Below are 111,055 nucleotides of genomic sequence, written 5' to 3'. Positions count from 1 at the left end.
CAGCATCGCCCGCTTCCGGCGGCTGCAGGGGGAGGACGTCACCTTCATCACCGGCTGCGACGAGCACGGCCTCAAGATCCAGCGCTCGGCCGAGGCCGCCGGCCTCACCCCCCAGGCCCACTGCGACGCCATCAGCGGCGAGTACCGCGACCTCTGGCGGCGCTGGGGCATCAGCAACGACCGCTTCATCCGCACCACCGATCCGCGCCACCGGGCGATCGTCGAGCAGTTCTTCGCCCGGGTCGAGGCCAGCGGCGATGTGATCGAAGGGCGCCAGCAGGGCTGGTACTGCGTCGCCTGCGAGGAATTCAAGGAGGAATCCCCTGCGGCCACCGAGCCCCACTGCCCGATCCACCTGCGCCCCCTGGAGTGGCGCGACGAGCTCAACCTCTTCTTCCGCCTCTCCCGCTATCAGGAGCAGATCGAGCGGCTGGTGGCCAGCGAGGACTTCATCGCGCCCCGCTCCCGGCGCCGGGAGGTGGAGAACTTCGTCGCCGGAGGCCTGCGCGACTTCTCCATCTCCCGGCTCGATCTGCCCTGGGGCATTCCGGTCCCCGGCTACGACGGCCATACCTTTTATGTCTGGTTTGACGCCCTGCTGGGCTACCTCTCGGCCCTGCTCGGCCCGGACGACCCCGCCGACCTGGACCTGCTGATCGAGCGCGGCTGGCCGGCCCAGCTGCACGTGATCGGCAAGGACATCCTGCGGTTCCACGCCGTCTACTGGCCGGCGATGCTGCTGTCGGCCGGTCTGCCGTTGCCGCAGAAAGTCTTTGGCCATGGCTTCCTCACTCGGGAGGGCCAGAAGATGGGCAAGTCGCTCGGCAACGTGCTCGATCCCGACGTGCTGCTGGAGCGCTGCGGCGCCGATGCGGTGCGCTGGTACCTGTTGCGGGACATCCCCTTCGGCGACGACGGCGATTTCCAGCAGCAGCGCTTCAGCGACCTGGTCAACAACGACCTGGCCAACACGATCGGCAACCTGCTCAACCGCACGTCCTCGATGGCGCGGCGCTGGTTTGACGGGGCCGTGCCGCCGGCTGGTGATGCCGCCGCTGCCGACCATCCGCTGGCCCTGCGCTCAACGGCCTGTGCCGAGGCCGTTGATGCTGCCCTTGAGGCCCTGGATTTCCGCTCGGCCGCCGTGGCGATCCTGGAGCTGGCCGAAGCCGCCAACGGCTTCCTCAACGACCGGGCCCCCTGGAAGGCGATCAAGAGCGAAGAGGGCCGTCCCGGGGTGGCCGCCGATCTCTACGCCGTCCTGGAAACCAGCCGCTGGGTGGCCCTGTTGCTGGCGCCCCTGCTGCCCGATCTCTCCGGGCGGATGCTGAGCCAGTTGGCCCAGCCGGAGCTGGGGGGCGACACCGGCTGGACGGCGGCCCGACACTGGGGGAAGCTGGCCTGCGGCGATCCCCTGCCCGAGCCGACGCCGGTGCTGCACCGTCTGGAACTGGATTCCCCCCTTTGACCCCTCCCCTCCTGACCCGACCCTGGCTTCTGGCGGCCCCGCTGCTGCTGTTGCTCACGGGCTGCGGTCCTGGTGAGGTGGCCCGCGAGACGGCCCCCACCCCGTTCGTGTTCCGCTCCCTGGATCTCCGTCAGCAAGATGTGTTTGGGCGCCCCAACTGGGAGCTGACCAGTCCGGAGGCCCGCTATGACCTGCGGCGACGGGTGGCCCGGGCCCTGCAGCCCCGCGGCGTGATTTACAGCAATGGCAAGCCCGCCTACCGGGTGGAGGCCTCCACCGGAACGTTGATCAACGACGGGGCCGTGATCCTGCTGGAGGGGCGGATCCGCCTGCAGCGTCTGGGCAACGCACCGGTGATGATCCAGGGCTCCCGGGTGCGCTGGATCCCCAGCCGCAACCTGATGGAGATCGACCGGCACCCAGAGGGCTTCGATCCCAACACGCGACTGTCCGCCGAGCGGGCCACCTTCCGCATCGACAAAGACACCCTGGATCTGCAGGGGAAACCGCGTCTGCAGCGCTGGGCCCAGGCGTTTGATCCCTTCCAGGCCAATCCCGTCGGCGCTCCCCAGATCGTCGTGACGGTGGCCTCGGTGCTGTGGCAACCCGGCAGCGGCGCCCTCAACGCCCGCGGGCCGGTGCTCGGGGAACGGCGGCCTCCGGGGTCAGCCGCTGGCGCCCCCCCCCAGACCCTCACGGCCACCTCCTTGAACGGCAACACCCAGAAGCAGCTGTTCAACCTGGGGCCCCCGGTGCTGTTCAGCGACCCAGCGGTGTCTGGTGGCGCCAGCGCCCGGGGCAAGGCCATGCAGGTGGATGCGGCCCAGCAGATCGTGCGGATTCCGGCGGGCTGCTTCATCCAGCAGGACGGCGCCAGCCTCGAGGCCCGGAGCTGTTCCTGGAACTGGCAGACCCAGGCGGTCGCAGCCGATGGCTCCGTGTTGTTGCAACGTCCCGCCAACCGCCAGCTCACCCGGGGCCGCCTGCTGCGGGGCCAGCTGGGGGAGAACGGTTCTGTCGTCGTCACCGCTCCTGGCGGTCGGGTGTTCAGCCAGTTCCAGGTGCCGCCGTCGAAGACACCTCCCCGGCCGGCGCCTCCTCGGCCGAAACCCGAGCCAATTCGCCTGTGAGGCGCCGGGCCCAGCCGTCCACCCAGATCAGATCGCTGCGGCTGAAACAGCGCGGAGACCAGCCGCCCAGCACCAGCACTCCCTCCTGTCCCAGGGGTTGGACCAGCACGGCCGGCAGACCGGTGGGCAGGGCGGCGAACTCCTCCCGACCCGGATAGAGCTTCAGGTCCACCAGCGAGATCGCCTTGCCAGTGGCCGTGCAGCGCCGGCAGATCGTCCCCGGCTGGAACGCACCGCTGCCCAGCAGACCCCTCTCCAGCAGGACGCGGCCGCGCCAGTGGAGCAGCACCACCGCCGCCGGCGTGGCGGTCAGGAGCATCGTGCTGCCCCAGCCCAGCTCTTCGGCCAGGGGAGCATCCAGATCCGGTGCCAAGTGGAGCCCCTCACGCCCCTGCAGGGGCACACGCTCCGGAGCCACGGGCTCCACCCGTTGCCACAGCAGGGCCACCAGCAACAGCAGCACCGACAGGATGCTGCCCAGCACCGAGGCCCGCTCCAGGGAAGGGTCGAGGCTGGGGGCCGTCATCTGGTTGAGCACCACCAGGCCCAGTCCCGTCAGACCACAGACCAGAACAACGCGGGCGGCGGCGGGCATCGCCATCGTGGAGTTCCGGTACCGAAGGTGCTTTCAGGATGCCGGAACGCAGCGGCAACGGCAGACTGGTGGCGTCTTGCACGATGGCCTTGGCTTCAGTGACCCCTCTGCGCCGGTCCCTGCTCTCCCTGGTGCTGGCCCTGGCCCTGGTGCTGGCCGCTCCGGTTGCCGCTGCCCTGGCCGTGTCCGCCGCCGACCTGCCCCTGCGCCCACCGGCCGAGCATGTGCTGGATGGAGCCAAGGTGCTCAGCCGGGCCGGCAATGCCGAAATCGAGCACCAACTGGAGGCCTTCTCCGCTGAACGGGTCGATGCCCGGCTGATCACCCTCACCCGGCTCGATTACGGCCTGGGGCTCGACAGCCTGGCCAACCAGCTGCTGGAGCGTTGGTCGGCTGATCCCCCGGCCGGCAGCAGCCCTGATCCCCTGCTGCTGCTGCTGATCGACACCCAGACCCGGGCCACGGCGATCACCGCCCAGGCCCCGCTCGACCGGCAGCTGCCGACCGAACTGCTGCAGAGCACCGCCGCGACCACGATGGCCCAGCCCCTGCGCAGCGGCGATCGCTATCGCCAGGCCGCCGTCGATGCCCTGCAACGCCTTGCCACCGTTCTCCAGGGCGGTGAAGATCCGGGGGAACCCGTCATCGAGGAGACCGCCGCCGTCGTCAGCAACATCCCCACCCGTGAGGAAACGTCCAGCAGCAACGCCTTCACCTGGGTGATCGTTCTGCTGGTGGTGGGAACCGTGGTGCCGATGCTCACCTGGTGGGTCTTCTCCCGTTGATCCCCACGCCCCTTTCCTCCTAATGGGACTGACTGACTGGATGGGCACCTTCGGGAGGGCCCAGTCGTTTGACCTGAGCGCCGATCTTGAGCGCGGCTACGAAGCCGCCCTGCTCATCCAGAGCATCGAGATGGAGCACTACAACGACCGCCCGGTGCGTCCGGAACTGGAGCTGAGCATTCCACGGGCCATGCAGGCCCAGGTGCTGCGCCGCTTTCGCGCTGCCCTGCAGGTCTGCCGTCAGGCCAGGACGGTGCTGGCCCCCTACCGCCAGGAACTCTCCGGGCAGGAACTGCGCCAGTTCCAGCTGATCGACACGGTCACCGGCCGGTACTCCGTGGCCAGGGAGGAGCTGCCGGCCCTCAGCCGCTCGCCGGAGATGCTGCCCCGCAGCCTGGTGAGCGTGGTCGACACGGTGCGCCGCCAGCTTGATCCGGAAGCGGAGGCGAGTGTGGTGGCTGGCTTCCGCCGCCGCCGCGACTCCACCCTGGTGTCCCTGCGCATCCTGCTGCTGCTGATCCTGGTGCCGGTGCTGGTGCAACAGGTGAGCCGCACGTACGTGGTGTCGCCTTTGGTGGATCGGTTCGCCCCCGACAACGCCTTCCTCACCTACCCCAGACCCCAGTTGGAGGAGAGGGCCGTCGAGAAACTGCGCGTCTACCAGGCGGAAATCGAATTCGATGCGCTGCTGGAGGGCAAGCCCCTTCCCAGCCGCGAGGAGCTCCAGACGGAGCTCTCCAAGCGCGCCCAGATCCTCAAGGAGGAGGCTGATCAGGAGAGCACCCACGCCATCAAGAACGTCCTGGCGGACATCTCCGGCTTCATCGGCTTCGTGGTGATCGCCATCGCTGGCCGGCGCGATATCCAGGTGCTGCGGGGGTTCATCGACGAACTGGTGTACGGCCTGAGCGACAGTGCCAAGGCCTTTGCCATCATTCTGTTCACCGACATCTTCGTGGGATTCCACAGTCCGGAAGGCTGGACCGTGCTCCTCGACGGAATCGCCAACCATCTCGGATTGCCGGCCCGTGAGAACTTCGTGATGCTGTTCATTGCCACGTTCCCGGTGGTGCTGGCCACGATCTTCAAGTACTGGATCTTCCGTTACCTCAACCGTGTGTCGCCGTCCTCGGTGGCCACCCTGCGCAACATGAACGGTGGCGGTTGAAGTGGCGGCTGAGTCCCTCGCCGAGGAGCCTCGCCACCCGCCTCTCACCCTCGTCAGCGGTCCCTCGCGGGGGGGCAAGAGCCGCTGGGCCGAGCATCTGGCCGCCCAGAGCGGCCTGGCGGTGGTTTACCTGGCCACCGGTCCATCCCTGCCCGACGACCCGTCCTGGCAGGCGCGGCTGCAGCGCCATCGCCAGCGGCGCCCGCCCCAGTGGAGCTGCCGAGAGGTGGGCGGTGAACTCGCTGGCGCCCTCGACGCTCTGGAACCGGACCAGCTGGGCCTGGTGGATTCCCTCGGCACCTGGGTGGCCGCCCATCTGGTGCTGGAGCCCGAGGCCTGGGCCTGCCGCTGTAACGAGCTGATCACGGCCATCCGCCGCTGCCGGGCGCCCCTGGTGGTGGTCTGCGAGGAAACGGGCTGGGGGGTGGTGCCGGCCACGGCCGCGGGATCCTGCTTCCGTGATCGGCTGGGGACGATGCAGCAGGAGCTCCAGGGCCTCAGCGAGGCCGCCTGGCTCGTCCTGCAGGGCCGTGCCATCGACCTGCTGGCCTTCAGCCAGCCTGTCCCTCCCGACCACTGAGGGCCAGCCCGCATGCCCCGCGTCGTTCTCTACCAGCCGCAGATTCCGCCGAACACGGGCAACGTGGCGCGCACCTGCGCCGCCACCGGCTCGGAGCTGCATCTGATCGAGCCCCTGGGATTCACGATCAGCGACCGCCACCTGCGCCGGGCCGGCCTGGACTACTGGCCCTGGGTGTCGCTGCAGCGCCACGCCGACCTGGTCGGCTTCCAGGCAGAACGGCAGCGACGGGGCGGCCGCCTGGTGGCTCTCAGCAGCCAGGTGGAGGCGGCGTACACCGACTTCCGCTTCCGCAGCGACGACTGGCTGCTGTTCGGACGCGAGACGGACGGATTACCGAACGCCCTGCAGGCATCGGCCGACGCGCGACTCACCATCCCCATGGCCCGCCGGGCCCGCCCCGGCGAGGGTGGGGTCCGCAGCCTCAATCTCTCGGTGTCCGTTGGCATCGTGCTGTTCGAGGCCCTGCGCCAGCTGGGGCCCGCCGAGGGGGGCGAACGCGGATAGCGGAGCGGATGACTGCTGGTGTTCGGACCGAGTTGTGCCTGTTGAACCTTGCTGCCTGAGGTTCATAGCGCTACTCTCTGGCCGACCCGCAGATGTTGGCTTCTCTGCTGGGTTTTGTCCGATGGATGTGAAATGCATGAAGCCTTTCCGCTTGATTCTTCCCTTTCTCCTTTCCACACCGGCCGTCGTGCCGCTCGTGGCTGTCCTGGCTGACGACACCCCCAACACGGTGTCCACTGAAACTCTGCTGGCGTCCCTGCCCACATCCGCTGATCGGATCTGGGTCAAGGTGCGCCGGCCTGTCTCCATCGAGGAGCTCTCCACCGCCCTCGACCTCGATGAGAGCCGCCTGGCCCGTCTGAACGACGTCGATGAAGACCATCGCTTTGGCAACGGCGACTGGCTCGTGGTGCCCTCCCGGGGCAAGGAGCGCCTCGGACGCATTGCCTCCCTCGATTCCTCCAACCAGCGCCAGTCCCCACCTGTCTCCAGCCCTCCGCCGGTGGACAACGACGGCGTGGTGCGCTTTGGCGACACGGTGCTGAAGCTGGCTCAGCGCTACGGACTCAGCGTGGCCGAGCTGGTTCGTCTGAATCCAGGGCTGGAGACTGCCCGGCTCGTGGTGGGCAGCCAGGTGCGTCTCGCCCAGTCGGCCCCCGGCCGGACCCGCATGCTGCTGGGCCTCAAGCCCTCGACAAGCGGCGGCATCAGCTGGCCCGATACCCCAGACTTCGGGGATCCCCAGCCCCCGTTCAACGGCGGCAACAACGCCCCTTCCACCACCTGGATCTGGCCCACCAAAGGGGTGTTCACCTCCGGCTTCGGCTGGCGATGGGGCCGGATGCACAAAGGCATCGACGTCGCCAACAACGTCGGTACACCGATCATGGCTGCCAAGGAGGGTCAGGTCTCCTTCGCCGGCTGGCATGAGGGCGGCTACGGCTACCTCGTGGAGATCGCCCACCCGGATGGCAGCCGCAGCCTGTACGCCCACAACAGCCGTCTGCTGGTGAGCAAGGGCGAGGCCGTGTCCCAGGGTCAGGTGATCAGCCAGATGGGCAGCACGGGCCGCAGCACCGGCCCGCACCTGCACTTCGAGATTCACCCGCCCGGCCGCGGCGCTATCAACCCCCTGCAGATGCTCCCTCCCCGGGCCTGATCCGGCTCGGGGGCTGTGAAGGTGATCGTCTAGGATCCCTTCAATTGGCTCGGTAGCTCAGCTGGTTAGAGCGTGGGATTCATAACCCCAAGGTCGGGAGTTCAAGTCTCCCCCGAGCCATTGTGGACATGTCGTTTCAAACGACAGAAGATCATAGGCCTCTTATCCGTACAGATTCAGGCCCATGACTTTCAGGCTTTTTCGCCGTCCGGGGATCCATCAATCTGAACCCTTGTTGCCGCTCAGCGCATCTCGATGGCGTTGAGGCGCTCACGGAAACTGCGGGCATTGGCCGCCTCCTGACTTTCTGCACTTTCAACAGGAACCTGCACCGGAGCGATCACGGGCAGGGGGGCAGGGGCAGCGGCCTGGGGGGTCTGAATCGGGCGGCGGCTGCGCCCATACCCCCCCGTCTGGGAACGGTTCTGCAGGGCCCGGGTGAGGCTCTTGCTGCGGTTGGCGGCACCCACGGTCTCGCCATCCTTGGGGCGGATCAGGGGGTTGCCCTTGAGTTCGGAGCGCAGCTGATTGATCAGCCTGAAATGACCGGTGGTGTTGTATTTGCGTAGAACGGCTGGATCCCAACCCATCGCGGATGTGTCGCTGACTTGACAATCATCGTAGGGCCCGGCTCGGTGGCAGGCAGCATGGGGGTTGAACCCCTGCCGAGGACGGCGCCACCATGACCAGCACGGGCAGGCTCGTCGGCCTTCAGGCCCCCGATTTTCGCGCCACCGCTGTGGTGGATCAGGAGTTCCGAGAGCTGGCACTGCGGGACTACCGCGGCCGGGATGTGGTGCTGTTCTTCTACCCACTCAATTTCACCTTCGTCTGTCCCACCGAGATCACCGCCTTCAGCGACCGCCAGGCTGAATTCGCCCGCCTCGCCACCGACATCCTGGCCGTCTCCGTTGACAGTCCCTACAGCCATCTGGCCTGGGTGCAGACCGAGCGCAAGAGCGGTGGCCTCGGGGATGTGGCCTATCCCCTGATCTCCGACCTCAACAAGGAGATCGCCAGGGCCTACCAGTTACTGGATGAAGAGGCCGGCACGGCCCTGAGGGGGCTGTTCCTGATCGATCCCGATGGCGTGATCCGCCACAGCACCGTCAACGACCCGGCCGTCGGCCGCAGTGTGGATGAAACCCTCAGGCTGCTGCAGGCCTTCCAGTGGGTGCGGGACCACCCGGGTCAGGTCTGTCCCGCCGACTGGACGCCGGGCGGCCGGACCCTGGCGGCCGATCCCCGGCGCAGTCAGGACTTCTTCGCCGCGCTGGACTGAGCGCTCAGCCCAGCAGCGAGGCCAGTAGACGGCGGCCATCAAGGCCACCGGTGATCGGGTCGCAAGCCCGCTCCGGATGGGGCATCAGGCCGAGAACGCGGCCCGTCGGGTCCGTCAGGCCGGCCACATCTCCCCGGGAGCCATTCGGGTTGGCCACGTAGCGCAGCACGACAGACCCCTGGTCTTCGAGGCGCTGCAGCTCCTGGGGCTCCACTTGATAGCGCCCTTCTCCATGGGCGATCGGCAGGCTGATCCGCTCGCCTGTGCCATAGGCAGCGAGCCAGCGGCAGCGGCCGGGCTGCACCTCCAGCTCGCTGCTCTGGCAGAGGAAGTGCAGATCCCGGTTGCGGGTGAGGGCTCCGGGCAGCAGACCCATCTCCGTGAGCACCTGGAAGCCGTTGCAGATGCCGAGCACGGGCCCGCCGCGCTCGGCGAACGTGCGCACCTCCTCCAGCACCGGGGCGAAGCGGGCGATGGCGCCGCAGCGCAGGTAGTCGCCATAGCTGAAGCCCCCCGGCAGGACGACGGCCTCGAGGCCGGACAGGTCCCGCTCCTCATGCCAGAGGAAGCGCACGGGGATGTCGAGACAGCCCTCCAGGGCCCAGGCCACATCCCGGTCACAGTTGGAGCCGGGAAACACAACAATGCCGACGGTCATCGTTCCGCTCCCCTCAACCCGCTTCGGCCAGATCCAGCGACCAGTCCTCGATCACCGGATTGGCCAGCAGACGGTCGCTGAGGAGTTCGAGTCGGGCCTGGGCGGTCGCCCGGTCCGGGGCCTCCAGATCCAGTTCGATCGCTTTGCCGATCCGCAGCCGTTTGACGCCCTCCACCCCGAGCCGGGCGGCGGCGGCCCGGGTGGCTTCCCCGGCAGGATCCAGCACGGAGGGTCGCAGGGAGACCTGAACACGGGCGTTGAAGAGCGGCACCGGGGGCACGGACGTTTGTTAAATCTTGGCAGCACGCCCCACCAGCCACTCCCTCGGTTGACCAGCCTGGGGTTGGTCCCATGTTCCGCTGGCCGTGGTGCCTTCCCTGCGGAGGTTTCTGCTGGATCCGTTGGCCCCTCGTGTGCTGGCCTGGCTGATGGGTCTCACCGTGGCCTGTGCCGCCCTGCAGGCCCATTCGATACCGGGCCTGGTTTCGTTGCAGTGCCGCCTGGCGGATGGGCCCTGGCAGGACTGCCACATGCAGGTGGAGGAGCTGGGCCTGCACTGGTTCCTGCTGGTGGGGGGGCAGCGCATCGAGTTCCGCCACGACGGCCGGGGCAAGGTGACGATGCTCAAACCCTCGGGCAACTGGCAGCCGGTCAACAGCCGCTGGGTGGAGAACAGCGACCTCTGCTGGGATGGGGTCTGCGCCCGGGGGGACATTCCCCTCGACTGACCTGGGCGCACCTTGCTCAGAGGCGATCGAGGGCCTGACGCAGGGGGCCGGCGGCTCCTGTGGTGGCCAGCACCACCAGCTCCAGGCCATCGGCGTCCTGCTCGCCAGGGGCGCCAGCGGGTGCTTCGTCGGCTGGAGCAGGGGAGCGCTCCTCATACCAGCACTCGAGCCGCCGGCCCACCCCCTGGATCTGCAGCGGCAGCCGCTTGCCTCCCTGGCGCAGCCGGCCCTTGAGCCGCACCACCGGATGCTCGATCAGCAGCCGTTGCAGCGCCGCTTCCAGGGCGGCCCGCTCCCAGCGTCCGGAGCGGCGCAGCAGCAGCGACTCCATCGCCACGTGGGCATGGTCGTGGTGGTCGTGGTCGTGGTCATGGTCGTGATGGTCGTGGTGCTCGTCGGCCTCCTCCCTGCCGGGGCCGTCCAGCACCAGGGAGGGATCGAGGCGGCCCCGGGCCATCGGCAACACCACGGTGCCGGGGCGCAGGCCCGCCGCCAGGCTGGTCTTCACCCGCTCGAAGGCCTCCGGCTCCAACCGGTCGGCACGGCTGACCAGCACCAGATCGGCGGCACCGAGCTGGTCGGCGAACAGATCCTCGATGGCGCTGATGTGGTCGAGGCTGGGATCAGCCTGGCGCTGGGCGTCCACCGCCGCGGCATCACCCACCACATGGCCGGCGGCCAGGGCCTCCCCGTCCACCACCGTGACCACCCCGTGGACGCGCGTGCGGCTGCGGATCTCCGGCCAGCCGAAGGCGGCCACCAGGGGCTCGGGCAGGGCCAGGCCACTGGTTTCCACCACGATGCCGTCGAGGCGGTCGGCGCGCTCCAGCAGGCGGGTCATGGTGGGCAGGAACTCGTCCTGCACCGTGCAGCAGAGGCAGCCGTTGGCCAGTTCCACCAGGCGGTCGTCGAGCTCCTCCTCCGGGCAGAAGCCGCAGGAGGCGATCAGGTCGCCGTCGATGCCCACCTCGCCGAACTCATTGACCAGCACGGCCAGGCGCAGGCCGCTCTCCAGCAGCAGATGGCGCAGCAGGGTGGTCTTGCCGGCCCCCAGGAAACCGGTCACCACCGTGACCGGCAGACGTCTGGAGCGGGTGGCCGTCATCAGAGCAGAGGCGAAGGCAGCACCGAAACCTAAGGGAGGCGCCGCAGCCGGCCATCAACGGCAGCCGAGGCTCTCGCTGGTGGCCACCCCGGTGACGGGATGGCGGCCGGAAGCTCGGGCGCAGAGGGCTTTCTGCTCGGGCAGATCGAGTACGGCGTCGCTGAAGTCGGCCCCGTCGATCTGGGCATCCCGGAAGCGGCTCTGCATGAGCATGGCGTTGCGGAACTGGGCCCCGCGCAGGTCGGCACCATCAAAACGGGTGGCGAACGCCACGACGTCCTCGAGATCGGCGCCGCGCAGATCCGCCTGGCGCAGATTGGAGGAATTGAACACGGCCCCGCGCAGATCGGTATCCCGCAGGTCGAAGCCCTCCATGGAGGCCTTGAGGAATTCCTGCTGCTGCAGATTGCGCCCCCGCAGATCGGGATCGAGGTCCTGGAAGGAGCGCTGGGCCCGCAGCTCCGGGGCGGTGATCGCCAGCGCCGGCCCGGCCGGCAGCACGGAGCAGCACAGCACCAGGGCGAGCAGGGGCCCCAGCAGGAGGGCGAAGCGGCGGCCGAAGGCGACAAAGGACTGGAAGCTGGGGGCCATGCCACACCGGTACGCTGCCGGTTCAAGCTATGGCAGAAGCAGCCCGTCATGAGCATGTCCCTGCGGGTGGTGGTGCCCCCCCATCCCCTCATCGGCCACTGGCTCACCCTGCTGCGTGATGGGGCCACCCCGTCGCCCCTGTTCGCCACCGCCATGGCGGAACTGGGCCGCTGGCTCACTTATGAATCCCTGCGCGACTGGCTGCCCCATCGCCGCGTGACGGTCGAGACGCCGCTGGGCCGCAGTGAGGGCCAGGTGGTGGATCCAGAGATCCCCCTGCTGGTGATTCCTGTGCTGCGGGGCGGGCTGGGCCTGTGGCAGGGAGCCCAGACGGTGCTGCCCTCGGCCCAGCTGGCCCACGTGGGCATCGAGCCCTGCGGGCCAGACCACAAGCCCCACTGGTTCCTGGATGATCTGCCGTCCACCATTGATCCCCGCAGTGGCGTGCTGGTGTTTCTGCCCTGCCTCGCCAGCGGCTCGATCCTGCTGGCCCTGCTCGACCGGCTCCAGGGGCTCGGTGTCGAGGGCCAACGGCTGCGGGTGATCACGGCCCTGGCGGCCAACCCCGGACTCCAGGTCGTCGGGGAGCGCCACGGGCAGCTCACCATCTATTGCGCCGGCATCGACCCCGAGGTGGACGATCAGCACCGCGTCGTGCCCGGCTTCGGCGAGGTCAGTGAACGGCTGTATGGAATCGCTTCCGCCACTGCCTAGTCTGGGTTCTCCCTTCCGGGCCCACCGACACGTGCAGGTTCATGGCTGATACCAGGGAGCAATCGTCCGCCGGGGGGCTGGTGTTGCTGGCGGCGGCCGCCGGTGCGGTGACGGGAGCCGCGGGCCTGGCGGTCTGGCTGCTGCGCCGCGCTGAACGGCGGCACCTCGTGCAGCGACAGCTGCGGATGCTGCGGATCTCCCGGCTGGCGGAGGCCAGCGGCGAGCCGGTGGGCCGTGACCAGCTCCACGACCGCGTCCAGAAGCTCAACCAGGCGATCGACGAAGTGCGCCGCCAGCTGGAGCAGCTGCAGCCCCAGCCCTGAGGGCGCAGGCCCCTCGGTAGGTTGCTGCAGATTCGAACCACCCCGGCCATGCTGCGCTCCGACGCCATCACCAAGGGCCTTCAACGCTCCCCCAACCGGGCCATGCTCCGGGCCGTGGGCTTCGGGGATGATGACTTCGGCAAGCCGATCGTGGCCATCGCCAACGGCTACAGCACGATCACGCCCTGCAACATCGGTCTGAACGACCTGGCCCGGCGGGCCGAGCAGGCCGCCCGGGTCGCCGGAGCGATGCCGCAGATGTTCGGCACCATCACCGTCAGCGACGGCATCTCGATGGGCACCGAGGGGATGAAGTATTCGCTGGTATCGCGGGAGGTGATCGCCGACTCGATCGAAACCGCCTGCAACGCCCAGAGCATGGATGGCCTGCTGGCCATCGGCGGCTGCGACAAGAACATGCCCGGCGCCATGCTCGCCATGGCCCGCATGAACATCCCGGCGATCTTCGTGTACGGCGGCACGATCAAACCGGGGAAACTGGGGCCCTGTGATCTCACGGTGGTGAGTGCCTTCGAGGCGGTGGGGCAGTTGTCGGGCGGCCGCATCGATGCGGCGGAACTGCTGGCGATCGAGAAGAACGCCTGCCCCGGCGCCGGCAGCTGCGGCGGCATGTTCACCGCCAATACGATGAGCTCGGCCTTCGAAGCCTTCGGGCTGAGCCTGCCCTACAGCTCCACGATGGCGGCGGAGGATCCGGAAAAGGCGGACAGCGCGGCCCGCTCCGCTGAGGTGCTGGTGCAGGCGATCGCCGCCGACATCCGGCCGCGGGATCTGCTCACCCGGGAGGCGTTCGAGAACGCCATCGCCGTGATCATGGCGGTGGGTGGCTCCACCAATTCGGTGCTGCACCTGCTGGCGATCGCCCGCACCGCCGGCGTGCCGCTGACGATCGACGACTTCGAGACGATCCGCCAGAAGGTGCCCGTGATCTGCGATCTCAAGCCCAGCGGCCGCTTCGTCACCGTGGATCTCCACCGGGCCGGCGGCATCCCCCAGGTGATGAAGCTGCTGCTGGACGCTGGCCTGCTGCACGGCGATTGCCGCACGATCGAGGGGCGCAGCCTGCACGAGGTGCTCGCCGATGTCCCCTCCGAGCCCCCGGCCGATCAGGAGGTGATCCGGCCCCTCTCCAACCCCCTCTACGCCCAGGGCCACCTGGCGATCCTGCGGGGCAACCTGGCCGAAGAGGGCTGCGTCGCCAAGATCAGCGGGGTCAAGAATCCAGTGATCACGGGCCCGGCAAGGGTGTTCGAGAGCGAGGAGGCCGCCCTGGCCGCCATCCTCGAGAAGGGCATCAGCGCCGGCGATGTGGTGGTGATCCGCTACGAGGGGCCCGTGGGCGGCCCCGGCATGCGGGAGATGCTGGCCCCCACCGCCGCGATCATCGGCGAGGGGCTGGGGGATTCGGTGGCCCTGATCACCGATGGCCGTTTCTCAGGCGGCACCTACGGCATGGTGGTGGGCCACGTGGCCCCGGAAGCCGCCGTGGGCGGCACCATCGCCCTGGTGCAGGAGGGCGACAGCATCACCGTGGATGCCAGGCAACGCCTGATCCAGCTGAACGTGGCGGACGACGAGCTGGCGCGGCGCCGCAGCGCCTGGACCAGGCCTGAGCCCCGCTACCGCACCGGGGTGCTCGGCAAATACGCCCGCCAGGTGAGCAGCAGCAGCCTGGGGGCCGTGACCGACCAGCCACCGGACTGATCAGCCGCCATCAAGCCAGGCTTAAGAAATGCGCAAGAGACGCAACTTGATGCAGACCTGCGCAGCCGCCGCCGGAGCCACGCTGCTGATCACAGCAGGCTGAATCGAAGTGCAGTCCTCACCTCTTGCCCTGATGAGGTAGCTGTTGTGGCAGAAATCGCGGCCTCACAGCGCTACGAATTCGTTCTATACCAGTTGTGTAGCCGCCCCGATGCCATGCGAAGCCAGTCCACCCCGGGCCCTTTCCTGCGGCCTGTGCGAGTCACGATCACCATTCCTTATAACGCCTACCAAGCCCTGATCGAGCGCAGCAACCACCAGGGACGTTCCCTCTCCAACTTGGCCGCCTACCTGATTGAAACGTCGCTGCAGGCGCTCCAGCCCAATGAGCACCATCAGAGCCGCTCAGAAGCCATGGATGGGTACCAGCGTCACGCCTGAGGGGTCGGTCCCGGCCGCTAGTCCGGCCGGGATTCGCGCAGCAGCTGGGACGGCTTGACGTGGAAACGTTGCTGGAAATCCACACTGAACAAACCGAGGGAGCGGTAACCGCAGTCCTTAGCGATGCTGCTCACACTGTCGGTGGCCGTGGGATTCTCCAGCCGCCGCCTGGCCAGGTCGAGACGCTGATTCTTGATCCACTGGGTGGCGCCGCAGCCCATGCGCTCGGCGAAGGCATACTGCAGGGCCCGGCGTGAATAATGGCTCCTGGACTCCAGGATGCTCAGTGTCAGCGGACTGCCGAGATTCTGTTTGATGTAGTCGATCAGTTCATCAAAGGCATCACGGCCCTGCCGCTGGCGATGGCGCAGCCGATCGAGAGATTTCTCTTCGCGCAGATCCGGCAGCAGCATCGCCGCCATCAGCCGGTGGATCTGATCGTCAAACCGTAGAGAATCGAGCAATCCGCGCCCGTAGCCGGAGAGTTGCCCGGCCATGACCATCGTTTGCTGCAGGGCCACCAGCAGCGACGGGGTGGCCGGATCCGCCGGCGGGCTCCAGCCGTGGGCCTGGTCCAGGATATCCTGCCACTCCTCCGGTTGCTGGTAATACCCGCCCATGCTGAGCGCCGCCTGGAGGAGATGCTCATCGGACAGGGCGAAGGCCACGGCGGAAGAGAAGGACGTCTCCATCGTGCAGGGGGCCTTGGCCATCAACAGACAGCAGCCATTGCTGCAGTGCCAGGTGCGGGAGGCCTGGCGCAGGCGCTGCTCCCCACCGCAGCCGAAGAGGGCGATACGTTCGCGGCGATCGCTGAAGGCGACGCGCATCGGCTTGGCTGTCCAGGCCGTAGCCACCATGGTGCCGAATGGAAGATTGGCGCCGTAGAACCACCAGGTTGCAGCAGGTTCGAGCGGCTGCAACTCCATCACAGGCAGCGCCTCCTGCAACAACGACGCACAGGCTTGTGGGTCTTCGCTGAGCTCCAGCTGGTGAAGCAGGGGATTCGAGAAGAGAGCCGCCTGCTGATGCCGCAGATTTGGAAAATGTGGCCCGCTAGACATCGGGTGATCCGCCCCTTTCCCAGCGCACTAACAATTCTACCACAATTTCCATTGGTTCAACATTATGGGGCAGGATTTGCCCAGCAAGGGCAATCATACGGCTTCGCGCTTTGTTTGCTTTGTTGATTAAGACAGGCAGAATTCTGCTTCATCACCGGATAGGAGGAATGATCTAAAGTTCTCCGCCGAGCTATTCAGTCCGTGCTGAAAGCCTCTGAGTCGAAGCAAGAAGCGCCGATCCAATGCGATGGACGCCAGCTTCGGATCTGAGGTTGGAGCAAGCCCGTCTCAGAGAGTCCAAGTGTTCAGCGGTTAAAGTCCTTAATCCCTCTTCGTCGCCTGCCTGCGGATGGAAGAATCCAGTGATGCAGAGTCCTTGCCTGCGCCATCCCCGCCCTTGCCTGCCGATGCCGTTCCATCCTCGGGGACGACTGGCGAGGAAGAAACAATTATTACAGATCCATTGATGCATCTTGTCGGCATCGGTGCATCGGCAGGCGGGCTGGAGGCGCTGCAGCTGCTTCTGGGCAGTCTCGCCTCGGGCGGCAACGTTGCCTATGTCGTGGCCCAGCACCTGGCCCCCGACCACGGCAGCCTGATGGTCGACCTGCTCGCGCGGGTCACGGCGTTGCAGGTGCTCAAGGCGGTGGACGGGGCCGAGTTGCTGCCCGGCACGATCACCGTCTGTCCACCCAATCACGACATGCTCGTGCTGGGCGACCGGGTGACCCTGGTGGAGCCCGAACCGCGCTTCGGTCCCAGCCCCAGCATCGATCGGCTGTTCGCGTCGATCGCCGAGCACTGGGTGGAGCGGGGCGCGGCCGTCGTCCTCTCAGGCACCGGATCCGATGGGGCCCGCGGTCTGAGGTCCGTCCGTGCCGCCGGCGGCCTCACCATCGCCCAGACCCCCGAGAGCGCCCGCTTCGATGGCATGCCCAGGGCCGCCATCGCCATGGGAGGCGCCGACCTCATCCTCGATCCGGTCGCCATTGGTGAACATCTCTGCGAGCTGATGCAGTCCGGTGACGACTGGGTGGAGCGAGGCCTGCCGCGGCCAGAGGCCGTGAACGTCAGCAGCGCCCTGGAGCTGCTGAAGCACCACAGCGGCATCGACTTCAGCCAGTACAAGGACTCCACCCTGCAGCGTCAGCTGTCGCGGCGAATGGCCCTGCGCCAGATGGACACCATGGACGAGTACCTGCAGCTCCTGACGACCGACAAGCTTGAGTCCTCGGCCCTGGTCCGCAACCTGCTGGTCTCGGTGACGTCCTTCTTCCGGGACCCCGACTCGTTTGCGGTCCTCGGAGAACTGCTGCGGGCCTACGTGGCCCAGCGCACGCGCAGGGATCGCCTCAGGGTGTGGGTGCCCGGCTGTGCCACGGGCGAAGAGGTCTATTCCATCGGCATGCTGATCAGCGAGGTGCTCGGCCATCCCCAGGATCTGGCCCATCACCTCAAGATCTTCGGCACCGATCTCGATGAGGAAAGCCTGGCCATCGCGCGCCGGGCCACCTACCCGTCGAGTGGCGTCGAGGCAATCCCTGCCCCCCTGCAGAAGCGGTTCGTTGTGCCCCACAACGGCGAAATGCAGATCTGCGAAGGCCTGCGCAACTGCGTCGTGTTTGCCCGCCACAACGTGGGGATGGATCCCCCCTTTCCGCGCCTGGATCTGATCTGCAGCCGCAACACCCTCATCTACTTCACCCCACCTCTGCAGGACCGGGTTCTGGGCCTGTTTCGCTTCGGCCTGCTGCCCTCCGGCCTGCTCTTCCTGGGGCGGACCGAGTCGCTCGGCATGAAGACCCAGGGGTTTGCGGTGGCCGATGCCGAGCACCGCATCTTCTATCGCACCGCGGAGAACCAGCCCAGCCGCCATTCCACGTTCACCCCACCCGCCCAGCGGTCCGTGCCGCTGTTCAGTCCGGTCGGCCGCATCTCGATCCTGCGGGAAACCGTGGTCGAGGAGCACGTCGCCACCCTGGAGGCTCTGGTGCGCAGCACCTGTCCTCCCTGTGTGGTCCTCGATGAATCCCACGAACTGGTGGAAGTGATCGGCGATGTCAGCCCCTACTGCCGGCTGCCGGAGGGACGGATCTCCAGTGCGGCCACCACCTTCCTGCTGCCCGATCTGCAGGCCGAGGCCCGCGCCCTTCTGCTGATCGTCCGGGCCGATGGCCAATTGGTCAGAAGCCGGATGCTGCACCTTGCCAAGTTCGGGCTGAACCTGCAGCTGGAGGCACGGCCCCTGCAAGTCAACGAGCGGCGGCTGACGCTGCTGAGCTTTCTTCCTGGGCAGGCCGATGCTCAGAAGCCCGCCACCAGTGCCGAGCCGCTCACCCGGGCCCCGGACTTCGATGAGCAGATCGCCCGGCTGGAAAAGGAACTGCTCACCAGCCATGACACCCTGCGGCGCTCGATGGCCGACCTGGAGGGGGCCAACGAAGAACTGGAAGCCTCCGCCGAGGAACTGCAGGCCTCCTCGGAGGAACTGCAGTCGTCCAATGAGGAGCTGGAATCCTCCAACGAGGAACTGCAGGCCACCAACGAGGAACTGGCCACCCTCAACCAGCAGTTGCGGGCCAGGACGGAGGACCTGCAGCAGCTCAGTTCCGACCTGGAGAACATCCAGCGCTCCCTGAACCAGGGGATGGTGATCGTCGACCGCGACCTGCGCATCACCCGCTACACCCCGTTGGCGGTGCGCGTCTTCGCCCTGGTGGAGGGGGACATCGGCCAGCCCCTGCTCGGCATCCCGACCACGGTGGCCCTGCCTGGCCTGCGCGCGGCCCTGGGGGAGGTGCTGGCCGGCGCCTCACGGCGCAGCATCGAAGCGGTGAACGAGGAGATCGCCTACCTGGCCCAGGTGTTGCCCTACCAGGAACAGGAGGGCCAGCGCCGTGGAGCCATCATCACCCTCACCGACGTGTCGGAACTGCTGGCCCTGCGCACGGCCGCCGAGGCCTCCCTGGATTCCTTCTCCAGCCTCACCGATGCCCTCGATGAGGCGGTCTGGAAGCGGGACGACACCCTGCATCGCATCCTCTACACCAGCAAACGCATCCTGCCCCTGACGGGCTGGACCCCGGCCGAGCTGTTCGCCCATTCGGAACTCCTCGATGACGCCATCGATCCGGCCGATCGCGAGCGGGTCTGGGCCAGCCGCGACCTGAAGCAGGGGGGATGGTCGGTGGAGTACCGGATCATCCGCCGCGATGGCCAGCGCCGCTGGGTGAAGGAAAACGCCCGGGTACTCACCGAAGCCACCGATCGCTACGTGGTTGGCACCCTGGCCGACGTGACCGAGCAGCGCCAGGTGGAGAAGCTTGGCCAGGACCTCAGCGCTCTCTTCGAGACCCTGATCCAGAGCCCCAGTTTCGCCCTGGCGGTGTTTGACGCCGACCAGCGGGTGGTGATGGTCAACGGCAGCCTCTGCGAACGCATCGGCTTCGACCGGGCCAGCCTGGTGGGCTCGCCGGCCTCCCTGTTCTGCGCGCTGCCGGAGGCGGTTTGGGCGGACCCGGCCAGTGACGCCTCGGCCGCTGAACCGTTGATGCGCTGCGAAGGGCTCACCCTGCGGCATCGGGACGGCCGCACCCTGCAGGCACCGGCCGAGCTCTGGCGACTGCCGACCTCGGTGGGGATCGGGGCCTTGCTGGTGCTCCTGCCGTCGCCTCAGTCCTGATCGGGCCGCAACAGGGCCCGGAGGCGGCGGGCCAGGGCCTCCAGTGGTGCGCCATCGGGCGGACAGCTGCTGCGCAGACCCGTGGCCCCATCCATCCAGACCGGATGGCTTCCCTGCCACAGCAGCGGTTGCTCGTCCCTGTGGCACCAGGCCAGGGTGAGATTGAGCGCGTCGCCGCTGCGGTAGATCTCCAGTTCCAGGTCGTCCGCCTGGACCCGCTCCCCCTCGGGCGTGCGGGCCTCCAGGCGCAGGCAGAGGTCGAGGCTCTGGTGGATCTCGGCGTCCGCCTCCGCTGCCGCGCCGCCGAGGCTTGGCGACACCACGGCATGGCGCAGGGGCTTGCGGCAGAGGTCGGCCGCTGCCGCCACCAGCCGGCTCAGGTCGGTGTTGGCGCTGCCGATCGAGGACTCAGGTGACGGCATGGATCGCCATCAGTTCCAGCAGAAGAGGGCCTGCCCGGAAGCCGGGATTGGCGCTGCCGTCGTCGCCGAACTTCGAGTGCAGGATCTGCAGCCGGGTGATGCGAGCGGCGTCGAAGCGCAGCGGCAGGCCCAGGGGCAGGGCGTCGATCGGCTTGGCCCGGATGGAGGGACGCAGCTGCTCAAAGGGAATCCGCAGCCGGCAGGGGCCATCGGCGCTGGTGGCGAAGTTGGCCACCCAGCGCACCCCGCCGGGGATCAGTTCGGTGAGGCCCGCCACGCCATCGGCACAGGCGACCGCGAGCTTGTAGTGGCGGCCATCCCCCTGCAGCTCCAGCTCAAAGGCGGCCTGATCGGAAAGATCCAGGGGCGGGGAGAACACCGGCGAGCGGCAGCTGACGAAGCCACCGCCCTGCTCCACCACCTCCGCCTCGAGGCGCAACCCGCGGCTGCTGACCGAGCAGCTGCCGCTGCTGCGGCCGCCCATCACGGTGTCGTTGAGGGCATGCCAGCCGCTGAAACCATCGCCACTCACCACCTGCATGGTCGGCTCAGCGGGGGGGAAGGTCGGCGGCGGCGGCGGCATCGGCGAGGATCACCACCTCCGAGGCCGGCCGCACCAACCGGGCGGGGGTGCGGCCAGCGGGCTCACTCGGATCGAGCAGCCGGGCGAGCGCCTGGCGTTTGCCGGCGCCACTGACCAGAAAGATCACCCGGCGGGCGGCCGAGAGCACCGGCGCGGTGAGCGTGATGCGGGGCAGGCCCTTGCCTTCGCCGATGGTGACCGGGCGATCCACCACCCCGGGGGCTGCCGTGCCCGGGAACAGGGAGGCGGTGTGGCCATCGTCGCCCAGGCCCAGCAGCACCACATCAAAGCGGGGCATCCGGCCGGGGCAGAGCACCGCCAGTTCCGCCGCATAGGCCACGGCGCTGGCCTCGGCGCTGGGCCGGTCGGTGGGCACCGGGTGGAACCGGGCCCGGCTGGCCGGCGCCTGGGCCAGGAGGGTTTCGCGCAGCATGCGGGCATTGCTGGAGGGGTCGTCGGCCGGCACCCAGCGCTCATCGCCCAGGAGCACATCGACCCGCTCCCAGGGCAGGTGCTCGCCCCCCAGGCGGCTGTAGGCCGCCCGCGGGGTTTCACCACCGGCCAGGGCGATCTGGGCCCGGTCCCGCTCGGCCAGGGCCAGGTCGATGCCGGCGGCGATCTGTTCGGCCGCCTGGCGGGCCAGCTCTTCGGGGCTGGCGGCAACAATCAGGTGATAGCGGGTGCTGGGTTCGGTCAATCGAGCCATTCGGTATGGAACGCACCGGGGCGGTCCGTGCGTTCATAAGTATGGGAGCCGAAGCAGTCCCGCATCGCCTGCACCAGGTTCTGGGGCAGACGGCCGCTGCGGTAGCTGTCGATGTAATCGAGGGTGCTGCTCAGACAGGGCACGGGGATGCCGGCCAGGGCCGCCCCCGCCACCACCTGGCGCAGGCCGTCCAGGCGCTGGTTGACCTGGGCGGCGAACCAGGGATCCAGCATCAGGTTGGCAAGGGAGGGGTTGGCGCCGTAGGCGTCCTGGATGCGTTGCAGCAACCGGGCCCGGATGATGCAGCCGCCCTTCCATATCTGGCCGATGGCCGAAAAATCGAGGTTGTAGTCGTGCAGTTTCGAGGCCTCCTGCAGCAGGGCCATGCCCTGGCCGTAGCTGGCGATGCAGGCCAGGATGCAGGCATCCCGCAGCGGCGCCATGCCGGTGGCCGGCTCCCCCAGGGGGAAGCTGTGGGGGGCGGGGCCGTGCAGCACCGATTCGGCCGCCATCCGTTCGCTGCGCAGGGAGCTCAGCACCCGGGCGTTGAGGGCGGCGTAGATGGTGGGGACGGGCACGCCCATCTCCAGGGCGCTGACCACGGTCCACAGGCCGGTGCCCTTCTGGCCGGCGGCATCGACGATCAGCTCCACCAGATCGCCACCGCTTTCCGGATCCTTGGTGCGCAGGCACACCTCGGTGATCTCCACCAGGAAGGAGGCGAGCTCCTCGGTCTGGTTCCAGCCTCCCAGCACGTCGGCCATGGCGTCGCCATCAAGGCCGCCGATGCGCTTCATCAGGTCGTAGGCCTCGGCCAGGATCTGCTCGATGCCGTACTCGATGCCGTTGTGGACGGTCTTGACGAAGTGGCCGGCGCCGCCAGGACCGATGTAGGTGACGCAGGGGCCGTCCTCCACCTGGGCGGCCATCTTGGTCACCAGGCTTTCGATGGCGTCATAGGCCGCCTTTGTGCCGCCGGGCATCATGCTCGGGCCCTCCAGGGCGCCCTTGGCTCCCCCCGAGACGCCCATGCCGATGTAGCCGAAGCTCTTGCTCTCCAGCTCAGCCGCCCGCCGCTCGGTGTCGGTGTAGAGGGAGTTGCCGCCGTCGATCAGCAGATCACCTTCCTCGAGCAGCGGCGAGATGCTGGCGATGGTGGCGTCCACCGGAGCGCCCGCCTTGACCATCATCAGGATGCGGCGGGGCCGCTCCAGCGCCGCCACGAACTCCTCCAGGGTGGCGGCGCCCACGATGTCCTTGCCGGCACCGCGTCCGGCCAGGAAGTCCTCGGTCTTGGCGTAGGTCCGGTTGTAGACGACGCTGGAGAAGCCGTTTCTCTCAGCGTTGAGGACCAGATTCTCACCCATCACGCCAAGGCCGATGAGTCCGAAATGCGCCTTGCCCATAGGACCGAGGTTCCCTTGATTCGTTGGCAGTGTGGCCAGCGGTCGGCGGCTCGTCGGTGTCCTGGGGAGGGATGTCAGCAACTGCTGGCCCAGCCCTCCCCCCGAAGCGGGCTTCAGATGACCGTGCCGTCGGCGATGGTGCCGTTTTTCACCACCACCACGATCCCGTTGCGGATGTAGAAATTCAGCTCCGGTCGGTCGGCCTCCTCCACCCGGTCCTTGTTGACGATGGTGACGTCGCGGCCGATGCGCACGTTCTTGTCGAGGATGGCCCCCTTGACCGTGGTGCCGCGTCCCACGCCGATCGGGGTGCCACCCCGCTCGCGCAGCACCAGCCGCTCCTCCGACGACTCGAAGAAGTCGGCGCCCATCACCAGGGTGTCCTGGAGCACCACCTCGTCTTCCACCCGGGAGCGGACCCCCAGGACGCAGTGGTGGATGCTGCAGGCCTTGAGCAGGGAGCCTTCGCCGATGATCGACTGGGTGACCTGGGCGTCCTGCAGCTTGCTGGGGGGCAGGTAGCGGGGACGGGTGTAGATGGGGAACTTCTCGTCGTAGAAGGAGAAGGCCGGGTTGGGCTGATCGGTGAGGGCCAGGTTGGCCTCGTAGAACGCCCCGATCGTGCCGATGTCCTCCCAGTAGTCGTCGAAGAGGAAGGTCTGGAGGTGGTCCCCTTCCCGCAGGGAGGTGGGGATGATCTCCTTGCCGAAATCCGTGGACTCCGGGTTGCTGGCCAGCAGGTTGAACAGGGTGTTGCGGTTGAAGACGTAAATCCCCATCGACGCCAGGTAGGGCCGCTTGACGGCCTCTTCAGCCGACAGGCCCAGGCTTTCGGTGTTGACCCGCATCGCCTCGAGGGCCTGCCCCTTGGGCTTCTCGCTGAACTCCAGGATGCGGCCGTCGGAGGAGGTGCGCATCAGGCCGAAGCCTTCCGCCTGGGCCCCATCCACCGGCAGGGCACCGACGGTCAGGTCGGCACCGCAATCGATGTGGTGCTGCACGAACTTGCTGTAATCCATCCGGTAGAGCTGGTCCCCGGAAAGGATCAGGTAGTGGTCGACGTCCCACTCCTGGAACAGCCACTGGTACTTGCGCACCGCGTCGGCGGTGCCTTCGAACCAACTGGGGCTGTCGGGGGTCTGCTGGGCGGCCAGCACCTCCACGAACCCCTGGCCGAAACCGGCCGAAAGGTTGTAGCTCATCGTCAGGTGACGGTTGAGCGAAGCGCTGTTGAACTGGGTCAACACGTAGATCTTGTTGATCTCCGAGTTGATGCAGTTGCTGATGGGAATATCGATCAGGCGGTACTTGCCCGCGAGAGGCACAGCGGGCTTGGCCCGCATCTTGGTCAGGGGGTAGAGACGCGTTCCCGCTCCGCCTCCCAGAATGATGGCCAGAACGCGTTTCATGAGCCCAGTCCTCGGTCCTTGGCTGGCCAGACCGTACTGGAGCGTGGTGACGCGGAGCGCCCCGCGGCGGCAACTCGGTTCATGTTCCGTTGCAGTGGTGGATTGGGCTGGGGCCGGGTGATCCCGGGGACGGGGGCTCAGGCCTCCGGTGGGTCGTCGTGAAGCTCGAACAGATCGCTCAGCACCCCCATCGACGCCAGGCGCTGCTGGCGGGGCTGGGGGGCCCGGAGCTTGGTGACCGGCGTGTGCAGGATCTTGTTGATGATCCCCTTACTGAGGGCTTCGACCACCTTCCGCTCCCGGGCGGAGAGGTCGGGGCCCATGCGACTCAGGGCCTTCTGGAGCTCCTGTTCGCGGATGTCCTCCAGCTGGAGACGCAACCGGTTGACCAGGGGCACCGCCTCGAGGCCGTCCCACCATTCCAGGAACAGGCGCGATTCCTCGGCCAGGAGCCCTTCGGCCTCGGCGGCCATCTCCCGGCGCGCCTCCTGGTTGCGGGCCACCACCTCCTGGAGATCGTCGACGTCGAAACTGTCGACCCCCGGCAGCTCCGCCGCATCCGCACTGATGTTGCGGGGCACACCGATGTCGATGAGCATGAGGCTGGAGCGGCGGTTCAGCCCCTCCAGCCGGCGGGCCGTGATGATCGGCTCCTCGGCGCCGGTGCTGGTGAACACCAGCGAGCAGGTGCTCAGGCAGTGGTCAAGGTCGTCCAGGGGACGGCACTGCACCGGCAGGGTGGGGAAATCGGCGGCCAGGGCTTCGGCCCGGGAGACGGTGCGGTTGAGCACCACCACGCCCCGGCAACCTTTGGCCTGGAGGTGCTGCAGCAGCAGCCGGGCCATCCGGCCGGCCCCCACCACCGCCACCTGTTCCTGATCGAGGGGGACCAGTTCGTCCCGGCCGCGGGCCTGGCCCACCTTGAGCTGGGCCAGCTCGACGGCCGCCGAACTGATCGACACCGCCCCGGTGCCCAGGTTGGTCTCGGTGCGGACCCGCTTGCCGGTGCTCACCGCCTGGTTGAGCAGGCGGTTGAGGATCGGCCCCACGGAGCGGTGCTCCTGACCCAGGCGCACCATCTTCTTCACCTGGGAAAGGATCTGACCCTCCCCGAGCACCAGGCTGTCGAGGCCGGCGGCCACCCGCAGCAGGTGGCCCACAGCTTCCTCGTGGTGGTAGGTGAACAGATGGGGGCGCAGCTCCTCCACCGCCAGCCCTGACTGCTGGCTGAGGAAGTCGCCGACGGCGCTGATGCCCCGTTCGGGATGGCGCAGCAGGGTGTAGATCTCGAGCCGGTTGCAGGTGCTCAGGATCGAGGCCTCGATCACCTGCTCATCCGAGCGCAGACGCTGGAGGGAGTCCTCCATGGTCTGCTCGGGGATGCTCAGGCGCTCGCGGATCTCCACCGGAGCCGTGCGATGGCTCAGACCGACGACGGCGATGTGCATGCAGGCGGGCTCCGAGGTCCGGGCTCTGGTGGATTCAGCGCAGGGCGATGCTCTTGGCGCCCTCCTTGATATGCACCGTATCGGTGAAGCGGGCGCTGCGGTCGAGGGAGCTGATGATCAGGCTGCTGGTGCGGGTGCAATCCGCCTCGAACACGACGCCCTTGAACAACAGACCAGGGGTGATGCCGCTGCCGGCGAAGACCACGTTCTCGCCGGAGGCCAGTTCCTCGGCCTCATAGACCTTGTCAACGTCGGTGATGCCCATGTCGTTGAGGCGGGCGATGTTGCCCTCCTTGGTGTAATCGGCCCACTCGCTGGTCTGGGCGACGGCGGGGTCGTACACCAGCTGGCCCTGGAAGTGGCCGCCGAGGCAGCGCAGGGCGGCGGCGGAGATCACACCCTCGGGGGCGGCGCCGATGCCCATCAGGCAATGGGTGCCGGTGCCGGCGAAGCCGCAGGCGATCGCGGCCTGCACGTCGCCGTCACTGATCGGCTTGACCCGGGCGCCGGTGGCGCGGATCTCGGCGATCAGGCCCTTGTGGCGAGCGCGGTCCATCACCACGATGGTGAGTTCGCTGGGGGCCAGGCCCAGGACCTCGCTCAGGATGGCGATGTTTTCGGTGGCGCTTTTGCGGATGTCCACCTTGCCCTTGGCGGCCGGCGGCGCCGCCAGCTTCTTCATGTAGAAGTCGGGGGCGTAGAAGAGGCCACCGCGGTCGCTGGCGGCCAGCACGGCCATCGAGCCGTCCTGGGCATTGGCGCAGAGGTTGGTGCCTTCGCAGGGATCCACGGCGAAATCAACGCCGGGACCGGTGCCGCTGCCCACTTCCTCGCCGATGTAGAGCATCGGAGCTTCATCCCGCTCGCCCTCACCGATAACGATGCGGCCCTGCATGGCGATGCTGCCCATGCGGGTGCGCATCGCCTCCACGGCAGCGGCATCGGCTTCGTCCTTCTTGCCGAGCCCTGTCAGGTGGGCAGAGGCGATGGCGGCCTGCTCGACGACTTCGAGCAGTTCCTGGATGAGAGTGCGATCCACAACGGTCCGGCGGGGGGAGGGGCCTCAACGAGGGGCCGGCACGCCGGAGGCGGACCGCAGCCAAAGCGGGGAAAGATCCAGCCGCTGCAAGGCCTCTCGGAGTCGAAGCGGGGCCATCGTATCAGCGCGCCCGGGAGGCCCTCGGAAGCCCCACGGTGGGCCGCTCCTTACAATCGCTTCATTCTTCCGCTGCGGTGGCTGTCCATGAGCACCAAGCCCCTGGTGATCTCCCCGTCGATCCTCTCCGCCGACTTCTCCCGCCTCGGTGACGACGTGCGGGCCGTCGATGCCGCCGGTGCCGACTGGATCCATGTGGATGTGATGGACGGCCGCTTCGTGCCCAACATCACCATCGGCCCATTGATTGTCGAGGCGCTGCGGCCGGTGACGGCCAAGCCCCTGGACGTTCACCTGATGATCGTCGAGCCCGAACGCTATGTGGCGGATTTCGCCAAGGCCGGTGCCGACATCATCAGCGTCCAGGTGGAGGCCTGCCCCCACCTGCACCGCAACCTCAGCCAGATCAAGGACCTGGGCAAGATGGCCGGTGCCGTGCTCAACCCAAGCACCCCCCTCGACACCCTCGAGTACTGCCTGGAGCTCTGTGATCTGGTGCTGATCATGAGCGTCAACCCCGGCTTCGGCGGCCAGAGCTTCATCCCCTCCCAGGTGGAGAAGATCCGCCAGCTGCGGCGCCTCTGTGACGAGCGCGGCCTTGATCCCTGGATCGAAGTGGATGGTGGCGTCAAGGGCAGCAACGCCTGGCAGGTGATCGAGGCCGGCGCCAACGCCATCGTCAGCGGCTCCGGGGTCTTCGGCCACGCCGACTACGCCGAGGCCATCACCGGCATCCGCAACAGCCGCCGCCCCGAACCGGCGCTGGTCTGAGTCTGAGGGGGGGCTGCCCTGAAGGCCCCGCCCCCCCGCTGCTGCTCAGCTGCCCAGGAACCAGCCGTAGCTGTGCAGGCCGATACCGAGCAGATTCACGCCGATGTAGCAGACGGCGATCACCACCAGGCCGGCGGAGGCCACAATCGCCGGGCGACGCCCCTGCCAGCCCCGGATCAGGCGGGTGTGCAGGTAGGCCGCGTACACCAGCCAGCAGATCAGGGCCCAGGTTTCCTTGGGATCCCAGCTCCACCAGCTGCCCCAGGCCTCATTTGCCCAGACCGCCCCACTCACCAGCCCCACCGACAGCAGCAGGAAGCCCACCGTGATCGTGCGGTAGCTGAGGCTGTCGAGCTGTTCACTGATGCGGAAGCTGCTGCTGCTGAGGGCCATGGCGCCGGGGCCGTCGCTGGCCAGCCGGGCCTGGCGGTAGCCGCCACTGCCGATCGAGCTGCTGCGCAGTTCCAGATCCTCGTTACGGTCGACGAACAGCACGGCCACCGAGAGCAGGGAGCCCACCAGCAGGGCCGCATAGCTGACCATGATCACGCTGACGTGCATCACCAGCCAGCTGGAGCGCAACGCCGGCACCAGGGGTGAGGCTTCCTGAAGGCGATCGGGCAGGGCAAAGCTGGCGAAGGCCACACAGCCCAGGCCCATTGGCGTGGCCGCCGCCGCCACCAGGGGGTTGGGCCAGCTGCGCTCCACCAGCAGCTGGGTGAGGGTGCAGGCCCAGGCCAGGAAACAGAGGGATTCGTAGAGGTTGCTGATCGGGAAGTGGCCCGATTCCCACCAGCGCAGCACCAGCTGGGCCGTGAGGCAGAGGTTGGCGGAGGCCACCAGGATCCTCACCACTGGGTTGCTGCGGCCGCCGCTGACGGACCAGAAGGCGATGGGCAAGACCAGCAGCAGCAGGGCGAAGGCCGCCAGACCAAGACCGATGACCGGATCGTTCACCAAAGAGCGCAGCGAAACCGATCCACTCTGCCGTGTCGTCCGGCGGCTGGGGCCTCAGCGGCTGGCCTGTCGCAGCAACCAGAGCCCGCCGCCCAGACCGATGAACACCGGCAACCAGGCCGCCATAAAGGGCATCAGGGTGCCCGTAATGCCCAGGGAGCTGAAGATGAAGGACATCAGGTAGTAGCCGAAGATCAGCAGCACACTGATGCCGAAACCCTGGCTGCGACTGGTGCGCGAGTTGGGCCGAACCCCCAGGCTGCTGCCGATCAGCCCGAACACCAGGCAGATGGCCGGGAAGGCGAATTTCTCCTGAATGCGCACCCGCAACCGGCGCGCCTCCTTGGTGTTGTTGGCTTCCAGCAACAGCCGCTCCGCTGTGAGCGCCTGACCCACGGTCATGGTGCTGGCATCGGTGGGCAATTGCGCCACCTCAATCGGATCGCGGGTGAAGGGATAGAGGTAGCGATCAAACCTGGCAGAGGTGGTGCTACCGCTGGCCACATCGATGTTGGTGATGCGGCCATTCGTGAACTCCCACATCCCCTTCTCTTCATTCCATTTTCCGATCAGTGCCGTCAGCATCTGGCGGTACCCTTCACGACTGAAGTCGAGCAATGTCACATCGAACATCACACCCTTAATGAACTTACGGGCGAAAAAGATATGGCTCAGCACTTTGACCGAGTCGCCGTCAGGCAACTTGGCGTCGCCGAAGCGGGAATACAGGGCGTTGTCGCTCTGCTCGGTGGCGATGGCCTTGCCCAGGGCCCGCTCCAGGCTGTTGGTGGCTTCCAGATTGGTCCGCGGCACGATCGCGTCGTTGAAGACGAAGGTGAGCAGGGTCATGACCAGGGCCAGCGCCATCGCCGGCAGCACCATGCGACGGGTGCTCACGCCCACGCTGCGCAAGGCGGTCAGTTCGCTGCTCCCCGACAGGCGGCTGTAGGCCAGCAGGGTGGCCATCAGGGTGGCCATCGGGAAGGAGAGCACCAGGAAGGAGGGCAGCCGCAGCAACAGCACCTTCACCGCCGCCAGCAGCGGCAGGCCGGATTCGGCGACCCGTCGCACCAATTCGAACACGGCTCCCACCGACAGGGAGACGGCGGTGAAGGCGGCGATGCCGAACACCAGGGGGCCCAGCAGCTCCTGCAGCAACCAGCGATCCAGCAGGGGCAGATCCCGCCAGCGCGGGGTTCGCTTCCAGTCCCGCAGCTGCTCGCGGCTGGGCAACTGCAGCCAGGTGGGGCGCTTGTCCAGCAGAGCTCCTTTCAAAGCTGAAAGCCCTCGCCAAGGTAGTGACGCCGCACCAAAGGATCGTTGGCCACCGACAGGGAAGGACCGGAGGCCAGAATCCTGCCATCGGCCAGGATGTAGGCACGGTCAGTGATCGCCAGGGTCTCCCTCACGTTGTGGTCGGTGATCAGCACCCCCATCTGACGATGGCGCAGGCTGTCGATCAGGGTCTGGAGGTCGGCCACGGCCATGGGATCCACCCCGGCGAAGGGTTCATCGAGCAGCAGGTAGCGGGGACCCTGGTTCCCCACCGCCAGGGCCCTGGCCACCTCACAGCGGCGGCGTTCGCCACCGGAGAGCTGGTAGCCGCGGCGATGTTGAAAGCTGCCCAGATGGAAGTCGTTGATCAGCTCATCGAGTCGCTGGCGACGTACGGCCGGATCAGAGCCGCTCTCCTGCAGGGCCAGCATCAGGTTGTCGCGAACGCTGAGCTGGCGGAACACGCTCGCCTCCTGGGGGAGGTAGCCGATGCCCAGCCTGGCGCGGCGGGGCATCGGCAGATGGGCGACGGAATCACCATCCAGCAGCACCTCGCCGCAGTCGGGCCTGAGCAGTCCGGTGATCAGGTTGAAGGTGGTGGTCTTGCCGGCCCCGTTCGGACCCAGGAGCCCCACCACCTCACCGGGATGGAGATCGAGGCTCACATCGCTCACCAGGGGACGGCCTGCGAGGGTGATGGCCACCCTCTCCAGTACCAGGCTCACGGCTTGCCAGGGGCCGTCTTGCCACTCCCCTGCTGCTGCAGGCGGAACTTGCTGAAGACCTGCTTGCCGGCCGGTGGTTCCGCCACCATGCGTTCGCTGTCCAACTGGTAGACAAGCCGCTCGGCTCGCAGGCGCTGGCCATCGGTGTCGATCACGTCAACATCGCCGGTGAGCACCAGGCGCCCTTCATTGGTGAAGTACTGGGCCTGGCGCGAGGTGGCCGTCATGCCGCGGTCGGCATAAACGATGCGCACGTTGCCCGTGGCGGTGACGATGCCGTTCTGGTTGTCGGCCTGCTGCCTGTCGGATTCGATCGTGACCATGCCCGTGGCGGCTGTTGTCGCCCTGGGGGCCTGGGCCGTTTCTGCTGGTGCCTGGGCCGCGACAGGGCGCGGCGGAATCACCTGCAGGGCGGCGGCAGCCAGCCCTGCGGCGAGCACGAACAACAGGGAGCGTGGAGGCAGGGTCAAGGTAGAAATCGTTGAGGCCTTGAGTGTGCTCAATGTACCGGCGACGTGCCAGCGGCCCGCGCCAGTTCCAGCCGCGGCAGGGGCAGGGAACCCAGGTCGGCCTGCTGCTGCAGGGCGTTGAGGCGTTCGGCCGCCAGCTGGCGTACGGGAGCCAGGGCCAGACCGAGGGCTTCATCGTCGCAGCGGCGCAGACGCCCGAGTCCCTCCCCCATCAGCACCGTGGCACCGCGTCGGTTGTCCCTCTCCAGATGGAGTTCGGCCACAGCGATCTGCAGCAGGCCCTGGAGGACGGGACGCATGGGTCCCTGGGTCTCGTGCCACAGCGCCTCGAAGCCGTCGTGGCAGGCATACCAGTCGGCGGCGTTGAAGTCCGCCACCGCCTGCTGCAGACGGGGATCAGCCTGCAGCAGGGTTTCCTCATCGGCGGGTGCAGCGCCGCCGCTCAACGCTTGGCGGGCTTCTTCACCGGCATCTTGCGCAGCCGGATCGACTCGGGTGTGACCTCAAGCATCTCGTCAGGGCCGATGTACTCCAGGGCCCGTTCCAGCGTCATCTGGATAGGGGACTGCAGGGTGTCGAGAACTTCGGCACCGGCTGAGCGGATGTTGGTGACCTGCTTGGCCTTGCAGACGTTCAGTTCCAGATCGGGCGGACGGTTGTGCTCGCCGACGATCATCCCCTTGTACACCTTGGTGCCGGGAGTGATGAAGAACTGGCCGCGATCTTCGGCGCCCTTGAGGGCATAGAAGGTGGCGGTGCCTTCCTCAAAGGCAATCAGCACGCCGTTGCGGCGGGCGTCGAAGTCCCCATGCATGGGGCGGTAATCGAGGAAGGAGTGGCTCATGATGCCTTCACCGCGGCTGGCGCGGATGAACTCGCCGCGGAAGCCGATCAGGCCCCGGGACGGCACCACGAACTCCAGCTGGGTGCGCCCATCGCTGGTGGCCTCCATGTTCTGCATTTCGCCCTTGCGCATGCCCAGTTTTTCGATGCAGCTGCCCACCGCTTCCTCGGGCACATCCATCACCAGGGTCTCGAACGGCTCGTGGGGTGTGCCGTCGATGGTGCGGAAGATCACCTGAGGCTGGGACACCTGGAACTCGAAGCCCTCGCGGCGCATCGTCTCGATCAGGATGCCGAGGTGCAGTTCGCCCCGTCCACAGACGGAGAAGCGGTCGGGGGAGTCGGTGTCCTCGACCCGCAGGGCCACGTTGGTGAGCAGTTCCCGCTGCAGGCGATCACGCAGCTGACGGCTGGTGACGAATTTGCCCTCCTTGCCGGCGAACGGCGAGTCGTTGACCACGAAGGTCATCTGCAGGGTGGGTTCGTCCACCTTGATCAGCGGCAGGGCTTCGGGGTGATCGGGGCAGGCGATCGTCTCGCCGATGTTGACCTCATCGAAACCGGCCACGGCCACCAGATCTCCGGCCCGGGCTTCGGGGATCTCCACCCGCTGCAGCCCCTGGAAGCCCAGCAGCTTGCTGATCCGGCCGCGCTTGATGCTGCCGTCGTCACGAAGCAGGGCGACACTCTGGCCACCCACGATGGTGCCGTTGTGCACCCGGCCGATCATGATCCGGCCCAGGAAATCGGAGTAATCGAGGGTAGTCACCTGCAGCTGCAGGGGCTTGGTGGGATCTCCCACCGGCGGCGGAACATGCCGCAGGATGGCATCGAACAGCGGCTTCATGGTGTCGCTTTCGGTGGCCATGTCGGGCTTGGCATAGCCGGCCATGCCGCTACCGAACAGGTAGGTGAAATCGCACTGGTCGTCGTCGGCACCGAGTTCCAGGAACAGGTCCAGCACCTTGTCGACGGCCTGCTCGGGGTCAACCCTGGCCCGGTCGATCTTGTTGACGAAGACAATGGGCCGCAGCCCTTTCTCCAGGGCCTTCTTGAGCACAAAACGGGTCTGGGGCATGGGGCCTTCATTGGCGTCCACGATCAGCAGACAGCCGTCAACCATGCCGAGCACGCGCTCCACCTCACCGCCGAAATCGGAGTGTCCCGGGGTGTCGACGATGTTGATGCGAATGCCGTTGTAATCCACGGCCGTGTTCTTGGAGAGAATCGTGATCCCGCGCTCCCGCTCCAGATCGTTGGAGTCCATCACGCACGTGGGCACCGCTTCGCCTTCGCGGAAGATGCCGGACTGCTCGAGCAGGGCATCCACCAGGGTGGTCTTGCCGTGGTCGACGTGGGCAATGATCGCGATATTGCGTATCGGGGCGCCTTTGATCTCGCCGCTCATGGGGATGTCGTCCTGCGAAGGTAGGGGAAAGGATTCAACGGAATCGAATCGACGCTGGTCGTTTCCAGGGAAACGAGACGTTGATGGCGAGACGAAGAAGGCATGTCGCTGCCAACGAGCCAGAAAGAGGGGCCGCTGATGATGGGGCCAACCGGCGCTCTGACGCTTCGGCAGGGTTTTCGGTGAAACTCTGCCGCGCCGGCCCGAATGGACAAGTGGCGAACGTTGAAGCGAATCTTGATCCTACTCCCACCCCCTCCAGGCCCACAGGCGGCGGGTCTCCGAACCCCCAGGATCAACGGGCCAGCCGCTGGGCCGGCTCAAACATCTCCAGGGCCTCGGTGGATCCTTCGAAGCGCCAGTGCCAGGGTTCATAGATCACCCCCTGGCGGTTGCCCTTCGGAAAGGAGCGCACGAAGTGAAAGCGGGCGGCATGGCGATCCAGCCAGCGGTAAGCGTCGGTGCTCTCGAAGCTCTCCATCAGATTGGCGGCCGGCAGGCGGCCATCGCCCAGGTCGACCGCGTAGCCCGTGCTGTGTTCGGAGAAGCCCGGCGGGGCGCTCACCCGGGCCCGGTCGGCGGAGGTCTGGTTGCGTTCGGCCTTGACATCAAAGAACAGCTGTTTCTGCAGCTCGACGCCGCGATAGGCGCTCAGGACGGTGAGGGCGATGCCGTCAGCCTCAGCCGCCGCCCGCATGGCTTCCAGGGACCGGGCCGCCTCCGGCCGCAACAGCAGACCCGGGGCGATCGCCACCAGCTCGTCGGGCCTGGCTTCGGGGTAGGGGAAATGGCCGAGCAAACGTCCGTCTGCCCCGAGCCGGGCGGCCAGACCCGGCACGGGCGTAGGGGTGATCAGGGTGCGGAGCGGGCCGATCAGCAGCAGCACGCCAGCACCGGCCAGCAGGGCGCCGCTGAGCAGAACCTGGGCCAGACGCCTGGGCAGGGAGGCCTGCCGGCGGGGACGGGGCGTGGTGCGCCTGGCCAGCGGAATGTCATCACCGAGGGTCATCGCCGAAGGGCATCACCAAAGCGCTGGGCGGCCATTCCCTCAGCTGCAAGCCGGACCCGATCTTAAGTGGGGGCTCATTTCAGTGGTTTTTCTACCGGTCCGATGCCGGCCCAGCGGTGTTAGCTTCCTCGCCACATCCCAATGGCAGAGCAGGTTTCAAGATGTTGCGAGTGGCAGTCGTGGGCGGCGGCCCCAGCGGTTCCTGTGCTGCGGAAGTTCTCGCCAAGGCAGGCATCCAGACCTGGCTGTTCGAGCGCAAGCTCGACAATGCCAAGCCCTGTGGCGGCGCGATCCCCCTCTGCATGGTGGAGGAGTTCGACCTGCCCGAATCCATCATCGACCGCAAGGTGCGGAACATGCGGATGATCTCCCCCTCCAACAGGGAGGTGGACATCCACCTGGAGAACAGCAACGAGTACATCGGCATGTGCCGTCGGGAAGTGCTCGACGGCTACCTGCGCAACCGGGCCGCCGAGCTGGGCGCCCAGCTGGTCAACGGCCTGGTGCAGAGCATCGACACCGGCAACCAGCGCCAGGGCCCCTACACCCTCCACTACGCCGACTATTCCTCCGGCGGCCCCACCGGCGAGCTGAAGACCCTCGAGGTGGATCTGATCGTCGGAGCTGACGGTGCCAACAGCCGGGTGGCCAAGGCCATGGATGCGGGTGACTACAACGTGGCGATCGCCTTCCAGGAGCGCATCCGCCTCCCCGCCGAGGAGATGGCCTACTACGAGGATCTGGCCGAGATGTATGTCGGCACTGATGTGTCGCCTGATTTCTACGCCTGGGTCTTCCCCAAGTACGACCACGTGGCGGTGGGCACCGGCACGATGCAGGCCAACCAGTCGCTGATCAAAGGCCTGCAGAAGGGCATTCGCGCCCGGGCCAGCCGCCGGCTGCTGCGCGGCGAGGTGATCAAGGTGGAAGCGCACCCGATTCCCGAGCATCCCCGCCCCCGGCGCGTGGTCGGTCGCATGGCCCTGGTGGGGGACGCCGCCGGTTACGTCACCAAGAGCTCCGGCGAAGGCATCTACTTCGCCGCCAAGAGTGGCCGGATGTGTGCCGAGGAGATCGTGGCGGCCAGCGCTTCCGGCAGCCGCATCCCCACCGAGAAGGATCTCAAGGTCTACATCCGCAAGTGGGACCGCAAGTACGGCGCCACCTACAAGGTGCTGGAGCTGCTGCAGAACATCTTCTACAGCAACGATGCGGCCCGCGAAGCCTTCGTCGAGATGTGCGACGACAAGGACGTCCAGCGCCTCACCTTCGACAGCTACCTCTACAAGCGGGTGGTGGCGATGAACCCCTGGCAGCAGATCAAGCTGACCGTGCTCACCCTGGGAGCGGTGCTGCGGGGCCAGGCCCTGGCCCCGGCCGGCTACAAGCCGGTGCCCAGCGCCGTGCGCTCAGCCGAGGAGGCGGAAGCGATTTTCCTGGCTGCAGAGCCGCGTTCCTCGATGAAGCCTGCAGGCGTTCATGCCACAACAGCGACGGTGGATCCCCAGGCCGGAAGCGATTCCACCAAGGAACCGGAACTGGTGGCCAAGTGATCCAGTCCTCAGGCCAGCCCTTCGGGTTGGTCTGAGGGGGCTTCGAGGCGGCTCACCAGGAGCTTGTCGACCCGGTTGCCATCCATGTCCACCACCTCGATGTGCAGGTCGTCCCATTCGAAGACCTCACCGGAGCTGGGAATGTGCTCGAGATGGTGCATCACAAATCCACCCAGGGTCTGGTAGCCCCCGCGGACTTCTTCGGGCAGATGTTCTTTCTGCACCAGGTCCTTGAAGTCAGCGATATCGAGGGCGCCATCGAGCAACCAGGATCCGTCCTTGCGGACGACGATCATCGGGTCTTCCTTGTCTCTGGCGTAGGAAAGATCACCAACGATCGCTGACATCATGTCCTTGAGGGTCACCAGCCCCTCGATGCCGCCGAATTCATCGGTCACCAGAGCGATGTGCACGCCGCTGGTTCTGAATTGCTCGATCAGCTTCAGGGCCCTGGTGCTCTCGCCCACATACAGCGGCGGTTGCAGGAAGGACTCAATGTCCCGCGGGCCCTCGCCCAGCTGGGCAGCCAGAAAGGTGCGCCCCTGCACCACACCCACACAGGCGTCGAGGCTGTGGCGCGCCACCGGGAACAGGGAGTGATTCACCGCCATCACCCGCTCCAGATGGGACTGGGGGGACTCGGACAGATCCAGCCAGCAGATGTCGGTGCGGGGGGTCATGATCGCCTTGACGGGCCGATCCGCCAGGCGAAACACCCGCTCCACCATGGCGTGTTCCGCCACGTCGAACAGGCCCGATTCCGTCCCCCTGCGCAGCAGGGTCCGGATCTCGTCTTCGGTGATCTCCGGCTCGCCGCTCTCGCCGATGCCCAGCAAGCTGAGCAGCCGATCGGTGGCGGAGCCGAGCAGGTGGGCCAGGGGGGCCATCCAGCGCGACAGAGTCCGCATGGTCGGTGCCACCAGGCAGGCGAAGCGCTCCGGATCACTCAGGGCGATGCGCTTGGGGACCAGCTCCCCCAGGACCAGGGAAAGAAAGGTGATCAACGTCACCACGATTCCCAGGGCCAGAGGTTCGGCCCAGGCCCGCACCAGGGGCATCGCCTCCAACAGCGGCCGCAGCGCCTCGGCCACCCGAGAACCGCCCAGGGCGCCACTGAGGATGCCGATCAAAGTGATGCCGATCTGCACCGTCGAAAGAAAATCGTTCGGCGATCGGATTAGTTTCAGAGCCACTTCCGCCTTCGGGTCGCCAGCTTCCGCCTGGTGCTCGAGGCGCAGTCGCCGAGCCGACATCATGGCCAACTCCGAACCGGAAAAGATCCCGTTGATCAGAATCAGAAGGACAATCAGAACGCCATCGAACAGCATCGGCAAGTCCAGTGATGGCCCATCGGCCGGCAAACGGATGGAAAGGACAAGTTAAGGGACGACGGTTAGCTTCTTCCCAGAAGCCCCATCTGGCGAGAGGTCCGCAGCGACCCGTCCGCCCCACCCCACTCCCAGCGACTTTCCCCGATGCAATGGCAGCCCCTGGGCGAGCGGAACCGACAGCCTGAGTGGATGGATCAGAGCGGCATCGACGCCGCTGCCCATGATCAAGCCCTCCAAGGTCTGCGCCGCATCAACGCCGTCAGTGGGGCCGTGGGCTCCCTGTTCGCCCCGATCCAGGCGCTGGCCGTCGCCCTGAACCACTCCCGTCCCCTACGGATTCTGGATGTGGCCTGCGGGGGCGGTGATAACACCATCGCCCTGGCGGAACGTTGTCGAAGGCAAGGACTCGCCGTTGTGATCGACGGTTGCGACCTGAGCCCACAGGCGGTGGCCATCGCCAGCCGCCATGCCGCCGGCAGGCCCTTGGGCGGAACCTTCTTTCAGGCCGACGTGCTGGTGGATCCTCTGCCTGCGGACTACGACGTCATGGTGTGCAGTCTGTTTCTGCATCACCTCGATGACGCTGACGCCGTCGAACTGCTGCGCCGCCTGGGCCAGAGCAGCCGCCACCTGGTGCTAGTGAACGACTTGATCCGCAGTCCCCTGGGCTATGGACTGGCCTGGGTGGGTTGTCGCCTGCTGAGCCGTTCAGCGATCGTGCATTTCGATGGGCCCGTGTCGGTGCAGGGGGCCTTCCGGATGAACGAAGCGCTGGATCTGGCCGCCCGGGCCGGCCTCGGCGGCGCCACCATTCAGCGCAGCTGGCCCGAGCGCTTCCTGCTCAGCTGGCACCGTCCTGTCGGCTGGGTTGCAGCGCCATGACGTCTCCGCCGTGGGATGTGATCGTGATCGGGGCCGGGCCCGCCGGTGCGCTGGCGGCCCACCAGCTGGCCAGACAGCAGCTGCGGGTGCTGCTGGTGGAGAAGCGGGCCTTCCCCCGCTGGAAAGTGTGCGGCACCTGTCTCAACGAGGTGGCCCTCGGGGCGTTGGCACAGGCGGGCCTCTCCGACCTGGTGGAGCGCCTCGGCGGTGTGCCCCTGGTGCGGCTGCGTCTGGGCCTGCAACAGCACCAGATGGAACTGGAACGCCCCCTGGGCCGCTCCCTCTCAAGGGGCTGCCTCGATCTGGCCCTGTGCGAGGCCGCGGAGGCGGCAGGCACGGTGGTGCGGATGGACACCGAGGCCACGGTGGCCGGTCCCTGCCCTGGCGGGCGGCAGGTGCGCCTGCGCAGCGGCGGCGTGCCTGCCACCACCAGCGCCAGGGTGGTGCTGGTGGCCACCGGACTGGGCAGCCCGGGCCTGACCCCTGCCATCCCGATCCGTAGCCAGGTCCAGTCGCACTCCAGGGTCGGTACCGGCTGCCGCGTGGAGGCCCAGTCCAGCGGCTACGGCCCGGGCACGATCCACATGGCGATCGGCCGGCACGGCTATGTCGGGCTGGTGCGCACCGAAGCCGGCGACCTCAACCTGGCGGCGGCCTTTGAGCGGGCCCATCTGATCGAGGCGGGAGGAGCGGCGCTCGCCGCCGCGGGCGTGCTGGCGGAAGCGGGCTTCGAGCCTGTCCCCGAGGCCTCCGCTGCCGCCTGGCTGGCCACCCCGGCCCTCACCGGCCGCCGTTGGCCGCCGGCGTCCGAGCGGCTGCTGCTGCTGGGGGATGCCGCCGGCTACGTCGAACCATTCACAGGTGAGGGCATGGGCTGGGCCCTGCTGGGGGCTCTGGCGGTGGTGCCGTTGGTGCTGCATGGCCAACGGCAATGGAGCCGGGAGCTGGAGCGGCAGTGGGTCCGCCGCCACGGCCAACTGATCGGATCCCGCCAACGCCTCTGCCATGGCCTGGCCTTCGCCCTGCGCCGTCCTGGCCTCAGCCGCCGGGTGCTGGGGGCCGTGGAGCGCTGGCCGGTCCTGGCGACCCCGCTCCTGCACCCCTTGGCTGGCACCAGCCTGACCCCGCCGGTGCCCGAGCCATGTCCCTGACCATCCAGGGGCTGGGAACGGCCCTGCCCTCCGAGCAGATCGCCCAAGGCGATGCCGCCGCCATTGCGGCCGCGGTGGCCCTGCCCCAGCAGACCCCCTCACCAGGCCAGCGCCGGCTGCTCGAGACCCTGCACCGCCGCTCGGGCGTCGCCAGTCGGCACAGCGTGCTGCTCCAGCCCGCCGGCAGTGATCCAAGGCAGACGTTCTTCGGAGCCACCAGCCCCGGCACCGGCGAGCGGATGCGGCGCTATGCCCGCGAAGCTCCGGCCCTGGCCCTGCGGGCCGTCCAGGCGGCCCTCGCCCAGGCGCAGGTACCTGTGGAGCGGATCACCCATCTGATCACGGTGTCGTGCAGCGGCTTCCATGCCCCCGGGGTGGATCTCGCCTTGATGGCCGTCCTGCCGCTGGATGCCGGTGTGGCCCGGACCCATGTGGGATTCATGGGCTGCCACGGTGCCCTGAATGGACTGAGGGTGGCCGCCGGGTTCACCGGTGCCGCACCGGAGGCCTGTGTGCTGCTGTGCGCGGTTGAGCTCTGCAGCCTCCATCTCCAGTACGGCTGGGACGCCGAGCGGATCGTGGCCAATGCCCTGTTCGCCGATGGCGCCGCTGCCCTGGTGGCCACCGGGAAACCGCCGCCGGCGGGGGCGCCAGCCATCGCTCCGCTGGGTCGGTTGATCGCCAGCGGCTCCCTGCTGGTGCCGGACAGCACAGACGCCATGTCCTGGGGGATCGGGGACCACGGCTTCGCCATGGGCCTCTCCCCGCAGGTCCCTGATCTGATCGGCGAGCATCTGCGTCCCTGGCTGGAGGGGTGGCTGGCCGGCCACCACCTCAGCCTCGACGCCATCGGCTGCTGGGCCGTGCACCCCGGCGGGCCCCGCATCCTCTCCGCTGTCACGAAGGGCCTCGGGCTCGATCCAGAGCTGATCGAACCCTCGCGGTCGGTGCTGCGGGACTACGGCAACATGTCATCCCCGACGCTGCTGTTCATCCTTGAGCGCTTGCGGCGCAGCGGCGCTGCCGGGCCCTGCCTGGCCATGGCCTTCGGACCCGGCCTCTGCATCGAGGTGGCCCTGCTGGAGTAAGCCAGCCCCCAGGCGCCTCAGCCACCCAGGCGGGCGAAGTCGGCGAGCACGGCAGCCTGGTTGCGCAGCACGGCCAGCAGCCGCAGCCGGTTACGGCGCACCTCGGGCTCGTCGCACATCACCATGACGCTGTCGTCGCCATCGAAGAAGGCGGCCAGGGTGGCGCCGCTCTCCCCCAGCAGGCGGGCGAGGGGGTCGTAGCGGGCGGTGCCGCTGGCGGCGGCATGCACCGCCAACCGCTCCAGCACCGACAGGACGGCGGCCTCGCTGGGGGAAGCGAACAGGGCCGGATCCACCACCCCGGCGGGGCTGAGCAGGTCGGCGGCCAGATCAGCATGGTCGGCCAGCCTGGAGGCCCGTTGCACCACCGCCTGCACCAGGGGCAGGCGCTGCTCATCCCGCAGGCGCCGCAGCAGCTCCACCCGGGCCCGGGCATCGGCCGGGTCCCGCAACAGCCGCTCCAGCGACACGCTCTCTCCGGCCACGGCCTGGACCAGATCGGCGCTAGAGCCCTCCTCCTCCAGCAGGCTGGCGAGGCGCTGGCGCAGGAACTCGAGCAGGTCGGCCGCCAGAGCGGCAGGCTGGATCTCCAGGGCGGGCAGCAGCCCCTGCCAATGGGCCGTCGCTTCGGCCATCAGCGCCACCAGGTCGAGCGACCAGCCCCGATCCCAGAGGATCTGCAGCAGGCCGTTGCCGGCACGGCGCAGGGCATAGGGATCGGAGGAGCCGCTGGGCCGTTCGCCCCTGGCGAAGATGCTGAGCAGCAGCTCCAGGCGCTCGGCCAGGGCCAGCAGCGCCCCCGCCTCCGACCCCGGCAGGGCATCGCCGGCGCCGCGGGGCTGGTAGTGCTCCAGGACCGCCAGGGCCACGGCGCGGGTTTCCCCTTCCGCCAGCAGGTACTTGGCCCCCATGACACCCTGCAGCTCGGGGAATTCCCCCACCATCTGGCTGACAAGGTCGTGTTTGCAGAGAGGAGCGGCCCGACGGACAGCGGTGGCGGTGTCGTCGCCGATCTTCAGGTTGCGGCAGAGCAGAGCGGCCAACCAGGCCAGGCGCCGGCTGCGATCGGCCAGGCTGCCCAACCCTTCAGCGAAGGTGACCCGGTCGAGGGCCTCCACCCGCTCGGCGCTGCTCTGGCGGCGATCCGCCGCCAGGAAGAAGGCCGCGTCCGCCAGCCGCGCCCGCAGCACCCGTTCGTTTCCACGCCGAATCGTGGCGGCGGCGGCCTCGAGGCCATTGGAGATGCACAGGAAGCGCGGCAGCAGCACCCCCTCCGCCACCAAGGCGAGGGGATCGTCCGTGGCCGTTGAGAAGCGCAGGGGCACGTAGCGCTGGTGGGAACGCATCACCGTGCTGAGCACCTCCGGGGGCAGGGCCAGATACGCGGCGTCGATGCTGCCCTCGATCAGGCGGGGGGACTCCACCAGGTCGACCAGCTCGTCGAACAGGGCCTCGGGCAGATCCAGCTCGGCCCCCGCCCGCGTCGCAGCCGCCTCCAGCTCCCGCCGAATCATCTGGCCCCTGGCCTGGCGGTCGACCTGCACATCGGCGGCGGCCAGGGTCGCGGCGTAGGCCCCGGCGGAAGGGATCACCACCGTGCCTTGGTGCAGACGGTGTCCTCGGCTGAGGCGGTCGCTGGCCAGGGGGGGATCCACATCGGTGAGCTGCACCGGGACCACCGCCCCATCCAGCAGCGCCACCAGCCAGCGCAGGGGCCGGCTGAAGCGGCCGTCGCCGTCCCCCCAGCGCATGAAGCGCCGCCCCTGCAGGGAGCGGATCCAGCCGGGGATGCAGCCGGCCAGCACCTCCTCGACGGAGCGGCCGGCCTCGGTGGTGCGGGCGAACACGAAGGGGCCCTTGTCGGTGTCGCGGATGTCCAGTTGCTCGGGGTCGCAGCCACAGCGGCGGGCGAAACCAAGCGCAGCCGGGGTGGGCTGGCCATCGCGGAAAGCCTGCTGGGCCGGGGGCCCCTTGCGCTCTTCGATCAGGTCCTGCTGCCGCTCGGGCAATCCGGCGATGGTCACCGCCAGCCGCCTGGGGGTGCCACTGGCCTTGAGGCTGTCCCAGGACAGGCGCGCGTCCTGCAGATCCCTGGCCACGATCGCCTCCAGCTGGGGCTGGGCCAGGCGCACGAAATCGGCCGGCAGTTCCTCGGTTCCGATCTCCAGAAGAAAGGTGGCCATGCGGGGGGGCGGGCAGGACGCGACTGTATGCAAAGGAGGGAGATCGTGATCAGCGCCAGCGGACCGATCCGTCCCGTTCGCTAGTTTCGTTCCAACAACCCTTCTGCATGCCGATGTCTTCGACGACGGTCGCCGACAGCACGTCGCTCCCATCGGCTTCCCCCGCCAAACCCCCCACCAAACAGGAGGCGCTCAAGGCCGGCAGCGGCCACCTGCACGATCCGTTGGCTGCCGAACTGGGCAACGCCCTGCCCAGCTTCACCGATCCCGCCGTCCAGATCCTCAAGTTCCACGGCAGTTACCAGCAGGACGACCGGGACAACCGTCGCAAGGGGGCCGAAAAGGACTGGCAGATGATGCTGCGCCTGCGCAATCCCGGCGGCCGCATTCCCACCTCCCTGTATCTGGCCCTCGATAGCCTGGCGGATCGGCTGGGCAACGGCACCCTGCGGATCACCACGCGCCAGGCCTTCCAGATGCACGGCGTGCTGAAGACCGACCTCAAGGAGGTGATCGGAGGCATCGTGCGGGCCCTGGGCTCAACCCTTTCAGCCTGTGGTGACATCAACCGCAACGTGATGGCCCCAGCTGCTCCCTTTGAGCGCGACGGCTATCCGGAGGCCCGTCTGCTGGCGGATCAGATTGCCGATCTGCTGGCGCCCCAGGCGGCCGAGGGGTCCTACCTGGACCTCTGGGTGGATGGGGATCTGAGTTACCGCATCAAGCCCAAAGGTCCCGCCAGGAAGGCGCGCAAGCTGCAGGAGAGCGGTGCCGTGTTCAGTGGCGACAAGGCCGAACCCCTCTACGGCTCCACCTACCTGCCGCGCAAGTTCAAAGTGGCCGTCACCGTCCCAGGTGACAACTCCGTCGACCTGCTGACCCAGGACATCGGCCTGGTGCTGTTCAGCGATCCCTCTGGCCGCCCCCTGGGTTGCAACGTCTACGTGGGCGGTGGCATGGGGCGGACCCACAACAAAGAGGAGACCTTCGCCCGCACGGCCGATCCCCTCGGCTACGTGGCCGCCGCCCATGTGCTGGAACTGGTGCAGGCGATCGTGGCCCTGCAGCGCGACCACGGCGACAGGGAACAGCGCCGCCACGCCCGGATGAAGTACCTGATCCACGACCGCGGCGTCGACTGGTTCCGGACCGAACTGGGCCGTTACTTTCCCCATCCGATCAAGGGGCTGCGCCGCGAACCGACCGCCGTCCTGACCGACTACCTGGGCTGGCACCGCCAGTCACCGGGCCTGTGGTTCGTGGGTCTGCCCGTGCTCTGTGGACGCCTGCAGGGAGACCTCAAGACCGGCCTGCGCCGCCTGATCGAGACCTACCAGCTGGAGGTGCGGCTCACCCCCAACCAGGACCTGCTGCTCTGCAACATCGGCAGCGCCCAGCGGACGTCGGTGCGGGAGGCGCTGGCGGCGCTCGGCCTCAGCAGCCCGGAGGCTCCGCCCGCCCTGGCCCGGCATGCCCTGGCCTGCCCGGCCCTGCCCCTCTGCGGTCTGGCCGTCACCGAAGCCGAACGGGTCCTCCCCGACGTGCTGGGCCGCCTCGACGCCCTGCTGGAGCGGCTGGAAATCAGTAAACCGCTCCTGGTGCGCATGACCGGCTGCCCCAACGGCTGCGCCCGCCCCTACATGGCCGAGATCGGACTGGTGGGGAGCGCGGTGGACACCTACCAGCTCTGGCTTGGCGGCAGCCATGGCCTGACGCGCCTGGCCAGGCCCTACCTGGAGAAGATGCCCCTGGAGAAGCTGGAGGCCACCCTGGAGCCCCTGCTGACGGCCTGGCGCGACGAGGGGGGCGTCCGCAGCCGCTTCGGCGACTTCATCGACAGGCTCGGAGACGAACGGGTCGGCCAGCTGCTCTCCCCCCCCTGATCAGGCCGTCCCTGGACGCCTTCTAACATTGGGTACTTGTCAGGTCCTGCGCATGCCGAGCCGTACGGACGTCGCCGTCAAGGCTCTGCTCTGTGGGGTGCTGCTGGGTTGCCTGCCCGGTGCCGGCCGCGCCAGCGAGGCGGCGGAGCGCCCTAGGCCCCCCGAGGCGCCTGTCCAGCACTTCCATTCAGACCCCCAGGCCTGCAAACCGGAGTCGATCAGCGCCTCCTACAAGAACCACCTGCGCCCCTACGCCGACCAGAGCCCCGAGGTGCTGGCCAAGTTGCGCCGCCTTCAGGACGACCTGACCCTGGCCAGCCTCAAGCGCTGTGTCCAGAAGGGGCTGCTGACCCGTCCCCAGGCCAGCGTGCTGTTCCGGGAACTGGGCCTGACCCTGCCGGGCACGGTGATCCCCGTGGCCGCGCCTCAACCCTCCCCGGCGACGGCGCCATAAAGAGCCTGTGGCTCCTGGCATCGCCAGGCCCAAAGCTGGTCACCGTGGCTGAAGTGCCACCACTCGTTCGGGTGCTGGGCAAACCCCGCCGCCGCCATCACGCCCACCAGCAGGAGCCGGCGGACGTGCCAGTCGGCGGCCTCGCTGCCAGGGGGGGCCTCGGCGTAGTGATCGGGATGGGAGATCGGCCCGATCGCGTCGATCTCCCCGCCCATCGCCAGAGGCCGGCCGTCGGCCTCGGCCAGGGTGAGATCCACCGCCGCCCCGGTGCTGTGGGGCGGCGGAGTGGCCGGATCAGGGCTCGGCGGGGCCCAGAAGCGATCCACCTCCGCCGCCACGGCCGCCTGGGCAGGCCCGGCGGCGTCGGGGTCGAGGCTCCGCTCCCGGCAGGCCTCGCGGAAGGCGTGCCGAACCATGAAGGCCTGCACGGCAAGGGGGCGCCAGGCATCGAAGATCGCCAGCCGCCAGTGGGGCTGCTGTTGCTGAAGCAGGCCCTGGGCCGTCTTCAGCCGGACGATCACCCCCCGCCTCAGCCGGAACGGACTGGCTCCGGCGCCGTAGGGCGCCCCCAGCCGCTGATACGGGTGGGGCTCCAGTCGCCACAGCGTCGCCGGCAGCTCATCCAGGGGCTCACCAGCGTCATCGATCGGGATCGGACTCCAGGGGCGCAGGGGGGGCATGGGGCAGGGGGTGCGGGGCGGCTCGCTGGGCTGGATCAATTCAACTGGGCCGCCTCCACTGAACGGCGGCGCTGGGCTTCCAGGGCCTGGCGCAGGTGGGGGTGGTGGTCCAGGCCAGGATCCGCCGCCAGGATCCGCCGTGCCGCCAGCCGGGCCTCCTCCAGCACAGCGCCGTCGTCGCTGAGGCTGGCCAGGGCCAGGTCCGGCAGCCCCGACTGGCGGGTGCCAAGCACCTGGCCGGGGCCCCGCAGCCTCAGGTCCATCTCGGCGATCTCGAAGCCGTCGCCGCTGCGGGCCAGCAGCTCCAGCCGCTGGCGGGCCATGGCGTTGTCGCCCTCGTGCAGCAGCAGGCAATGGGAGGCGGCAGCGCCCCGGCCGACCCGTCCGCGCAGCTGGTGCAGCTGGGCCAGGCCGAAGCGCTCGGCATGTTCGATCACCATCACACTCGCCTCCGGCACGTCCACCCCCACCTCCACCACCGTGGTGGACACCAGCACCTGGGAGCGTCCCTCCTGGAAGGCGCTGATGGCCCGCTGCTTTTCCTCCCCGGTCATCCGCCCGTGCAACAGGCCCACGGCAAGGGCGGGGAACACCTCCTCGTCGAGGTGGCGGTGCACCTCCACGGCGGAGCGCAGGTCGAGCTTCTCCGATTCCTCCACCAGGGGCAGCACCACGTAGGCCCGCTGCCCCTTGGCCACCTCCTGGCGCACGAGCTCCCAGGCACTGGGGCGCTCCGCTCCCCGCAGCAGGCGGGTGCGGATCGGGGTACGGCCCGGCGGCAGTTCGTCGATCTGGCTGATGTCCAGGTCACCGTGGATGGAGAGGGCCAGGGTGCGGGGGATCGGGGTGGCGGTCATGGTCAGCAGGTGGGGCTGGAGCCCCTTGGCCAGCAGCCGGTTGCGCTGGCGGACGCCGAAGCGGTGCTGCTCGTCGACCACCACCAGGCCGAGGCGGTCGAACTGGACCGGATCCTCGAGCAAAGCGTGGGTGCCCACCAGCAGGTTCACCTGACCGTTGGCCAGGTCCTGCAGCAGCTGGCGGCGACGGCGGGCGGGGGTGGAGCCGGTGAGCAACTCGATGCTGACGTTGAGCTGGGGCAACCAACCGGCCAGCTTGTGGAAATGCTGCGCCGCCAGCACTTCGGTGGGCGCCATCAGGGCCCCCTGATGGCCCGCCTGGATGGCGCCCAGCAGGGCCGCCAGGGCCACCACTGTCTTGCCACTGCCCACGTCCCCCTGGACCAGCCGGGCCATGGGCTGGGGCCGCTCCATGTCGGCGCGGATCTCCGCCAGCACCCGGTTCTGGGCACCGGTGAGCGGAAAGGGCAGCAGGGCCAGAAAGCGGCTCACCAGGTCTTCGCCACCCACGGGCAGCAGCAACGGCGGGGCGGGTGAGCGGCGCAGGCGCTCGCGCCGCTGGCCCAGGGCCAGCTGCAGCAGCAGGAACTCATCGAACACCAGGCGCCGGCGACAGCGCTGCAGTTCCTCCCTGTCGGCGGGGCGGTGCAGGCCCTGCAGGGCCTCACCACGGCCCACCAGCCCCAGCTCCAGGCGCAGGGGTTCCGGCAGCGGATCGGGCCAGCGAATCGCCGAGGGCAGCACCGCGGCGATGGCCCGGGCGAGGGCCTCGCCATTGAGGCCCTCGGTGAGGGCATAGACGGGCACGAAGCGGCCGATCTGCTCCGAGCGCACCGGCGCCCCGGGGGCCTCCAGCACCTCCAGCAGGGGATCGGCGAAGCCGGGGCCGTAGGGGCTCTCCTTGACCAGTCCGCTCACGGCCACCGTGGCCCCCACCGGGTAGAGCCGCTGCTGGGACTTCAACCAGCCGGGGCTGCTGAAGCGGCGGCCCGCGAAGAAGCGCGTCACCTTGAGGCGCCCCGTGACGTCCTGGAGATGCAGTTCCAGGATCGCCAGATTGGGGTTGCGGGGGCTGCCGAAGGCGTGGCAGCGGCGCACCGTCGCCACGATGGTGGCGGTCCGCCCCGGCTCCAGGGCGGCGATCCGCACCAGATGGGCGTAATCGAGGTAGTCGCGGGGGTAGTGGTGGACAAGATCACGCACCACCAGCAGCCCGAGGGCGGCCAGCCGGGTGGCGGTCTTCGGCCCGATGCCCGTCACCTCCGACAGGGGAGTCTGGGCCGTGAGGCGGGCCATGGTGGCGGTGCCCGCTCGCTCCGCCGCGGCGGGCGCCCCCAGCCGCAGCCGTGGAGGCGCCACCGGCAAGACCTCGCGGCGGCGACAACGCAGCTCATGCAGGGCCTGGCGCAGCTTGCGCACCAGGCCCTGGCGGCTCCCCAGGGCCAGCTCGCCATAGCCACCGAAGTCGCGGGCCAGGGCGGCCAGCTGCTGGCGTTCGGCGGCCTCGAGCCCCGCCACCGGAGCGGCGAGACTGGTGCTGACGAAGCGGCTGAAGCGGTCGCGCCGTCCCTGGAGATCGCCGAAGCCGGCTTCGGCCTCCAGACGGCAGGCCAGCTGCAGGGGCGTGCACCAGGCATCGACAGCCGCAAGGGCGGACCCGCCCACCCCTTGGCCGGCGGAGGACCCGGTCAGTCGCTCGGAATCGATGGGGGGCGGATGTCCTGCAGCCAAAGCTGTTCGGCCTGGTGGATCCGTGACCGCCGTTGCAGGCGACGGAACTGCTGGGCCATTCTGCGAACCTCCTGGCGATGCTGCTGCAGCCGCCGCCGGCAAGTGCGCAGCCGGGGTTCCTCCAGTTCCAGTTCCACGGGCCGCAGCAGCACCGCCATCGCGTGGGCCTGGGGGGAACGGCTGGCGCCGAAGGGAAGGGGCAATCGCATCAGGTTGGCCGGGGCGGCCATGGTCTCCAGCTGACCATCGAGAACCGCATCCAGCAGGCTCACCGGCAGCAGGCTGCGGCTGACACCGCCTCGCAGGAGCTCCACGTTGATGGCATGGGACAGGTTGCGGAGACGCCGGCCCAGGGCCAGCTCCATGCCGTCCATCCAGCGCAGCACCTGCTCAGGATCCTCCGGTAGCCGGCCGGCCTGCCACAGGGACCGATCCCCTGGCGACGCAGGCTCTTCCTCGTCGTCCAGTTCCTCGTCCTCGCTCTGGTCCTGGGCGTCGCCATCGTTGTCCTCGTCGGCCACCTCGTCATCGGCAGACGCGTCATCGGGGCCAGCTTCAGCGCCACCGGCCAGCGCTGCCATCAGGAACGAGCCCCCGGTCAGGGGTGGAGCCATGGCGATCTGAACAGACCCGGGCGGGAGGGGCTCCGGCTCGGGAGAATGATTGGGGGATTCGCCATCCCAGGAGAGTTCCTCCAGGAGCTGCTGGCGCTCGTGGCGCTCCCGCCGCAGATGTTCCCGGGAGATCTGGGAGGCGAGGATCACCAGCTGCTCCACCGTCAGCAGGCTGGAGCAACGGCTCACCAGCTCGTTGATCTGGCCGAGGAGCTGGCGACGGCGCTCCTCGGGGAGTTCGGCGTAACGCTGGGGATGAACCTGGGTGGCCAGATGGAAGCAGGCCTGTTGCACCCGCTGGGGCAGCACCTGGCGCAGCACCTGCAGGTACAGGGCCACATGGCGATAAAGCTCCTGGTTCGACGCGGTCAGCTGCCGGGTCAGGGTTTGCAACTGACCCGGCAGATCGATCGCGTCGGAGGGTTCGCTCAACGGCTCCGGCTCAGGCCGCCTTGGCCATCGCCGCCACTTCCGCTGCGAAGTCGGACTGCTCCACCTCGATCCCCTCGCCGAGGGTGTAGCGGGTGAAGCGGCGCACCCGGATGTTCTCGCCGGTCTTGCCGGCGGCCGACTTGACCATCTCACCCACCGTCTGGGTGTTGTCGCGGATGAAGGGCTGGTCCATCAGGGCCAGTTCCTTGAGGCGTTTGCCGATGCGCCCGGCCACGATCTTGACCTTCATCTCCTCCTTCTTGCCGGCGAGATCGTCGCGACCCATCTCGATGGACTTCTCGCGCTCCGCCACTTCAGGGGGAATGTCGTCGGTGGTGACGTATTCCACGTTGGGGCAGGCGGCAATCTGCATCGCCACGTTGCGCACGAGCTCCTGGAAGAGCTCACCGCGGGCCACGAAATCGGTTTCGCAGTTGACCTCCACCAGCACACCAACGCGGGCGCCGGTGTGGATGTAGCTGCCGACGGCCCCTTCAGCCGCTGTGCGGCCGGCCTTCTTCTCGGCGGTGGCGATGCCCTTCTGGCGCAGCCATTCGGCCGCTTTGGTGGCATCCCCACCGGATTCGGTGAGGGCCTTCTTGCAGTCCATCATGCCCGCGCCGGTCTTGTCGCGCAGTTCCTTGACGAGCTTCGCTGTGATCTCAGCCATTGGGTGGGGTTGGAGGGAGGTCGGGAGGGAGAGAGGGGCTCAGGCGTCGTCGTCGCCGCTGCGCTGATCCTGGGCTCCATGGCGGCCTTCATTGATGGCATCCGCGAGGCGGCCCAGCACCAGCTGCACGGAGCGCACGGCGTCGTCATTGCAGGGAATGGGGACGTCGCAGAGATCCGGATCGCAGTTGGTGTCGAGCATCGACACGAGCGGGATGTCGAGCTTGCGGCACTCGAGCACGGCGTTGGTTTCACGGCGCTGATCCACCAGCACCACCACATCGGGCAGGCGGCGCATGTTCTTCAGGCCACCGAGATATTTCTGCAGGCGGTCCAGTTCACGGCGCAGGACGGCGGCTTCCTTCTTGGGCCGCATGGCGATGGCCCCGGACGACTCCATGCGCTCCAGATCCTTGAGCCGGTCGATGCGGGCGCGCATCGTGCTCCAGTTGGTGAGCATGCCGCCCAGCCAGCGTTGGTTGACATAGGAGGCGCCGCAGCGGGCGGCTTCCTGGGCGATCACCTCGGAGGCCTGTTTCTTGGTGCCGACGAACAGGAAGCGCTTGCCGCTGCGGGCGGCGCTGCGGGTCCATTTGTAGGCGTTGTTCATGCAGACGGCGGTCTGCACGAGATCAATGATGTGGACTCCGTTGCGCGCGCAATAGATGTAGCGCGACATCTTGGGATTCCAGCGACGGGTCTGGTGTCCGAAGTGGGCACCAGCCTCCATCATCTCGGAGAGAGTGACGACAGCCATGTTGGGTGTGGGGGGGTTTCGGGTTGGCCTCCACCTGCCAGGGATGCCGCGCCATAGGAAAGGCAGCGGATCACCCGAAACATGCAGGTGTGCGGTGTTGGGATAACCCGTTCAACCTACCAAATGGCCCTGCTGGCGGGCTTCGGCATGGAGGGCCCGCACGCCGAAACGGTTGAGGGGAAGCCGCAGCAACTCCATCGCCAGACCCGCCTTGCCATGGCGGATCAGCCAGCGCAGCAGGGGCCGCAGGCTGCGTTCATTGATCAGGCCGCCCAGGGTGAGCAGCTCCCACAACGCCAGGTGCAGCCAGGTGTACTGGATGATGAATCGCACGCGCCAGGTGGGGTGCTTGCGGTAGAACACCAGCCCCATGCGGGCCCGTTCCCGCTCCACCCGCACCAGGTCCGGGATCTGCTCCAGGCTCAGGGGCGGATGCCAGTGGTAGCCCACGGCTTCGGGGCAGCGCACCAGCCGCACACCCATGCGGCGCAGCCGTTCCCCCAGCTCGAGGTCCTCCCAGCCGTAAAGGCGGAAGCCGGTGTCGAACAGTCCCGACTGCTCCAGCACCCGACGATCGATCGCCACGTTGCCGGTGGCGAAATAGGCCCAGGAAAGATCGCTGAGCTTGTGGGGCTCCGCCGTGGGCGCCTCGAAATTGTGGGTGTTGATCACCGCGCCGTAGGTGAAGCAGAGCCGGTCGCCGCTCTCGCTCCAGGCGCGCTGCAGGGCCGTGGCGTGGTGCAGCAGAAAGCGCTCCGTCACCACCAGATCACTGTCGATGAAGACGATCACGTCGCCCCGGGCCTCGTCCACCCCCCGGTTGCGGCCTTCGGCGGGGCCGCCGTGGTCCTGGCGGATCAGGCGCAGGTGGGGGAAGGCGGTGGCATGGGCATCCAGCCAGCGCACCGTGTCATCGGTGGAGCCGTCATCCACCAGCACCACCTCATAGGCCTGCAGGGCACCGCCGGTCTCCTGCCGCTCCAGGGCCTGCAGGCACTGGCGCAGGATCGGCAGCCGGTTGTAGGTGGGGATGACGACGCTGATGAACATCGGGGTCCGGGGCGTGGCAGGGCCGCAAGCAGTGGGGGGTGAGATCGGAGAGGCTGGCCATGAAAAAGGGGGGATCCCGATCGAATCCCCCCGGTGCCGCCATGACCGGTCAGGCGCGATCAGTCCGCGGCGCCACCGTTGTTGGCCGTGCCGGTCACGCCGTTGCCGGCCCCTTCACCGCGACCGTCGTTACGCAGCTTGCGCTTCTTGAACTTGCGGGCGTAGGCCCGATTGCGTTCCTGCTTTTCCTTCTTCAGGTTCCTGCGTTTCGACATAGGGCTTCGGCGCTTCGAAAAGACTGTGAGGTTCCACCCTACTCAACGGACCTGGATCAACCGACGGTCACCTCACTGGCCCAGAGCCGGCCATCCTCCATCCGCACCAGGCGATCGGCCACATCCAGGATGCGCGGGTCGTGGGTCACCATCAGCACCCCGCAGCCCTCATCCCGCGCCAGCCGCTTGAGCAGATCCACCACCTCGCGGCCGGTGCGGCTGTCGAGGGCGGCGGTGGGTTCGTCGGCCAGCAGCAGGCGGGGATGGGCGGCCAGGGCCCGGGCGATCGCCACCCGCTGCTTCTGGCCGCCGGAGAGGTCGTGGGGGAGCTTGCCGAGGTGGTCGGACAGCCCTACGGCCCGCAGCCATTCGCGGGAGAGGTCGCGGCGGGCGCGGTAGCCCAGATCCGGCAACAGGTCGGCCCCCATCTGCACGTTCTGCTCCGCGGTGAGGCAGCGCAGCAGGTTGTGGCCCTGAAATATCATGCCAACGCTGCGGCGCAACAGCTGGCGCTCGTGGCGGCTGGAGCCCTTCAGCTCGCAGCCCAGCACCCGCACCGATCCCTCCATCACCTGGCGCAGGGCCCCCACCAGCGTCAGCAGGGTGGTCTTGCCGCAGCCGGAGGGCCCGGTCAGCAGCACCACCTCCCCGGGGTGGATCTCCAGGTCGATGCCCTGCAGCACCTGGCGCTCCATGGAGCCGGTGCCATACCAATGGCTGAGTCCCCGCACTGACACCGTGGCGGGTCCTTCGCCCGTGCTGGCGGTGGGGGGGGCGGAACCGGGGAGGAGGGTGGTCATCGGCTCAGAATCATCGGCTCAGAAGATGTCCGCCGGATCGGCGTCGCCCAGCTTGCGCATCGCCATCGCCGCCGAGCCCATGCACATCACCAGGATCATCAGGAACACGGTGATGGCCCGATCGGCGGCCATGGCCACCGGCAGCTTGGTGGCGGCATGGATGACGGCGTACAGCACCTGGCCGGCGGCGTAGGCGGGCAGGTAGCCAAAGATCGCCAGCAGCAGCCCCTCCCGCGCCACCACGCCAAGGAGGGTGAGCAGGCTGTAGCCCATGGCCATGAGGGTGGCGTACTCCGGCAGGTGGTCGCTGACATCGGAATAGAGGATCTGATAGACGATCACGCACCCCACAACGAAGCCCATGGCGGCCCCCAGGGTGAAGATGAACCCGATGGCGGTGCTGCTGCGCCAGTAGTCCATCTCCAGATCAAGGAAGCCCTGCTTGGTGAGGACGCTGACGTCCTCCGGCAGCAGGGCCCGCAGGCGTTCCACCACCCGGGCGGGATCGGCCCCGGGACGCAGACGGATCAGCCCCAGTTCGATGCTGCCGGGGGGGGTGTTGGGCAACAGGCTGAGGAAGGTTTCCCGGCTGGTGAGGATGTTGCCGTCGGCACCGAAGGAGGCGCCGGCGCTGAACAGGCCGGCCACCCGCAACCGTTTGCCGGCCACTTCGCTCTCCACGGTGCGCCCCTGGCGGAACCAGGTCGCCACCGGTCCGAACTCATCGCGGGACTGGTCGTCGAAGAGCACCCGGCCCTTCTGGGTGAGGCGAGGCGCCAGGGCGGTGACGGCCGGATCGATGAACAGGGGGTCGCGGGGCTCGAAGCCCAGGGCCAGGATCGAGCGGGTGCCTTTGGTCTTGGGGTTGCGCCACAGCAGCAGGTTCCAGTGCACCGGCGTGGTGCCGGTCACGTCCGGATCGGCCATGGCCTGCACCAGCCGTCGCTGGGGAAAGCCGGTCATGCTGATCGAACTCTTGGTGCGCGGGCTGAGCAGCACCAGATCGGTGTCGAACAGCTTGTGCACCGTGATGCTGGAGTCGAACAGGGCATCCCGGAAGCCCAGCTGCATGAACATCAGGATCCCGGCGAAGGTGATCCCCGCCAGGGCCACGGCCAGCCGCATCGGCTGGCGGGTGAGCAGCAGCCAGGCCAGGGGAATCCGGCGTCCCTGCCAGAGCGTCATGGCTGCAGGCGGGCGATCACCTTCAGGCCGGTGAGGGAGGTGACCCGGGCCCCATCGCTCGGATCCAGACGCACACGCACCTCCACGACGCGGGCATCAGCATCTCCGGTGGGGTCTGTGGAGAGCACCTCCCGCTGGCGCACCTGGGGGCTGATGCGGCGCACGGTGCCCTTGAGGGTGCCGTCGAAACCACCGTTCTCACTGGTGAGCGTCACGGCCTGGCCAAGGCGTACTCGGTCGATATCGCTCTCATAGACCTCGACGGAGGCTTCCATGCGGTCACTGGCCCCCAGTTCGAGGATGCCCTTGTCACCGGGCCGTTCGCCGACACGGGACTGGATGCGCAGCACCGTGCCATCGATCGGTGCCCTCAGTTCGGTGTTGACCAGATCCGTGCTGGCTTTGACCAGCGAGGCCCTGGCCTCCTGCAACGCGCCCTGGAGCTCCAGGGTGCGTTGCTCGAGCTCGTCCAGATCGGCGGCCGAATAGGCCCCGTCGCTGGCCAGCTTGCGGTAACGCGCCAGGTCGCGGGTCTGGATCGTGAGCCGGCGGCTGAGGTTGGCGATCCGGGTGCGGATGAGCTCGAGTTCCGCCCGCTGCAGCGGCTGATTGTCGAAGCGGGCGAGAAGCTGGCCGGCCCGCACCCGGTCGCCCTCGGCCACCAGCAGTTCGGTGATGCGGGGGCTGCCGCCGATGCCGGTGATCGGCGCCGCCAGGACGCGGACATCGCCGTCAGGTTCCAGCTGGCCCAGGGCCGCCACGGCCTCCACCGGGGCGGGCGGCCGGGCCACGGCGGCAACCGGGGCCTTGGCGGGCTGAAGGCGCTGATGCAGAACGACACCGCCCACCAGCAGGCCTGCCACACCGGCGACGATCAGGCCGTTGCGCCAGGGGCCGGTGGGTCGTCGAAGAGGAGGTCTTCGATGTAGCGATCCGCCCACTGGGGGTTGAACGCCTTCTCCAGAACCCTCCGGGTCTTGTCGTTTTGTTTCTGTTGCTTGCAATACCTCAACTGCCCTTGCCATCGAGCAACCGTAGCCGGGTGGTCATGGGCTTGGGAAGGGCTCACGCTGGCGGCTTCGGCGAGCACCCCGAGGAAGCTGGCGACCTCCTCGACGAACCCCTGCTCCTCCGCCTCCGACACCGGCCGCACGAACAGCACGTGGGGCGAGAAGATCGAGCCCCAGGGCGGCAACTCCCGCACCTGTTCGAAGGCCGGACGGGGGCGGGCGGCCAGGGCCGCGGCGATCGTCTCCGGCAGCGCCTCCCCGACCGGCGAGAGGTCAACGATGGCGGCGCTCACTCCGGCCTTGCCGGCCACGATGTCGGCGCCGAACACCGGCAGATCGTGACGGGGATCAGGGAAGAAAACACAGTGGAGGATCTGCAGTCCGGCGCCCAGCCGGGCTGTCTCCAGGTGCAGTTTGCGCAGGCCCCGGCAGCGGTGCACCTCGTTGCGGATGTAGAGGGCATCGCCGTCCAGGCTGCCGCTGATGGCCTCGAGGTCGGGATCGATCGCCAGCGGCGCCAGATCCGGCAGCGTGTGGCGACAGAGCCGGATCCGCTCGGCCAGGCCATCCACCAGCGGGTGAATCCCACCGTCTCCGGCCGCAGCGACCTCACCCATGGACACGTCGTGACAGCAGAATGCGGATCCTGCCATGCGTCCGTGAGTGTGTCCCTGGGTTGTTGCGGGTCCTTGCTGCCCGGGCTGGCCGACCCCGTCGGCCACACCCTCGCCAATGGCGTCGAACTGGTGCAGCTCGAACTGAAGGACGCCCCCCTGGTCTGCATCGACTTCTGGTGCCGGGCCGGCAGCGCCTTCGAAGACCCGGCGGAGAGCGGCATGGCCCATTTCCTCGAGCACATGGTGTTCAAGGGCAGTGACGGGCTGGCGGCCGGGGAGTTTGATCGCCGCATCGAGGCGCTGGGCGGAAGCAGCAATGCCGCCACCGGCTTCGACGATGTCCATTTCCACGCCCTGATGCCGCCGGAGGGGGCCGCCGAAGCCCTGGACCTGCTCATGGATCTGGTGCTGCTGCCCCGCCTCGATCCCGACAGCTTCGCCATGGAACGGCAGGTGGTGCTGGAGGAACTGGCCCAGAGCGAGGATCAGCCCGAAGAGGTGGCCCTGCAGCGCCTGCTCTGCCTGGCCTGCCCCGATCACCCTTACGGCCTGCCGATCCTCGGGCGGCGCGAGGCCCTGGTGGTCCACGACACGGCCGCCATGGCCGCCTTCCATCAACGCCAGTACGCCGCCGGCCGTTGCGTTCTGGCCCTCAGCGGCGCCGTGGCTGATGGGGATCTGCTGGCGCGGGCCGCTGCGGGCCCCCTCGCGGGCCTGGCGACCACCAGCGCGGCCATGACCCCGGCAACGCTGCACGTCAGCCCCGGGGTGCACCGTCTGGCCGTGCCGCGGCTGGAGGCCGCCCGGCTGCTGATGCTCTGGTGGCTGCCGGCCGCCAGCGATGTCGAGGGGCTGGCGGGGGCGGATCTGGCCACCACCGTGCTGGCGGAGGGACGCCGCAGCCGTCTGGTTGACCGTCTGCGGGAGCAACTGCAGATCGTCGAGAGCATCGACCTGGACCTGCACGCGATGGAGGGCGGCAGCTTCGCCCTGCTGGAGGCGGTCTGCGACGAGGAGGATTTAGCGGCCGTGCGAGGGGCCATCACCCAGGTGTGGCAGGAGCTGCGCCAGGAGAGCCTCGGCGAGCAGGAATGGTGGCGGGCCCGACGCCTGGTCGCCAATGGCTATCGCTTTTCACTGGAATCCCCCGGCGGCGTGGCGTCCCTGATCGGCAGCAGCCGCCTCTGGGGACGGAGTCAGCCCCTCGACCAGCCCCTGGCGCTGCTGGACCGCTGGTCGCCAGACCGGCTCCAGGAGCAGACGCTGGACCTGCTGGATCCAGCCCGGGCCTGCCTGCTCGAGGCGGTGCCGGCATGAGCCTCGCGACTCCTGCCACCTCCGAGGACAACCGCACCCTGGACGGGGGTCTGCCCCTGCGGATCCTGCACCGGCCCGGGCCGGCGATCCTGGCGGCCCGCCTGGCCATTCCAGGTGGCAGCGGCCGGGACCCGGCCGGAGGCCGGGGCGCCCACCAGCTGCTGGCCGGCAGCATGACCCGGGGCTGCGGCGAGCTGGATGCCGAGGCCCTGGCCGATTGCGTCGAGGGGGCCGGTGCCGCCCTGCGGGTGGAGGCCCATGAGGACGGTCTGGTGCTGGCGCTCAAATGTGCCGCCGACGACGCCCCCACCCTGGTGCCCCTGCTGCTGGCGATGGCGCGGCGTCCGCGGCTGGAGCCCGAGCAGGTGGCGATCGAACGGCAGCTCAACCTGCAGATGCTGCAGCGCCAGAAGGAGGACCCCTTCCAACTGGCCCACGACCAGTTGCGCCGCCTGCTCTACGGCAACGGCCCCTACGGCCATGACCCCCTCGGGATCGAGGCTGAGCTGGCCGGTCTCGGACCGAAGGACCTGCGCCCTCTGGTGGAGGGCCTCGGGGCTGACGGGGCCGTGCTCGTGCTCTGTGGCGACGCCCCTTCTGCCCTGGAGGCGGCCCTGGAGCAGGAACTGGCGGCGTCCCCCTGGAGCACCCACACCCCCAGGCCGCAGGCGTTCGCCGGTCCACCACGGGCCACGGGCCACTTTGGCCAGCAGATCCAGGACACCGAGCAGGTGGTGCTGATGCTGGGGGCTGCGACCGTTCCCCTGGCCCATCCCGACGCCCTGGCCCTGCGGCTGCTGCAGGCGCACCTGGGCCTCGGCATGTCCAGCCGACTCTTCATCACGATGCGGGAGGAGCGCGGTCTGGCCTATGACGTCGGTGTGCATCTTCCGGCCTATTCCGGCGGTCCGCCCTTTGTCATGCACCTGTCCACCTCGGCGGAGCGGGTGGCGGAAGCCACCACCTGCCTGCTGGACGAGTGGCAGCGGCTGCTGGAGGAACGGCTGGACCAAGGCTCACGGCTGCTGGCCCTGGCCAAATTCCAGGGGCAGGACGCCATGGGGCGCCAGACCTGCTCCCAGATCGCTGAACGCCAGGCCCTGGTGCTCAGCCATGGCCTGCCCTCCGACCATGTGCGCCAGGTGATGGAGCGGGCTCCCGGGATCGGCGCCGAGGATCTGCGGGCGGCGGCCCGCCGCTGGCTGACCGCCCCCAGCCTGAGCCTGGTGGGGCCAGCCCCGGCCCTGGAGCAGGCGCACCAGGCCTGGCTGAACCATGGACTCAGCCGTCCGTAGAGGCCGGCTCCAGATCGGAGAGGTTGATCAGAAAGGTGCCGCGGCGGAAACGGATGGCCCTCAACTGCAGCGCCCGGATTTCCACCACCCGGCCCACTTCCCCTGGATCCACCAGATCAGGGGGACGCAGCATCGGCATCGGGTCGGCGGTCTTGAGGTAGCGCAGGGGCTGGCGCAGCCGCACGGCATCGCCCAGATGGATCGCCACCGCTGCCTCCAACGGCAGATCCTCCCCTGGCGCGGGATCGGTGGGGGTGAGATCCGGCATCGGTACGGCGCTCCAGCGGGCTGGGGGCCCTTCTCAGCCGAACCTAGCTGGAGCAGGATGGGCGCCAGCCACGGACGGTTCATTGCGAGCCCTTGCCACCTGGAGCGGAGCGATCGCCGGCCTCCTGCTCATCCTTGTCGGCGGTCTGGTGCCGGCGGCTTTTCCCGTCCACGAGGCCGGTGGCTGGGGCGTCAGGCCCCTGGGCATCACCCTGCAGGTGCCGGCCCTGCTGCTGAGCGCCCTGGTCTGCGGTCCCCGCAGTGCGACCCTGGCGGCCGTGGCCTATCTCAGTGTCGGGCTGTTCCAACTGCCGGTGTTCCACGAGGGTGGAGGGGTCGGCTACCTGCTCGATCCGGGCTTCGGCTACCTGGCAGGGTTCCTACCGGCCGCCTGGATCACCGGCAAGCTGGCGCGCCAGCCCGGCATGGACGATCCGCTCACCCTCGCCGGGGCCGCCGCCATTGGGTTGGTGGTGCTGCATCTCTGCGGTCTCACCAACCTGCTGCTGGGCAGCCTGGCCGGCCGCTGGGGGGGTGACACCCTGACCCTGGTGGTGGGCTACAGCCTGGCCCTGCTGCCCCAGTTGCTGCTCTGCTGCGCCGCCGGCGTGCTGGGCTGGTTCCTGCGCCGGTTGCTGCTGGTGCCCTCGTGATGGCACGTCCGCTGCGCCGGCGGCTGGGAATCGTGCTGCTGGCGGCCCTGGCCCTGCTGCTGGATCAGGTGAGCAAGGTTTGGGCCCTCGACCACCTCGCCAGCGGCAGCATCCGGCCGCTGCTGCCCGGCCTGCTCCGGCTGCAGCTGGTCAGCAACACCGGAGCCGCCTTCAGCCTGTTCACCGGCGCGACGATCCAGCTGGGCCTGGTGAGCGCCCTGGTGAGCCTTGGTCTGCTGGTCTGGATCGTCTGGCGCCCTCCCGCCGGCCTCTGGAGCGGCCTAGCCCTGGGACTGCTGCTCGGAGGGGCCCTGGGCAACGGCATCGACCGCTGGCGCTACGGCGCGGTGGTGGATTTCCTGGAGTTCGTCCCGATCCATTTCCCGATCTTCAACCTCGCCGACGTGGCCATCAACCTGGCCGTGGCGTGCTTCCTCATCGATCTGCTGCGACCCCATGCCGACCGCCATCCTTGAGGGGCTGGAGCGGCGGCTCCGGCCCCGCTCAGCCGCCGCCGGTCCCCAGCTTCGGGTGCTGCGACCCGGCCTGCCGGAGCAGAGCCATCCGCTGCACGGCAGCCTCTACCGGATCGGCCGCGCCACCGACAACAGCATCGTCATCGACCACACGGCTGTGAGCCGCCACCATGCCCTGCTGGAAAACCACGGCGGCCACTGGTTGCTGAGCGATGCCGGCTCCACCAACGGGCTCTGGTGGCAGGGCCGCCGGGTGCGGGAGCTGGTGCTGCGCCAGGGGGATCAGGTGCGATTCGGGCCCGCCGATCAGGAGGACCTGCCCACGCTGCTGTTCGCACCTGAGGGAGGCCTGCGCCGGTCCAGGAAGGGGCGCTGGGGGGCGCGGGCCGCGGTGGCCGTGGCCGGCGCCGGAAGCCTGCTGCTGGCCCTGTCCCTGCTGCAGGTGCCCACCAGCGGCAGCCTGGCGACGGTGCGGGGACCGCTGCTCCTGTACGACCGCAGCAACCGGCCGGTGGCGTCCGTGGCCGATCGCAAGCGCCGCGAACTCCCCGACCTGGGCGCCTATCCCGCCGTGCTCATCGATGCGCTGCTGGCCAGTGAGGACAACCGCTTCTGGTGGCACCCCGGCGTGGACCCGATCGGCACCGCCCGCGCCCTGCTCACCAACCTGCTCGGCGGCCGGGTCCTGGAGGGCGGCAGCACCCTGACCCAGCAGATGGCCCGCAGCCTCTACCCGGAGCAGGTGGGACAGGGCGAAACCCTGGGGCGCAAGTGGCGCGAGCTGCTGGTGGCCCTGCAGCTGGAGGCGCGCTTCAGCAAGCAGGAGTTGCTGCTGAGCTACCTCAACCGGGTCTATCTCGGCGCCGTCTGGGGCTTCGAGGATGCCTCCAGGCGCTTCTTCGGCCGGCCGGCAGCGGCCCTGAAGCTCGAGGAGGCCGCCCTGCTGGTGGGCCTGCTGCCCTCCCCGAACGGCTACGACCCCTGCATCGATCCCACGGCCGCCCTGGCCTCCCGCAACCAGGTGCTCGACAAGATGGCCGCCTCCAACCGGATCAGCGCCGATCAGGCCCGGCGTGCCCGGCGCCAACCGATCCGGCTGGCCCCGGAGGCCTGCCGCTCCGCCCAGCAGCGCGGGGCCCCCTTCTACACCGACCAGGTGCGCCGCGACCTGGAGAATCTGGTGGGCAAGGAGGTGGCCGCCGAAGGCAACTTCCTGATCGACACCCACCTGGATCCGCTGTTGCAGGAGCGGGTGGAACTGGTGCTGCGGCAGCGCATCGATGCCAGCCGATCCCTGGGGGTGAGCCAGGGGGCGGTGGTGGTGATCGACAGCCGCACGGGGGGAATCCGCGCCATCGCCGGCGGCCGGGACTACCTGCAGAGCCAGTTCAACCGCGCCTCGATGGCCCTGCGCCAGCCCGGCAGCACATTCAAGCTCGTCCCTTATGTGGTGGCCTTGGAGCGGGGCGCCCGGCCCGGCGACCGGATCGGCTGCGGACCGCTGGACTGGGGCGGCCAGCACTTCAGCAGCGGTTGTGGCGGCAGCCTCAGCCTGCGCCAGGCCCTGGCGATCAGCAGCAACACCGCCGCCCTGCGCCTAGCCCGTCAAGATGGCCTCGACGCCGTGGTCAGCAAGGGCCGGGATCTGGGCTTCACCAGTCCCCTGGCCCCGGTGCCGGGCCTGGCCCTGGGCCAGAGCGAGGTGACCCTGCTGGAGCTCACGGCCGCCTATGCCACCGTCGCCGCCGATGGGCTGTGGCGGACACCCACCACGATCCGACGGCTCACCGATGCCGAAGCCTGCCCCGCCTCGGGCGGAGCCGATTGCCGAGCCTCCGCCGGCAGCTCCCGGACGGTGAGCAGTCCCGGCCGCCGGGTCATGAGCCCCGCCACCGCAAAGGCGATGCGCACGCTGCTCGAAGCGGTGGTCAGCGGCGGCACCGGCAGCGCCGCCTACGTGGGCGCTGGCAGCTGGGGCAAGACCGGCACCACCAACGAGGGCCGGGACCTGCTGTTCGTGGGCTACGCGCCCAGGCGCCAATGGGTGATCGGCATCTGGCTGGGCAACGATGACAACAGCCCCACCGCCGCCAGCAGCGCCCTGGCGGCCTCCCTGTTCGGCGACATCGTGCGTTCCGCCCCACCGGGGTCATGAAGCTGCCCCAACGCCTCTGGATCTGGATCCTGCTGGGTCTGCTGGCGCTGGTGGTGCTGGGCATGGTGCTGCAGGCGGTCCAGCAACTGCAGTGGACCCTGAGCACCTGGCTGCCCTACTGGATGGTGGGGCCGCTGATGTTGGTCGTGCTGGTGGCGTTGCTGCTGGCCCTGGCGCAGGTCGGCTGGCCCTGGCTGCAGAGGCTGCGCCGCCCTGGCCCTTCGGCGGCAGCCAAGCGCGTCACCGCGGCGGTGCCCTCCAGCCGCCGAGAGGCGGCCCAGCAAAACCTGGGCGCGATCGACCGCACCCTGGAGAAGGTGCGTCATGCGGTGGAGCGCGAAGCCCTGCGCCAGGAACGGCAGCGCATGGAGGCGGAACTGGAACGGGGCGACCTGGTGATCGTCGTGTTCGGCACCGGCTCGGCCGGCAAGACCTCACTCATCCGTGCTCTGCTGCAGGAGCTGGTGGGGGAGGTGGGTGCCCCGATGGGTTCAACCACCGCCGCCAGCCGCTACCGACTGCGGCTGCGGGATCTGCCTCGGGCCGTGATCCTGGAGGACACCCCAGGCATCCTCGAAGCGGGCCGGGCGGGCCGGGAGCGGGAACGGCTGGCCCGGGGACTGGCCGCCCGGGCCGACCTGTTGCTGCTGGTGCTGGATGGCGACCTGCGCGCCAGTGAGCTGGAGGTGTTCGAGGCCCTGGCCGGGTTGGGCAAGCGGCTGCTGCTGGTGCTCAACAAGTGCGACCTGCGCGGCGAGGAGGAGGAGCGACGCCTGCTGGCGCTGCTGCGCCAACGCTGCGCCGGCCGGCTCGCCCCCGAAGATGTGATCCCCGCCAGCGCCGCACCCCAGAGTGTGCCGATGCCCGGTGGCCGACCGCTGCAGCCGGCTCCGGAGGTGGAGGCCCTGCTGCGCCGTGTCGCCAGCGTTCTGCATGCCGATGGGGAGGAGCTGATCGCCGACAATCTGCTGCTGCAATGTCGCCGTCTCAACCAGGCCAGCCAGGACCTGCTGGACCGGCAACGAAACAGCGACGCCAGCAGCATCGTCGATCGCTACATGTGGATCGGCGCGGGGGTGGTGATGGTGACCCCGCTGCCGGGCGTCGACCTGCTCGCCACCGCCGCGGTGAACGCCCAGATGGTGGTGGAGATCGGCCGTGTCTACGGCGTCAGCCTCAGCCGCGACACCGCCCAGGATCTGGCTCTCTCGGTGGGCCGGACCCTGGCGGGGCTGGGGCTGATCAAGGGGGGCGTGGGTCTGATCACCTCGGCCCTCAGTCTCAATCTCCCTGCCCTGGTGGTCAGCCGGGCGATTCAGGCGGTCAGCGCGGCCTGGCTGACCCGGGTGGCGGGGCGCAGCTTCATCACCTACTTCCGCCAGAACCAGGACTGGGGCGATGGGGGGCTGCAGGAGGTGCTGCAGCGCGAATATGACCTCAACAAACGGGAGGGGATGCTGCGCAGCTTCCTGGAAACAGCCCTCAACAGGGTGGTGGAGCCTCTGCAGCAGCGCCAGAGACGGCGGCTGCCGCCCCGCCCAGGGCCTCGGGGGGGGGCGGCTGAAGGGGACCGCGGGAATCCAGCACCGTGATCAGCACCAGGTAGGCCACCCCGATCAGGATCGAGAGAGCACCGGTGACGATCGCCACCCACTTGCCGCGGGGAGTCTTCAGCGGGAGCTTCGGTGGGATCGGATCCGGCATCGCTTCAGCCACTGGTTCAGCCATGGGGGGGCTCCGCCAGGCTTTGCTGCACCACCAGGCTGAGCCGCTCGAGATGGTACGGGAGCGTGTGCGGGTTGCCCAGCACCGCCTTGAGATGGTGATGGCCCCGGTAGACGGGCCGCGAGAGCATCAGCTGCTCGGCCAGCAGGGCCGCCCGGGTGGCGGCACTCCAGCGTTCCGCCGCGGTTCCTTCGCAGCCATCGGGCCGGAAAGCGAGCAGATGCAGGGGGCCGCTGCAGAGGCTGAGGCCCCCCATGGCCCGCAACCGTTGCTCCAGGTCCGTACGGCGCTGGACGGCCGCGTCGATGAGGGCGGCCACGCCGTCAAGTCCGAGCTGGCGCAGACCCAGCCAGAGCTTGAGGATCTCCCCGGGCCTGGTGCCCTGCAGCCCCGCCTCCCCCTGGTGGCCGCCGCCCCAGCTGGGTTCCATGTAGGGCAGTCCGGTGGCAAAGGCCCGCTGCAGGTGGCGCGGATCCGCCAGCAGCAGCAGGGAGGAGGTCTTGGTGATGCCGAGCAGCTTCTGGGGGTTGACCGTGATCGAATCGGCCAGCCCCAGGCCTGTGAGCCGGGTACGGAATCGTTCGCTGAAGGCGAAGATCGCGCCGATCGCCCCGTCGACGTGCAGCCAGTGGCCGTAGCGCCGGCACAGGGCCGCGATCGGCTCCAGAGGATCCAAGGCGCCGCGCACGGTCGTGCCGGCGGTGGCCACCACGGCGATCACCGGCGTACCAGCCCGATCGAGCTGCGCCAGCCGCTCCTCAAGGGCCTGGGGTTCAAGCGTGCCGGCAGCGGTCACGGGGAGCTGCACCAGGGCTTCGGGCGGCAGACCCATCACGGCGGTGGCCTTGACCAGCGAGACATGGGCCTCCTCGCTGCACAGGACCACCGCCTCGCCCCGGCAGGCCAGGCCACGCTGATGGCGCGCGGTGACCAGGGCCATCAGGTTGCTGAGGCTGCCGCCGCTGGCGGCCACGCCCCCGGCACCGTCAGGGAGCCCAAGCCGCCCGGCCATCCAGGCGCACAGGGCCCGCTCCAGACGGCTGAGGCTGGGGGAGAGCTCCTCGGCCAGCAGGTTGTTGTTCAGGCCGGCGCAGATCAGATCGGCCACGATCGAGGCCGACAGGGGCGGCGGATCGAGGTGGGCCAGGGCGCCGGGATGGTTGGGGTTGTAGGCCCCTTCCATCACCAGTTGCAGATCGGCCAGCAGCCTCTCGCTTCCCAGTCCCGCCAGCTCCGGTTCCACCACCGGCAGCACACTCAGCCCGGGAAGGGGGGTGCCGTGGCCGGCCTGGCCAAGCCAGCGGCAGAGCAGTCCGGACGCCTGCTGCAGGACCTCTTCCAGGACCGGGTCCGGCTGAAAGGGATCGGCAAAGGCGCCGAAGTCCTGAGGGGACGACGATGGCCGGTGGGCGGGGGGGACGCTGGCCAACGGCGACTGTGGGGGCCTCGGCATTCTGCCGCCTGCCCTGGCGAAGGATGGCTAGAAACAAAGGATGGTCAGTGACGCCGTCAGCCTGCTGTGGATGGACCGGCTCCTGCGCCTTTCCGAGGCGGCCGGGGCCCGGGGGGAGATCCCCGTCGCAGCCGTCTTACTGGATGAGGCCGGCCGCTGCGTCGGCTGGGGCAGCAATCGTCGCCACCGACGGGCGGATCCCCTGGGGCATGCCGAACTGCTGGCCCTGCGTCAGGCCGCGGCGGCAAGGGGCGACTGGCGCTTCAACAGCTGCACCCTGCTGGTGACCCTTGAGCCCTGTCCGATGTGCGCCGGTGCCCTGATCCAGGCGCGGGTGGGCCGTGTGATCTACGCCGCCGGCGACCCCAAGCGCGGTGCCCTCGGCGGCAGCCTCGACCTCTCCAGCCACCCCAGCGCCCATCACACCATGGCGGTCAGCGGTGGAGTGAGGGGCGCGCGGGCCGCTCAGCAGCTGGAGCAGTGGTTCCGGCAGCGGCGCCAGGCCCGTCAGGCGATGGCGGCGGGAACAGCGGCAGGGGACGACTGAAAAGCGGGCAGTTCGCTCGCGAACAGATCGAGCAGGCGATCGACGTTTTCCGGGGTGCTGTTGTAGCCCATCAGGCCGATGCGCCACACCTTGCCGGCCAGATCCCCGAGCCCGCCGCCCACCTCGATGCCGAAGCGATCGAGCAGATGGCGGCTGAAGGCCTTGCCGTCGACCCCCTCGGGGATGCGGACGGTGGTGAGGGTGGGCAGGCGCAGGGGTTCGCTGACATGCAGTTCAAGGCCCAGCCGCTCCAGCCCGGCCCAGAGGCGCTCGGCATTGCTGCGGTGGCGTGCCCAGGCGGCCTCCAGCCCTTCTTCGGCCAGAAGCCGCAGGGCTTCGCGCATGCCGAAGTTCATGTTCACCGGTGCGGTGTGGTGGTACACCCGGTCACTGCCCCAGTACTTGTTGAGCAGAGAGACATCGAGATACCAGTTGGGCACCTTGCCGGAGCGGGCGGCCAGCTTGGCCTCAGCCCTCGGACCCATCGTGAAGGGACCCAGGCCGGGAGGGCAGCTGAGCCCCTTCTGGCTGCAGCTGTAGGCCAGGTCCACCTTCCAGGCGTCGATGTATAGCGGCACCGCCCCAAGCGAGGTGACCGTGTCGAGGAGCAGCAGGCAGTCGTGCCGGCGGCAGAGGTCGCCGATGCCGTCCATCGGCTGACACACGCCGGTGGAGGTTTCGGCATGCACCATCGCCAGGATGGCGGGCTTGTGCGTGATCAGGGCCGCTTCGAGTTCGGCCAGATCAAAGGCCTCTCCCCAGGGCCGCTCGATCGTGACAACGTCGGCCCGGTAGCGGCCGGCCATGTCAACCAGGCGCTGGCCGAAGTAGCCCATCACGGCCACCAGCACCTTGTCGCCGGGCTCGATGGTGTTGGCCAGGGTGGCTTCCATGGCGGCGCTGCCGGTGCCGCTCATCGGAATGGTGAGCCGGTTGTCGGTCTGCCAGGCGTAGCGGAGCAGTTCCTGCACCTCTCCCATCAGCTCGATGTAGAGGGGATCGAGGTGCCCGATCGGCATCCGGGCCAGGGCCTGCAGCACCGTGGGGTGGGCGTTGGAAGGGCCAGGGCCCAGCAGCAGCCGCTCCGGGGTGGCGATGGGATCCAGAGCGAGCCTGTGGGTGCTGCTGACGGTGGGAGGCACTGGGAGAAGAGGCAAGACCTGGCGGAGCGGCAGTGGTGATCCGAGACTAGGGAACGGCCTCTCAGCGGGCGCGGACGTTGCTGGAGGAGAGGCCGCGGCAGAGGTGCTCGAAGGGGGCCCGAACCAGGCCGGTGTCCACCAGGCCGGCATCGGCCAGCATCTCGGTGATCACCTCGCCGAGCAGGGCGATGCTGCGGACGGTCGGTCCGGTGGGAACACCCAGACTCTTGTAGGTGTCATCGAGGCCGTTGAGAACGCGCTCGTCGAGGATGGTGAAATCGTCTGCCACCAGGGCATAGCTGGCGTAGCGCAGGAAGTAGTCGATGTCGCGCAGGCAGGCCGACAGGCGCCTGGTGGTGTAGGCGTTACCACCAGGCAGGAGCAGTTCGGGATCCTCGAGCCAGAGGCGCTGGGCCGCCTCGCGCACGATGACGGCCGCTTCCCGGTTGATCAGTTCAACCGCGGCGAGTCGCAACGCCGCCTGGCCGTAGTAGGCATCGATCCGATCGATCGCGGAACGATCGAAATAGCGGCCCAGCTGGTCGTAACGACCAATCAGACCGGTGATGGCATCTCGCATGGACGAAACGGATCGACGCACCTGCAGCGGAAGGTAGCACTCGCAATCCGCCAGATTCCTGTCCTGCGGCTGGTTCTGGGGAATCTGACAGAAACGGTTACGCGGCCACCGGCCCGACGAGGGGGCACCATCGTGGCGGCAGCCTTCCCATCCACCCCCGCCATGGCCACCTCCGCCCAGGACGTCCTGCGCCGCCTCGGGGAGGACGGCATCGAGCGCATCGACCTCAAGGTGAGTGACCTGCAGGGGCGCTGGCATTCGTTCGGCCTGGAGGCCCACCAGTTCGGCGAAGGGGCCTTTCAGCGGGGCCTATGCCTCGACAGCCCTTCCCTCGACAGCCTTGCCAGCGGTCTGGTCCTGCATCCGGACCCCGCCACCGCCTGGATCGACCCCTTTCTCTCCCCCCGAAGCCTCAGCCTGATCGCCACCTTTAAGGCGCCGGCGGGGTCCGGGGCGAACCTCCGCCACTGCCCCCGCTCCCTGGCCGGACGCGCCCTGGCCCTGCTGGCCGGCAGCGGCCTGGCCGATGCGGCCCGTTTCGGAGTGACACAGGACTTTTTTCTGTTCAGCGAGCTGACCTGGCACTGCAATGCCCAGGGTTGTGGCTACCAGGTCGCCACCGGCACCGAGCCACCGGAGGCGCTGGGCAACGAGCTGCTGCTCACCCTGGCGGCCCTGGGCCTGCCGGCCCGCCTGCGTCAGCCGGCGCCTGCGGCCCCCCTCCATGGGCTGAGCCTGAGGAGCGACGATCTGCTGCGGGCCGCCGATGCCCTGATGGTCAGCCGCTACGTGCTGCATCACGTCGCCCGGCGCCATGGCTGGAGCGCGACCGTGCTGCCGAGACCAACGCAGGAGCCCATCAGCGCCGGCCTGGCGGTGCACCAGAGCCTCTGGAGGGCCGGCCAGCCCCTGTTCTGCGGCGAAGGCACCTACGGCGACCTGTCCCAGACCGCCCGTTGGTACCTGGGGGGGCTGCTGCACCATGGCCCCTCCCTGGCCGCCTTCGCCAACCCAGGCGCCAACAGCTACCGGCGGCTGCGGAGCGGCCCCGCGGCCCCGACCCGCCTGACCTACGCCAGGAACGACCCCTCCACGGTGGTCGCCGTTCCCGACAGCGGCAGCGACCCCGACAAGCGGCGGCTGGTGCTGCGCCAGGCAGACGGGCTGGCCAATCCCTATCTGGCTTTGGCGGCCATGCTGATGGCCGGGCTCGATGGCGTGCGCCGCCAGAGCGATCCGGGATCCCCCAGCGATCTGGAGCCCGCCGCCGCCGGTTCTGTCCCGTCAGGGAGCGCCAGCCTGCCCACCGACCTGGGCGGATCCCTGGTGGCCCTGGGCGGCGACCATGACTACCTCCTGGCCGGTGGTGTCTTCAGCCAGGAGCTGATCGAGGACTGGATCACCCTCAAACGCCTGGAGTTGGAGGAGCTGGAGCACCGGCCCCATCCCCTCGAGTTCGCCAGTGACCCCATCGCCTGATTCAGGGACGCAACAGCCAGGCCAACAGCAGCCCCAGCCCCCCCCAGCGCAGGGCCGACCAGAAGCGTTCGCTATGCCGGCTGCTCGGCAGCAGGCCGTCGGGGAGTGGATCCAGCAGCCTCTGGGCCAGCTCGAGCTTCTGCCGCCGCCGCCGCAGGGTCACACCCGTAGGGGCAACGGCCCCCGGGCGGCCGGCGATGCTCAGCACCGCCGCCAGATGGTGCAGCAGTCCGGGTGGCGGTGAGCGACGGGGGCGCAGGAGGCGGCTCATGGCGGCGCGATCGACAGGGCGAGGCCCGAAACGACAGGATGGGGCCACTGCGGTCCGATCGTCCAGTGGCAGCCACCAGCGTTCCAGACGAAACGGCGTCTCCTTCCGGTGCTTTGATTCCGTCGCACCGGTCGTGGCCACCGGAGGCCCTGCCCCTGGCCGAACGCCTGCATCGCCAGCTCAGCATCGGTGATCGGGACTGGCATGCCCTCAAGCACCAGCGCTCCCGGCGCGCGGCCGAACAGGTGGCGGCGGCCCTGGTTCAGCTTCTGGCCGCTGATGAGCCGGCCGCCCGTGCGGCCACCGAAGGTCGGCGCAGCGCGATCGCCCTGCTGGAGAACGCCCAGGCCTGGCTGCGGGCCGAGATCAGCGATCCAGGCTGTCCGGCCCACGGCCGCTGACCACAGCCCGCCGTGCCGCCAGCTGCAGCCGGTTGCCCCGGCCGCTCCAACGCACGTCATCGAAACAGTGATGAATCAGGAACAGGCCCCGGCCGGAGGGGGCATCCTGCTGGCAGGGCAGGGAACGGCGGCGGGCATGGGGCGGAAGCCCGGGGCCTTCGTCCTGCACCTGCCAGATCACCCAGCGCGGGGTGACGATGCGGCGAACCCTCAGGCACTTGCCGGGATCACAGCCGTTGCCGTGACGCACGGCATTGACCAGGGCCTCCTGCAGACCGAGCTGCAGCTCCGCCTGGCGGAGCGCGCAGCCAATGGGTTCAAGAAGCAACTCCACCAGCGGGGCCAGCTGCAGGGTGGAGGGGGTGATGTAGTCGGCCCAGCGGAGCTGCATGCAGCAGGAAGTCCAGTTCGCCTCACCGGAACCTAACGCGCGCGCCCGGCAGGCGCCTCCCCCAGGCGGGCCTGTATGGCGGGATGTTGCAGAACCGCGTCCATCAACCGCACGCCCCGCAACTGGTTGATCAGGGGCATGTGACCCTCCGGCGCGTCCAGCGCCCACTGGAAGGAGCCCGGGTAACGGGTCCAGGTGCCGTCGCTCTTCCAGCCGAGCCGGGGCCAGAGCCGATCCCACTGCCCCTGACACACCTGCAGCAGGCGGGCCTGGACCGAGAACCCGAAACGCCCCTGGGAGTAGCAGCACCAGAGACGGTCGAGACTGGTGAGGTCGGTGGCCGGCATCGCCGCAACCTCGCTGTAATAGACGTAGCCGCGCCGCATGGCCGGCTCACCGGCCAGCTGGCGCAGGTGCTCACTGGTGAGGCGATCGGCCGCCTCGAAGGCCTGCCGCATCAGATGGTGTTGCAGCGGCGCGTAGTCGAGGCCGGCGACGCTGGCGACGGCGAGCCAGCCCTCGGGGTGGCGCGCCAGCCAGGCCTCCTGCCGGGCTGTTTCCCCGCAGGCCAGCAGCAGCTGGATCAGATGGCCGGCGGCCCAGTCGTCACCCGTGGCATCGAGCCGGTCCAGCCGGTCCGGGATCCGATCCAGCAGGTCGGAGCCGGCCTGCTCGAGCGAGCCCAGGAGGCTGCGGCGCTGACGGGGCGAGCCTGCCAGGAAGCGCTCCAGCAGCTGATCGGCATCAACGGTGCTGGAAACCGGAGGACCGGAAAGCATGGGAAAACGACCAGCCGAAAAGGCAGCATGGTGGATCCCACTATGTCAGGGCCGATGGGCACTGGATCCTGGGGCGTGGGGGACGGGTTCGGGCTCTGCCTAAAGTCCTCTTTTCAGCGAGTGCCATGGCCGCCGCCATTCAGTTCTTCCGCGGGGTGGACGAGACGGTCGTGCCCGACATCCGCTTGACCCGATCCCGGGATGGCCGCACCGGCCAGGCCACCTTCATCTTCGAGGAGCCCGAGGCCCTGGCCCCCCAGGCGGTGGGTGACATCACCGGGATGTTCATGCTCGATGAGGAGGGCGAGATGGTGACCCGGGAGGTGAAGGCCCGCTTCGTCAACGGCAAGGCCAGCGCCCTGGAAGCCACCTACACCTGGAAGAGCACCGCCGATTTCGAACGCTTCATGCGCTTTGCGCAGCGGTACGCCGACGGCCATGGCCTCGGATTCGCCGGCCAGGGCGACGAGCCGGCCGAGGAGGCTCAGGAGGAGGTTTGAAATTCGGCCAGTGGCTGGGCCTGATCGCCCTGCTGGCGGCGCTGGTTCTGCTGTGGAGCCTGCGGGACGCCCTGATCCTTCTGTTCGCCGCCGTGGTGCTCGCCATGGCCCTGTGCACCCTGGTGGGCGCCATCCGGGAGCGCCTCGGCGTGGCCAGGCCCATCGCCCTGCTCCTGGCCCTGCTGCTGGTGACGCTGGTGGTGCTGGTGGTGGCCACGGTCGTGATCCCCCCCTTCATCAATGAGTTTCGGCAGCTGGTGCTGCAAGTGCCCAAGGCCTGGAACGAGCTGCTGACACTGATGCGGCACTCCCTCCAGGGCGCTTCGCAGATGATCTATGGCCGCACCGACGGAAGCCTCGACTGGTTGAAACCCACCCTGTCGATTCCCCCCACCCTCCCCCCTGACCTGCTGGGACGGCTCGGCGGCGGGGCGATCGGCCTGGTGGGCGTGGCCGGCAATCTTGGCGCCGCTCTGCTCCAGACGCTGTTCGTGGTGGCCGTCTCCCTGATGATCGCCGCCCAACCCAGCGGCTACCGGGAGGCCCTGCTGCTGCTGGCGCCCTCCTTCTACCGGCGGCGCCTGCGCCAGGTGCTGGTGTCCTGCGGCACCGCCCTGAGCAGCTGGATGGTGGGGGTGCTGATCAGCTCCGTCTGCGTGGGCCTGCTGGCGGCCATCGGCCTGTCCGTGCTGGGCGTCAAGCTGGTGGCGGCCAATGCCCTGCTGGCCGGCCTGCTCAACGTCATCCCCAACGTGGGACCGACGCTCAGCACGATCTTCCCGATGTCGGTGGCGCTCCTGGATGCCCCCTGGAAGGCCGTGGCCGTCCTGGTGGTTTACGTGGTGATCCAGAACCTCGAGAGCTATGTCATCACCCCGTCGGTGATGCACCATCAGCTGCAGCTGCTGCCGGGGCTCACCCTCACCGCCCAGCTCCTGTTCACCCTGCTGTTCGGCCCCCTCGGCCTGCTGCTGGCCCTGCCTCTGGCGGTGTGTCTGCAGGTGTTGCTGCGGGATGTGCTGATCCATGACATCCTCGATCCCTGGAAGCGGGAACGCCAGCAGACATGAAGGCACGCACCCTGCTCGGGGCCCTGGCCCTGGTGGCGCTGTTCCTGCTGCTCTGGGAACTGCGCTGGGTGCTGTTGGTCCTCTTCGGCGCCGTGGTGCTGGCGGTGGCTCTGGATGTGCCCACCAGCCTGCTGCGGCGGCTCACCCGTCTGAACCGGGGGGCGGCCCTGTCGCTGGTGCTGCTGGTGCTGCTCGTGATCGGCTGGCTGCTGGGCCATCTGCTGCTGCCGGAGCTGATCGACCAGATCCGCCAGTTCAGCCAGCTGGTCCCCCAGCTGATTCAGCGGCTCGGCGACATCGCGCCCAGGACCCCCCTGCTGCGCGACCTGGAGCGGCAGCTGGGCGATGGAACCCTCTTGGATCGGCTTCAACCCCTGGGCAGCCAACTGCTCGGCGTCGCCGGCGGCGCCGCCAACAGCACCATCCAGCTGCTGCTGATGCTGTTGCTGGCCATCCTGATGGCGCTCGATCCGGTCAGCCACCAACGCCTGGTGATTGCCGCCACGCCCCGCTTCTACCGGCGGCGCATGGAACAGTTGCTGGCCGAATGCCGCGAAGCCCTCGGTGGCTGGCTGGCGGGGATGACGATCTCGGGCACGGTGGTGTTCATCACCACCTGGGCGGGGCTGGCCCTGCTGCAGGTGCCCCTGGCGCTGCTCAGCGGCCTGGTCTGCGGGCTGCTCACCTTTGTGCCCACGATCGGACCCACCGTCGCCACCCTGCTGCCACTGGCCGTCGCCCTGCTGATCTCACCGGCGAAGGTGGTCCAGGTGCTGGTGCTGCGGCTGCTGTTGCAGAACGGCGAAGCGTTCCTGCTTACCCCCCTGCTGCTGAGCCGCACCGTCAACCTGCTGCCGACGGTGGCCCTGATGGCCCAGTTGAGTCTGGGGGCCCTGCTGGGATTGCCCGGGCTCCTGCTGGCCCTGCCCCTGGTGGTGGTGCTGCAGGTGGCGTGCGAAGAGGTGCTGGTCCGAGACGTGATGGACCGCTGGGATCTGACCTGAGCAGCACCAGCCTTCCGTCCTGATCGGCTCAGCCGCGGGAGCGGCGGTAGTGGTGCCAGAGCGACGGCTGGCTGACCAGGACGGCCACGGCCAGCAGATGGGAGCGGACGGCGGCCGTGAGGGAGGTCAGGGTGAAGTGATCCCAGAGCAGGATCAACTCCACCCGCAGATCGATCAGGGCCAGCACCAGAAGCACCAACGGCAACATGGACCAGCCACGCCGGCCCCCCTCGACACGATCGAGGCCCCTCATCGTTTGGAGAGCAAGGGCAGCAGGGTGGGAGCCACACCGATGCTCGACCAGCTGCCGACAGCGATGCCGACGGTGAGGGCCACCGCGAACCAGAACAGGGTGCTGCCGCCGAAGAAGATCAGGGCCACCAAGGGCAACAGGGTGGTGAAGGAGGTATAGAGCGAGCGGGTGAGGGTGGCATCCACGGCCACGTCCACCTGGTCCAGCAGGGAAAGGTCGGCCAGGGTGCGGCGTTGTTCACGGATCCGGTCGTAGACCACCACGGTGTCGTTGACCGAGTAGCCGGCGATCGTGATCAGGGAAACGGCAAACAGGGAATCCACTTCGATGCCCTGCAGCAGGCCCAGCCAGGCGAACAGGCCGCAGGTGATCAGCACGTCGTGGGCCAGACACAGCAGGGCCAGGACAGCGAAGATGCCGCTGTAGCTGAAGGAGATGTACACCGAGATCCCCACGAAGCTGACCAGCAGGGAGATGAGGCTGCCCCGCAGCAGGCGCGAGCCAAGGGTGGGGCCGATCGTGTTCACCGAAGTGCCGCTCTTGAGCAGCGGTCCGAACTTGCTTGCCAGGTCATCGACCAGTGCCGTGCTCTGGTCGGCCTCGAGGGCCGGCAGGCGCAGCAGCAGGGAACGGCCGCCATCCAGCACCTGAACGGAAGCACTGCTCAGGTTGGGAGCTCGATCGCCTTCGGATGAGGGCAGGTTGAGGCCGCTCAGACCCTGGCGAATCTCGGCGGCGCTGATCGCCGTGCAGGGGGCACAGTCGCGCTCCACCTGCACCTGGGTGCCGCCGGTGAAATCGAGGCCGGGCCGCAGGGGTGCGCGGATGGCCGGGTTCAGCCAGCAGAGCGTCAGGCCCAGCACGCTGAGTCCGCAGGCCAGGGCCGATCCCAGCCAGGCCAGGCGCCGGTAGCGGCTGATGCGGAAGCGGGGGGTGGGGGCGGGGGTCATGGCAGTCATTCAGGCCAGACCCGCCTGGGCCGCTCCGGACTTGGCGGGGGGCAGCTGGCGGGCAGGCAGGAAATAGGTGGGGCGCCGCAGGGCGGGATAGCTCATCAACAGGCGCAGCAGGGTTCGGGTGCAGGTGAGGGCGGTGAACAGGCTCAGCAGCAGACCGATCGCCAGGGTGACGGCGAAACCCTTCACCAGGCCGGTGCCCAGGAAAAACAGCGCCCCGCAGCTGATCAAGCCGGTGGCGTGGCCGTCGAAGATCGAGGAAAAGGCCAGGGAAAATCCCGTGTCGATCGAGCGGATCAGGGTGTTGCCGCCGCGCAGTTCCTCCTTGATGCGCTCGAAGATCAGCACGTTGGCATCCACGGCGATCCCCACCGAGAGGATGAAGCCGGCAATGCCAGGCAGGGTGAGGGTGACGGGGATGAGGGCGTAGATCGCCAGGTTGAACAGGGCGTAGAGGCTCAGGGCCACCACCGCAACGATCCCGGGCAGGCGGTACACCACCGCCATGAACACGGCCACCAGCACCAGACCCGACAGGCCCGCCACCAGGCTGGAGCGGATGTTCTCGGCCCCCAGCGAGGGCCCGACCGTGCGCACCTCAACGATCTTGACCGGCAGGGGCAGGGAGCCACCCCGCAACTGGACCTCCAGATCGCGGGCCTCTTCGGCACTGAAGTTGCCCGTGATCGAGGCGGAACCACCGGTGATGCCGGCCAGCTTGAACTGCTCGCCGACGCTGGCCTCACTGATCGAGCGGCCATCAAGGACGATGCCCAGCACCCGGCCGGTACCAGCGATCGACTGGGTCAGGGAGGCGAATTTTTCACCGCCTTCCCGGTTGAAGCCGAGGGTCACCTCCCAGCCGGTGCCGGTGGCCTGCTGCTGGCGACCGGCGCTGGTGAGGTCCTTGCCGGTGATCAGTGGCGGCCCGTAGAGGCCAAGGAGGCGGCGGTTCGTTTCCCGCAGCAACAGCTCAATCTGGTCCACCTCGCTGCTGCCGGCGGGCACCGAAATGCCGAGGGAGGTGAGCGCCTTGGTCAGATCCTCGGGCGAAAGCGTGGGTGCTTCCGGCGGTGGCGGTGCCGTGGGGGCATCGCTGGAGGAGGGGGGGCGCTTGGCGCGCAGCACCGACTCCGCCTGGCGTTTGAGAGCCAGCAGACCGCGCATCTCCTCCTCGGTGCCGGGCTTCTGGGCGCGGAACTCGAGCAGGGCCGTGCTGCCGAGGACCCGGGCCGCCTGGCTGGGATCCTGCTCGCCGGGGAGCTGCAGCACCAGCTGGTCGTTGCCCACCGCCTGGAGGGTGGATTCGGCCACCCCGAGTCCGTTGATGCGCCGTTCCAGCACGTCCTTGACGGCCTCCAGCTGCTCGGTGTCCACCCGGGTGATGGCGCCGGCAGGCATCACCTGGAGGGTGAGCTGGCTGCCGCCACGCAGGTCGAGACCGAGCTGCAGTCCGTAGTTCGAGAGCAGGGCGCCGGAGGCGATGGTGAGGGCGAGGATGAGGGCGAACCAGCCCTGTTGGCGTCCCATTTCAGCGACGGCCCGCTTTCAGGTCGAGCGCCGCCGCGACGATCTGATGCGGCTGGATGATCGTGAGGTTCTCCAGATTGCCGTTGTACGGCGTGGGGATGTCCTGGGACGACAGCCGCAGGGGCCGGGCATCGAGATCGTCGAAGCAGTGCTCCGTGATCAGGGCGATCAGTTCGGCACCGATGCCGCCCGTTTTCATGCACTCCTCCACCACCACCACCTTGTGGGTCTTGCGGATCGAGCGGGCGATGGTCTCCATGTCGAAGGGCTTGAGGCTGATCAGGTCGATCAGTTCGACATCAACGCCCTCGGCCTCCAGCTGCTCCACCGCCTTGAGGCAGTGGTGCCGCATGCGGGAGTAGGTGAGGATCGTGACGTCCTTGCCTTCGCGCACCACCTCGGCCTGGTCGAGGGCGCAGATGTAGTCGCCTTCGGGAATGTCTTCGCTGAGGTTGTAAAGCAGAACGTGCTCGAAGAAGAGCACGGGATTGTTATCGCGGATGGCGGCCTTCATCAGGCCCTTGGCGTTGGTGGGGGTGCTGACCGCCACGATCTTGATGCCTGGAACGGCGTGGAAGTAGGCCTCGAGGCGCTGGCTGTGCTCGGCACCCAGCTGGCGGCCGACGCCCCCGGGACCGCGCACCACGGCGGGGATGGTGTAGTTGCCGCCGCTGGTGTAACGCAGCATCCCCATGTTGTTGGAGATCTGATTGAAGGCGAGCAGCAGGAAGCCCATGTTCATCCCTTCCACGATCGGCCGCAGGCCGGTCATGGCGGCACCGACGGCCATGCCCGTGAAGCTGTTCTCGGCGATGGGGGTGTCCAGCACCCGCAGTTCGCCGTACTTCTCACAGAGGTCCTTGGTGACCTTGTAGGAGCCACCGTAATGGCCCACGTCCTCGCCCATGACACAGACATGGGGGTCGCGCGCCATCTCCTCGTCGATGGCTTCGCGCAGGGCGTTGAACAGAAGAGTTTCAGCCACGGAGCAGGGGCCTGTGCGCGGCCAACCTATCTCAGCCGCCGGCGGCGAAGGTGCTGAGCAGCAGGACCGACAGGAGCATGCCCGGCAGCAGCAGAACCACCAGCAGACCCAGGTCGTGGGGAGTCATCGGGGGGAAGGACGGCGGCGGTGGCAGCTTAGGAAGGGGATTCCGCTTCAGCCGGCAACAGGCTGCGGATGAACACCAGGAACAGCCCCAGGCCGATGAAGGCAAAGGTGAAGGTGGCCAGGAAGCACATCCCCACCATCAGGGTCTTCATCGCCGTGGCAATGCTCTGGGCGAAGGCCGAATCGAAGTGGGGCGGATGGGTCACGTACCAGCCCACCACCCGCTGGCTGACACCCAGGCTCAGCCAGGCCAGCAGGCCACTGGTAAGGGAGCCGGACAGGAAGCTCAGCGGTCCCTTGCGCGGCGGCGGGGTGGGTTGTTCGTCCGTCATGGTGGGGATCCATCCGTCACCAGGCTGACACCGGACCCGCCGCAACGGCAGCACCAGGAGGCGAAACCGAGGGCGTCGAGCTCTCCCGCCAGGGTGATCCGGGCCGCCTCGGCGGCGGCCAGGTCGGGGTAGAGCGCGTACAGGCTCGGTCCGGAACCGCTCATCGCCACGGCCAGGGCCTCCGGGCCCAGGCGCAGCAGATCGAGGCCCGAGCGGACGCTCTCCACCTCCGGCGCCACCACCGACTGGAGGTCGTTGCGCAGGGGTGGCAAGGGGCCGGGGGCAGCCAGGGCGGCCAGCAGGGGGCCGTGGCGCAGGGCCTGGCGCCGCTGCTCGAAGTCCGTCTCGCTCTCCAGGTAGAAGTCGCCACGCAGCTCCCGGCAGCGGCCGTAGGCCCAGGGGGTGGACACGCTGGCCTGCGGGTGCTTGAGCAGCAGCACCGCCCGCTCCGCCACCTGCTGCTGCGGCACGGGCTCGAGCCGTTCTCCGCGGCCGAAGCAGAGCTGGGTGCCGCCCTGAAGGCAGAAGGGCATGTCGGAACCCAGCTTGGCCGCCAGGCCATGGAGCCTCTCGGTGCCCAGGCCCAGACCCCAGAGGGCATCCAGACCCACCAGGGCAGCCGCCCCATCGCTTGAGCCGCCCGCCAGGCCCGCGCCGATGGGGATGCGCTTGTGCAGCGTGATCTCCACCCCCAGTTCCGGAAGGCCGACCCGGGAGCGCAGCAGGTCCGCCGCCTTGACGATCAGGTTGGTGCCGTCGGTGGGCAGATCCGCGTTGTCGCAGTGCAGCCGGATCATGGCGTCGGCGCTGGCGCGCAGCACCAGGCTGTCGGCCAGGTCGATGCTCTGCATCACCATCGCCAGCTCGTGGTATCCATCGGGCCGCAGGCCCAGCACCTCGAGGTGCAGGTTGATCTTGGCGGGGGCCCGCACCGTCACATCTGCCATCGGGGTCATGCTCCGCCGGATTCGGCGCTGCTGGAGCGATTCAAGCCGGTGGCGAGCGCGAGCCACTGGGCGGGCGCCAGCTCCTGGGGCCGCTGCTGCAGATCGACCCCGGCGGCGGCGGCCAGCTCCAGCAGGGCCGGCGCCGGCAGCAGGCCCGCCAGGGTGGTGCGCAGCATCTTGCGCCGTCCGGCGAAGCAGCGCGTCAGCAGCCGCTCCACCGCCAGGGCCTGGGCCAGCGGCGGCAGGGACTCCGGCGGGACGGGCTCGATCACGATCACCTCCGAGGTGACCTTCGGCGGCGGCGAGAAGCAGCGGGGCGGCACCGTGCAGACACTGCTGCAGCGGGCCAGCAACTGCATCCGCACGCTGAGGGCCGAAAAGGCGCTGCTGCCGGGCCGCGCACGGATGCGCTGCCCAACCTCCTGCTGCACCAGCAGCACCAGTCGCTCAAAGCGGCAGGGGGCCGGCCGGCCGAGGCGGCCCACCAGCACCTCCAGCAACGGGCCGGTGATGTTGTAAGGGATGTTGGCGACCACCTTGGTGGGCATGGGCCGTTCGGGGCAGGGCAGGGCCAGTTCGAGCACGTCACCCTCGATCAGGCTGAAGCGCCCATCAGCGCCGAACTGCTGCCGCAGGCCCACCACCAGATCCCGGTCCAGCTCCACCGCCAACAGCGACGCCACCGGCGAGGCCAGCAACCGTTCCGTCAGGGCGCCCCGCCCCGGGCCCACCTCCAGAACGTGGTCGGCACCGTGCAGGTCGGCGGCCGCCACGATGCGATCGAGGATCTGGGGATCGGTGAGCCAGTGTTGCCCGAAGCGCTTGCGGGCCCGGTGGCCGCTGAAGGTCATGGAGGCGCCGGCAGGTCTCCCCAGATTGCAGGGCCGTCAGACCTGGCTAGAGGTGGAGCAGCGTTCCCCCCTTCCGCCATGGCCCATGGTTTCCGCCTGACCGGCGCCCTGTTGGCCGGCAGCCTTGCCCTGCTGGCGGCCCCCGCCCGTGCCGGCAGCGTCACCGCCGAATCGATCTTCGACCGTCAGGCCACCCGCCAGCAGGCCAAGAGCCAGGTGCCCAAGGGCGCCACCGTGACCCGCACAGTGTGCGAGGACCTGGAGGTGGGCATGGACAACACCCGCTACCGCTGCACGGTCTTCTACACAACGGCTCCGGCCAGCCCAGCACCAGCCACAACGGTTCCGGCCACCAGCCAGCCCTGAGCCGGGGCACCCAGCGCGCAGAGCCTTAATCGCCCAGCCGGATCCAGCGCACCGGCGCCGGCGAAGGCGGCAGCGGCACCAGGGCGGCCACCTGCTCCACCGGCGTCCGCTCCCAGCGGGGATGGGCCGCCAGCCAGCAGTCCCAGGCCCGCGCCAGCCGCTGGCGCTTCGGCCACCGCAGCGCAGCCGTGCCCGAGCCATCGAGACCCGAGCGCCGGCGCCCCTTCACCTCCACCAGCAGCAGGCGGCCTGGCTTGTGAAGCACCAGATCCAGCTCCCCCCAGCGGCAGCGCCAGTTGCGCTCCAGCAGCTGCCAGCCCCGGAGCCGCAGCAGCCGCAGCACCCGCTGCTCCGCCCAGGCTCCCTCTCGCTGGGCGGGGCTGGGGGGCATGGTGGCCAAAGCTGCTGCTGCAGGCTTCCCTGCGGCCGTCAAGCCAGGGGGCGGTGCAGCAAGGGGCCGAAGGTGCTCAGTAGTACCGGCGGGGGTTCTGGCTGATGGCCAGCTGCACCTCCACCAGGAACAGCAGCAGGCCCACGATCATGGCGCCCATGGCCGCCACGAACAGCGGCACCACGATGGCGGTGACATCGAGGGCCGCCACGGCACTGATGAACAGCACCGCCACCACAGCCGCCACCAGCAGGGCGGTGACGGTGACCGCCAGGATCGCCCGGTTGATCAGGAAGGTGCGGCGCCGCTGCACCGCCAGCACCTGCTCCAGCCGCTCGCCGTCCTCCGGATCGGCCTCCGGCTTGGCCTGGCTCTTCGCCAGGGTCTCCTGAATGACGCGGGTGCGGTCGATGATCCGGGCCAGCCGGGAGCTGAACAGGCTCAACAGCCCGGTGACGCCGGTGAACAGGAACACCGGCGCCACCGACAGCTGGATCGCCTTGGAGAGGCCGGCCACGGAGCGCCCATCCCCCACGTCCACGGACAGCAGCAGCGGGACCATCCAGTGCATGCTGTCGAGACCGCTCAGGCCGCTGGAGTGATCTGGCTCTGGAGCAGGGCCTCCAGTTCCAGATCCGACAGGGGTGCCGACAGCTGGTAGCCCTGACCGTGGCGGCAACCGAGGGTGAGCAGCATCTGCCGCTGGCGGGAGCGTTCCACCCCCTCCACCACCACCATGATTCCGGTGGCGTCGCTGAGACGGATCACGGCGCTGAGCATGGCCTGCTGCAGCTGGTCGTAGTCGATCGCGGAGATCAGGCTCCTGTCGATCTTGACCTCACTGAAGGGCAACTCGGTGAGCCGCTGCAGCCCCGAATAGCCGGTGCCGAAATCATCCATGGCCAGCTCGAACCCCTGGCGCCGGAGGTCCCGCAGCTGGTTGGCGACGTGGTTCGACATCTCCAGGATGCTGCCTTCGGTGAGCTCCAGAACGATGCGACCGGGGGTCAGCTGGTGGCGTTCCAGGGCCATCAGCAGGTCGCTGCTCCAGGTGGGGTCCTGCACCTGGAGGGGCGAGACATTGACGCAGATCTTGGCCAGCTGCAGCCCGGCCACATCCCAGCGGTGCAGGGCCTCTAACGCCCGCTCCATCACCCAGCGCCCCAGGGACGAGATCTGGGCCGTGGCCTCGGCCACGTCGATGAAATCGGCGGGGGACTGGCGGCCCAGCACCGGATCATCCCAGCGGCAGAGCACCTCGGCGGCGATCACCCGCCCGGATTCCAGCTCGATGATCGGCTGGTAGGCCAGCTCCAGCTGTTCCTGCTCGATCGCCAGGGCCAGGGGACGGGCCAGCAACTCCTGCAGCTGAACCGACCGCTCCACCGGCGAGGCGATGCAGCAGCTGGGGAACGGCTGGCGATGGGTTTCCTCCAGCGCCCGGGTGGCGGCCTCCAGCAGAACGGCGAAGTCGTTGCCGTCGTCCGGGGCGCGGCTGATGCCCACGTTCAGCGAGGGCTCGATGACGTGCTCCAGTACCGTGGTGGGCGCCTCCAGGCTGGAGAGCAGCGCGCCGGCCATGTCCCTTACGGCGTCGATGCCCATCGCGCCCGGCAGCAGGGCCAGCAGGCGATCGCCCCCTTGGCGGGAGAAGAAGCCACCAGCCGGAAGGGCCGCCTCCAGCCGGTGGGCAATCTCCTCGATCAAGGCCTCGCAGGCGGCGATGCCCAACCGGCCACGCACCAGGTCGAGCTGCAGCACCTGCAGATGCAGCAGGACGGCGCCATCCGCGTAGCGGGCCGCCACCAGATCATCCAGGTCAGCCAGGGTCACCCGCTGGTCGAGCAGCTCCAGCAGGCACCAGACCCCACCCGTCCCACCGCTGGCCGGCAGGCGGGTGAGGGACAGGGGAATCGCCCCATCAGCCACCGGGGAGCCGGCCAGTTCGCTGCTCAGGCTGGCCACGGCACCCTGCAGCAACGGCGCCACCTCAGCGGCGCAGAGCTCCTGCAGGCCCCGCTGGCGCAACGCCTCCAGGTCCAGCCCCGAACGCCGGCAGAACGCCCCATTGGCCGCCAGGATCTCGCCCAGGCCGTCCGCCAGGGCCGCCGGCCTCTCGATCCTCTCCAGCAGGCCCTCGACCGCCCCGATTCCTGATCGCTGGACATCCCCGGGTTGGAGGTCCTTTGGTTGGAGGTCCTGGTCCATCCACGGCTGCGGAGATCGAACGGGACGGAGATCCGTGCCCGCTCCACGCTAGTCGCCCTGTCCCCATCGGCATTGCTTCGCGGGCCGCGGAGTGGGGCGGAGCCCTTTCCTAGGCTGATCTCCTTCGCTCCATCCCCGATGGCGAGCCCCCTCTCCCCGCCGCTCTCCCTGCCCCGGTTCCTGACTCTGCTGCTGTCCCTGGTCCTGGGCGGCCTGCTGCTGCTGGCCGGCCCCCATCCGGTGGCAGCGGCCATGGACTATGCCAAGCAGGTGCTGATCGGCGCCGATTTCCATGGCGCCGATCTGCGCGGCGTCACCTTCAACCTCACCAACCTGCGCGACGCCGATCTCTCGGGGGCCGATCTGCGCGGCGCCAGCCTGTTCGGCGCCAAGCTCCAGGACGCCGACCTCAGCGGCAGCGACCTGCGGGACGCCACCCTGGATTCGGCCGTGTTCGAGGGCACCGACCTCCGCAACGCCCGCCTCGACGACGCCTTCGCCTTCAACACCAAGTTCCGCGGGGTGCGCATCGACGGCGCCGACTTCACCAACGTGCCCCTGCGCGGTGATGCCCTCACCAGCCTCTGCGCCGCCGCCAGCGGCACCAACCCCGCCAGCGGCCGGCTCACCCGCGACACACTGAACTGCAGCTGAGCCCGCCCCGATGAGCTTCGATGCCCGCAGCCGCGAACGGCTGGAGGCCCTCGGCCGCCAGCTGCCCAGCAAGCTTCCCGCTCCGCCCCCGCCCACCCCGACGGCCGGCGAGGCGACCCCGGGCAGCCGGGCGGTCGACCGCCGCCATGCCGTCGAAACCGAGCAGGACCCCGAGAAGCTGTTCCGCGGGCTGATGGACGTCAGCGCCGACGGCAGCGTGCCGCCCCACCTGCTGGAGCGGCTGCGGCAACTGGAGGTGCCTCCCCCCACCCGCACCCCTGCCAGCAACGACCTCGCTGGCGACCGCCAGCGTCCTGCCAACAGCGGCCGCCGCCGCACCCAGACCCCCCGTCCCTCGGCCGGCGATCCCGAGCTGGACCTCTACACCGCCTTCCAGCAGCTGCTGCTCGAAGACGACCTTTGACCAGTACATCTGTACTAAGATAAGGACCGCCGCCCGGGGCCGGGATGGGGGTCGACCTCAACGAACAGCTGAACCTCCACCCCGGCCGCACCCTGCTGCTGCGCGTCTGCGGCGACTCGATGCTCGGTGCCGGCATCCGCCATGGCGACCTGCTCGTCGTCGACCGGGAGGCCACGCCCCGGTCCGGCCGCATCGTGGTGGCCCTGCTGGAGGGGGGATTCACCCTCAAGCGCCTGGTGCGCCGGGGGGCGCACTGGTGGCTGGAGCCCGCCAACCCCGCCTACCCGCCCCTGGCCCTCGGTGGCAGCGACGACGACCGCCTCTGGGGCGTGGCCGTGCACGTGATCCGTTCGCTGCCGGGGGGTCGATGAGCCAGGCCACCGTCCTGGTCGACGGCAACAACTTCTACGCCTCCTGCGAAGCCGCCCTCGACCCCTCCGTGATCGGAAAGCCCCTGGTGGTGCTCTCCAACAACGACGGCTGCATCGTCTCCCGCAGCGCCGAGGCCCGTGCCATGGGCATTCCCATGGGCACCCCCTGGTTTCAGGTGCGCCACGACCTGGAACGCCGCGGTGTGATCGTGCGCAGTTCCAACTACGGCCTCTACGCCGACATGAGCCAGCGGCTGATGGCCAGCCTCGAAGCCTGGGTGGAGGAGCTGGAGATCTATTCCATCGACGAGGCCTTCGGTCGCCTGCACCGCCCCCCCGGCGACGGCGACCTCACCGCCTGGGGGAAAGACCTGCGCCGGCAGGTGCGCCGCCAGCTGGGCCTGCCGGTGGCGGTGGGCATCGCCCCCACCAAGGTGCTGGCCAAGATCGCCAACCGCATCGCCAAACGCGACCTCTCCCATGGCGGCGTGTTCGATCTGGGCCAGGTCGGGGATCCGGGCCCCTGGCTGGAGGCCATCGCCATCGAGGACGTCTGGGGCATCGGCCGCAAGTTGTCCCGCTGGTGCCGGTTGCGGGGCATCAGCCAGGCCCGGGCCCTGCGCGACATGCCGAGCGGCGAACTGCGGCACCGCTGTGGCGTCGTGGGGGTGCGCCTGCAGCAGGAGCTGCGCGGCCACAGCTGCCTGCCCCTGGTGGCCGTGCCGCCGGCGAAGCAGGAAACCTGCGTCAGCCGCAGTTTCAGCGAACCGGTCACCAGCCTCGAGGGTCTGCGGCAGGCGATCGCCACCTACCTCAGCCGGGCCTGCGAGAAGCTGCGCCGCCAGGGGCAGCGGGCGGGCAGCGTCACGGTGTTCGTGCGCAGCAGCCCCTTCAACGGCACCCGCTTCTACGCCAATGCCGCCACCGTCTCGCTGCTGCTGCCCAGCAACGACACCGCCGTGCTGCTCGCCGCCGCCCTGCCCCTGGCCGAGCGGCTGTTCCGGCCCCACAAGCCGCTGCAGAAGGCCGGCGTCCTGCTGCAGGATCTGCAGCCGGTGGGGCTGCTGCAGCACCATCTGCTGGCCCCGCTGCCACCGGAGCAGCAGCAAAGGCGCGAAGCCCTGATGGCCACCGTCGACGGCCTCAACCGCCGCTTCGGCAGCGGCACCGTGCAGTGGGCCGCCTGCGGCCTGCGACCCCGCTGGACCATGCGCCGCTCGCGCCTGTCGAGGGCCGCCACCACCCGGCTGAGCGATGTGCCGGTGGTGCGGGCCTGAGGGTCACAAGTCAGGGTCCGTCGAAGAGGCTGGCGATCTGGTTGCGACCGTTGCCCTTGGCCAGCTCGAGGGCCCGCCCAGCGCGGTGGATCAGGTCGGAGAGGCGTTGATCCGAGGGGGACAGGACGGTGAGGCCACCGCTGATGGTCAGACGAAAGTCGGAATGGCTGTAGACGCCGGGCAGGTGGGCGACGGCGGTGCGCAGGCCATCCGCCAGGGCCATGGCCTGATCGCGCTGGATCCCCACCAGCAGCAGGGCGAACTCGCCATCCCCCAGGCGGGCGGCGAAGTCCTGCGGCTGAAGAAAGGTGCGCGCCAGCTGGACCACGTCGGTGAGCACCTGGTCGCCGGCGAGGTGCCCCCAGCGGTTGTTGATCAGGCGCAGATTGTCGAGATCGAAGAGGAGCAGCGACAGGGGGTGCTGGTCGCGGCGGGCACGCTCGAACTCCCGCTCACCAATGCTCAGAAAGGTGTGACGGGTGGGCAAGCCAGTGACCGGGCAGAGGTGGGCCAGGCGCCGCAGCTCCAGCTCACGCATCGCCAGCTGGGCCAGGCGATGCAACAGCTCGCGCTGCTCCGGGCCAAGTTCACGGGGCTCCCGGTCAATGACGCAGAGGGTGCCGAGGTTGTGGCCCCCAGAGGTCTGCAGGGGCGCCCCGGCATAGAAGCGGATGTGGGGATCGGCGAAGACCAGGGGGTTGCTGCGGAAGCGCTCATCGGCGCGGGCATCGGGGACCACCATCACCTCGTCGTGGACGATGGCGTGGGCGCAGAGGGCCATTTCACGGGGAGTTTCGCGCACCGCGAGTCCCCGCCTGGCCAGAAACCACTGCCGATCGGCCTCCACCAGGGAGATGGCCACGATGGGTGTTCCGAAGATGGCTGCGGTCAGATCCAGGATGCGATCGAAATGCTCGTCACTGTCGGCATCGAGAATGCCGTAGCGCTCCAGCTCACGAAGCCGCTGGTCCTCGTCGGCGGGGACGGGGTAAGCCGGATAGGGAGCCATGGCAAGCCTGCATCCTCAGAAAATCTAGTCAGATCGGGCGCTGGCAAGCGGAATCTGGACAGAGATCCAGGCCTCAGGCCGCCGGCACGGCCAGGGTCTCCTCGTAGCCGGCGCGGCGGCCGTCATCCAGCTGGTTCAGGTAGCGGCGCTCGGCGTAATAGGCCTCCTGGAAACGCAGGGCGTCGCCGTTGAGGGCATCGAAGAGCTCGTGGATGCGGGTCTCCATGTCGAGGCCGCTGCCGGCCGCCGGCGTGGCGGGCCTTGGCGGGGGCGCCTGGCGCTCCTCCTCCAGCAGCCGGGCAATGCAGTGCTCCAGGGTCTGCAGCCGCTGACTCGACCAGGCATCGAGCAGATGACGGCAGCGCCGCAGCACCCGTTGCCGCTCCAGCGACGCCGTGGCCCCACGCAGCTGCAGGGGTGGATGGGCCAGGGCGAGACGCTGCACCTCGCTGGGCTCCAGCAGGGGGGTGAGCCGGCCCAGCAGGGCACTCTGCTCCACCAGCAGCCGGTCGCCCAGAAGCCGGGGCAGGTCGAGATCGGCCAGATCCAGCCCGGGATCGGTGCCCCGGTTGATGGCCTCGAGCCGACCGGCGCCGAGGTTGTCCTCCTCCAGCTCCCCGATGGCGGCCCAGAGCTGGCGGTGGTGCTGGAGGGCGAAGTCATCGAGTTCGCGGCGGCGCAGCTCGGCGCGGATGACGCCGCGCCAGGGGGCGCAATGGAGGTAGAGACGCAGGATCTCCGCCTCGGCCCGCTCCCGGTGCCCCACCTCGCCGGGTTGCTCCCATTTCAGCGAGCGGCCGTGCCAGCGCTGGCCCTTGACCTGCTGGCGCAGGTCCTCCTCCAGCTGGATGGCCAACCGGGCCTGCCCGCCCGAGAGGCGCTCGGCCACCTGCTGCAGGTAATGGCTGCGCACCGCCGACTGGGGCAACTTGCCCAGCAGCTGCACCAGAGCGGAAACGGCCTGCTGGAACTGGTCGGCCCGGGCCAGGTCCTTGCCGTCGAACACCTGCTCGATCTGCCAGTCGAGCCAGAGCGGGGCCTGATCGAGCAGGGAGCGGTACTCCCCGGGCCCGTGATCCACCAGAAACTCGTCCGGGTCCTTGCCGGAGGGCAGGTGCAGCACCCGCAGCTCCAGCTGGCCCTGCAGCGCCAGCTGCTCCACCTCGCCGATGGCCCGCTGGGCGGCGCGGACGCCCGCCCCGTCACTGTCGAAGTTGAGGATCAGCCGCCGGCCGTCGCAGCAGCGGCACAGCTGGGTGATCTGGCTGCTGCTGAGGGCCGTGCCGAGGGCCGCCACCGCATTGGTGATGCCGGCGGCGTGCAGGGCGATGACATCGAAGTAGCCCTCCACCACCACGGCCCGGTCGTCGCGGCGGATGGCGTCGGCGGCCCGATCCAGCCCGAACAGGTGCTTGCCCTTCTCGAACACCTCGGTTTCCGGGGAGTTGAGGTATTTCGGTTCGGCCCCGTCCAGCCCCCGGCCACCGAAGCCGATCACCCGCCCCTGACGGTCCCGGATCGGCACCATCACCCGGTCCCGGAAACGGTCGTAGAAGCCGCTGCCCCCCTTGCGGGCCACCACCAGACCGGCCGCCTCCAGGAGGTCGGCATCCAGGCCCTCCACCTGCTGCAGGTGCTGCAGCAGGCCATCCCAGCCGGCCGGGGCATAGCCCAGCTGGAAGGCTTCCAGGGTGGTTTCACTGAGGCCGCGCGTCTGGCGCAGGTAGGTGAGGGCCCCTGCCCCCTCGGGAGCGCGCAGCTGGCTCTGGAACCAGCCCGCCGCCAGGGCCAGCACCCGGTGCAGACGCTCGCGGCGGGAGAGCTGCTGGCGCAGCCGTTCCTGCTGGGGGCCGTCGAGGGTTTCGACCGGCAGCTGGTAGCGCCGCGCCAGATCGAGCACCACCTCGCTGAAGCTCGTGCGCTGCAGTTCCATCAGGAACTTGATGGCGTTGCCGCCAGCCCCGCAGGAGAAGCAGTAATAGAACTGCTTGGCGGGCGACACCGTCATCGACGGCGACTTGTCGTCGTGGAAGGGGCAGATCCCCACGAACTCCCTGCCCTTCTTCTTGAGCACCACGTGCTCCCCCACCACGTCGACGATGTCGGCCCGTTCCTTGACGGCCTCGATCGTGCGGGGGTGGAGACGGGGAAGACTCAAGAGTGCAGGCTCAAGACAGGGCGAGGCGAGCAGGGTGAAGGAGAGCCAGGGCGTGGGCGCCAGGCGTGGAGGAGGAGACGACGCGACGCCGACCCTATCGGTGGTGGTGGGCTTGGCGCCATTCTGGGGCCTGACACCACCGATGGAGATCACCGGGTGAACCGACCGCCCCAGGCCGAGCCCGGTGGAGCCCTGCCGGCCGGGGGCTGGATGCTGCTCAGCGCCCTTGCCTTCAGCCTGATGGTGGTGGGGGTGAAGCAGGTGGGCGACCGGCTGCCGATCGCCGAGGTGGTGCTGGCCCGGGCCCTGGTGAGCCTCGTGCTCAGCTACGGCATGGCCCGACGGCTCGGTGTGGATCCCTGGGGCCGGCGCCGGGGACTGCTGGTGCTGCGGGGCCTGGTGGGCAGTGCCGCCCTGTTCTGCGTCTATGCCGCCGTGGTGCACCTGCCCCTGGCCGCCGCCACGGTGCTGCAGTACCTCTACCCCACCTTCACGGCACTGCTGGCCTGGCTGCTTCTGGGCGAACGCCTCGGCCGGCGGGTGCTGCTGGCCATGGGGCTGGGTTGGCTGGGCGTGCTGCTGGTGGCCCAGCCCACGGCCACCTCGGCCCTGCCGGCCGCCTGGGTGGCCGTGGCGGTGGCCGGCGCCCTGCTCACCGCCGTGGCCTACGTGAGCGTGCGGAGCCTGGCCGAAAGCGAACATCCGGCCGTGATCATTTTCTATTTTCCGCTCGTGGCGCTGCCCATGAGCCTGCCCCTGGTGCTGCTCGATCCGGTGCTGCCGACGCCGGCCGAGTTGCTCTGGCTGCTGGGGGTGGGGGTGTTCACCCAGGTGGGTCAGGTGGGACTCACACGGGCCCTCACCCAGCTGCCGGCAGCCAGGGCCACGGCGATCAGCTACGTGCAGGTGGGATTCGCCGCCCTCTGGGGTTGGTGGATCTTCGGGGAAGCCATTGATCTGCCGACGGCGATCGGGGCGGCCCTGATCCTGATGGCCACGCTGATCTGTCTGGGCCAGGCAGCGGGGGTGACCAGAGCCGACAAATCCACACAGGACACCCCCCTACGATGACGGCGCCAGGTTGGGTTCCCTTGCTGTTGATGCCCCTGCCTGGTGCCTTCGATGCCTCGCTGGCCACGATGGTGGCCGTCAGTCAGGGAGCGGAGACGCCATTGATCAGGCCGCCGATCGCGCCCGGCATCGTCCCCCTGCCGCTGATGATGCTGACCATCGGCGGCATCTTTCTCGGCACCCTGGCCATCAGTCGTTTCTCCCTGAAGATCGGGGTGCCGGCGATTCTGGGCGTGCTGCTGTTCGGCCTGCTGATCAACCCCTCCGTCACCCTGTTCAGCCATGAGACGATCCTGCGACTGCAGGTTCTGAGTCTGTCGATCCTGCTGTTCAACGCCGGACTGGAAACCGATATCCGCTCGATTCGCGGCTTCCTCGAATACGGCATCATCCTGGCGGTGGGAGGCGTGATCCTCTCCAGCCTGATGTTGGGGATGATCATCTGGTTCGTGGCCTCCCCCGATGCCGGTGGCATCGAGCTCGGCTTCCGGCAGGTGCCGCTGGCCGTGGCGATGCTGGTCGCCGCCTGCCTGGGATCGACCGATGCGGGGGCCACGATGAACGTGTTGCAACTGGTGGCGCACGCGATCCCACGCAGGCTTTCGGCGCTGGTCCAGTTCGAATCCTCCGTGAACGATCCCACCGGCATCCTGTTTCTGGGCCTGGTGATCGGCCTGACGACGGTGCAGGGGCACAGCAGCGAGCACCAGGTGGTGGTCGAGCAGCTGCAGATGTTCCTGCAAAAGATCGGGTCGGGCCTTCTGATTGGCGTGGTCGTGAGCTACCTGGGGCGTTTCAGCCTCAACCGGCTGGTGCGTGATTCCAACCAGTTGCTGATCCTGGGTATCGCCATCGGCCTGATCTCCTACGGGGTGGCGGAGCTGATGGGCGGTTCCGGCTTCATCAGCGCCTACGTGGCGGGACTGATGCTGCGCAACCACACCTACAGCAACGAACGGATCTCGCCGGAAGCCCTGCAGCAGACCCTGCTGCCGTTCAACACCATGACCGAAATCACCGTCTTCCTGATCTTCGGCCTGAGCGTCCATCCCCTGGAGCTGCTGCCGGCGCTGCCGGAGGGCATTGTCGTCGCCCTCGCCATGATGCTGGTGGCCAGGCCGGCGAGTGTGCTGCTGCTGCAGCGCTTCTCCCCCTTCGCTCTGCGGGATTCACTGCTGGTGTCCTGGTGCGGTCTGCGGGGCGCCGTTCCGCTCGCCCTGAGTTTCGAGATGGTCGACGCCATCCCCAGGCTGCGCGGCATCGACCCTGCCTCGGTGCCGTCCCTGGTGCAGAACGCCGGCGGCATCGTCTTCTGTGTCGTGGTGATCAACCTGCTGGTGCAGGGCCTCACGCTTCCCCACGTGGCCCGCTGGCTCAGGCTTTCCGAGGAAGTGGCAGGGGCTCAGTGATCCAGTCCTGGCTGTTGCCGTCGCTGCTGCCGCTGGGGCGGGCCAGGCGCCAGCTTTCCCCCTTGGAGCCCCGCTGCAGGTAGAGCTCGAAGGGGCTGTCGACGCGAATGGCATCCCCCGGCAGGCGCCAGTCAAAGCGGCCGCTCAGATGCAGGCCCCGTCCCTCGCCGATGGCGATGGTCTCCTGCTGCTCGACCCGCACCCGGCTCACCTCGGGCAGGCCGCCCGCCTCCAGATCGAGGGCGCGGGCAATGGCGCCCTGAGTGAGCTGGATCTGCAGGGACAGGGCGTCAAGCAGCACGCCCCTGGGGGGCTGGGCGGCTCTGGTGCAGCCCCCCAGCACCAGCACCAGGGCCAGCAGAGGTGCCAGCACCGGCATCAGCAGCGACCGGGAGCGGCCAGGGGGGCTTGGCAGGAGGGGCAGCATGGGGGCTGACGCACGTCTCACCATGATCGGCTGGCTGCAGGGGCGACTGGCCGAACCATGGCAGCAGGCGAACCGCTGCGGGGCCCTGCTGATCTGCCAGGGGGTGGGTTACGAGGTGCAGTTCACCCTGAAGCAGTGGCAGCGCCTGCCTGAAGTGGGCAGCGATCTGGGCCTGCACGTGCACCACAGCATTCGCGATGACGGCTGGACGCTGTACGGCTTCATCGCCCGCCAGGAGCGGGATCTGTTCCGCGAGCTGGTGGCCGTGAGCGGCGTGGGACCCCAGATGGCCCTGGGCCTGCTCGGGGCCCTGGACGTCCCGGATCTCGTGCGCGCCATCGTCCACGCCGACCTGCGCAGCCTCTGCCTGGCGCCTGGGGTGGGCAAGCGCACGGCCGAACGCCTTACGGTGGAGCTGCGAGCACGCCTGCAGGAGCGCTTCGCGGGCCTGGTGGATCCCCTTGACGAGGGGGAGGTCCCCGACGCCGACCCACCAGGCGGCCCCACGGCCCCCTGCCGCGAGGAGGTGCAGATCACCCTGGTGGCGCTCGGCTATGAGCCACTGGAAATCCACCGGGCCCTGCGGGCCGTCGCCGCCGCCGGGATTGAGGCCTCCGCTGGCGCCGATGACTGGATCCGCGAAAGCCTGCGCTGGTTGTCCCGCGCCGTGGCCTGAAGGGGCTGCCCTGAAGGGAAGGCCAACGGGCCACACGTTAAGGTGTTGGTTTGCACCGTCCGGGCTCAGATCCGCCCATGCCGCTCTCTACCACCCAGAAACAGGAACTGATCAATTCCCATCAGGCCCACGGCACCGACACCGGCTCGGTGGAAGTGCAGGTCGCGATGTTGAGCGAGCGGATCCAGCAACTCAGTGGCCACCTGCAGAAGAACATCCACGACTTCTCCTCCCGCCAGGGGCTGCTCAAGATGATCGGTCGCCGCAAGCGCCTGCTCGGCTATCTCCGCGCCCAGAGCGAGACCCGCTACGCCGAACTGATCAAGACACTCGGCATCCGCGGCTGAGGCTCGTCCCATGGCCCGTCGGCCGAAGCCGAAATCCTTCGCGACGCCCGCTGCCGGCGGGCCGCCAGCCAAGACACCGCGGCAGCAGGTGATTCCCGAGGCGGTGGCCAACCGCATGGTGCGGCGCATCGCCATCGCCACGGGCACCCCCACGGTCCTGGGCATGGGTGTCTTCGTGGCCAGCTATCTGCTGGTCAGCCGGGGCGTGGCCGACATTCCCCCCGGCCTCACCCTGGTGGGGTCCGGCGCCTTCTTCCTGCTGGGCCTGCTGGGACTCAGTTATGGGGTGCTCTCCGCCAGCTGGGAGGACGCCCCCGGCAGCCTGCTGGGAACCGAGCAGATCGGCGTCAACATCAGCCGGGTGCGGGCCTCGGTGCGGGCCATGCGCCAGGGCAGCTCGGGCTCCGGCTCAGGCAGCCCCCAGGGGTGAGCGCAACCAGGCCCTGAAATCAGCCGAGGCGAGCGTCTCGACGGCCGCCGGCGCATCGGCAACGCAGAACTGGCCGCCCAGACGCACGAAACGCGTTTCGTCCTGGTGCTTCACCAGCGCCACCACGGGCACCCGCACGCCAGCCTCCTCCTGACCGGGGCGATGACGGGTCAGGCATTCGCGCAGCCGGTGCTGCACAGCGATGTCGCCGGCCTGCTCGGGCGCCAGCTCCACCATCACCAGTTGCAGGTCCTCGATGCTGCGGCAGTCGTCGACGAGCAGCTGCACCCGGTCGTCGCGGCGGTCGACACCTGCCCAGAGCAGCAGGCGGGCATCCAGCATCAGGTGGTCGGCCAGGCGGGCGTAGCTCTTGGGGAACACCACCGCTTCGCAGGAGCCGGTGAGGTCCTCCAGCTGCAGCACGGCCATGCGGTCGCCCTTGCGGGTGGTGACCTGGCGGATCTCGCTCACCATCACCACCACGCTCACTTTGGCCTTGTCGGCCATCTCCTCGAGATTGGCCAGGCCAATCGGCGTCAGCAGGCGCACCTGGGAGGCCAGCTGACGCAGGGGGTGGTCGGAGATGTAGAAGCCGAGCAGCTCCTTCTCCAGCTTCAGCTTCTCGGTGGGGGGGTAGTCGGCGACCGCAGCGGCCCGCGGTGGTGCCGGAGCCTCCACGGCAGCGGTGCCCTCGGAGGCGCCCGCACCGCCGCCGAACAGGTCGAACAGGTTGCCCTGGCCGCTGGCCCGGTCGCGAGCGCGGGAGCTGGCCCAATCGAGCACCAGATCGAGATCGGCCATCAGCTGGGCCCGGTTGGCCTTCGGCTCGAGGCCATCGAGGGCACCGCCGTGGATCAGGGACTCGATCGCCCGGCGGTTGAGCTGCTGACCCGGGATCCGGTCGCAGAGATCGGCAAGGTGCAGGAAGGGGCCACCGCTGGCGCGCGCCTCGATCAACTGGCGGATGGCACCATCACCGAGGTTGCGGATGGCCGAGAGGCCGAAGAGGATCTTCTTGCCGACGGGCGTGAAGTCGATGCCGGAAGCATTCACGTCCGGCGGCATCACCTCAATGCCCATCGCCTGGCAGTTGGCGATGTAACGCTGCACCTTGTCGGTGGTGCCGGCATTCACCGTGAGCAGGGCCGCCATGTACGCCACCGGATGGTGGGCCTTGAGGTAGGCGGTCTGGTAGGTGACGGCGCCGTAGGCGGTGGAGTGGCTCTTGTTGAAGCAGTACTCGGCGAACAGCACCATCTGATCGAACAGCGCCTCGGCAATCGCGGCGTCCACGCCCCGTTCGCTGGCCCCGCCCACGAACTGGTGGCGATGCTTCTGCATCTCCGACACCTTCTTTTTGCCCATGGCGCGCCGCAGGAGATCGGCCTCACCGAGGGAATAGCCAGCCAGATCCTGGGCGATCCGCATGATCTGCTCCTGGTAGACCATGATCCCGTAGGTCTCCTTGAGGATCGGCTCCAGCTTGGCGTGGGCCACATCGATCGCTTCGCGGCCGTGCTTCCGGTTGATGAACTTGGGGATCAGGCCGGCATCGAGGGGGCCGGGTCGGTAGAGGGCCAGGATCGAGGAGATGTCCTCCAGGGAAGAGGGCTTGAGATCGCGGACGATCTGGCGCATGCCGCTGGATTCCAGCTGGAAGATGCCCTCCAGATCCCCCCGGGCCAGCAGGGCGTAGGTGCCGGGATCGTTGGCCGGCAGGGCATCGGGGTCAAGCCGTTCCCCTTCGGCCTGGGCCACCAGCTCGATCGTCTTCTCGATCATGGTGAGGTTCTTGAGGCCCAGGAAGTCCATTTTCAGCAGGCCCATCGCCTCGACATCCTCCATGAAGTACTGGGTGATCACCTGGCCGTCGTTGTTGCGCTGCAGGGGCACCAGTTCATCGAGGGGTTCGGCGGCGATCACCACCCCGGCGGCATGGACACCGAAGGTTTTGTTGGTGCCTTCGATGCGGCGGGCCAGGTCGACCCAGTGGCGCACCTTGGGATCGTTCTCGTACTTCTCGCGGAACTCCGGCACCGGCGACTCGCTGCCGATCATCTCGGCCAGCTTGGCGGGCTTGCCCCGGGCCACCGGGATCAGCTTCGCCAGCCGGTCGGCCTCGCCGTAAGGGATATCGAGAACCCGGGCCACGTCCTTGAGCACCGCCTTGGAGGTCATGCGGTTGAAGGTGATGATCTGGGCCACCTTGTCCTCGCCGTAGCGACGGGTGACGTACTCGATCACCTCGCCGCGACGCTCGATGCAGAAGTCGGTGTCGATGTCAGGCATCGATTTACGTTCCGGGTTGAGGAAGCGCTCGAACAGCAGACCGTGTTCCACCGGATCGATGTTGGTGATGCCCAGGGCGTAGGCCACCAGCGAACCGGCGGCCGAACCGCGCCCCGGGCCCACCGGAATGCCCTGCTCCCGGGCGAAGCGGATGTAGTCCCAGACCACCAGGAAGTAGGTGGGGAAGCCCATCTGCTCCATCACCTGCAACTCGAAGGCCAGCCGCTCGCCGTAGCCGGGATCAATCGGGGCGTCGCCTGCCAGCGACAGCCGGGCCCGCAGGCCCTGGTGGCTCACCTCGCTGAGGTAGCTCACCGGGGTATGGCCCTCGGGGATCGGGAAGCGGGGCATCTGGTAGCGACCCAGGATGTCGTAGTCCTCCACCTTCTCGGCCACCGTGGCCGTGGTGGCAATAGCGGCGGCGATCACCTCCGGCTCGAGATGGTCGGCGAAGAGCTGGGCCATCTCCGCCTCGCTCTTGATGTATTCAGTGCCCGTGTAGCGCAGCCGCTTCTCATCGCTGATCAACTTGCCGGTGAGCACGCACAGCAGGGCGTCGTGGGCCTCCACGTCATTGCTGGTCAGGTAGTGGGCGTCGTTGGTGGCGACCAGGGGAATACCCAGCTCAGCGCTGATCCGCGCCATCTCGACGTTGACGATGCGGTCCTCGAGGCCGCCATGGTCCTGGATCTCCAGGTAGAAGTCGTCGGCGAATACCTCCCGGTACCAGCCGGCCACCTCCCGGGCCACGTCGGGGCGCCCCCGCAGGATCGCCTGGGGGATCTCGCCGCCCAGGCAGGCGGTGGCCACCATCAGGCCCTCGCTGTACTGACGCAGCAACTGCTTGTCGATGCAGGCCCGCGCGAAGATGCCCCGTCCGCGCATACCACGCAGGTGGCTGATGCTGGTGAGCTTGACCAGGTTGCGGTAGCCGACGGCGTTGCGGGCCAGCACCACCAGGTGGTAGCGGCGCTCCTTCTTCGGCTGGGGATCCTCGATCGAGCCGTTGATCACGTACATCTCGTTGCCGATGATCGGCTTGATGCCCGCCTTGGTGCAGAGCTTCAGCAGCTCGATGGCGCCGTACATCACCCCGTGATCGGTGAGGGCCAGGGCCGGCATGCCCAGCTCCACGGCCCGCTGCACCATCGCCGGCAGCTGGGAGGCCCCGTCCAGCAGGCTGTAATCACTGTGGTTGTGGAGCGGAACGAAAGCCACGGCGTCGGAGGGCATCGCCACCACATGTTGCGGTCACCTTACCGGTTGCACCACCAGATCTGGTGCCCCTGACGACCTGGCCGCCTGGAGGTTGGGGCAGGGCCTGGCCCACAGGGTCTGGAGCTTGGTGGCCTGATCGGTGTCGCCCTTGGCCGTGAGCTGGGTCACGGTCAACTGAATCCGCTCACAGTCGACCTGCTTCTCGAGCTTGGCGCGCTGGGTCCGGAGCTCCTGAAGCTCCCGTTCCGCCTGCTGGCGCTTGGCCTGCTGCTGGCCATCGGCCACCTGAAGTCGGCTCGCCCCTGCGTCCATCTCCTTGAGCTGCAACTGGAGGGCGGCCTCACGCTGGGAGGCGGACTCCAGTTCGTTCTTGAGGACCAATTCGCCCTGCATCCGCTCCATCACCTCCCGGTTGGCCTGATCCTGGGCGGCCTGCTGGGCCTGGGCCTCGGCTTGAAGCCGTTGCTGTTGCTGGTTGCTGAGGATGACGACACCAGCCACCACCAACACCACCGCAGACAGCACGGCCAGCCAAGTCCTGTTCTGCCGATTCGAGAGGTTGTGGTTGTCCATACTCCTCTCTAGTCAGGCCGCAGGACACCGTTGGCCCATGGATGCGGCGGATGCGTGGCCGATGGGATGCAATCGCATGGCTGAGGCCGAGGCCAACGATCACGAGCCCGTGGACATCCGCCCTATGGGGCGGTCCAGGTGCATCGATCGTCAGCGTAAGCATCAGGGTCATCGACGAACTTAAAAACCCTTCCATCCTTGCGGATGTATTGGAAGTCATCGATGATTGCACCTTGGTTGATATAGATATAGCGTCCTCCCGATCCACTGGGGGGCATCTCAACCCACTGGGTTTCAAATTCCGATGGCCTTCCCCCGTACACCCTTCTCAATTCAGTCACCTTCAACAGCTTCAAGGGAATGCGCCCACTGCCGCCCTGGTAAAGAACGTAGCCCCTATCATCGGTTTCAGATGAAATGCCGAGCTGAAGTCGCAGAGGAGTTTTGAGGCCAATGGATCTCAGGCAGCGGACAGTATCCTGATCAGCCCAAACGGGCGGGGCCGCGATGATCAACAGCAGCAGGACGGCCAGGCATCGCTTCATCGGTGGCTCCATGGCGATTGGACGATGCATCAGTCTCGTTCGACGGGTCTGGAGACGTGCTGATGGGCGACCTTCCACATCCCATCCAGCTTGCGCAGGCAGAACGTGATCCGCACAATCTCGCCAAACGGCTGACCGTCGGGGAGCGTCCCTCCGCACTGGAGCAGGCCAAAGGCATAGCCCACATCGGTTCCCGCCTGGACAGAGAGATCCTGCAACGCGAATTGCAGGCTGCCTTGGGTATCCGGCTGCCAGGCCTCCCAGCTGGCGCGGTATTGCGCCGCTGAGGTGTACTGCAGAGGAGCCAACACATCAAACAGCACCAGCTCGTCGAGATGGTTGGCGAGAACCTCCTCCTCGCGTCCGTCTCGGGTGGCGCTGGCCCACTGCTCCAGCACGTCTCGAATGGCCGCTTCGTCCGCGTTCATGGTCAGCGACAGCCGATCGGCAGTGAGACCCTAGGTCGAGCCTCCAGGCGTCTCCGGCAGTGCCATGGTCCTGCTCAGGCCACCAGCGCCGCCGTGGGTCGTTGCGCCATCACCGCCGCCGCCCGTTCGTACTGGTGGGCCACCTGCAGCAGCTTCGACTCCTCGAGCACCCCGGTGATCAGCTGCAGCCCGATCGGCAGGCCGGCCAGTGGGGGAGCCCCCTGAGGGGGTGATCACGTCGCACATGGTGATGCCGTCGCTGCAGCGGAGGCCTCTCTGCCCACCCGTTCACAGCCAAGGGCCTCCAGCCCTGGTCCTGGGCCGCAGCAGTACGCCTAGTGCGAGGAGACCCTGCCCTGTGGTGACCGACTCGGCCAGGTAGCGGCCATGGGGACGGACCGGCAGGGGGACTCCGGGCCTGGCCGACCAGAGCTCCACCCGGGCGCCCTGGTCGGGAAGTTCAATGGATCGATCGCTGACGAAGCGGGTCTGGCGCGCCAGGGCCCCCTCCAATGCCGCTGCCAAGGCGTCCGGGTCCTTCGTCAGCAGGCCGGGCAGGGGGTAGGGGGCGCCCAGGTGAATGGTGATCAGGGACTGAGCGGGAGTCTCGGCCAGAGTCCGCTCCACCGCCGCCAGGACGGCGGCCCTGTCCGGCAGAGACACCAGGGTGGGCTGCTGGATCGGCACCCGGCACCGACAGGATGTCCTGATGGTCCACTCCACTAGATCGGTGCGGCCGATGGAGGTCAGGGCGATGACGCCACCGGGATCCGGAACCACATCGGCCCAGGCGGCGGCCAGGTTGAGGTCGCGTGGAGCGGCCGGACGCCGGATCGCTGCCGCGTCCGCCAGGGCCGGGACAGGGGTTGCCAGCAAGGCCGTGCCCAGGACCAGGGCGATCAGCGGGGTGCGCGGCAGCCATCGGGCTCCCATCCCCTCGACCACTTCTCCTGCCCCGAGGCCAGCCAAGGCCCAGACACCGGGAAGCACCGTGGCCTGGAAACGCATCTGCTGCTGGGGATGGAGCAGCAGGGCCAACACTCCCAAGCCCACGAACCAGACCAGCAGGGATGAGCGGCGCGCTCCAATCAACGCACAGAGCAGAACCGCCAGCGCTACGGCGCTCCCCACACTGAAACCATGGGCAAACCCTTCCCACTGGCCGGCAAGTCGATCGAACAGTCCGACCTGCAGATCCGGATTCCTGTTGGTGGGACCCAGGAACCAGAGCAACCCGGCGAACTTGCCTGGGATCATCAGCCAGAAGGCCAGGGGCAGCCCATGCCAGGCCAACAGGGCCTCACCAGCAGGCCCAATGGCCTGGTCGAATCCCACTGCTCGCGCTTTCCACGCCCTGACTGACCCAAGCACGATGAAGCCCACGGCGATGGCGAGCAGGCTGGAAGGGAGGAGAGTCACCCGGACAGAACCCACAGCAACGGCGAGCGGCGGTTCCCCAGGCAGCAGCACTACGCCGCCGGCCATCAGCAGGCCAAGGAGCAGGAAAGGATCGTCACGGAGGGTTCTCCACGGCAACGAAGCGAGGGCACGCTGCAGACGTAACGGCCAGTTGACAGGCAGTGCAGCGGCGCCGATCGCCACCAGCGCCATCGCCCAGTAGTTGTATTTCTCGAGGAAAAGGAGGGTGAGAAGAACAGACAGCAGTCTCCATCGCTGTTGAAGAAAGGCCCAGAGCACCACCACCGTGAGCCCGGCACCGAGTCCCTCCAGCATCACGTCCGACCCCAGCAGCCGAAAAGCCGGGCTTCCCACGGCAAAGGCGACAGCGATGGAGCCAGCCGCATCACCCCGAAGGGGATCGTTCAGAGCGGCGCGACACAGGGGCCAGAGCCCCAGAACGGCCAGCAGCCATCCGCCGATGCTGGGCAGAACGGCGAACCGGTGGTCCGGTCCGAGCACCGCCAGGACGCCTCCCAGGAGAATCCCATGCAGGGGTGGCCAGGCCGAAGGCAACACCAGGTCGTGGAGCAGGCCGCCCAGATCGCCGGATCGCAGCGCCAGGGCCAGCCCCAGGCCGAAGGTGAGATGGGAGTTTCGGTCGTGGTAGGGATCCCGCCACAGGGCACCTGGATCGTGCAGATAGCCGGCCACCATCCCGATCGCCACCAGCACAGGAAGCATCAGCACGGGCACCGCCAACACCCTCCGAAGGCGGGCGCGCATCACAGTGCGGCGAGGGCCGCCTGGTAGAGCCCCACCGCACGCTCGGCCCCGAGACTCCAGCGAAAGCCGAGGGCATGGGCCCGACGCCGCTCCCGCTGGTTCTGGTCCAAGGACGTCGTGGAATCGATCACCTCCACCAAGGCCCGGGTCCAGGCCTCCACATCCAGGGGGGAAACGTAGGTCGCCAGTGAGCCGCCGGCTTCGGGGATGGCTGCGGCATCGCTGCAGACCACCGGCGCACCGCAGGCCATCGCCTCAATCACCGGCATCCCGAACCCCTCGTACACGGAGGGATAAAGAACAACCCTTGCGGCGCAGTAGAGATCACGAAGATCGCGAACAGAGAGATAGCCCAGAAACCGCAGCATCCCGCACTCAATCAACCCGGCCGCTTCCGGAGGCAAGGCCATGTCACCCCAGCCGCCCGGCCCTGCCACGCAGAGGGGCCAACGGCGACGGAGGGAGGGTGGAAGCCGGGCGTAGGCCTGGATGAGGGTGCAGAGATTCTTGCGGGGCTCCAGGGTGCCGACGGCGAGGAAAAAACTGTCCGACCGCAGATCAAAGGCTGGAAGGGTGGTCGGATGGGGCGGCCCCTCCGCGAGGAAGGCGGAACCCACACCAGGGGGAATGATGTGGATGCGACGGCGGTCGACACCCAGCAGGGACTGGATCTCGGCAGCGCTGAACGCGGAGATCGTATGCACCACCGGGGCTACGCGGCACTGCTCGGCCAAGGGCAGGAGGGCCAGCAGTCGGGAGACCGGATGCCAGGCGGGATGCCGCAGGAAGGAAAGGTCGTAGACCACCGGAATGGTGGGGAGGACGCCCTGCCGAGGTGCCACATACTGAAAGGCATGAAAGAGCGACAGGCCGCGAGCACCGGGACGAACACCGAACGCCGTTCCCTGCATCAGGCGAGCCACACCCCTGATCAGGGGCAGACCCTTCACAGTCCGCAGACTGGCGGCCATCCGTGAGGACTTGGCGGAAGACCCTTCTGCCCCGACGCTGCGCCGACAGAGAAACGCCTCATCGACAGGGTTCCAGCGATAGGATTGATAGCCGTAGAAGTTGATGGAAGGATGATTGACGAGCAGGGCTCGAAGCAGGTTCAGGGTGTAGTTGGAAACGCCAGTGAAGGGAGCACACAGTGGTCTGGCATCCACACCAATCCTCAACAGCGTCATTGCCAACAACCAGCTCTCCTGACCTGGCCGGACGTTCCATCATCCAGGCTGTCGAACGTCACAGAAGTCGGTAGCAGATCCTTCGGCCCCATGGGGATGTACCGGGAGAGTACCATCGGTCGCAATTGTTGATTCACCTTCGCTTCGAAAACGAGGCGGGGCGATGTCGTTTTGGGAGGTTTGTTCTGTGGGACGCCTGTTCATCGACATGTCGTCCCTGGCCCGATGGAGCGGCCCGGCCGTGGGGATGCTGCGGGTCGAAAGGGAGGTGGTCCGCTGGGCCGTCGATCAGGCGGGAGCCCAGCCGGTGGTCTTCGACCCCTGCAAGGGCTGTTTTCGCGGCCTCAGGGGTGACTGGTATGAACGCCTGAGTCACTGGGACGAAGCCCTCGATCCTGCCCACGGATCACTCCGTGGACCACGCCGCTTCCTGCCGCGGCGGTACCAGATCTTCCTGGCGATGGAACGGCAACGTCTGACCAGCAACTCCGCCGGCTCGGCTGCACGATGGGACAGGGCCCAACGGCTGCTGTATCGATTCCACCCAGGTGCCCTGGTCTTCGAGAATGGCCTGGGGGAGAGACGATCCATCGTTCCCGTCGATCTTGCTCTTGGCGGTGCGGTCGCCATGGGTCCGGACGACCTGCTGATTTCCGTGTGTTCAGACTGGGACCAGAAGAACTCCGGTGGTTTCCACACCCTCAAACGCAGATCCGGATTCCAGTTGGCTGTGCTGTGTTACGACCTCATCCCCCTGACCCATCCTCAGTTCTTCCTGGATGGGGTCATCGGCACCTTCCGGAAGCACTGGCTGAACATGATGGCCAGCGCAGAAACCATCCTCGTCAACTCGACCTGCATCGCTGCGGATGTGGAGGGCCTCTGCCGGGACGAGGGGCTCCCCGCCCCCACCCTCCGGGTGATTCCACTCGGGTGCGACCGCCCACCGGAGTTTGAAGGTGACGGCCGGCTTCCGGCTGGGCTCAGCGAGGCCCGCTATGCCCTGTTCATCAGCACAATCGAGCCCCGCAAAGGCCACGGTCTGCTGCTGGATGCCTGGCAGCGGCTGCTGCTCCAGGGGGTGCCCCAACGCTGTGGCTTTCGGCTGGTTTTCGTGGGCCGGCCAGGCTGGATGGTGGAGGAGGTGCTTCGCCGTCTGGGGGACCTCGGAGCCCTGGAGGGCACCGTCCTGCATTTTCCCTGTCTGCCCGACGACGCCCTGGAGAGCCTGCACGCGAAGGCTGGATTCTGCCTCTATCCATCGGCCTACGAGGGCTTCGGCCTGCCAGTCGTCGAAGCCCTGGCCAGGGGCAAGGCTGTCCTGGCCAGCCAGGCCGGTGCGGTGCCAGAGGCGGCAGGGGGGCTGGCCCGGCTTCTCCCGCACGACGATCCCGGTGCGTGGGCGGAGGCGATGGGCCAGTGGATCGAGGACCCCGCCGAACGTCGCGCCCAGGAGGCGCTCGTGGCCAGGGGGTATCACCACAGGGACTGGGCGGACGTGGCCCGGGAGATTGTTGCCGCAGCCCAGGCCAGGGACTGAGGCCAGGCTCAGCTGGACGAACGCCGCTGGTGCCAGCACCGGAAGCGGCCGGTCACCTCCAGACGACGGAGCCCCAGGCGCCAGGGCAGGCCCTTCTGGCGCCAGGCGAGCCGGAGCGCCGCCGCCCCGGCCTCCCGATGTCCGGAGGCCATGGCATCACGAACGGCGCCGATCGCCCGGCGGGCCGTCTCCCTGGCCACGCTGGGGCCGTCCATCCCCATGGCGTGCAGATCGTGGCCGGTCACCACGGTCCGGGGTGCAGGGTCGGGGCGCCCCGCACGGCGCGCACGGGCACAGGCCAATGCCGCCAGCTCGGAGATGATCCGCTGTTCGATGTGGCACCAGCTCGCCTGGGCGTGGTGGTCCCGGTAATCGAGCAGGGGGGTGGAGAGATTGGCCAGAGCATGGTGCTCCGACAGCCTCAGCCAGAGATCGAAGTCTTCGGCCATGACGAAGGCCCTGCGGTAGCCGCCGGCCGCCAGGACCGGCTCCCTCCGGAGCATCACCGATGGGTGGGCCAGACAGTTGGCCTGCTGCAGGGCCCGGGCCACCGCCACCGGCGCGGTGGGGAAGGCCTGATCACGTAGCCAGTTGCCGTGGCGATCCACCACTCGGATAGCGCTGCCAACAACCACGACATCGGGATGGGCCTCAAGGAATGCGGCCTGGCGCTCCAGCCGTTCCGGATGGGCGATGTCATCCCCGTCCATCCTGGCCACAAGGGGAGCCCGGGCCAGGGCAAGTCCCCGGTTCAGGGCGGTGACCAGACCCTCGCGAGGCTGCCGCACGACCGCGATGCGCTGATCCCGCGCCGCCATCCTGGAGAGGAGGCGGGCGGTGGCGTCCCTGGATCCATCGTCGATAGCGATGATCTCGATCCGGGGCTCGCTCTGAAGGATCAGGCTCTCCACCGACGCGGTGAGATGGTCTTCGGCATCACGAACGGGCAGAAGAACGCTGATCCTGACGTGGTCGCTCATGGGGTCACGCCATTCGTTGGAGGCTTCGGGGACGCTGTGGTCCCCACTGCCAGAATGGCGCCATGGCCCTCCCCCCCGTCAGCATCGTCACGGTGACCCGGGATGGGCTCTTCTTCACGAGGCTCCTGGTTGAGAAAGTCCGGCAGTTCGTGGGGGAGCGGGACTATGAAATCATCGTTGTCGACCGGGGCAGCGTCGACGGCTCCCGACGCTGGCTGCAGGGCCAGCCGGATGTGCGACTGGTCCGATTCGGACAGTGGCGCGTGCGGGGCCATGGCCATGCAGAGGCAGCAGCCAGAGGCATCCGTGCCGCCAGCCACGAACGCATCGTCCTGATCGATTCCGATGCCCACCCTGTTGCACCAGGTTGGCTCGAGGGCACGGTCGATCAACTGGACGGACGCACCAGGCTGGCCGGCGCAGCCTTCGTGGACACCCATGCCGGCAATCCCCATGGCTGGTACATCCACCCCCATTTCATGGTCTTTCTTCGCTCGGATTTCGAGCAGCTCGTGGTGCTGAGGAAATGTCGCGGGGACGCCACCGACACCGGTGAGGAAGCCACTATCAGGGTCCTTGCGGCCGGACATGACATCCTGCGTCATCCGATCACCTTCGCCACCGATTTCGCCGTGGGCCATCCCCGGGTTCCGACCCTGGCCGGTGGGGTCTTTCACGCCTGGTATGTATCCAGGCTTCTTCACAACGCCCCGGAGGTGGCGCGGGAAACCGACGGAGAGGTCACGCCCGAACGCTATTTGGAACCGTTGATGAACAAGTTGCGACAGGTCCATGGGCTTGGCTGGTGACCCATCCCAGCTGAGAATTGCCCTGACGGCTCCCAGGCTGGATCCGGAGTCGGGGGGTCTCGCCCGCTGGGTCGGCCAGTTCGCCGCCCATCTGGAGCGTCGGGGCCATGACGTGCACCTGATCGGGTTCGAAACCGGCCCTGCCGTCATCAGCGCCGAGGTCCACCGGCTGCGGGACCCCGGAGATCCCTGGGCCCGGGCACGGGAGGTGGCGACCTGCCTGGCGCGCCTGCGCCCGGATCTAGTCCACGACAGCGGCGTCGCCCCCCGTGCCGACGTCTTCCAACCGGCGACGGGCTCGGAGCGGATGAGCGAACGCGCCGTGATTGCCGCGGGCGGCCCGGGGCACCGCCTGAAGGCCCGTGTCTCTCCGAAGGTGTTCCTGCGGCACCGAGCCATGGCGTCCCTTGAACGCCACCAATGCCGCGGGGCCGGCGCCGTCATCGCCATGTCGGCGCTGGTGCGGGACCTGCTGCTGGGCCTGCAACCGCTGCCCGTCGACCGGATCCAGGTGATCCACAACGGCGTCGACACGCAGGTGTTCCATCCCGAAGTACGCCAGCGGCGCCGGCTCAGCGCCCGCCGGAGCCTGGGGGTGGGCGAAGAACCCATGTTCCTGCTCGTGGCCCACAACCTGCTGCTGAAGGGGGCGGATACGGCGATCGCTGCCCTGGCCCGCCTCCCCGCCGGCTCCGGGGTCCGGCTCGCCATCGCCGGGGGCGACGCTGACACGCCATGGCGGCAGCGGGTGCGCCGGGCCGGCCTCGAGGACCGGGTGCTGTTCCTGGGGCCGGGCCAGGACATCCCCCTGCTGCATGCGGCTGCCGATGCCCTGGTGCATCCAACCCGCTGGGACGCCTGCAGCCTGGTGACGATCGAAGCCATGGCCAGCGGCCTGCCGGTGATCACCACCCCGCGCAATGGCGCTGGTGAATTGATCACGGACGGCCATTCTGGGTTCATCGTTCCGGCAGATGCTGAGGACGTTCTGGCTGACCGCATGCAGCAGCTGCTGGATGCACCCTTGCGGACGCGGATGGGGGAAGCGGCCAGGGTGGCGGCCCTTCCCCATGACCTGGACAGCAGTCTTTCGGCGGTGGAAGCCGAGCTGCTGGCATGCCGATGCAGGCCACGGTGCTGAGCGAAACCTGGCAGGTCCTCAGTCCCCCAGTGCATCCCCCAGGATGTACGCCGCGATAGCCTCCGGGGTGTGGTGGGTCAGCACATGCTCCCGAGCCGCCTCGCCCAGGATCCGTAGACGGGCGGTATCGGCCAGCGCCCGACGCACCGCCAGAGTCAGCCCGCCAGGTCTCGGGTCATAGAAGAGGGCCTGCCGGCCGTCCACGAAACCCGCATGGGTCTCCACGGTCGGGTAACTCAGCAATGGGACGGAGCCACAGAGCGCGGCCTCCGCATGGCGGAAGCACTGCCAGCCATACCCGGGCGGGGACCAGGTCAGCCATGCCGCACTGCAGTGGCCCAGATGGTCCAGGCGGGACAGCCGCCCGCTGGGCAGGTCCAGCCGAAGGCCTTCCGACGCCAGCCCCGCCAGTTCCGCGAATCCAGCCTGGCGATGGCCAGGAACGTCCACCCCTGTCCCGGCGAAGTACAGGTCGTGGCTTCGGGGAACCGACGGTGGGGGGGGCGGCAGGCCCAGCGGCAGACCCAGAGGCAGGGGACGCAGTTTCCGGACCAGGTCCAGGGCCTGGGCATCCCTGCGCAGCCGATCCTCTTGCACCGAGGCGATGGGGAATGGCCGAGCCAGGCGCCAGCGATCCAGCGGCAATTCCCGTTTGAAGAGGCGATGGGAGGCGGCCAGCAGCGGCCGATGGGCTGGATGAACGATGTCCTCATCCTCGAAATCGAGCACGATGATCGGTACCCGACAGAACCTCAACAGCAGGCGGACGGCCAGCTGCCAGACGCGTCCGGGATGGTGATGGATGCGGCAGACCACCAGTTGCAGGTGGGGCTGGGAGATCAGGTGCAGAAAGCGGGGCAACTGGCGCGGGGCGGCCGGACCCGCCAGCACGAGAGCGGCCGAAGGCAGAGGATCGGAGCTGCCGATGGCGATCCATCGAACCAAATCGGGGAGCACATGGGAGAGATAGCCGACATGACCCAACTCCAGGATTGAGCCCCTTGGCAGCAGCCCATCAAGGAAGCAGGAAGCCTGGCCGCGGGGACTGTCTGTCATGCTCTGAATGCTCCTGATTGGCCAGATTCGTGTGCTCTAATGTTGGCCGATTCCATGGCGGAAGATGAAGCACGTTGGCGTCCTTGAGCGGGAACTCTCCGGCTGGCATCGTCTGCGCGCCTGGCTGAAAGCCCGCTCTCCCCTGGAACGGCTGGTGGCAGCACACCGGGGGCCAAGACTTTTCAAATGGCAACACTACTACCGAATCTACGATCAACATTTTCGCCACTGGCGAGGCAAGCCCATCACCATCCTGGAGATCGGGATTGGGTCCGGTGGGTCGCTACAACTCTGGAAGCGCTACTTTGGCCGATCTTGCTCGATCATCGGCGTGGACGTCCTGGCTCACAACCGCCGCCATGCGGGTTCGGGAATCATTGTGGAAATCGGCAGTCAGGATGACGCAGCATTTCTGGAACAGGTGGCTTTGAAACATGGGCCCTTCGACATCGTGATCGACGACGGCAGTCACATCCATTCCCACCAGAAGACGACATTCGATACGCTCTTCCCCCATCTCAAGGATGGAGGTATCTACGCCTGCGAAGATCTCTGCTCCTCCTACTGGAAAGATGAATTCAATGGTGGTCCAGGCGTTTCCACCACCTTTGCAGAATTCTTGAAGTCACTGATCGATGAGCTGAATGGATGGTTCTGGAAACAGGACTTTGGCCTGGAGAGCACGGGTATAGGCCGCAGCACTGCTAGCTTGAAATTCTATCCAGCCCTTGCCATCCTGACCAAACATCACCTTTCACCTCCCGTGGTGCTGCATGTGGGAGCGCCTGACTGATGCATCGCTCCTCCTTCGACAAGATGCAGGCCTTCTGCGAGGGTTATCTCGATGGGCAACGGCAGCAGCCGTTGGTCATCCTCGATGTTGGCAGCGCCGCCGTGGCGGGGGAGGCAGCCAGTTACCGCGCCCTCTTCGAGAATCCGGGATGGACCTATGTGGGTCTGGATCGTGAATTGGCACTGAATGTCGACATCGTGCCCAGTGATCCATACCGCTGGTCTGAGCTCACCAACGCCTCGTTCGATGTGGTCGTCTCCGGTCAGGCGCTGGAGCACATCGACCAGCCCTGGCGGACCGTGCAGGAGATCGCCCGGGTCCTCCGCCATGGGGGGCTGGCCATGGTCATTGCGCCGTCGGCTGGCCCGGTGCACCGCTTTCCCCTGGACTGCTGGCGGTTCTACCCGGACGGCATGGAGGCACTGGCGAGGCAGGCCGGGCTCGACGTGATCGAAACCCACTGGGACACCAGCTATGCCTACCCGGAGAACGCCTTCTGGGGGGAGGCCTGCGCGATCCTCCAGAAACCATGTCCGCAGGGGGAGCGCGGCGTGATCGGCACGCTGTCGGATCGTCAGGTGATCCGGACGCGCGTCCTGCAGCAGCTGCGGGCGCTCCACCCCTGGACCGTCAAGCGACGGCTGCTGCTGGAGACGCTCCAGAGGGCCCGGATCATCCTGCGGTGTCCGCTGGAGCGGCTCAACCGGATGGAGCTGCCCTGAGGCCTCAGGCCACCAGCGCCGCCGTGGGTCGTTGCGCCATCACCGCCGCCGCCCGTTCGTACTGGTGGGCCACCTGCAGCAGCTTCGACTCCTCGAGCACCCCGGTGATCAGCTGCAGCCCGATCGGCAGACCCTGGGCGTCGAAGCCGCAGGGCACGCTGATGGCCGGCAGGCCGGCCAGGTTGGCGGGGATGGTGAGCAGGTCGGCCAGGTACATGGCCAGGGGATCGCCGGCATGCGCGCCACTGGGGAACGCGGTGGTGGGCGAGGTGGGGGTCAGCAGCACGTCAACGGCCTCGAAGGCGCGGTCGAAGTCGCGACGGATGAGGGTACGCACCTGCTGGGCCTTGCGGTAATAGGCGTCGACGTAGCCAGCGGAGAGGGCATAGGTGCCGATCAGGATGCGGCGCTGCACCTCCTCGCCGAAGCCGCTGGCCCGGCTGCGGGCGGTCATCGCCGCCAGGCCGTCGCTGCCGGCTTCGGTGGCCGGCGCCCGGAAGCCGTACTTGACGCCGTCGTAGCGGGCCAGATTGGCGGAGGCCTCCGATGGCGCGATCACGTAGTACGTGGCGATGCCGTCGTTGAAGCGGGGGCAGCTCACGTCCACCAGCTCACAGCCGAGGGCCTCCAGCTGGGCGGCGGCCGCCAGCACCGAAGCCTTCACCTGGTGATCGAGGCCCTCCTGGTCGAAGCACTCGCGGATCAGCCCCACCCGCAGGCCCTTGATGGGTGATTCCAGATCGGCGGCGTAATCGGGTACCGGCGCCCGCAGGCAGGTGGCATCGCGGGGGTCCTCCCCGGCGATCACCTGCAGCAGCTCGGCGGCATCGGCCACGCTGCTGCTGAACGGACCCACCTGGTCGAGGGAGGAGGCGAAGGCCACCAGTCCCCAGCGGCTCACCCGGCCATAGGTGGGCTTGAGGCCCACCACACCGCAGAAACTGGCGGGCTGACGGATCGAGCCGCCGGTGTCGGAACCGAGCGAACCGATGCACTCGCCGGCGGCCACGGCCGCCGCACTGCCACCGGAGCTGCCCCCGGGCACCCGATCCGGATTCCAGGGGTTACGGCTGGCGCCGAAGGCGGAGGTCTCGGTGGAGCTGCCCATGGCGAACTCATCGAGATTGGTCTTGCCCAGCAGAACCGCACCGGCCCGCCAGAGCCGCTCGGTCACCGTGGATTCGTAGGGGGGGACGAAGTTCTCCAGCATGCGGCTGGAGCAGGTCGTGCGGATGCCCTTGGTGCAGAGGTTGTCCTTGATCGCCAGGGGGATGCCCGCCAGGGGGGGCAGGGGCTCACCGGCGGCCCGGGCCGCATCGATGCGGTCCGCATCGGCCCTGGCCCGCTCGCTGGTCACCTCCAGAAAGGCATGCACGGTGGGGTCCACCGCCGCGATGCGCGCCAGGTGGCGATCCGTGAGCTCCCGGGCCGACACCTCGCCCCGCCGAAGCTGCTCCCGCCATTCGGCGATGCCCATCCAACCGCTAGCCAGCTGCGATGGACGCTATCAGTCGGCCAGAATCAGTCGGCCAGATCTGGGGATTCGGTGAACGGCTCGCTGCGGCCGGTGCGCAGGCAGTGGTGCTCCAACGACGCCGGGGACTCCGCCCGCAGGTCATCGAGGAACGCCGGCAGCGCCCGCTCCAGCGTCTGCTTGCGCACGAAGGGGCCGAACCAGTACACCGCATCCGGGGAGCGGGTCTCCACCCGCGCCCACCAGGCCAGGCCCAACCCATTGGCGATGCCGCGCGAGGGCCAGAGCAGTGGATTCATGGAGGAGGGGGTTGCGAGGTGGCCATTCTGGGGGGCGGGCGGCGCCACCCCCGCTGCTGGGTTCAGAGGCGAATATCGCCCTCGAAGCCCGGTGCTGACGCGGGCGGGTAGGGCAGCGTCCTCAGAGCGTCCTCAGAGGGGGCGTCCTGGAGAGCCGCCGCCGGCAGACCACTGGCAGCCGACGCAACACACCCTTCGAGTTCGCTCTCCACGGGCGGTTCCGGCTCGCTCTCGCCTGGCGTTTCCTGGTGCTGCCAGGCGGGTGGCTCGGCCGGCGCTTCGATCACGGCGGCCTCAGGCTCCACCTGGGTCTGGAGCTCGGGCTCCACCTGGGCCGTCAGCTCGGGCTCATCCGGCAGCTCAGGGTCGGGCGGCGCCGGCATCGAGGGGCGCACGATCCTGGGGGCCGGGGCGGTGCCCGTCAGGCCCCGCATCCAGCCGCGACGGGCCACTTCATAGAGCAGCAGCGCCGTGGCCACCGAAGCGTTCAGGCTCGGGGTGGCGCCCCGCAGGGGAATGCGCACCAACTGGTCGCAGGACCGGCGCGTCAGCAGCGACAGGCCATCCCCTTCCGAACCGGTGACCACCACCAGGGGGCCCTCCAGGTCCACCTCCTCCAGGCTGACCGTGCCCTCCTCGGCCAGGCCCACCACCCGGTAGCCCTCCTGCTTGAGGGCCTCGAGGGAACGGTTGAGGTTGACCACCCGGGCCACCGGCAGGTGCTCCAGGGCGCCCGCGGCCACCTTGGCCACCGAGCCGGTGAGGCCGGCGTTGCGGCGCTGGGGCAGCACCATGCCGTGGGCACCGAGGGCTTCGGCGCTGCGGACGATGGCCCCGAGGTTCTGGGGATCGGTGAGGCCATCCACCGCGATCAGCAGGGGGGCTTCACCAATGGTGCGGCAGCCTTCGATCAGGCTGGTCAGGTCGAGGGTCTCGGCGGCGGCGGGCTGCAGCACGATGCCCTGGTGCACAGCGCCACCGGTGAGCTGGCCCAGGCGCGCCCAGGTCACCTCCTCCACCAGCACACCGGAGGCCTTCGCCTCGCGCAGCAACTGCAGGAAACGCGGGTTGAAGCGCATCTCGGGCGTGCACCACACCCGATGGATCGGCCGACCGCTCTCCAGGGTGGCCTGGGTCGTGTGGCGGCCCCAGATCAGGTCGGTGGGGGCGGCGGCGGCAAAGGCGTCCGCGGCGCCGCGGAAATCGACATCGGAGCCGTCGGACTCCGGCCGCTCCGCTCCGCTGCGTCCCTGGAAGGTCCGCGGGGCGCGGTCCGCGTCCCGGAACAGGGCCGGTCCGCGGCGGGCCGGGCCGGTCCGTGACGGGATGGGACGGCCGGTGGTGGGGCGTCCAGCGCCACCACGGCCGGGGACGGGGCGTCCGAAGGAGGGGCGGGCGGGGATGAAGCGGTCGCCACCGCGACGTTCGCGGGTCGGGCGTCCGGCGCCACCGCGGGAGTCGTCGGGGCGATCGGCGCCGGGGCGGCCCTCGTAGGGGCGGCGACCGTAAGGGCTGCCGGCCGAGCGGTCGGCGCCACCAGGACGCTCACCGTCGCGCTCACCGCGCTCCCCGCCACGCTCCCGCTCGTAGGGAGGCTTGTCACGGCCGTAGGCCTCGCC

General features: G+C 68.5%; 113 protein-coding genes, 1 tRNA gene and 1 pseudogene (1 of these 115 cut by a window edge). 49 read left to right on the top strand and 66 right to left on the bottom strand.

Features of this window, described 5'->3' with window-relative positions:
* Both metG and lptC (VB739_RS00570) read left to right on the top strand, forming a co-directional pair.
* Positions 1-1,468, top strand: partial view of a methionine--tRNA ligase gene (gene metG / locus VB739_RS00575; RefSeq protein WP_323355203.1) — the 3' portion only. It extends 83 nt beyond the left edge of the window; only the last 1,468 of its 1,551 coding nucleotides appear in the window; the start codon falls outside the window, past its left edge; it ends in the stop codon at positions 1,466-1,468.
* A complete protein-coding gene (gene lptC, locus VB739_RS00570) occupies positions 1,465-2,598 on the top strand; it encodes an LPS export ABC transporter periplasmic protein LptC (protein ID WP_323355202.1) in 1,134 nt (377 codons plus the stop codon). Before metG ends, lptC (VB739_RS00570) begins: the two co-directional genes overlap by 4 nt.
* Here the strand turns inward: lptC (VB739_RS00570) and VB739_RS00565 are convergent.
* Positions 2,516-3,199, bottom strand: a complete 684-nt coding sequence (locus VB739_RS00565; protein ID WP_323355201.1) for a cofactor assembly of complex C subunit B — start codon at positions 3,197-3,199, stop codon at positions 2,516-2,518. The genes lptC (VB739_RS00570) and VB739_RS00565 overlap by 83 nt on opposite strands.
* A 77-nt stretch (positions 3,200-3,276) precedes the next feature.
* On the opposite strand from VB739_RS00565, the gene psb32 reads away from it, so the two are divergent.
* The 6 genes from psb32 (at position 3,277) to VB739_RS00535 (ending at position 7,512) form a co-directional block, all read left to right on the top strand.
* The gene (gene psb32, locus VB739_RS00560) at positions 3,277-3,978 is read left to right on the top strand and encodes a photosystem II repair protein Psb32 (RefSeq protein WP_416233280.1); all 702 of its coding nucleotides are present in this window, start codon (positions 3,277-3,279) and stop codon (positions 3,976-3,978) included.
* Between the two features lie 22 nt (positions 3,979-4,000).
* Positions 4,001-5,146 carry a proton extrusion protein PcxA gene (pxcA, locus tag VB739_RS00555; RefSeq protein ID WP_323355199.1) on the top strand — a complete coding sequence of 382 codons (1,146 nt, stop codon included), beginning with the start codon at positions 4,001-4,003 and terminating at the stop codon, positions 5,144-5,146.
* Complete coding sequence (gene cobU, locus VB739_RS00550) at positions 5,136-5,726, top strand: bifunctional adenosylcobinamide kinase/adenosylcobinamide-phosphate guanylyltransferase (RefSeq protein WP_323355198.1); 591 nt, start codon at positions 5,136-5,138, stop codon at positions 5,724-5,726. The genes pxcA and cobU overlap by 11 nt, the downstream gene beginning before the upstream one ends.
* A 12-nt stretch (positions 5,727-5,738) precedes the next feature.
* Positions 5,739-6,233 carry a tRNA (cytidine(34)-2'-O)-methyltransferase gene (locus VB739_RS00545; RefSeq protein WP_323355197.1) on the top strand — a complete coding sequence of 165 codons (495 nt, stop codon included), beginning with the start codon at positions 5,739-5,741 and terminating at the stop codon, positions 6,231-6,233.
* Between the two features lie 136 nt (positions 6,234-6,369).
* Positions 6,370-7,392 (top strand): M23 family metallopeptidase, encoded by a 1,023-nt coding sequence (locus tag VB739_RS00540; RefSeq protein ID WP_323355196.1) that lies wholly within the window; start codon positions 6,370-6,372, stop codon positions 7,390-7,392.
* A gap of 46 nt (positions 7,393-7,438) precedes the next feature.
* Positions 7,439-7,512, top strand: a tRNA-Met gene (locus tag VB739_RS00535).
* A gap of 122 nt (positions 7,513-7,634) precedes the next feature.
* On the opposite strand, the gene VB739_RS00530 is transcribed toward VB739_RS00535, so the two are convergent.
* Positions 7,635-7,982: a hypothetical protein gene (locus VB739_RS00530; protein ID WP_323355195.1), complete on the bottom strand. Its 348-nt coding sequence runs from the start codon at positions 7,980-7,982 to the stop codon at positions 7,635-7,637.
* 92 nt (positions 7,983-8,074) lie between these two features.
* On the opposite strand from VB739_RS00530, the gene VB739_RS00525 reads away from it, so the two are divergent.
* The gene (locus VB739_RS00525; RefSeq protein WP_323355194.1) at positions 8,075-8,674 is read left to right on the top strand and encodes a peroxiredoxin; all 600 of its coding nucleotides are present in this window, start codon (positions 8,075-8,077) and stop codon (positions 8,672-8,674) included.
* A 4-nt stretch (positions 8,675-8,678) separates the two neighbouring features.
* Here the strand turns inward: VB739_RS00525 and purQ are convergent, their stop codons facing one another.
* Together purQ and purS are read right to left on the bottom strand one after the other, a co-directional pair.
* Positions 8,679-9,332: a phosphoribosylformylglycinamidine synthase subunit PurQ gene (purQ, locus tag VB739_RS00520; RefSeq protein WP_323355193.1), complete on the bottom strand. Its 654-nt coding sequence runs from the start codon at positions 9,330-9,332 to the stop codon at positions 8,679-8,681.
* 13 nt (positions 9,333-9,345) lie between these two features.
* Positions 9,346-9,603 carry a phosphoribosylformylglycinamidine synthase subunit PurS gene (purS, locus tag VB739_RS00515; protein ID WP_094584545.1) on the bottom strand — a complete coding sequence of 86 codons (258 nt, stop codon included), beginning with the start codon at positions 9,601-9,603 and terminating at the stop codon, positions 9,346-9,348.
* A 94-nt stretch (positions 9,604-9,697) separates the two neighbouring features.
* Between purS and VB739_RS00510 the strand changes: the two genes are divergently transcribed.
* Positions 9,698-10,060: a hypothetical protein gene (locus VB739_RS00510; protein ID WP_323355192.1), complete on the top strand. Its 363-nt coding sequence runs from the start codon at positions 9,698-9,700 to the stop codon at positions 10,058-10,060.
* A 16-nt stretch (positions 10,061-10,076) separates the two neighbouring features.
* Here the strand turns inward: VB739_RS00510 and cobW are convergent, their stop codons facing one another.
* Together cobW and VB739_RS00500 are read right to left on the bottom strand one after the other, a co-directional pair.
* A complete protein-coding gene (gene cobW, locus VB739_RS00505; RefSeq protein WP_323355191.1) occupies positions 10,077-11,165 on the bottom strand; it encodes a cobalamin biosynthesis protein CobW in 1,089 nt (362 codons plus the stop codon).
* 54 nt (positions 11,166-11,219) lie between these two features.
* Positions 11,220-11,756 carry a pentapeptide repeat-containing protein gene (locus VB739_RS00500; RefSeq protein WP_323355190.1) on the bottom strand — a complete coding sequence of 179 codons (537 nt, stop codon included), beginning with the start codon at positions 11,754-11,756 and terminating at the stop codon, positions 11,220-11,222.
* A 48-nt stretch (positions 11,757-11,804) separates the two neighbouring features.
* Here VB739_RS00500 and upp point away from each other — a divergent pair, with 48 nt between their 5' ends.
* From upp to VB739_RS00480, 4 genes are all read left to right on the top strand, one after another.
* Positions 11,805-12,470 (top strand): uracil phosphoribosyltransferase, encoded by a 666-nt coding sequence (gene upp / locus VB739_RS00495; protein WP_323355189.1) that lies wholly within the window; start codon positions 11,805-11,807, stop codon positions 12,468-12,470.
* Positions 12,471-12,511: 41 nt separating this feature from the next.
* Positions 12,512-12,793 (top strand): hypothetical protein, encoded by a 282-nt coding sequence (locus tag VB739_RS00490; RefSeq protein WP_323355188.1) that lies wholly within the window; start codon positions 12,512-12,514, stop codon positions 12,791-12,793.
* Positions 12,794-12,841: 48 nt separating this feature from the next.
* Positions 12,842-14,518 carry a dihydroxy-acid dehydratase gene (ilvD, locus tag VB739_RS00485; protein ID WP_323355187.1) on the top strand — a complete coding sequence of 559 codons (1,677 nt, stop codon included), beginning with the start codon at positions 12,842-12,844 and terminating at the stop codon, positions 14,516-14,518.
* A 216-nt stretch (positions 14,519-14,734) separates the two neighbouring features.
* Positions 14,735-14,959, top strand: a complete 225-nt coding sequence (locus tag VB739_RS00480) for a ribbon-helix-helix domain-containing protein (protein WP_323355186.1) — start codon at positions 14,735-14,737, stop codon at positions 14,957-14,959.
* Positions 14,960-14,976: 17 nt separating this feature from the next.
* Here the strand turns inward: VB739_RS00480 and VB739_RS00475 are convergent, their stop codons facing one another.
* The gene (locus VB739_RS00475; RefSeq protein ID WP_323355185.1) at positions 14,977-15,888 is read right to left on the bottom strand and encodes an AraC family transcriptional regulator; all 912 of its coding nucleotides are present in this window, start codon (positions 15,886-15,888) and stop codon (positions 14,977-14,979) included.
* Positions 15,889-16,489: 601 nt separating this feature from the next.
* Here VB739_RS00475 and VB739_RS00470 point away from each other — a divergent pair.
* On the top strand, positions 16,490-19,705 hold the full coding sequence (locus tag VB739_RS00470) for a chemotaxis protein CheB (RefSeq protein ID WP_323355184.1): 3,216 nt from the start codon (positions 16,490-16,492) through the stop codon (positions 19,703-19,705).
* Here the strand turns inward: VB739_RS00470 and VB739_RS00465 are convergent.
* The 7 genes from VB739_RS00465 to glpX form a co-directional block, all read right to left on the bottom strand.
* Positions 19,696-20,127 carry a hypothetical protein gene (locus VB739_RS00465; protein ID WP_323355183.1) on the bottom strand — a complete coding sequence of 144 codons (432 nt, stop codon included), beginning with the start codon at positions 20,125-20,127 and terminating at the stop codon, positions 19,696-19,698. The genes VB739_RS00470 and VB739_RS00465 overlap by 10 nt on opposite strands.
* On the bottom strand, positions 20,114-20,710 hold the full coding sequence (locus VB739_RS00460) for a CIA30 family protein (protein WP_416233279.1): 597 nt from the start codon (positions 20,708-20,710) through the stop codon (positions 20,114-20,116). Before VB739_RS00460 ends, VB739_RS00465 begins: the two co-directional genes overlap by 14 nt.
* Entirely contained in the window at positions 20,676-21,416 is a 741-nt protein-coding gene (gene pgl, locus VB739_RS00455; RefSeq protein WP_323355182.1) for a 6-phosphogluconolactonase, read from the bottom strand. Before pgl ends, VB739_RS00460 begins: the two co-directional genes overlap by 35 nt.
* Positions 21,404-22,822 (bottom strand): NADP-dependent phosphogluconate dehydrogenase, encoded by a 1,419-nt coding sequence (gene gndA, locus VB739_RS00450; protein ID WP_323355181.1) that lies wholly within the window; start codon positions 22,820-22,822, stop codon positions 21,404-21,406. Before gndA ends, pgl begins: the two co-directional genes overlap by 13 nt.
* Positions 22,823-22,935: 113 nt before the next feature.
* Entirely contained in the window at positions 22,936-24,231 is a 1,296-nt protein-coding gene (locus VB739_RS00445) for a glucose-1-phosphate adenylyltransferase (protein WP_323355180.1), read from the bottom strand.
* 137 nt (positions 24,232-24,368) lie between these two features.
* Complete coding sequence (locus VB739_RS00440; protein ID WP_323355179.1) at positions 24,369-25,679, bottom strand: glutamyl-tRNA reductase; 1,311 nt, start codon at positions 25,677-25,679, stop codon at positions 24,369-24,371.
* A 34-nt stretch (positions 25,680-25,713) separates the two neighbouring features.
* Positions 25,714-26,718 (bottom strand): class II fructose-bisphosphatase, encoded by a 1,005-nt coding sequence (gene glpX / locus VB739_RS00435; protein ID WP_323355178.1) that lies wholly within the window; start codon positions 26,716-26,718, stop codon positions 25,714-25,716.
* Positions 26,719-26,922: 204 nt separating this feature from the next.
* Here glpX and rpe point away from each other — a divergent pair, with 204 nt between their 5' ends.
* Positions 26,923-27,606, top strand: a complete 684-nt coding sequence (gene rpe, locus VB739_RS00430; RefSeq protein ID WP_216902933.1) for a ribulose-phosphate 3-epimerase — start codon at positions 26,923-26,925, stop codon at positions 27,604-27,606.
* A 45-nt stretch (positions 27,607-27,651) separates the two neighbouring features.
* On the opposite strand, the gene ccsB is transcribed toward rpe, so the two are convergent.
* The 7 genes from ccsB to VB739_RS00395 all read right to left on the bottom strand — a co-directional run bounded on the left by ccsB (position 27,652) and on the right by VB739_RS00395 (position 34,293).
* Positions 27,652-28,563 carry a c-type cytochrome biogenesis protein CcsB gene (gene ccsB / locus VB739_RS00425; RefSeq protein ID WP_323355177.1) on the bottom strand — a complete coding sequence of 304 codons (912 nt, stop codon included), beginning with the start codon at positions 28,561-28,563 and terminating at the stop codon, positions 27,652-27,654.
* A 54-nt stretch (positions 28,564-28,617) separates the two neighbouring features.
* Positions 28,618-29,778, bottom strand: coding sequence for an LptF/LptG family permease (locus VB739_RS00420; protein WP_323355228.1), 1,161 nt, complete (start codon positions 29,776-29,778; stop codon positions 28,618-28,620).
* A 56-nt stretch (positions 29,779-29,834) separates the two neighbouring features.
* On the bottom strand, positions 29,835-30,563 hold the full coding sequence (lptB, locus tag VB739_RS00415; protein WP_323355176.1) for an LPS export ABC transporter ATP-binding protein: 729 nt from the start codon (positions 30,561-30,563) through the stop codon (positions 29,835-29,837).
* A complete protein-coding gene (gene lptC, locus VB739_RS00410) occupies positions 30,560-31,033 on the bottom strand; it encodes an LPS export ABC transporter periplasmic protein LptC (RefSeq protein WP_323355175.1) in 474 nt (157 codons plus the stop codon). The genes lptB and lptC (VB739_RS00410) overlap by 4 nt, the downstream gene beginning before the upstream one ends.
* A 29-nt stretch (positions 31,034-31,062) precedes the next feature.
* Complete coding sequence (locus tag VB739_RS00405) at positions 31,063-31,479, bottom strand: DUF309 domain-containing protein (RefSeq protein WP_323355174.1); 417 nt, start codon at positions 31,477-31,479, stop codon at positions 31,063-31,065.
* On the bottom strand, positions 31,476-33,284 hold the full coding sequence (gene typA / locus VB739_RS00400; protein ID WP_323355173.1) for a translational GTPase TypA: 1,809 nt from the start codon (positions 33,282-33,284) through the stop codon (positions 31,476-31,478). Before typA ends, VB739_RS00405 begins: the two co-directional genes overlap by 4 nt.
* A gap of 295 nt (positions 33,285-33,579) precedes the next feature.
* The gene (locus VB739_RS00395) at positions 33,580-34,293 is read right to left on the bottom strand and encodes a M15 family metallopeptidase (protein WP_323355172.1); all 714 of its coding nucleotides are present in this window, start codon (positions 34,291-34,293) and stop codon (positions 33,580-33,582) included.
* 161 nt (positions 34,294-34,454) lie between these two features.
* On the opposite strand from VB739_RS00395, the gene chlP reads away from it, so the two are divergent.
* The gene (chlP, locus tag VB739_RS00390; RefSeq protein WP_323355171.1) at positions 34,455-35,846 is read left to right on the top strand and encodes a geranylgeranyl reductase; all 1,392 of its coding nucleotides are present in this window, start codon (positions 34,455-34,457) and stop codon (positions 35,844-35,846) included.
* Between the two features lie 8 nt (positions 35,847-35,854).
* On the opposite strand, the gene VB739_RS00385 is transcribed toward chlP, so the two are convergent.
* Positions 35,855-37,174, bottom strand: coding sequence for a hemolysin family protein (locus VB739_RS00385; protein ID WP_323355227.1), 1,320 nt, complete (start codon positions 37,172-37,174; stop codon positions 35,855-35,857).
* Positions 37,175-37,321: 147 nt separating this feature from the next.
* Between VB739_RS00385 and VB739_RS00380 the strand changes: the two genes are divergently transcribed.
* From VB739_RS00380 to VB739_RS00370, 3 genes are read left to right on the top strand one after another with little or no spacing between them, the layout of a single operon-like run.
* A complete protein-coding gene (locus VB739_RS00380) occupies positions 37,322-38,059 on the top strand; it encodes a methyltransferase domain-containing protein (RefSeq protein ID WP_323355170.1) in 738 nt (245 codons plus the stop codon).
* A complete protein-coding gene (locus tag VB739_RS00375) occupies positions 38,056-39,210 on the top strand; it encodes an NAD(P)/FAD-dependent oxidoreductase (protein WP_323355169.1) in 1,155 nt (384 codons plus the stop codon). Before VB739_RS00380 ends, VB739_RS00375 begins: the two co-directional genes overlap by 4 nt.
* The gene (locus tag VB739_RS00370; RefSeq protein WP_323355168.1) at positions 39,201-40,298 is read left to right on the top strand and encodes a type III polyketide synthase; all 1,098 of its coding nucleotides are present in this window, start codon (positions 39,201-39,203) and stop codon (positions 40,296-40,298) included. The genes VB739_RS00375 and VB739_RS00370 overlap by 10 nt, the downstream gene beginning before the upstream one ends.
* A 17-nt stretch (positions 40,299-40,315) precedes the next feature.
* Here VB739_RS00370 and glyS read toward each other — a convergent pair whose 3' ends face one another.
* Positions 40,316-42,481: a glycine--tRNA ligase subunit beta gene (gene glyS, locus VB739_RS00365; protein ID WP_323355167.1), complete on the bottom strand. Its 2,166-nt coding sequence runs from the start codon at positions 42,479-42,481 to the stop codon at positions 40,316-40,318.
* 113 nt (positions 42,482-42,594) lie between these two features.
* On the opposite strand from glyS, the gene sir reads away from it, so the two are divergent.
* Together sir and VB739_RS00355 are read left to right on the top strand one after the other, a co-directional pair.
* Positions 42,595-44,364, top strand: a complete 1,770-nt coding sequence (gene sir, locus VB739_RS00360) for a sulfite reductase, ferredoxin dependent (protein ID WP_323355226.1) — start codon at positions 42,595-42,597, stop codon at positions 44,362-44,364.
* Positions 44,365-44,416: 52 nt separating this feature from the next.
* Positions 44,417-44,818: a hypothetical protein gene (locus VB739_RS00355; protein ID WP_323355166.1), complete on the top strand. Its 402-nt coding sequence runs from the start codon at positions 44,417-44,419 to the stop codon at positions 44,816-44,818.
* Here VB739_RS00355 and VB739_RS00350 read toward each other — a convergent pair.
* From VB739_RS00350 to VB739_RS00300, 11 genes are all read right to left on the bottom strand, one after another.
* Positions 44,791-45,498: a M15 family metallopeptidase gene (locus VB739_RS00350; RefSeq protein ID WP_323355165.1), complete on the bottom strand. Its 708-nt coding sequence runs from the start codon at positions 45,496-45,498 to the stop codon at positions 44,791-44,793. The two genes, VB739_RS00355 and VB739_RS00350, sit on opposite strands and share 28 nt — an antisense overlap.
* A 35-nt stretch (positions 45,499-45,533) precedes the next feature.
* Entirely contained in the window at positions 45,534-48,020 is a 2,487-nt protein-coding gene (gene recG / locus VB739_RS00345; RefSeq protein ID WP_323355164.1) for an ATP-dependent DNA helicase RecG, read from the bottom strand.
* Between the two features lie 23 nt (positions 48,021-48,043).
* Positions 48,044-49,132, bottom strand: coding sequence for a hypothetical protein (locus VB739_RS00340; protein ID WP_323355163.1), 1,089 nt, complete (start codon positions 49,130-49,132; stop codon positions 48,044-48,046).
* A gap of 10 nt (positions 49,133-49,142) precedes the next feature.
* On the bottom strand, positions 49,143-49,802 hold the full coding sequence (gene tsf, locus VB739_RS00335; protein WP_216908546.1) for a translation elongation factor Ts: 660 nt from the start codon (positions 49,800-49,802) through the stop codon (positions 49,143-49,145).
* 39 nt (positions 49,803-49,841) lie between these two features.
* Positions 49,842-50,558: a 30S ribosomal protein S2 gene (rpsB, locus tag VB739_RS00330; RefSeq protein WP_216908544.1), complete on the bottom strand. Its 717-nt coding sequence runs from the start codon at positions 50,556-50,558 to the stop codon at positions 49,842-49,844.
* Positions 50,559-50,669: 111 nt separating this feature from the next.
* Positions 50,670-51,608 carry a glycosyltransferase family 2 protein gene (locus VB739_RS00325; protein ID WP_323355162.1) on the bottom strand — a complete coding sequence of 313 codons (939 nt, stop codon included), beginning with the start codon at positions 51,606-51,608 and terminating at the stop codon, positions 50,670-50,672.
* Positions 51,609-51,727: 119 nt separating this feature from the next.
* A complete protein-coding gene (locus VB739_RS00320; RefSeq protein WP_011293689.1) occupies positions 51,728-51,883 on the bottom strand; it encodes a hypothetical protein in 156 nt (51 codons plus the stop codon).
* A gap of 56 nt (positions 51,884-51,939) precedes the next feature.
* A complete protein-coding gene (locus VB739_RS00315; protein ID WP_323355161.1) occupies positions 51,940-52,683 on the bottom strand; it encodes a DevA family ABC transporter ATP-binding protein in 744 nt (247 codons plus the stop codon).
* An 18-nt stretch (positions 52,684-52,701) separates the two neighbouring features.
* Entirely contained in the window at positions 52,702-53,868 is a 1,167-nt protein-coding gene (gene devC / locus VB739_RS00310) for an ABC transporter permease DevC (protein WP_323355160.1), read from the bottom strand.
* The gene (locus VB739_RS00305) at positions 53,865-54,731 is read right to left on the bottom strand and encodes an efflux RND transporter periplasmic adaptor subunit (protein WP_323355159.1); all 867 of its coding nucleotides are present in this window, start codon (positions 54,729-54,731) and stop codon (positions 53,865-53,867) included. The genes devC and VB739_RS00305 overlap by 4 nt, the downstream gene beginning before the upstream one ends.
* Before the next feature lie 11 nt (positions 54,732-54,742).
* Positions 54,743-55,495, bottom strand: a complete 753-nt coding sequence (locus tag VB739_RS00300; RefSeq protein ID WP_323355158.1) for a phycocyanobilin:ferredoxin oxidoreductase — start codon at positions 55,493-55,495, stop codon at positions 54,743-54,745.
* A 42-nt stretch (positions 55,496-55,537) separates the two neighbouring features.
* On the opposite strand from VB739_RS00300, the gene VB739_RS00295 reads away from it, so the two are divergent.
* Positions 55,538-56,812 (top strand): pitrilysin family protein, encoded by a 1,275-nt coding sequence (locus VB739_RS00295; RefSeq protein WP_323355157.1) that lies wholly within the window; start codon positions 55,538-55,540, stop codon positions 56,810-56,812.
* Entirely contained in the window at positions 56,809-58,107 is a 1,299-nt protein-coding gene (locus VB739_RS00290; protein ID WP_323355156.1) for a pitrilysin family protein, read from the top strand. Before VB739_RS00295 ends, VB739_RS00290 begins: the two co-directional genes overlap by 4 nt.
* On the opposite strand, the gene VB739_RS00285 is transcribed toward VB739_RS00290, so the two are convergent.
* Entirely contained in the window at positions 58,094-58,375 is a 282-nt protein-coding gene (locus VB739_RS00285) for an NAD(P)H dehydrogenase assembly family protein (protein ID WP_323355155.1), read from the bottom strand. The genes VB739_RS00290 and VB739_RS00285 overlap by 14 nt on opposite strands.
* 82 nt (positions 58,376-58,457) lie before the next feature.
* Here VB739_RS00285 and VB739_RS00280 point away from each other — a divergent pair, with 82 nt between their 5' ends.
* The 4 genes from VB739_RS00280 to VB739_RS00265 are packed head-to-tail and all read left to right on the top strand — an operon-like array spanning position 58,458 to position 63,250.
* Entirely contained in the window at positions 58,458-59,027 is a 570-nt protein-coding gene (locus VB739_RS00280) for a biotin transporter BioY (protein ID WP_323355154.1), read from the top strand.
* Positions 59,027-59,503 (top strand): signal peptidase II, encoded by a 477-nt coding sequence (gene lspA / locus VB739_RS00275; protein ID WP_323355153.1) that lies wholly within the window; start codon positions 59,027-59,029, stop codon positions 59,501-59,503. The genes VB739_RS00280 and lspA overlap by 1 nt, the downstream gene beginning before the upstream one ends.
* A complete protein-coding gene (locus tag VB739_RS00270; RefSeq protein WP_323355152.1) occupies positions 59,484-61,658 on the top strand; it encodes a transglycosylase domain-containing protein in 2,175 nt (724 codons plus the stop codon). The genes lspA and VB739_RS00270 overlap by 20 nt, the downstream gene beginning before the upstream one ends.
* Positions 61,655-63,250, top strand: a complete 1,596-nt coding sequence (locus tag VB739_RS00265; RefSeq protein WP_323355151.1) for a GTP-binding protein — start codon at positions 61,655-61,657, stop codon at positions 63,248-63,250. The genes VB739_RS00270 and VB739_RS00265 overlap by 4 nt, the downstream gene beginning before the upstream one ends.
* Before the next feature lie 128 nt (positions 63,251-63,378).
* Here VB739_RS00265 and VB739_RS00260 read toward each other — a convergent pair whose 3' ends face one another.
* Complete coding sequence (locus VB739_RS00260) at positions 63,379-64,836, bottom strand: pyridoxal phosphate-dependent decarboxylase family protein (RefSeq protein WP_416233278.1); 1,458 nt, start codon at positions 64,834-64,836, stop codon at positions 63,379-63,381.
* Positions 64,837-64,876: 40 nt separating this feature from the next.
* On the opposite strand from VB739_RS00260, the gene VB739_RS00255 reads away from it, so the two are divergent.
* Entirely contained in the window at positions 64,877-65,383 is a 507-nt protein-coding gene (locus VB739_RS00255; protein ID WP_323355149.1) for a nucleoside deaminase, read from the top strand.
* Here VB739_RS00255 and VB739_RS00250 read toward each other — a convergent pair.
* Together VB739_RS00250 and VB739_RS00245 are read right to left on the bottom strand one after the other, a co-directional pair.
* Positions 65,344-66,540: an alanine--glyoxylate aminotransferase family protein gene (locus tag VB739_RS00250; RefSeq protein ID WP_323355148.1), complete on the bottom strand. Its 1,197-nt coding sequence runs from the start codon at positions 66,538-66,540 to the stop codon at positions 65,344-65,346. The genes VB739_RS00255 and VB739_RS00250 overlap by 40 nt on opposite strands.
* Positions 66,541-66,586: 46 nt before the next feature.
* Entirely contained in the window at positions 66,587-67,105 is a 519-nt protein-coding gene (locus VB739_RS00245) for an allophycocyanin subunit beta (protein WP_323355147.1), read from the bottom strand.
* A gap of 162 nt (positions 67,106-67,267) precedes the next feature.
* Here VB739_RS00245 and VB739_RS00240 point away from each other — a divergent pair, with 162 nt between their 5' ends.
* The gene (locus VB739_RS00240) at positions 67,268-68,584 is read left to right on the top strand and encodes a glutamine synthetase family protein (RefSeq protein WP_323355146.1); all 1,317 of its coding nucleotides are present in this window, start codon (positions 67,268-67,270) and stop codon (positions 68,582-68,584) included.
* Between the two features lies 1 nt (position 68,585).
* Here the strand turns inward: VB739_RS00240 and VB739_RS00235 are convergent, their stop codons facing one another.
* Positions 68,586-68,855, bottom strand: a complete 270-nt coding sequence (locus tag VB739_RS00235; protein WP_323355145.1) for a hypothetical protein — start codon at positions 68,853-68,855, stop codon at positions 68,586-68,588.
* A gap of 113 nt (positions 68,856-68,968) precedes the next feature.
* On the opposite strand from VB739_RS00235, the gene VB739_RS00230 reads away from it, so the two are divergent.
* A complete protein-coding gene (locus VB739_RS00230; protein WP_323355144.1) occupies positions 68,969-69,256 on the top strand; it encodes a DUF6439 family protein in 288 nt (95 codons plus the stop codon).
* On the opposite strand, the gene VB739_RS00225 is transcribed toward VB739_RS00230, so the two are convergent.
* Both VB739_RS00225 and VB739_RS00220 read right to left on the bottom strand, forming a co-directional pair.
* A complete protein-coding gene (locus VB739_RS00225; RefSeq protein ID WP_323355143.1) occupies positions 69,222-69,647 on the bottom strand; it encodes an ATP-binding protein in 426 nt (141 codons plus the stop codon). The two genes, VB739_RS00230 and VB739_RS00225, sit on opposite strands and share 35 nt — an antisense overlap.
* Before the next feature lie 32 nt (positions 69,648-69,679).
* On the bottom strand, positions 69,680-70,426 hold the full coding sequence (locus VB739_RS00220; RefSeq protein ID WP_323355142.1) for a GUN4 domain-containing protein: 747 nt from the start codon (positions 70,424-70,426) through the stop codon (positions 69,680-69,682).
* Positions 70,427-70,551: 125 nt separating this feature from the next.
* Between VB739_RS00220 and psb28 the strand changes: the two genes are divergently transcribed.
* The 3 genes from psb28 to VB739_RS00205 are packed head-to-tail and all read left to right on the top strand — an operon-like array spanning position 70,552 to position 73,000.
* Complete coding sequence (psb28, locus tag VB739_RS00215) at positions 70,552-70,926, top strand: photosystem II reaction center protein Psb28 (protein ID WP_323355141.1); 375 nt, start codon at positions 70,552-70,554, stop codon at positions 70,924-70,926.
* Positions 70,923-71,996 (top strand): AI-2E family transporter, encoded by a 1,074-nt coding sequence (locus tag VB739_RS00210; RefSeq protein WP_323355140.1) that lies wholly within the window; start codon positions 70,923-70,925, stop codon positions 71,994-71,996. The genes psb28 and VB739_RS00210 overlap by 4 nt, the downstream gene beginning before the upstream one ends.
* Positions 71,993-73,000 carry an AI-2E family transporter gene (locus VB739_RS00205; RefSeq protein WP_323355139.1) on the top strand — a complete coding sequence of 336 codons (1,008 nt, stop codon included), beginning with the start codon at positions 71,993-71,995 and terminating at the stop codon, positions 72,998-73,000. The genes VB739_RS00210 and VB739_RS00205 overlap by 4 nt, the downstream gene beginning before the upstream one ends.
* A gap of 28 nt (positions 73,001-73,028) precedes the next feature.
* Here VB739_RS00205 and VB739_RS00200 read toward each other — a convergent pair whose 3' ends face one another.
* From VB739_RS00200 to rsmA, 7 genes are all read right to left on the bottom strand, one after another.
* On the bottom strand, positions 73,029-73,208 hold the full coding sequence (locus VB739_RS00200; protein ID WP_416233277.1) for a hypothetical protein: 180 nt from the start codon (positions 73,206-73,208) through the stop codon (positions 73,029-73,031).
* A 41-nt stretch (positions 73,209-73,249) separates the two neighbouring features.
* Positions 73,250-74,203, bottom strand: a complete 954-nt coding sequence (gene secF / locus VB739_RS00195; RefSeq protein WP_323355137.1) for a protein translocase subunit SecF — start codon at positions 74,201-74,203, stop codon at positions 73,250-73,252.
* A gap of 9 nt (positions 74,204-74,212) precedes the next feature.
* On the bottom strand, positions 74,213-75,739 hold the full coding sequence (secD, locus tag VB739_RS00190) for a protein translocase subunit SecD (RefSeq protein ID WP_323355136.1): 1,527 nt from the start codon (positions 75,737-75,739) through the stop codon (positions 74,213-74,215).
* A 1-nt stretch (position 75,740) separates the two neighbouring features.
* Entirely contained in the window at positions 75,741-76,724 is a 984-nt protein-coding gene (locus VB739_RS00185; RefSeq protein WP_254990647.1) for a pyruvate dehydrogenase complex E1 component subunit beta, read from the bottom strand.
* Positions 76,725-76,879: 155 nt separating this feature from the next.
* A complete protein-coding gene (locus VB739_RS00180) occupies positions 76,880-77,182 on the bottom strand; it encodes a DUF3082 domain-containing protein (RefSeq protein ID WP_323355135.1) in 303 nt (100 codons plus the stop codon).
* Positions 77,179-78,129: a 4-(cytidine 5'-diphospho)-2-C-methyl-D-erythritol kinase gene (gene ispE / locus VB739_RS00175; RefSeq protein WP_323355225.1), complete on the bottom strand. Its 951-nt coding sequence runs from the start codon at positions 78,127-78,129 to the stop codon at positions 77,179-77,181. The genes VB739_RS00180 and ispE overlap by 4 nt, the downstream gene beginning before the upstream one ends.
* A gap of 5 nt (positions 78,130-78,134) precedes the next feature.
* The gene (rsmA, locus tag VB739_RS00170) at positions 78,135-78,980 is read right to left on the bottom strand and encodes a 16S rRNA (adenine(1518)-N(6)/adenine(1519)-N(6))-dimethyltransferase RsmA (RefSeq protein WP_323355134.1); all 846 of its coding nucleotides are present in this window, start codon (positions 78,978-78,980) and stop codon (positions 78,135-78,137) included.
* A gap of 78 nt (positions 78,981-79,058) precedes the next feature.
* Here rsmA and VB739_RS00165 point away from each other — a divergent pair, with 78 nt between their 5' ends.
* Positions 79,059-79,346 (top strand): hypothetical protein, encoded by a 288-nt coding sequence (locus VB739_RS00165; RefSeq protein ID WP_323355133.1) that lies wholly within the window; start codon positions 79,059-79,061, stop codon positions 79,344-79,346.
* 25 nt (positions 79,347-79,371) lie between these two features.
* On the opposite strand, the gene VB739_RS00160 is transcribed toward VB739_RS00165, so the two are convergent.
* From VB739_RS00160 to VB739_RS00150, 3 genes are all read right to left on the bottom strand, one after another.
* The gene (locus VB739_RS00160) at positions 79,372-79,737 is read right to left on the bottom strand and encodes a YraN family protein (RefSeq protein WP_323355132.1); all 366 of its coding nucleotides are present in this window, start codon (positions 79,735-79,737) and stop codon (positions 79,372-79,374) included.
* Positions 79,738-79,813: 76 nt separating this feature from the next.
* Positions 79,814-80,308 (bottom strand): DUF2721 domain-containing protein, encoded by a 495-nt coding sequence (locus VB739_RS00155; protein WP_323355131.1) that lies wholly within the window; start codon positions 80,306-80,308, stop codon positions 79,814-79,816.
* Positions 80,309-80,322: 14 nt separating this feature from the next.
* Complete coding sequence (locus tag VB739_RS00150; protein WP_323355130.1) at positions 80,323-81,945, bottom strand: GGDEF domain-containing phosphodiesterase; 1,623 nt, start codon at positions 81,943-81,945, stop codon at positions 80,323-80,325.
* Positions 81,946-82,083: 138 nt separating this feature from the next.
* Here VB739_RS00150 and VB739_RS00145 point away from each other — a divergent pair, with 138 nt between their 5' ends.
* Genes VB739_RS00145 through VB739_RS00130 form a run of 4 tightly spaced genes read left to right on the top strand, consistent with a single transcriptional unit; the run spans position 82,084 to position 84,671 of the window.
* Complete coding sequence (locus VB739_RS00145) at positions 82,084-82,599, top strand: pentapeptide repeat-containing protein (RefSeq protein WP_323355129.1); 516 nt, start codon at positions 82,084-82,086, stop codon at positions 82,597-82,599.
* A gap of 10 nt (positions 82,600-82,609) precedes the next feature.
* Complete coding sequence (locus VB739_RS00140; RefSeq protein ID WP_323355128.1) at positions 82,610-83,023, top strand: hypothetical protein; 414 nt, start codon at positions 82,610-82,612, stop codon at positions 83,021-83,023.
* Between the two features lie 44 nt (positions 83,024-83,067).
* Entirely contained in the window at positions 83,068-83,394 is a 327-nt protein-coding gene (locus tag VB739_RS00135; RefSeq protein WP_323355127.1) for a S24 family peptidase, read from the top strand.
* Complete coding sequence (locus VB739_RS00130; RefSeq protein WP_323355126.1) at positions 83,391-84,671, top strand: Y-family DNA polymerase; 1,281 nt, start codon at positions 83,391-83,393, stop codon at positions 84,669-84,671. Before VB739_RS00135 ends, VB739_RS00130 begins: the two co-directional genes overlap by 4 nt.
* 10 nt (positions 84,672-84,681) lie before the next feature.
* Here VB739_RS00130 and VB739_RS00125 read toward each other — a convergent pair whose 3' ends face one another.
* Positions 84,682-85,680, bottom strand: coding sequence for a sensor domain-containing diguanylate cyclase (locus tag VB739_RS00125; protein WP_323355125.1), 999 nt, complete (start codon positions 85,678-85,680; stop codon positions 84,682-84,684).
* 73 nt (positions 85,681-85,753) lie between these two features.
* Entirely contained in the window at positions 85,754-87,838 is a 2,085-nt protein-coding gene (gene dnaG / locus VB739_RS00120) for a DNA primase (RefSeq protein ID WP_323355124.1), read from the bottom strand.
* 156 nt (positions 87,839-87,994) lie between these two features.
* Here dnaG and VB739_RS00115 point away from each other — a divergent pair, with 156 nt between their 5' ends.
* Positions 87,995-88,909: a DMT family transporter gene (locus VB739_RS00115; RefSeq protein WP_323355123.1), complete on the top strand. Its 915-nt coding sequence runs from the start codon at positions 87,995-87,997 to the stop codon at positions 88,907-88,909.
* A gap of 29 nt (positions 88,910-88,938) precedes the next feature.
* On the top strand, positions 88,939-90,318 hold the full coding sequence (locus VB739_RS00110) for a cation:proton antiporter (protein WP_323355122.1): 1,380 nt from the start codon (positions 88,939-88,941) through the stop codon (positions 90,316-90,318).
* Here VB739_RS00110 and VB739_RS00105 read toward each other — a convergent pair.
* Positions 90,284-90,745 carry a hypothetical protein gene (locus tag VB739_RS00105; RefSeq protein WP_323355121.1) on the bottom strand — a complete coding sequence of 154 codons (462 nt, stop codon included), beginning with the start codon at positions 90,743-90,745 and terminating at the stop codon, positions 90,284-90,286. The two genes, VB739_RS00110 and VB739_RS00105, sit on opposite strands and share 35 nt — an antisense overlap.
* Positions 90,746-90,767: 22 nt before the next feature.
* Between VB739_RS00105 and ruvA the strand changes: the two genes are divergently transcribed.
* From ruvA to VB739_RS00090, 3 genes are all read left to right on the top strand, one after another.
* Positions 90,768-91,421: a Holliday junction branch migration protein RuvA gene (ruvA, locus tag VB739_RS00100; protein WP_323355224.1), complete on the top strand. Its 654-nt coding sequence runs from the start codon at positions 90,768-90,770 to the stop codon at positions 91,419-91,421.
* 77 nt (positions 91,422-91,498) lie between these two features.
* Positions 91,499-91,768: a 30S ribosomal protein S15 gene (gene rpsO, locus VB739_RS00095; protein WP_323355120.1), complete on the top strand. Its 270-nt coding sequence runs from the start codon at positions 91,499-91,501 to the stop codon at positions 91,766-91,768.
* A 10-nt stretch (positions 91,769-91,778) separates the two neighbouring features.
* The gene (locus VB739_RS00090) at positions 91,779-92,198 is read left to right on the top strand and encodes a PAM68 family protein (RefSeq protein ID WP_323355119.1); all 420 of its coding nucleotides are present in this window, start codon (positions 91,779-91,781) and stop codon (positions 92,196-92,198) included.
* On the opposite strand, the gene VB739_RS00085 is transcribed toward VB739_RS00090, so the two are convergent.
* The 7 genes and pseudogenes from VB739_RS00085 to VB739_RS00055 all read right to left on the bottom strand — a co-directional run bounded on the left by VB739_RS00085 (position 92,178) and on the right by VB739_RS00055 (position 100,406).
* Positions 92,178-95,705, bottom strand: a complete 3,528-nt coding sequence (locus tag VB739_RS00085) for a DNA polymerase III subunit alpha (RefSeq protein ID WP_323355223.1) — start codon at positions 95,703-95,705, stop codon at positions 92,178-92,180. The genes VB739_RS00090 and VB739_RS00085 overlap by 21 nt on opposite strands.
* Positions 95,706-95,738: 33 nt before the next feature.
* Positions 95,739-96,230 (bottom strand): hypothetical protein, encoded by a 492-nt coding sequence (locus VB739_RS00080; protein WP_323355118.1) that lies wholly within the window; start codon positions 96,228-96,230, stop codon positions 95,739-95,741.
* A gap of 170 nt (positions 96,231-96,400) precedes the next feature.
* Positions 96,401-96,835: a hypothetical protein gene (locus VB739_RS00075; RefSeq protein WP_323355117.1), complete on the bottom strand. Its 435-nt coding sequence runs from the start codon at positions 96,833-96,835 to the stop codon at positions 96,401-96,403.
* Between the two features lie 17 nt (positions 96,836-96,852).
* On the bottom strand, positions 96,853-97,251 hold the full coding sequence (locus VB739_RS00070; protein WP_323355116.1) for a YybH family protein: 399 nt from the start codon (positions 97,249-97,251) through the stop codon (positions 96,853-96,855).
* 74 nt (positions 97,252-97,325) lie between these two features.
* Positions 97,326-97,457: pseudogene (locus VB739_RS00065) on the bottom strand (Asp-tRNA(Asn)/Glu-tRNA(Gln) amidotransferase subunit GatA); the annotation flags it as partial.
* A gap of 82 nt (positions 97,458-97,539) precedes the next feature.
* Entirely contained in the window at positions 97,540-99,399 is a 1,860-nt protein-coding gene (locus tag VB739_RS00060) for a hypothetical protein (protein WP_323355115.1), read from the bottom strand.
* A gap of 35 nt (positions 99,400-99,434) precedes the next feature.
* On the bottom strand, positions 99,435-100,406 hold the full coding sequence (locus VB739_RS00055; RefSeq protein ID WP_323355114.1) for a glycosyltransferase family 1 protein: 972 nt from the start codon (positions 100,404-100,406) through the stop codon (positions 99,435-99,437).
* A 424-nt stretch (positions 100,407-100,830) separates the two neighbouring features.
* On the opposite strand from VB739_RS00055, the gene VB739_RS00050 reads away from it, so the two are divergent.
* Positions 100,831-102,162 carry a glycosyltransferase family 1 protein gene (locus tag VB739_RS00050; protein WP_323355113.1) on the top strand — a complete coding sequence of 444 codons (1,332 nt, stop codon included), beginning with the start codon at positions 100,831-100,833 and terminating at the stop codon, positions 102,160-102,162.
* A gap of 8 nt (positions 102,163-102,170) precedes the next feature.
* Here the strand turns inward: VB739_RS00050 and VB739_RS00045 are convergent, their stop codons facing one another.
* Complete coding sequence (locus VB739_RS00045) at positions 102,171-103,142, bottom strand: glycosyltransferase (RefSeq protein ID WP_323355112.1); 972 nt, start codon at positions 103,140-103,142, stop codon at positions 102,171-102,173.
* A gap of 62 nt (positions 103,143-103,204) precedes the next feature.
* Between VB739_RS00045 and VB739_RS00040 the strand changes: the two genes are divergently transcribed.
* Positions 103,205-103,951 (top strand): glycosyltransferase family 2 protein, encoded by a 747-nt coding sequence (locus VB739_RS00040; protein ID WP_323355111.1) that lies wholly within the window; start codon positions 103,205-103,207, stop codon positions 103,949-103,951.
* The gene (locus tag VB739_RS00035; protein ID WP_323355110.1) at positions 103,941-105,092 is read left to right on the top strand and encodes a glycosyltransferase family 4 protein; all 1,152 of its coding nucleotides are present in this window, start codon (positions 103,941-103,943) and stop codon (positions 105,090-105,092) included. The genes VB739_RS00040 and VB739_RS00035 overlap by 11 nt, the downstream gene beginning before the upstream one ends.
* 18 nt (positions 105,093-105,110) lie before the next feature.
* Here VB739_RS00035 and VB739_RS00030 read toward each other — a convergent pair whose 3' ends face one another.
* Complete coding sequence (locus VB739_RS00030) at positions 105,111-106,148, bottom strand: glycosyltransferase (RefSeq protein ID WP_323355109.1); 1,038 nt, start codon at positions 106,146-106,148, stop codon at positions 105,111-105,113.
* A 64-nt stretch (positions 106,149-106,212) separates the two neighbouring features.
* Here VB739_RS00030 and VB739_RS00025 point away from each other — a divergent pair, with 64 nt between their 5' ends.
* Positions 106,213-106,941: a class I SAM-dependent methyltransferase gene (locus VB739_RS00025; RefSeq protein ID WP_323355108.1), complete on the top strand. Its 729-nt coding sequence runs from the start codon at positions 106,213-106,215 to the stop codon at positions 106,939-106,941.
* Positions 106,941-107,663, top strand: a complete 723-nt coding sequence (locus tag VB739_RS00020) for a class I SAM-dependent methyltransferase (protein WP_323355107.1) — start codon at positions 106,941-106,943, stop codon at positions 107,661-107,663. Before VB739_RS00025 ends, VB739_RS00020 begins: the two co-directional genes overlap by 1 nt.
* A gap of 4 nt (positions 107,664-107,667) precedes the next feature.
* On the opposite strand, the gene gatA is transcribed toward VB739_RS00020, so the two are convergent.
* From gatA to rlmB, 3 genes are all read right to left on the bottom strand, one after another.
* The gene (gene gatA, locus VB739_RS00015) at positions 107,668-109,140 is read right to left on the bottom strand and encodes an Asp-tRNA(Asn)/Glu-tRNA(Gln) amidotransferase subunit GatA (RefSeq protein ID WP_323355106.1); all 1,473 of its coding nucleotides are present in this window, start codon (positions 109,138-109,140) and stop codon (positions 107,668-107,670) included.
* 44 nt (positions 109,141-109,184) lie between these two features.
* Complete coding sequence (locus tag VB739_RS00010; protein ID WP_323355105.1) at positions 109,185-109,436, bottom strand: DUF1816 domain-containing protein; 252 nt, start codon at positions 109,434-109,436, stop codon at positions 109,185-109,187.
* Positions 109,437-109,498: 62 nt separating this feature from the next.
* Positions 109,499-111,055: 23S rRNA (guanosine(2251)-2'-O)-methyltransferase RlmB (gene rlmB, locus VB739_RS00005; protein ID WP_416233276.1), on the bottom strand; the 1,557-nt coding region annotated here is incomplete at its 5' end.

The sequence above is a fragment of the Cyanobium gracile UHCC 0281 genome (assembly GCF_034931305.1).
GTDB classification, from domain to species: domain Bacteria; phylum Cyanobacteriota; class Cyanobacteriia; order PCC-6307; family Cyanobiaceae; genus Cyanobium; species Cyanobium gracile_A.
Note: the sequence above shows the minus strand (reverse complement) of the source record. Positions and strands in the feature narration are given on the sequence as shown.

Coding starts and splice junctions, on each gene's coding strand:
- secD (WP_323355136.1), bottom strand. CDS start 75,739: ATGGGACGCCAACAGGGCTGGTTCGCCCTCATCCTCGCCCTCACCATC.
- purQ (WP_323355193.1), bottom strand. CDS start 9,332: ATGACCGTCGGCATTGTTGTGTTTCCCGGCTCCAACTGTGACCGGGAT.
- pxcA (WP_323355199.1), top strand. CDS start 4,001: ATGGGACTGACTGACTGGATGGGCACCTTCGGGAGGGCCCAGTCGTTT.
- VB739_RS00160 (WP_323355132.1), bottom strand. CDS start 79,737: ATGCCCCCCAGCCCCGCCCAGCGAGAGGGAGCCTGGGCGGAGCAGCGG.
- lspA (WP_323355153.1), top strand. CDS start 59,027: ATGGCACGTCCGCTGCGCCGGCGGCTGGGAATCGTGCTGCTGGCGGCC.
- VB739_RS00245 (WP_323355147.1), bottom strand. CDS start 67,105: ATGCGAGATGCCATCACCGGTCTGATTGGTCGTTACGACCAGCTGGGC.
- ispE (WP_323355225.1), bottom strand. CDS start 78,129: ATGGCAGATGTGACGGTGCGGGCCCCCGCCAAGATCAACCTGCACCTC.
- secF (WP_323355137.1), bottom strand. CDS start 74,203: ATGACCCCCGCCCCCACCCCCCGCTTCCGCATCAGCCGCTACCGGCGC.
- VB739_RS00045 (WP_323355112.1), bottom strand. CDS start 103,142: ATGAGCGACCACGTCAGGATCAGCGTTCTTCTGCCCGTTCGTGATGCC.
- VB739_RS00300 (WP_323355158.1), bottom strand. CDS start 55,495: ATGGGTGAGGTCGCTGCGGCCGGAGACGGTGGGATTCACCCGCTGGTG.
- VB739_RS00440 (WP_323355179.1), bottom strand. CDS start 25,679: ATGCACATCGCCGTCGTCGGTCTGAGCCATCGCACGGCTCCGGTGGAG.
- ruvA (WP_323355224.1), top strand. CDS start 90,768: ATGATCGGCTGGCTGCAGGGGCGACTGGCCGAACCATGGCAGCAGGCG.
- devC (WP_323355160.1), bottom strand. CDS start 53,868: ATGACGCTCTGGCAGGGACGCCGGATTCCCCTGGCCTGGCTGCTGCTC.
- VB739_RS00350 (WP_323355165.1), bottom strand. CDS start 45,498: ATGCCCCCCCTGCGCCCCTGGAGTCCGATCCCGATCGATGACGCTGGT.
- VB739_RS00075 (WP_323355117.1), bottom strand. CDS start 96,835: ATGGAGCCACCGATGAAGCGATGCCTGGCCGTCCTGCTGCTGTTGATC.
- VB739_RS00290 (WP_323355156.1), top strand. CDS start 56,809: ATGAGCCTCGCGACTCCTGCCACCTCCGAGGACAACCGCACCCTGGAC.
- VB739_RS00255 (WP_323355149.1), top strand. CDS start 64,877: ATGGTCAGTGACGCCGTCAGCCTGCTGTGGATGGACCGGCTCCTGCGC.
- typA (WP_323355173.1), bottom strand. CDS start 33,284: ATGAGCGGCGAGATCAAAGGCGCCCCGATACGCAATATCGCGATCATT.
- VB739_RS00370 (WP_323355168.1), top strand. CDS start 39,201: ATGTCCCTGACCATCCAGGGGCTGGGAACGGCCCTGCCCTCCGAGCAG.
- VB739_RS00010 (WP_323355105.1), bottom strand. CDS start 109,436: ATGAATCCACTGCTCTGGCCCTCGCGCGGCATCGCCAATGGGTTGGGC.
- VB739_RS00020 (WP_323355107.1), top strand. CDS start 106,941: ATGCATCGCTCCTCCTTCGACAAGATGCAGGCCTTCTGCGAGGGTTAT.
- VB739_RS00070 (WP_323355116.1), bottom strand. CDS start 97,251: ATGAACGCGGACGAAGCGGCCATTCGAGACGTGCTGGAGCAGTGGGCC.
- VB739_RS00395 (WP_323355172.1), bottom strand. CDS start 34,293: ATGACCCTCGGTGATGACATTCCGCTGGCCAGGCGCACCACGCCCCGT.
- VB739_RS00530 (WP_323355195.1), bottom strand. CDS start 7,982: ATGGGTTGGGATCCAGCCGTTCTACGCAAATACAACACCACCGGTCAT.
- upp (WP_323355189.1), top strand. CDS start 11,805: ATGAGCATGTCCCTGCGGGTGGTGGTGCCCCCCCATCCCCTCATCGGC.
- rpe (WP_216902933.1), top strand. CDS start 26,923: ATGAGCACCAAGCCCCTGGTGATCTCCCCGTCGATCCTCTCCGCCGAC.
- glyS (WP_323355167.1), bottom strand. CDS start 42,481: ATGGCCACCTTTCTTCTGGAGATCGGAACCGAGGAACTGCCGGCCGAT.
- VB739_RS00385 (WP_323355227.1), bottom strand. CDS start 37,174: ATGCTGTTCGATGGCGTTCTGATTGTCCTTCTGATTCTGATCAACGGG.
- VB739_RS00155 (WP_323355131.1), bottom strand. CDS start 80,308: ATGCACTGGATGGTCCCGCTGCTGCTGTCCGTGGACGTGGGGGATGGG.
- VB739_RS00240 (WP_323355146.1), top strand. CDS start 67,268: ATGGCCACCTCCGCCCAGGACGTCCTGCGCCGCCTCGGGGAGGACGGC.
- VB739_RS00500 (WP_323355190.1), bottom strand. CDS start 11,756: ATGGCCCCCAGCTTCCAGTCCTTTGTCGCCTTCGGCCGCCGCTTCGCC.
- VB739_RS00565 (WP_323355201.1), bottom strand. CDS start 3,199: ATGGCGATGCCCGCCGCCGCCCGCGTTGTTCTGGTCTGTGGTCTGACG.
- VB739_RS00380 (WP_323355170.1), top strand. CDS start 37,322: ATGCAATGGCAGCCCCTGGGCGAGCGGAACCGACAGCCTGAGTGGATG.
- rsmA (WP_323355134.1), bottom strand. CDS start 78,980: ATGACCTTCAGCGGCCACCGGGCCCGCAAGCGCTTCGGGCAACACTGG.
- VB739_RS00460 (WP_416233279.1), bottom strand. CDS start 20,710: ATGCCGCCGCCGCCGCCGACCTTCCCCCCCGCTGAGCCGACCATGCAG.
- VB739_RS00225 (WP_323355143.1), bottom strand. CDS start 69,647: ATGCAGCTCCGCTGGGCCGACTACATCACCCCCTCCACCCTGCAGCTG.
- VB739_RS00025 (WP_323355108.1), top strand. CDS start 106,213: ATGAAGCACGTTGGCGTCCTTGAGCGGGAACTCTCCGGCTGGCATCGT.
- VB739_RS00145 (WP_323355129.1), top strand. CDS start 82,084: ATGGCGAGCCCCCTCTCCCCGCCGCTCTCCCTGCCCCGGTTCCTGACT.
- VB739_RS00475 (WP_323355185.1), bottom strand. CDS start 15,888: ATGGAGTTGCAGCCGCTCGAACCTGCTGCAACCTGGTGGTTCTACGGC.
- VB739_RS00090 (WP_323355119.1), top strand. CDS start 91,779: ATGGCCCGTCGGCCGAAGCCGAAATCCTTCGCGACGCCCGCTGCCGGC.
- VB739_RS00205 (WP_323355139.1), top strand. CDS start 71,993: ATGAAGGCACGCACCCTGCTCGGGGCCCTGGCCCTGGTGGCGCTGTTC.
- VB739_RS00180 (WP_323355135.1), bottom strand. CDS start 77,182: ATGACGGACGAACAACCCACCCCGCCGCCGCGCAAGGGACCGCTGAGC.
- gndA (WP_323355181.1), bottom strand. CDS start 22,822: ATGGGCAAGGCGCATTTCGGACTCATCGGCCTTGGCGTGATGGGTGAG.
- VB739_RS00110 (WP_323355122.1), top strand. CDS start 88,939: ATGCCCCTGCCTGGTGCCTTCGATGCCTCGCTGGCCACGATGGTGGCC.
- VB739_RS00490 (WP_323355188.1), top strand. CDS start 12,512: ATGGCTGATACCAGGGAGCAATCGTCCGCCGGGGGGCTGGTGTTGCTG.
- sir (WP_323355226.1), top strand. CDS start 42,595: ATGTCTTCGACGACGGTCGCCGACAGCACGTCGCTCCCATCGGCTTCC.
- VB739_RS00465 (WP_323355183.1), bottom strand. CDS start 20,127: ATGCCGTCACCTGAGTCCTCGATCGGCAGCGCCAACACCGACCTGAGC.
- VB739_RS00030 (WP_323355109.1), bottom strand. CDS start 106,148: ATGACAGACAGTCCCCGCGGCCAGGCTTCCTGCTTCCTTGATGGGCTG.
- VB739_RS00260 (WP_416233278.1), bottom strand. CDS start 64,836: ATGCCGAGGCCCCCACAGTCGCCGTTGGCCAGCGTCCCCCCCGCCCAC.
- VB739_RS00470 (WP_323355184.1), top strand. CDS start 16,490: ATGCATCTTGTCGGCATCGGTGCATCGGCAGGCGGGCTGGAGGCGCTG.
- VB739_RS00165 (WP_323355133.1), top strand. CDS start 79,059: ATGGCCCATGGTTTCCGCCTGACCGGCGCCCTGTTGGCCGGCAGCCTT.
- rpsO (WP_323355120.1), top strand. CDS start 91,499: ATGCCGCTCTCTACCACCCAGAAACAGGAACTGATCAATTCCCATCAG.
- VB739_RS00325 (WP_323355162.1), bottom strand. CDS start 51,608: ATGTTCATCAGCGTCGTCATCCCCACCTACAACCGGCTGCCGATCCTG.
- VB739_RS00125 (WP_323355125.1), bottom strand. CDS start 85,680: ATGGCTCCCTATCCGGCTTACCCCGTCCCCGCCGACGAGGACCAGCGG.
- VB739_RS00130 (WP_323355126.1), top strand. CDS start 83,391: ATGAGCCAGGCCACCGTCCTGGTCGACGGCAACAACTTCTACGCCTCC.
- VB739_RS00105 (WP_323355121.1), bottom strand. CDS start 90,745: ATGCTGCCCCTCCTGCCAAGCCCCCCTGGCCGCTCCCGGTCGCTGCTG.
- VB739_RS00050 (WP_323355113.1), top strand. CDS start 100,831: ATGTCGTCCCTGGCCCGATGGAGCGGCCCGGCCGTGGGGATGCTGCGG.
- VB739_RS00320 (WP_011293689.1), bottom strand. CDS start 51,883: ATGTCGAAACGCAGGAACCTGAAGAAGGAAAAGCAGGAACGCAATCGG.
- VB739_RS00315 (WP_323355161.1), bottom strand. CDS start 52,683: ATGACCACCCTCCTCCCCGGTTCCGCCCCCCCCACCGCCAGCACGGGC.
- gatA (WP_323355106.1), bottom strand. CDS start 109,140: ATGGGCATCGCCGAATGGCGGGAGCAGCTTCGGCGGGGCGAGGTGTCG.
- rpsB (WP_216908544.1), bottom strand. CDS start 50,558: ATGGCTGTCGTCACTCTCTCCGAGATGATGGAGGCTGGTGCCCACTTC.
- VB739_RS00355 (WP_323355166.1), top strand. CDS start 44,417: ATGCCGAGCCGTACGGACGTCGCCGTCAAGGCTCTGCTCTGTGGGGTG.
- VB739_RS00220 (WP_323355142.1), bottom strand. CDS start 70,426: ATGCTTTCCGGTCCTCCGGTTTCCAGCACCGTTGATGCCGATCAGCTG.
- VB739_RS00140 (WP_323355128.1), top strand. CDS start 82,610: ATGAGCTTCGATGCCCGCAGCCGCGAACGGCTGGAGGCCCTCGGCCGC.
- VB739_RS00265 (WP_323355151.1), top strand. CDS start 61,655: ATGAAGCTGCCCCAACGCCTCTGGATCTGGATCCTGCTGGGTCTGCTG.
- chlP (WP_323355171.1), top strand. CDS start 34,455: ATGTTGCGAGTGGCAGTCGTGGGCGGCGGCCCCAGCGGTTCCTGTGCT.
- pgl (WP_323355182.1), bottom strand. CDS start 21,416: ATGGCTCGATTGACCGAACCCAGCACCCGCTATCACCTGATTGTTGCC.
- VB739_RS00270 (WP_323355152.1), top strand. CDS start 59,484: ATGCCGACCGCCATCCTTGAGGGGCTGGAGCGGCGGCTCCGGCCCCGC.
- VB739_RS00150 (WP_323355130.1), bottom strand. CDS start 81,945: ATGGACCAGGACCTCCAACCAAAGGACCTCCAACCCGGGGATGTCCAG.
- ilvD (WP_323355187.1), top strand. CDS start 12,842: ATGCTGCGCTCCGACGCCATCACCAAGGGCCTTCAACGCTCCCCCAAC.
- psb28 (WP_323355141.1), top strand. CDS start 70,552: ATGGCCGCCGCCATTCAGTTCTTCCGCGGGGTGGACGAGACGGTCGTG.
- VB739_RS00540 (WP_323355196.1), top strand. CDS start 6,370: ATGAAGCCTTTCCGCTTGATTCTTCCCTTTCTCCTTTCCACACCGGCC.
- VB739_RS00200 (WP_416233277.1), bottom strand. CDS start 73,208: ATGTTGCCGTTGGTGCTTCTGGTGCTGGCCCTGATCGATCTGCGGGTG.
- VB739_RS00055 (WP_323355114.1), bottom strand. CDS start 100,406: ATGGCCGCCAGTCTGCGGACTGTGAAGGGTCTGCCCCTGATCAGGGGT.
- VB739_RS00040 (WP_323355111.1), top strand. CDS start 103,205: ATGGCCCTCCCCCCCGTCAGCATCGTCACGGTGACCCGGGATGGGCTC.
- cobW (WP_323355191.1), bottom strand. CDS start 11,165: ATGACGGCCACCCGCTCCAGACGTCTGCCGGTCACGGTGGTGACCGGT.
- VB739_RS00235 (WP_323355145.1), bottom strand. CDS start 68,855: ATGAGCCGCCTCCTGCGCCCCCGTCGCTCACCGCCACCCGGACTGCTG.
- VB739_RS00135 (WP_323355127.1), top strand. CDS start 83,068: ATGGGGGTCGACCTCAACGAACAGCTGAACCTCCACCCCGGCCGCACC.
- VB739_RS00545 (WP_323355197.1), top strand. CDS start 5,739: ATGCCCCGCGTCGTTCTCTACCAGCCGCAGATTCCGCCGAACACGGGC.
- VB739_RS00375 (WP_323355169.1), top strand. CDS start 38,056: ATGACGTCTCCGCCGTGGGATGTGATCGTGATCGGGGCCGGGCCCGCC.
- VB739_RS00445 (WP_323355180.1), bottom strand. CDS start 24,231: ATGAAACGCGTTCTGGCCATCATTCTGGGAGGCGGAGCGGGAACGCGT.
- VB739_RS00285 (WP_323355155.1), bottom strand. CDS start 58,375: ATGCCGGATCTCACCCCCACCGATCCCGCGCCAGGGGAGGATCTGCCG.
- VB739_RS00480 (WP_323355186.1), top strand. CDS start 14,735: ATGCGAAGCCAGTCCACCCCGGGCCCTTTCCTGCGGCCTGTGCGAGTC.
- VB739_RS00525 (WP_323355194.1), top strand. CDS start 8,075: ATGACCAGCACGGGCAGGCTCGTCGGCCTTCAGGCCCCCGATTTTCGC.
- psb32 (WP_416233280.1), top strand. CDS start 3,277: ATGGCCTTGGCTTCAGTGACCCCTCTGCGCCGGTCCCTGCTCTCCCTG.
- tsf (WP_216908546.1), bottom strand. CDS start 49,802: ATGGCTGAGATCACAGCGAAGCTCGTCAAGGAACTGCGCGACAAGACC.